Raw genomic sequence first — 115,343 nt, 5'->3', positions numbered from 1 at the left:
AATGTAAGCTTCGGCGTGTATCTTTTTGTCCGCGGTCGCCTTTTAAACGAGTCAGTAAAGCTGTTTTTAAGTCATTAAAAATCGTAATTAACTTACCATTTTCTAACGACAGCTCAATCATACTTTGCTGATAGCTGGCAGGAGTCATATCTACATCAAACAAATTTGATTTTGCAAAAAGAAAATCACCTAGGGATGCATAAGAAGCAGCCAGTTTGTCTTGTAGTTGTCGAACCGGAAATAATAAAAAGCTAATAGTAGCAATGAGGCCATACCACGCGGCGCCTGCAACTAAAAGGGCAGGTTGGATATACCAATGATCAAAAAGGTGAACACCTAGCATGGTATAGACTGAAACAACCAGACAGCCATAAGAGATGGTTGCGTAACGACGTCCTAATGAGCCTAGTAAAATCCAGCCAATACATGACGCAATTAACCCCAAAGCAAAAGCCATTGGGTAGGGGAAAAGTAGTTGTACAGAAGCTGCGGTAACGAAGAACCCAATATAAGTATAAATCAGGTTCATGATTCGCACGGAAAAGCGATCATCAATATCGCTTAACCCTGCCGCGACCACACCTAAAGTAAGTGGAATTGTTGCTAATTGATGGCCCAAAAAATAAGGCACGAAAGCAGTTCCTGAAAAGGCTATCAGCATTCGCACGTTATACATAAATGTTGTGTTATAAGTCGCTCTTTTTAGGCGTTTAAACCAAGATTTCAAAGGAAGTCCTTGCTGATCAACCTGAGTGATAAAGGATTGGTGTATTTCTACACCAATGTTGCACAAATCATACGATAGACAGTGTAAGCTTGTCTGTATGCAAATGATTGAAAAATGAAATATCGTTATGTCTGAACAAACAGCCCAGCGTCAATATTCTATTGGCTGGATTATGTTGCTCGCTTTGCTTACGGCTTTAGGGCCATTATCCATCGATATGTACTTACCCGCTTTGCCGCAAATGGCGCATGATTTTGGGGTGAGTACGCAAATGGTGGCAAATACACTACCAGCTTACTTTTTGGGTTTAGCTGTTGGGCAATTGGTTTATGGTCCTCTAAGCGATCGAATTGGTAGAAAAAAACCACTTTATTTTGGTCTCGCGCTTTATGCAGTCGCAAGCTTATTTTGCGTGTTGGCGACAAATGAATGGGGCTTGATTGCTGCGCGTATTTTGCAAGCTTTAGGTGGCTGTGTTGGCGTGGTTATGGCTCGTGCAGCAATACGCGATAAATTAGATGTTCAAGGCTCGGCACAAGCTTTTTCAAGCATGATGATTGTAATGGGACTTGCACCAATTTTGGCACCTATGATTGGAGCATGGATTTTAATCTGGTTCCCTTGGCAAGCTATTTTTATTGCCCTTTCAATTGTTGGCGTCATATGTTGGTTGTGCGTACATTTCTTTTTTAAAGAGACCTTGGCAACTGATAAAAGACTTAAGCTTTCACCATATCAAGTAGTGACCCTCTATGGGGCTATTTTCAAAGATGCAAGTTTCCGCTTACCTATGTTTGCAGGGTGTTTAACAGGAGCCGCGCTATTTTGTTATATCAGCTCAGCACCTGCGGTTTTCATGGATCAGTACGGACTTAATCAGCAAGAGTTTGCTTACGCATTTGGACTAAATGCTTTTGGCATTATGTTGATGTCATCTTTAAATAAGCATTTAACATCACGTGTTGAAATCACTAAACGGTTAAAAGCAGGTTCAGTCGTGCAAGTGACTGGAGCCATTATCGTATTTATTGCGGGTTTAATTCCCGCTGCGCCTTTATGGCTTGTTATGTCAGGGCTATTTTTAGCTATTTCAGGCATTGGTTTAACCGGGCCAAATGCAATGGCGCTCGCAATGTCTAAACAAGGTGCTCGCGCAGGGACAGCCAGTGCAATCATGGGAAGTATGCAATTCGCTTGTGGTCTCTTGGGTGGAATATTGCTTAACTTTCTTATTTGGTCTGCATCGCTCAACATGGGCGTGATGATGGTGTTATTTACACTGAGTGGGTTCATTGTTGTGTTGAAAGCAGTGCAACAAGTAAAAGCAAAGCCATTCTCATAGTTTGAAAAGAATGGCGACTTAGATCTTATTCGTCTAGAAAAACTGTGAAATTTTCAACCGGTTCTCTAGGAGTAATGAAGGTATTTACAATGTGGTTGGGGTCAGCATGCCCCAACGCGATTGCACATACGAGCTCTTCATCATCTGACGCACCCAAGATATCTAAAACAACAGGGTGAAAATGGTTCCAAGCTGCTTGTGGGCATGTATCTAAATCACGTGCCTTGGCAGCAACCATCACGTTTTGGATCATCATGGCGATATCCATTTTAGAACCGATTCCCATCGTTTTATTTACTGTAAAGAAAAGGCCGACTGGAGCATCAAACAGTTTAAAGTTACGCAACTGCTGTTCAGCCATTTTTTCTTTTTCGCCTTTTTTAATTTCGAGTAGACCGTAGAGTCCCCAACCATTTTCGCGGCGGCGATCAATAAATGGTGATATCCATTTTTCAGGATAATAGGCAAAAGTTTCTTTATATTGTTCTGCAAGTTCTGGGTTTTTTGAAACCTCAATTTGTGCTGCACAGACACGTTCAACCATTTCATTACGCTTGTTTCCTGTTATTACATAGACTTTCCATGGTTGAGTATTTGTTCCAGAAGGTGCTCGGCTTGCGACTTGTAATATATCTTTAATGACTTCTGGCTCAATGGGAGTATTTAAAAAAGCGCGGACAGAATGTCGAGAAGTGATAGCTTCATCAACGAGGCGAACTTGTTCCAGATTCATGAGTACTCCTATATCTTTTTCTTAAATATTTCATACTTTTTTGAAGCTTAATTTCATGCTTTGAAAGTACTTCATTTATAAGCAAAAAATATTAGAAAAGAGATATTCTTACAGGTATGATAATTTAATTAGTTTAGACATATTGTCTGATTAATCATAATTCGAATATGCCACTTTAGATTTAAATAGACAAAATAGTGTGATTTTGTCGGTTATAAAAATAAAAGCATAACAGTGAGTGGGTGAATAATATTCAATTGAAAAAAAGGTATAATATGTTTAAAAACAGTACAAAACGGATCGTTTTATATAAAAGATGACCATTTTTTATATAAAATTTTAATGAAAAATATACACAAAACTTTAAATTTCTGCATAATACCGACTTTTTTACGCAGGTATGATTTCTCCATACTCACGTTAGGAAATGCTGGCTGCAAACAAAATCCCTTTACCAAAAGGATTTAGTTGCAGAAATGGAGAAATACACGAGGTATAGGAGCTTTACATGAGTCTATCACTCATCAACAAGCAGTTCATGAAACAAGGATTGGCGATTACCATTGCAACCATGAAAATGAACGTAACTCAAGCAGCTACTGAGTCACAAAAAATACAACAGCTTAGTACAGGTCTAAACGCACTCTTCTTTGATCAGAGAGAAAAGGGCGCAGATAGTCGCGTTATGGCGATGGCTCGTTACAGTCTTTGAAATTTATATCCAGTTTAGACATTTGCTCAAAAGTATATGTAAATATGCTTATTGGCTTAAATCCAGATTTTGTAAAACTCGCTTAACTGATGGGAATCATTAGACGAGTTTATTTAGCGGTGGTCATTTGTTAGTTTCCAAGTTTGTAGCTGAGTCGATGCATACTGTTTTTCCGCAAGCGGAAAAGTTCAGTAGTGCAATGATACTATTTTATCTGAAGGTCGCTTTCTCTCATGCAACCTTCAAAGGCTTAGTGTTGGGCATGATGTTGCTTAAACTTGTGACGATAATTGCTATTCAATTGACATTAAAAGTTTTTTCTTGAATTTACTGAAAAGTCCCGGTTTCTAGGGGCTTTTTGTTTATTGCAGTATTTTGGCATGTGCTTTTAGCACATTAGCAAGGAACGTAAGCGGACCGAGTATGAATGAACAACTCAATGCCACACTAATGTCGTGGGTAAAATTTTTGAATGACCCTTTATGGGACTTTTTGGTTATTTTCTTGCTGGCTGTAGGTATTTTTTATACGGTCTTAACAGGAGGCGTGCAAATTCGCATGTTCCTGCAAAGTATCCGAGTGATGAAAAGCAGTCGTACCGAAGGCGCAGATGAGCATGGTCTTACACCTTTTCAGGCGTTTGTAACTGGCCTTGCAAGCCGTGTTGGGGTAGGTAATATTGCTGGTGTAGCAATTGCCATCGCAATTGGTGGTCCAGGTGCAGTGTTCTGGATGTGGGTTACTGCTATTCTTGGTATGAGCTCAGCTTTCATTGAGTCTACGCTTGCTCAATTATTTAAAGTTAGAGATAGCAAGACTAAACAGTTCCGCGGTGGACCAGCCTACTATATTACTCAAGGTTTACGTAGTAAAACCTTTGGTGTGGTCTTTGCACTGGCATTAATCTTTACCTACGGTTTCGTATTCAACTCAGTTCAAATCAATGCGATTGCCAATGCATCTTCACATGCTTGGGGTTGGGACAAAGCTAATTTTATTGCTCATTTAGGTGGCATTGATCTAGAAATTTCATGGGTTGGTCTTGCTCTTGTAGTTTTAGTTGCATTAGCAATTTTTGGTGGTATTAAGCGTATCGCTAAATTTGCAGAGATGTTTGTACCTTTAAAAGCAGGTCTTTACCTATCTGTTGCTCTTTATATTGCAATCAGTAACTATGCAATTTTGCCTGATATTTTAAAGCTGATTGTAACCGATGCTTTCAATTTTAAGTCTGCAGCAGGTGGTTTCTTTGGTGCGGCAGTGTCAATGGCAATGATGCAAGGGATTAAGCGTGGCTTATTCTCTAACGAAGCTGGTATGGGTTCTGCACCAAACGCAGCGGCTGCATCTGATGTAAAACATCCTGTAAACCAAGGTTTGGTACAAATGCTCGGTGTATTTGTAGATACTTTCATTGTGTGTACAAGTACTGCAATCATCATTTTGGTTTCTGGTGTTTACCAAGATACAGCTTTTGTCGGTGTTGAATTAACACAGCGTGCTTTAGAAACTCAAGTTGGGCATTGGGGGTCGGACTTCCTTGCTGTTCTATTATTCTTATTCTGTTATTCAGCTGTACTAGGTAACTATGCCTATGCAGAAGGTAATATGCAGTTTATTAATAACAATCCGAAAGTCATGTTCATCTTCCGAATTTTTGTATTGGTGATGGTGTACTTCGGTGCAATTGGTAGTGTTCCACTCGTTTGGTCTATGGCCGACTTGTTTATGGGTATCATGGCAACCATTAACTTGATTGCAATTTTACTGTTAACACCGATGGCACGCACATTGTTGAAAGATTACCGTGAACAATTGAAAAAAGGCATTAAAGAGCCTGAGTTTAAAATTGATAAATATCCGGAATTGAAGAAAAAAGTCGATTCAGATATCTGGTAAGTTACAAAAGGCCTCTTATAAATAAGGGGCCTTTTTCATAGAGGGGATAGATAAAATACTTGAGTCTAAATTTTAAACATGACAAATTAAATAAATTCGATACAGCTTTTCACGAGACTAGCAACTAAAATTGCAATCCGAACTTAAACCTCATAGTGCGAAGACAGGCCATGAAACAGCTTAAATTGTGGGTTCTCGGACTCTCTATGGTGTTGGCAGGATGCCAGACCACTACACACTTGTCTGCTACTCTAAAACCGCAAACGACGGAGGCCTATGCTCGCTCTGTTGATCAGCCATTTGCACGAATTAAAAAACAGCAAAAGCGTCCTGTTGTTGCGCTCGTATTGGGTAGCGGTGGAGCACGAGGTTATGCCCATATTGGTGTGATTGAGGTTTTGGAACAACATGGTATTCGACCAGATTTTATTGTAGGTACCAGTGCCGGTAGTATTGTTGGAGCACTTTATGCCAGTGGTAAAAGTCCTGCTGAATTGCGTGATACTGCTTTAAAAATGAAAGCTGGCGATGTGCGTGATATTAGTATCGGTCTAAAAGGTTTTTTTGATGGCAAAAAAGTAGAAAACTACGTGAACCAGCAAGTAAACAACATGCCACTCGAAAAAATGAAAATCCCAATGTATGTGGTTGCAACCGAATTAAAGCATGGTACTAAAACCGTATTTAACTATGGTAATACGGGGCAAGCCGTAAGAGCATCTGCTTCAATTCCAAGTATGTTTGTACCCACTAAAATTGGCAAATCTGAATATGTCGATGGTGGGTTGGTCAGTCCTGTACCAGTTGAGGTTGCACGTGACTTAGGCGCTGATGTGATTATTGCTGTTGATATTTTAGCTCAGCCGATTTACACAGAAACATCGAATGTCTGGGGACTGTTTAACCAGAATATTAATATTATGCAAGGTCGTTTAGCAGCAGAAGAATTACAATATGCAGACGTTGTTATTCAGCCAGATTTAAGAGAAAAAGCGCATATTTTTGATGTGAAAGGCCGTGAAGCTACCATGAAATCGGGCATCGATGCCGCCAATGCCAAACTTTCAGATATTCAGTTTGTTATTGATGGAAAAATAGCTGAACAGAATATGTCTACTGAAGGGTTGAGTGCACAAACTCAATAATTTAACGTTAATCTTTTGAAAATTAAATAAAAAGCCTGATTAGGGCTTTTTTTGTGTGAGTTTAAATCCTTAATTTTTGGAATAAAAATTTTTGTATATTAGGTACATGTTGGATATGCTGAAAACTCTGATGACCAATATAAAATATTGATGTCATTTTTAAAAAATAATTGATTTGTAATGTATTGAGGCTGACTAGATAAATGATACAGCAACAGGTTAAAAATGGGTTTCCAACATTAGATGATGTTCATGCTGCCGCAGAGCGTTTGGAAGGTTTAGTCGTAAAAACTCCTTTTGTTTTCTCAGAAACCATTTCTAAAACCTTAGGGGCTGAGATGTGGCTGAAATTTGAAAACTTACAATTTACAGCTTCTTTTAAAGAACGGGGTGCACTGAATAAACTGTTGTGTTTATCTGACCAAGAAAAACAACATGGTGTTATTGCAGCTTCGGCAGGCAATCATGCGCAAGGCGTAGCGTATCATGCTCAGCGCACAGGGGTAACAGCGACCATTGTGATGCCGAAATCTACGCCTAATGTAAAAGTGCAGCGAGTACGTGAATACGGAGCACGCGTTATTTTGCACGGACAAGACTTTTCAGAAGCTGCTGCTGAAATGCATCGTTTAGCACAAGAAGAATCTTTAACGATTATCCATCCATTCGATGATGCAGAAGTTATTGCAGGTCAAGGAACCATTGCGCTCGAAATGCTTGCAGCTGTGCCTGAACTAGACATTTTAGTTGTACCAATTGGCGGTGGTGGCCTAATTTCTGGTATTGCGATTGCTGCTAAGGCTATAAATCCCAAAATTAAAGTGATTGGGGTGCAATCTGTTGTATACCCAAGTATGGCAAAAATACTGTGCAATTATCAGCATGCAGTTTCAATGGGTTCGACAGTTGCAGAAGGTATCGCGGTAAAAACTCCGGGTGAGCTTACGACTCAAATTGCTAAACAAAATGTTGATGACATTGTTGTTGTCACAGAAGACATGATTGAAGAGGCAATTGCACTGTTACTTAATATTGAGAAAACAGTGTGTGAAGGGGCAGGTGCAACAGGTATTGCTGCAATTATGTCTCGTCCTGATCTCTTTTTAGGTCATAAATTGGGTGTAGTGCTGTCTGGTGGCAATATTGATACACGCGTTATGGTTTCTGTATTGCAACGTCATTTAACGCGTACAGGGCGTATGGTCCGTATTCGTGTTGAATTACCAGATAATCCGGGTGCTTTAGCTCGTTTAACAGCAATTATTGCTGAGCAAGGCGGTAATATTTATGAATTGCGTCATGAGCGCTTTGCAGCAACCAGCCGCGCCAAAGAAAGTGCAGTGAGTGTTGATGTTGAGCTTAAAAGCGCTTCGGATCTAGATTTGCTCATTCAGGCAATGCAGTTGGAAGGCTATATTGTTCGTAAAGAAGAGATTTAATCTCTGATATTGCTATGTTATAAAAGCCGTATATGGCTCTATCGAGAGTCATATACAAGGCAATTTAAATGGATTAAATTGCCCAAAAGGGATGAATTTACAAAAAAACGATCAAATCCTTCAATGAAACGAGAAAAACTGACAATTCTCTAAACTTTGCACTTCACAATTTTAAGGTTTAGGTTTTAGTATTCTTCTCATTGTAAATTTGAAGAAATATAAGGATATCCACGCTTAATGTTCAAATCATTTTTTCCATCACCACGGTATTTTTTCATATCTGCGGTTATTTGGATCGCACTCAATATGGTGCTCTGGTACTCAGGTGGAAACACGTGGGGAACTTTTATTGGGTTTGCTAAGGGTTACCATGATTCACAACTACCTGTAGGTGTGAGCCGTTTTTGGTCTCCAACTTTCTTATGGTTCTATGTCTGGTTTCTAGTCTCTACTGTACTTTTTGCTGGATTTTGGAAAATTATTTCTAATAATCCATGGCAGCGATGGTCTATCTGGGGTTCAGCATTTATTTTATTTAACATCTGGTTTGGTGTTCAGGTCAGTGTGGCCATTAATGCATGGTATGTTCCTTTTTGGGATTTAATCCAAAAAATGCTTTCCGATGGTGGTGGAGACCTCTCGGCACTATATAGTGAGACTTTAGTTTTTCTTTATATTGCTATGGTTGCTGTGACTCTTGCTGTTATTAATGCTTTTTTCACAAGCCATTATGTATTTCGTTGGCGTACGGCAATGAATGAATACTACACAGAGCATTGGGAAAAGCTGCGTCATGTCGAAGGTGCTTCACAGCGTGTACAAGAAGATACCATGCGCTTTGCAACTATTATGGAAGACTTAGGGGTTGAACTGGTAAAAGCTGTGATGATCTTAATTGCCTTTTTACCTATTTTATTTCAACTGTCTAAACATGTTCCCGTTTTACCAATTGTCGGTGAGTTAGAACATTCTCTAGTATGGGCCGCAATTGTATGGGCTGCTTTTGGTACTGTTCTCTTAATGGTCGTGGGTATTAAATTACCTGGATTGCAATTTAATAATCAAAAAGTAGAAGCGGCTTATCGTAAAGAGTTAGTTTATGGTGAAGATCATGCAGATCGTGCAAGACCAGCTACTTTAAAAGAGCTATTTAGCCGAGTTCGTAAAAACTACTTCCGACTCTATTTCCATTATGCTTACTTTAACTTGGTAGCAACTTGGTATAAGCAGTTAGATATTTTATATAGTCTAGTCGTTTTATTCCCTGCAATTGCAAGTGGAAAGATGACGTTAGGCTTGATTAACCAAATTGGCGGTGTATTCGATAAGGTCCGTGAATCTTTCCAATATTTAATTAGTTCATGGAAAACAATTATTGAACTACTTTCGATTTATAAGCGTTTAAAGGCTTTTGAATCGATACTACATAAATAAAAGAAAACCCGCGAAAGCGGGTTTTCTTTACAGGTGTGGATTTAATGAGTCGCATTATAAAAATTAAGGATAGGTCCTACTAAATGCTGTTGAGATTTATCTAAGGTGACTTGAATTTCTTTATAGTTGAAAGTGTCTTCATCATGGTATTTAGCAATACCATGCGTTTTATTGTTCACTTGGGTAATTTGATAACTAAAAAAAGCCACTTTCTTAGAAGGATGAACAATATTAATTAGTTTTTTCGGGTCTTTATAACCACCGAACTCATTTTCAAGGCTTTCTTTTAACAACTCTGGGAAATAGAGTGTTGCGTTTGGTAGCCCGCAACCGACACAAAACGAAGAATCATAAAGTTCTATTGCTTGTTTTTGATCTGGACTCATTACTAAAGCAAAACCAGTTCCATTAGCACCTGCATTTGCTTGCACATCTTGCCAGTTTTTTGGAATGAGCACTAAACCTGTTTCAGGTAATGCAACAAGCTTGAGTTGCTTGGCATGTTGAGCATCGAGTTTAAAATTAAAACGGCAACTTTTAGGTGTACAGGTCTCAAAATCTTTCAGTAAACCATTCTCTGTTGGGCTTTGTGCTGTAACACCATAAAACGGGACTGTAACGCCGTTTAAAAACTTTGCCTCTCCTAGATAGTAGAATTGATTATCTGCTTTGCGGGTGGCAGCAGAGCTATAAAATTTGGGGAAATGAGGTGTAAAGCTTTCTACTTCTGCATAGGCACTTGAAGTGATACTGACTAATATTGTGCATAATAAAAAATTCAGTTTTTTCATTTTTAAAAAGTAATCATTTAAATTTTATATAAACCTAGCATATTCTTTTAAACTAGATGTTAGTCCAAAATTTTAAACTGTTTTAACTTAATAATAAAACAGACCAGCAGAGACATGAAAAAATGAAAAAAATGCTTTCAATTTGCTGTTTAACGGTAATGAGTTCTTATAGTTTTGCCCAAGAAATAAGAGGTATTTCATTTTCACACCAAGAGTGGGAAATCTCTTGTAGCAATACGGGTACATGTAAAGCCGCAGGTTATCAAAATGAAGAAAATGGCGATAATCCGGCATCGCTTTTATTGGTACGTAAAGCAGGGCCAAAACAAGCTGTGCAAGCTGAATTTGCTTTATCAGACTATGAGCAAAGCTTGCCAACCAATCAGCTTAAAAATATTCATTTTTATGTAAATGGCAAAGATTTAGGCACTGTAACTATAGATGGTACCGATTTGCCATTGATGGGGAAATTGAATAATTCACAAGTCAACGCTGTACTACAACAGTCTAAACAGAAAACTGAAATTATATTTAAAAATACTCAGCATGAATGGAAAATTTCCGATGCAGGAATGACTGCTGTTTTATTAAAAATGGATGATTTTCAGAAGCGTATTGGGACTGTTGGAGCTTTGGTTAAAAAGGGCAGTGCCAATGAAACTAAAGTACTTATGCCTGAGCCAAAACTGGTTGTTAAACATATTAAAACTACAGCTAAACCTTATTTAACGCTACAACCGAAAAGCAAGCAGTATCAAGCAATACACCGTAGCTTGATGGCAGTTAATCCAAATCCAAAAGAAGACTTTTGTGAAGGAGTTTATGGTGGTAATAGTGATGGAGCTGAACCACAAGAAATCGAGCTATATAAACTAACCAATAAGAAAGTTCTCGCGACTACGCTGTGTTGGAGAGGGGCTTATAACGAAGGGTATGGGGCATGGGTACTCGATGAGTCTTTGACTGGTAAAGCAACGTTTGTGACAGAAACAGCTTCTGATTTCGATAGTGGAATTATTAGTAGTGCTCAAAAAGGAAGAGGTATAGGCGATTGCTGGGCAAGTGAAGAATGGGTGTGGGATGGCAAGAGTTTTGTACATACGAAAAATATGTGGACAGGGATGTGTAAAGGTTTGGCAGCAGGTGGAGTGTGGGAGCTCGATCGAATTGAAGCTATTGTAAAATAGCCATTTTGTTGAAAAAATCTCATTAGGAAAAGAAAAAATGAGTAGAAGTAAAATAGAGATAGCTTTCTTAGTTATAGTAGGAATGTTTGCTTGTTTTGCCAAGCCTGCTTTTGCTGCACCCTTAAGTATTTTAGAGTTTAAAAAAACACAATTAAGTCAGAATGAGCAGGAACAACTTTGCATACAAGTTAAAAATCTCTGCGAGCATCCGGACCAATGGCGGGTTTTAAAAACAGCAGATCGGCAGTTATGGCTTTTGTCAGGTGAAGATATTCTTCAATTTAACAACTCTGCAACGGGACTCAAACTATCGAAACAGTGGCATGTAAATCTTTCTACTCAAAAGGAGGGTGCATCTGATGGGCAGTTTATCTTTCCTAAGCTTTTTCCCATAACCCAAAATCGTTATGCAATTGCTGTAATCGATTCATTTTCTGAAATGTACTCAGGAGGCGGTGCGAATATTGAACGAGCTAGTTTTTATGAGTTAACAGATGCTGGCACTACACATCAATTTATTGCGAATTATCCATTTAGTTTTAGTCGTATGATCAGAGCTTGTTTTTCTGAGCAAGATTATGAAAGTTCTCAAGGAAATTGTCATGATGAGGATTCTTTAAGTTTGGATCTTCGTCCAGTCAAACCGCTAATGTGGCAATTCCGCTATCGTTATAGTTTAAGCGTATCACCTGCCTCAGATTCAGATGAAAAATCTTATCAGGGCAGTAGAAACTTAAATATTGATTTAAATAAAGCACCAGAACAGCCAAATATTCCAGAAGCATGGAATTATGCCGGAATGGGCTAATTATTAAAGTAATTGTTAAATTTGAAGAAATAGACGATTTACAGAGTCATAACAGGTAACACCACTAGCTCTGTGATACAAAGAACAGATTGTTTATTGGAGCTAGACCTATGTCACGTCAAGTTTATGCGATTGCTCGCCGTAAGTTTTCACATTTGAGCCGTTCAGTTTGTATGGCAGTTGCTGTACTGGGTACAACACAAATTGCGATGGCGGGTCCAACGGTTGATCAGTTAAGTGACTGTTTAGTTAAGGCTACAACGGCTTCAGACAAAACCACTGTGCTTCAATGGACATTTACGGCTTTAGCTGCCCATCCCGATTTAAAAGCATTTAGTAATGTAACGCCTGAGCAAAAGGATCAGTTAGATCAGAAACTAGCACAGGTTTTACAACGTGTGATTGTGGAGCAATGTTCTACGCAAACTAAAGCTGTGATTCAGGCTGAAGGTGTGAAGGCAGTTGGGGAGGCTTTCCAGCAGTTAGGTCAAAGTGCGGGTGAAGATATTGTTAAAGATCCCGCAGTTAAACAGCAGTTGCAGGGCACATTACGCTATATCGACTTAAATAAATTGGTGACGACGTTTTTAACACCAGAAATTTGGAATAAGTTGGGAATTACACGTTAAAAATCTAGTTTTCTATTTTAGTAATAAAGCCTGCTATTTATTCAGCAGGCTTTATTTTAATTGGAATGAAGAGATCTATTTAAATAGTAATCTTAGCGCCTAAAACTTTCACAAATTGTGCTAACCAAGCTGGGTGTGCAGACCAAGCTGGGGCAGTTACCAAATGACCATCTGTAACTGCTTCAGTCACAGCAATATCGGCATATTGCCCACCTGCCAATTTTACTTCCGCAGCACATGCTGGATAAGCTGAGCAGAGGCGACCTTGTAATACATCTGCCGCAGCGAGTAACTGAGCGCCATGGCATACGGCTGCTATTGGTTTTTTCACTCTATCGAACTCACGCACAATTTCGATAACACGATCATTCATACGTAAATATTCTGGTGCTCGACCACCCGGAATAACTAGACCTACATAGTCTTCAGTGTTAACGGCATCAAAATCATAGTTAATCGCAAAGTTGTGGCCACGTTTTTCGCTATAAGTTTGCTCGCCTTCAAAATCATGAATAGCAGTAGCAATATGGTCACCGTTTTTTTTATTTGGGCAAACAGCATGCACGGTATAACCTAAACCAGTTAAGAACTGAAAAGGAACCATGGTTTCATAGTCTTCGGCATAGTCACCGACCAACATTAAAATCTTTTTAAACATGATTTATCTCTCTTATTTAAAATATATGTGATTTCAATTTTTAATTTAAATTAGCACAATGAAAGTATGATTTTTAGAAAAAAGCGCATTCTTTAGTCGAAGAATGTTTCGTAAGGATGTAAAAAACCGATAAATCGAGGCTTTTTTTAAACGAAATATTTAGACAGATTAAAAAATCACGCATAAAAAAGGACTTTGAAAGTTTAGTAGTTCTAAGTCTTTAATTTTGGTGATGAAGAATACTTTTTTGTTAATCATTTTAGTGTAATATTTAAGGTGTCTATAATAACTGTAATAAATTGAATTTTATAAAATTTAAGGTGTTTATATGGGGAATTGGACAAAAAGACTAAGAGATTGTTCCATTCATTTAGATAATGCTATATGGAAGGCTGACTCAGTAATGAGATGGTCTGTAGATACTAGAAATATTATAGAAAAGCAGTCAGATATTCCAATTTATTCAAAACTCGAGGTTAAACTTGCTTTTGGATACCGTTCCAAAGAAGATATTTATCTAAAAATTCAAAAAGATGATTTAGTTTTTTTGGGAATAGAAGGCCTCAGAAATTGGGCTAAAAAGCATTTGGATCAATATAGTTATAAAGACTCTGCTATCTGGATAGGACGTAGTTGGAAAGAGCCAAAATTAGAAAACATGGATTTGGTGAGCGCTATGCAGTATGTCTATGCACGGCTCTACGAGTGCTGTATAGATCTTAACCATAGAATAGATGAGAAAAATAATTTTACTATTAAAACCCCCGATGAAGTTTTATCTGAATTTAATATTACACATACATATCAATATATTGAGCTGACTAATTTTAAAAGTATCTCTTTTAAAACTAAAACTTATAAAAAAGAGATTAATTTCAGTAGAGAAAATTTTCTTGAAGAAAGGCTATATAGAGGTGGGAAGTTAAGTATTGAGCTAAAAAATGAATTTTCACGATTATTTTCTCAGTTCAATACTGTTTTGACAAAACAAGAATTACTTGATATTCACTCAGATTTAAATTTATTAAATTTTCGTTGTAATGGATCAATTTTACAATACGTAGCTTTCTTTGATGAAAATTTTAAATGTATGAAATATATACCACATATGCTTCCAGTACAGCTTGCTAAATATATATTTTGGAGAAATATTGGTGTATTTGTTTCAGTTTTAAAACCAAAATATATTATTTTTTCTGATGAGTATTATATTAGAGATAGGCCTCAAGCAATGCAATACTGGCGAAATACAAAGATTCAAGGCGAATATTTAAGTACACGATTATTATCAAAAGTTGAAGATGATAAATTTGAATTATTGGAAATTCGGTACAGTATTGAGAGTGGAAAATTACAAGAACCTATTGAGAAAGAGATAAGTAGCTTATTACTAGACATAAATGCTAATAATGAAGCATTTATGTATGTACCAATTTTGAAAGAATTGTAAAAAGAAAACCCGCTCTAAAGCGGGTTTTCTTTTCTAGAACTGATCAGATTAACCAATCAATTTTTTCATTAATTCATTTACTTGAGCAGGGTTGGCTTTACCCTTAGAAGCTTTCATGACTTGACCTACAAGACCATTAAAGGCTTTTTCTTTACCTGACTTGTATTCTTCAACCATTTTTTCATTAGCTGCAAGTACTTCTTTAATGATTGCTTCAATCGCCCCAGTGTCAGTTTCTTGCTTTAAGCCTTTTTCAGCAATGATGTCATCGGCAGATTTGCCTTCCGATTCCCACATAAAGCCAAAGACTTGTTTTGCAATCTTACCGCTAATGGTATTGTCAATAATACGTGCAATCATGCCGCCAAGCTGTTCAGCTGAAACAGGTGAGTCTGCCAAATCTAGGTTAGCTTTGTTTAATGCGCCTGAGAATTCGCCCATTACCCAGTTTGCCGATACTTTACCTTGTGCAGCACCGCCCGCAGCAGCCACAACAGCTTCAAAGAAGTCTGCCATTTCGCGTGAAAGCGTAAGTACATGTGCATCGTATTCAGTTACAGCAAATTCTGCGATAAAGCGTGCACGGCGTGCCGCTGGAAGCTCTGGAAGTGCAGCGCGAGCAGCTTCAATTTGCTCATCTGCAATAATCACTGGTAACAAGTCTGGATCTGGGAAATAGCGGTAATCGTTCGCTTCTTCTTTCGAACGCATTGAACGCGTTTCCATTTTGTTTGGATCGAACAAACGAGTTTCTTGGTCAATGCTTCCGCCGTATTCCAAAATTTCCATTTGACGTTCAATTTCAACATTGATTGCTTGTTCAATAAAACGGAATGAGTTGAGGTTTTTAAGCTCACAGCGCGTACCAAACGGTTGACCCGGACGACGTAAAGACACGTTACAGTCAGCACGGAATGAACCTTCAGCCATGTTGCCGTCGGAAATACCTAACCAACGCACAAGTGTGTGAATTGATTTGATATATGCCACTGCTTCTTCAACCGAACGCATGTCAGGTTCAGAAACGATTTCAAGTAAAGGTGTGCCAGCACGGTTTAAGTCAATTCCAGACATGCCTTCAAATTGGTCATGAATAGATTTACCCGCATCTTCTTCAAGGTGAGCACGAGTTACACCAATGCGTTTAGTCGAGCCATCTTCAAGCTGAATATCAATGTGACCTAAGCCAACAATCGGGTTATCCATTTGGCTAATTTGATAGCCTTTTGGAGAGTCGGGGTAGAAGTAGTTTTTACGTGCAAACACAGATGCTTTGTCGATGTATGCATCGATACCCAAACCAAAGCGGATAGCAAGATCAACCACTTTTTCATTCAGAACAGGCAACACACCCGGCATTGCCAAGTCTACAAGGCTTGCTTGCGTGTTTGGGTCTTGACCAAATTCAGTCGATGAACCAGAGAAAATTTTAGAATTGGTCGCAAGCTGAGTGTGAATCTCGATACCAATAACGACTTCCCAACCGTCAATCAATTTCAACTTTTGAGCTTCAGCCATTATGCATTCTCCTCAGCAATTGCCGCACGTTGAGTATGGAAATCGGTGTTTTGTTGGTATTGATGAACAATCGATAATAATTGTGATTCTGACCAGTAGTTGCCAATCAATTGAAGGCCTACAGGTAAGCTGTCTTTATCAAAACCAACAGGAGCATTAATTGCTGGTAAGCCTGCTAAGTTCACTGCAAGTGTATAGATATCGCCTAAATACATTTCAGTTGGACTTAAGTTTGCACCAATTTTATAAGCAGTCGTTGGTGCAGAAGGAGCCGCAATCACATCTACATTTTCAAATGCTTTTAAGAAGTCTTGTTGAATTAAACGACGTACTTTTTGAGCTTTCACATAGTAAGCATCGTAATAACCTGCAGAGAGTGCATAAGTACCAATTAAGATACGGCGCTGAACTTCTGGACCAAAACCTTCTGAACGTGAACGCTTGTAAAGATCCATTAAGTCGGCTGGGTTTTCACAGCGGTGACCATAACGAACCCCGTCATAACGAGACAGGTTAGAAGATGCTTCTGCTGGCGCAATGAGGTAATACGTTGGTACATAAGCCTCAGTCATGTTGAGATCGATCTCAAGAAGCGTTGCACCCATTTCTTCAAGCTTTTTCAAAGACTCTTCAACACGAGCTTTTACGTCAGCATCTAAACCAACAACGTTAAAGTACTGTTTAGGAATACCAATGCGTAAACCTTTTACAGATGTACCATTTAAGTTCGCAATGTAGTCATCAACTTCTTTTTTAACAGAAGTTGAGTCTTTTGCATCATGGCCTGCAATTACATTCATGAGGTAAGCACAGTCTTCAGCAGAGCGTGCCATTGGACCTGCTTGGTCTAAAGATGATGCGTAGGCAATGATCCCGAAGCGAGATACACGACCATAAGTAGGTTTTAAGCCTGTTAAGCCACAGAAAGAAGCAGGTTGGCGAATTGAACCACCTGTGTCAGTACCAGTAGCGAAAGGTGCTAAATCAGCAGCTACGGCAGCAGCAGAGCCACCAGATGAACCACCCGGAACACGATCAAGTGCCCATGGGTTACTCGTTGCGCCAACATATGAGCTTTCTGAAGTTGAACCCATGGCAAACTCGTCCATGTTCACTTTACCTAAAGTGACAAGACCAGCAGCTTTAGTTTTTTCAACAACAGTTGCATCGTAAGGAGAGATGAAGTTATCAAGAATTCTTGAACCAGCAGTTGTTTTAATGCCTTTGGTACAAAAAATATCTTTGTGTGCCAGAGGAATACCCGTTAGAGCAGTTGCATTACCTGCTTTTAATACAGCATCAGCCGCATCAGCTTCTGCAAGTGCTTGTTCAGGTGTAACCGTCACATAGCTTTTAACTTGTGAATCGAGTTTCGCAATACGTTGCAAATAGTGTTCAGTCAGTTCGCGAGATGAAAACTTCGCTTGGCTTAAGCCCTCAGCAAGTTCACGAATTGATAAGCGATGTAAATCAGTCATGAGTAAAATTTCTTTACATTCAAAATAGGGAAGATGGGTTAATTGAGTAAAAGTTATTCAATCACGCGAGGAACAAGATACAAACCATCTTGAGTTGCTGGTGCAACTGCTTGGTATTCATCTCGATGATTGCTTTCTGTTACCACATCAGCACGTAAAGGTTGAGGATTATCAAAAGGACTTTTTAAAGGTTCTACGCCTTCAGTATCAATGCCTTTTAAGGTTTCCATCATGCCTAAAATTTTATTTAGACTTTGAGCATATTCAGCAGATTGCGTATCATTGAGCGACAATCGAGCAAGATTGGCGATTGCTGAAACTGTTTGTGCATTTAAATCTGCTGAATGCTGTGCATCCGATGTAGACATAACATCACCTAATCAGTATTAAAAATTTTCAAAATATCGTGCGTTATAATAAGCGATTGACTTGTTCAAATCATCACATTTAGTTTAAAGTTGCCACCTTGCATCCACATGAAAGTTTAACTGAGAACGAACCGTGATTCTAAAACGACTAATTGGCTTGTTTTCGCCGGATCTAGCCATTGATTTAGGTACTGCAAATACACTTATTTATGCACCAGGCCGCGGCATTATATTAAATGAACCAACAGTTGTGGCAATTCGTCACAGTGGTTCACAAAAAATTGTTGCTGCTGTAGGACTAGATGCTAAGCAAATGTTAGGCCGTACGCCTGCGAATATTTCTGCAATTCGTCCAATGAAAGACGGTGTAATTGCGGATTTTGAAGTGACTGAAACCATGTTAAATCAGTTTATTGGTAAAGTTCACGAAAAACGTTTGTTCCCACCTGCACCTCGTGTGGTTGTATGTGTACCATGTAAATCAACTTTGGTCGAGCGTCGTGCAATTCGCGAAGCAGTATTTAATGCTGGTGCCCGCGATGTTCGTCTCATTGAAGAGCCTATGGCTGCTGCAATTGGCGCAGGTATGCCAGTTGAACAGGCATGTGGTTCTATGGTTGTGGATGTTGGTGGTGGTACAACTGAAATTGCAATTATTTCATTGCAAGGTTGTGTCTATGCTGACTCTTTACGCATCGGCGGTGATGTTTTTGATGAGCAAATCATCAATTATGTTCGTAAAGCTCATGGTTGCGTGATTGGTGAAACCACAGCAGAAATCATTAAAAAAGAAGTAGGTATGGCTATTTCTGATGGCACAACATTAGAAATCGAAGTACGTGGCCGTAACCTTGCAGAAGGTGTGCCTCGTGCAATTACTGTAACTTCTGACGAAATTACTCAAGCAATCTCTGATCCATTACAAAACATTGTAAGCGCAGTGAAATCAGCACTTGAGCAAACTCCTCCAGAGCTTTCTTCTGATATTGCCGAGCGCGGTATTGTGTTGACAGGTGGTGGTGCGTTACTTCGTAACCTCGATAAATTGTTAGCTCAAGAAACTGGTTTACCTGTTATGGTTGCCGAAGATCCTCTTACTTGTGTGACCCGTGGTGGTGGTAAAGTATTGGAATTCTTTGACAATCCGAACCATGACATGCTTTTTGTTGGTTAAGTTTAAGGATTAGGCGGTGCAACCGAATATTTTTTCAAGACAGCCGCCATCTTTCCGCTCGTTCATTATTGCGGTTATTACATGCTTGGTTGTGCTGTTCTTTGATTGGCGCATGCCGTATGTAATTCAGCCAGCAAGGGATGTCTTGTACGCTGCATATAACCCAATTTATGCATTGGCCAGTTATCCAGTACTGTCGAGAGAATGGCTGAATCAACAAACAAAATCTGAAGCACAACTGCGTCGTGAAAATACTGCGATGCAGGCTGAGCTTTTACAAGCTCAAGTCCGCTTACAAAAGCTTTCTGAATTGTCAGCTGAAAACACCCGTTTGCGAGGTCTTCTTGATACTCCATTAATTATTGATGGACGTATGGAGATTGCCGAAGTGATTGGGACAGATGCAGACCCATTGCGTCATATCATCATTGTTAACCGTGGCTCTATGGACCATTTAAAGGTCGGTCAAACCGTTCTGGATGATAAGGGGATTATGGGGCAGATCATTAATGTATATCCTCATAGCTCACGTGTAATGTTGTTATCAGATAAAGAACACTCACTTTCGGTCCGTCTTGAACGCACTGGAATGCGTGCGATTGTTTCTGGTACAGGTGATTTGGGCCGTTTAAAAATGGAATATGTCCCGACGAGTGCGAATATTCAAGTGGGCGATAAAGTATTTAGCTCAGGCTTGGGTGAACATTTCCCAGCAGGGTACGCAGTGGGTACAGTTGCCAAAGTAAGACGCCATAATTCAGGTGAGTTTGCAGAAATTGATGTTACACCAGCCGCACAACTAGCAACAGGGCACCATGTAGTTATACTTTTCTCAGAGTCATTAGCGCAGGAGCAGCCATATGCCGATCGCTAAACTGAAGCGAGAAAAGCGCCAAGATCCATTATGGGTAATAATTATCTCTGTGATTGTGGCTTCTGTGCTCATGGTTTACCCGCTATCCTACGATATTTCAGGTTGGCGCCCATTATTCATGTTGATGATTATGCTGTTTTGGGTGGTATGTCAGCCAACGTGGTGTGGGATCTGGTTTGCGTTTGGAATGGGGATTTTTACAGACTTATTGCTTGATGCTCCTTTAGGTCTCAATGCTTTAAGCTTTGTAATTATGGCTTTTCTTACCCGATTTTTAATTCGCGAGCGCCGTATTTTAACCTTTGGTAATTTATGGACAATTGCAACTCTGGTCATTATTGCTCATTTAGCATTTATGTGGGTAACCCAGACCATGGGTGGAATTCATTTTTCGATTGCTAGACATTGGCAACCATTGATGACAAGTATCATCACATGGCCAATCGTCTATTATTGTTTGGCAAAATGGCGCATATAGTTTTAGCATCTAGCTCTCCTCGTCGGAAAGAGCTGTTGCAACAACTGGGTTTAGATTTTGAAATCTATAGTCCTGATATTGATGAGTCGGTACATGAAAATGAGCTGGTTCATCATTATGTTGAACGTTTAGCGAGAGAAAAAGCACAAACTGTATTAAAACTTTTTCCAGAAGCAATTGTTATTGCTGCCGACACAAGTCTTGGGCTTGATGGTCAAATTATTGGTAAGCCCGAATCAAAAAGCCATGCTTTTGAGATATGGAAACAATTATCTGGACGTTGGCATGATGTGTTTTCTGGACTATGCATTGCTACGCAACAACAACTGTTAAGTCAGGTAGTGCAAACACAAGTCGAATTCCAGCATCTGACTACGCAAGATATGGAAGATTATTGGACTACAGGTGAGCCTGTGGGGAAGGCGGGTGGATACGCAATTCAAGGGATTGCTTCTCAATATATTCCCCAAATTCAAGGAAGTTATAGTAATGTGGTAGGACTTCCTTTATACGAATTTGCACAGTTATTAAAAAGAGTAAAGACATAAGGGGTTGTTATCATTCTTAATTGAATAGCATTGTCGATAAACATTAGGCAAAGTTAACAGCTTCTCTGACTCTTTAATAAAAATTTTATAATGCTTTGAGTTTATGTATGTCAGAAGAATTACTTATTAATGTCACGCCTATGGAGTGTCGGGTGGCATTAATCGAAAATGGAACTGTTAATGAGCTGTATGTCGAGCGTACAGTCAAGCGCGGTCTAGTCGGCAATATTTACAAGGGTAAAGTCGTGCGAGTGCTTCCGGGCATGCAGGCTGCTTTTGTTGATATCGGTTTATCTCGAACAGCTTTCTTACATATCAATGATATGGTTTGGCCACGTTCGCAGCCTACTCCAAACGTTTTTGAACTCTTACACCCGGGGCAAACTCTTACTGTCCAAGTAATGAAAGATATGTTGGGTACAAAAGGTGCACGTCTCAGCACCGATCTTTCAATTCCTTCTCGTTATCTGGTTCTAATGCCCTACGGTAATCATATTGGTGTATCGCAGCGTATTGAGTCTGAAGAAGAACGAGAGCGACTACGTAATATTATTGAAAGTATTCAATCTGAACATAATTTGCCGGGTAGTGTGATTGTACGTACGGCTGCCGAAGGTGTAGATGAGGCAGAAATTGCACGGGATATGTGCTATCTGAGTAAATTATGGGAATACATCCAACGGAAGCAAATTGATGTTGCGGTTCCTTCTTTAATTTTTGAAGAGCTGCCATTACCTCAGCGTATTATTCGAGATTTAGCAAGCGAAGAGACTGCAAAGATCTATGTCGATTCGAGAGAAATTCATGCCAAGCTTCTTGAGTTTGTCGAAGAATTTGTTCCGAATATGCAGAATCGACTCATTCATTATCCGGGTGAGCGACCACTATTTGATCTTTATAATGTCGAAGAAGATATTCAAAAAGCCCTTCAAACGCGCGTTGCTTTGAAATCGGGTGGTTATCTGATGATCGACCAGACTGAAGCCATGACAACGATTGATGTTAATACCGGTTCATATGTCGGTGGTCGTAGTCTTGAAGACACTGTTTTTAAAACCAATATGGAAGCGACTCAAGTTATCGCGCGTCAACTTAGACTGCGTAATTTGGGTGGTATTCTCATTATTGATTTTATTGACATGCAAGAGGCAATTCACCGTGAAGAGGTGATGCGTCAGTTTGAAAAAATGCTTGAGCGCGATCATGCCAAGACCAAAATTACTCAGGTTTCAGAACTTGGTCTTGTCGAAATGACGCGTAAACGAACACGTGAATCGTTAGAACATTTGCTGTGTGAGTCGTGTCCAACCTGTCAAGGGCGTGGTTTTGTCAAAACAGCAGAGACAGTGTGTTACGAAATATTTCGTGAGATATTACGATATACCCGTGCATTTGAGTCAACGAGTGGCTTTACTGTCGTTGCTCATCCTTCTGTGATTGACCGATTATTAACAGCAGAAGCGCCAGCAGTGGCCGATTTAGAGCATTTCATCAACCGTGTCATTAAATTTCAGGTCGAAAATTTATATACGCAAGAGCAATACGATATCATTTTAAGTTAAAGTTGTAACAAGATATCGCTTAATCCTTGTTACAACTGAAATTTTACTTTCATTCATGAATTTTAAATACTACTTACATACAGTAGCCGTAGACGTTCTCCCTATTTAACGTCTTAGCAAACAATAAGAGGTATAACCCATGAATGTAAGTGAAAACCTAATTAGCAACGGTCTTAAACATGTTTTAGAAAGCACGCCAGTAAATAGCTGCTATATGTTGAATGACCAAGGTAAAGAAGTACCGATCACAACTGCAATGATTCGTTCAGTATGTCATCAGTTGCTTAACCAGTGCCGCACAATCAAAAAATAAGGGGCCGTTTCAAAGCCCCTTAGTTTTTCTAACTTGCTGAATGATGTTTCAGCTGCTTCTCTGCAATAATTTCTTCAAAACGTTGAATCTCATCTTCTAAATGAGTTAAAAGGTTTTGCATTTTTGGCAAAGCATTTCGACAAGCCGTTAATCCAACTTCAAGCTTATCTAAATAACTGGTCATGGTAATATTTAAAGCCTGTCCATCCATGACAATCGAAGCAGGGTAGAGAGCGTCTAATTTCGCGCCATTCCAATAAAGCGGCTCACGTGGCCCTGGTACATTGGAAATGACTAAATTGAACGCCTGACGCTTAGGAAGCATTCCTGACATGATGTTTAATCCTGCAGGACCATAAACAACCGCACTATAATTTAAAATTTCATTCGCAGTCATACGGCTAAAGCGTTGCTTTGAATTTTGCATGCTGCGACGAATGATTTCTAAACGTTCTAACGGTTGGTCTTTATGAGTTCCTAAATTTGCCAGAATCATGGTAATCCGGTTACTCATATCAGAATCATCGGTGCGTAATGAAGCTGGAACCATCGCAATAAGAGGCTTTTTAGGTAAGCTATTTTGACTAATCAAATATTCACGTAAAGCACCAGAACATACTGCCAGCACAACATCATTAATTGTCACGCCTAATACTTTTGAAATCTTTCTAAGGCGGCTCAATTCAAAGGATTGGGCTGCAAAGCGACGTGAAGCACTTACTCTTTGATTCAAAATCGACACTGGCGCCTGAAAGGTAGAAACATAATCAGGATTTTTGCCCATTTCTTTAAATATAGTTTGCGATAACTCTTGCATGACTTTAGGAGCTATATCGAGTTGAGACTTGATACCGCCTAAAATATTTTTAATTTTACTTGTACTTGGCGTCGGCACTTTTAGGCGTTTAATTCTTTTGCTCTCAACACACCATAAAGGAACCACGTGTTTCTCTTCAGGTGTTTTTGACAGTGATTTCTCGATCAAACGCATACCCGCAACGCCATCGACCATTGCATGATGGATTTTAAAATACATGGCAAAACGATTGCCTTCGATTCCTTCAATAATGTCACAAGTCCAAAGAGGCTTTGCGCGATCAATTAATGAACTATGCTGCTGTGAAATATAAACCAGAAGTTCACGAATACGGCCAGGATGAGGCAGAGCAATGTGGCGAAAGTGATGATCGATATCAAACTCTTCATCCTCATCCCAAAATAGACCATTTAAACGGTTATTGAAGGGCGGAATAGGAATACTTTTTGAACGTTTAATATCTTCTACTAAATCATGTACAAAAGTTTCAGGTGCATTTTCAGGAATTTCAAATAAAAATAATCCACCGACATGCATGGGTTGCTGTCTTTTTTCAAGTGACAGAAAAATGAAATCAATTGGGTGTAATGGACGCATAAATCATTGTGCCTCATGCATTTTTCTAAGAAGCCCTTATCTGAGCTCTTATTAGAATTATAGAACCGTAAAATTAAGTATATAGCGTTTAGAGTAGATAAAATATGACTTTGTGTACGTAACATGACATAAAAAAAACCACTGATTTAGCAGTGGTTTTTTGATAACAAACTACTTTTTCATGTTGCCTGCATGCAATCCGCACTCTTTTTGAGTCGCTTCTTCCCACCACCAGCGTCCTTCACGCTCATGTTGGTTCGGTAATACAGCTCGTGTACACGGTTCACAGCCAATAGAAACAAAACCACGTTCGTGAAGAGGGTTATATGGAATTTCCATCATACGGATGTAGCTCCATACTTCGGCACTTGTCCAGTTCGCTAAAGGATTATATTTAATGAGTTGCTTATCTGGACCAGAGAAACCTACGTCAGCTTGTACTACTGGAATTTCTGTACGTGTACCAGGACTTTGATCTTTACGCTGACCTGTAATCCAGCCATCTAGAGTTGCAAGTTTTTTACGTAATGGCTGAACTTTTCGAATACCACAACATTCTTGGTGCCCATCTGTAAAAAAGCTGAATAAACCTTTTTCGTTTACCATGTTTTGAACAGCTTCAGATTCAGGGAAACAAATTTCGATATTGATATTGTAGTGTTTACGGACAGTTTCAATAAATTGATAAGTTTCGGCATGCAGTCGGCCAGTGTCGAGACTAAAGACACGGAATGGCTTACCCAAACGTGAAGCAATATCAATTAAAACAACATCTTCTGCTCCCGAAAAAGAAATTGCGATTTCACCTTGTTGGCTTAAGGCAAGTTCTAAAATTTCTCGAGGGCTTTTGGTTGCATATTCAGCAGCAAGAGCATCTACGATATCAATAGTCGGAATAACGGTCATGTGTGTTCCTGGCAAAAGGCTTGGGCGCATTGAGTTATGAAAAATATTCTAAAGGATAGTTGATAAACTGCTTAGCACTTTAATTTCGATCCTTATGAATAAAATTGATTTGATCAATAACAACGCAAAACTGAAAATCTTAGTGGTATGATACAGCAATTTTTAACCAACGTTGGAAGCATTCATGGAAATCGTATGCCTAGATCTTGAAGGGGTTTTAGTTCCTGAAATCTGGATCAATTTCGCTAAAAAAACAGGGATTAAAGAACTCGAGGCGACAACTCGTGATATTCCGGATTATGATGTTTTAATGACTCAGCGTCTGAATATTTTAAAACAACACGGTCTAGGCTTAAATGACATTCAAGAAGTTATTGCGGAGATGGGGCCTCTACCAGGCGCAAAAGAATTTGTTGAATGGGTGAGTACACATTTCCAACTCGTGATTCTGTCAGATACCTTCTATGAGTTTGCTCATCCTTTAATGAAGCAATTAGGATGGCCAACAATTTTCTGTCATAAATTAGAGACAGATGAAGAGGGAATGATTACGGCTTATAAACTACGCCAACCAGATCAAAAACGTGAGTCGGTTAAGGCACTCCATGGTTTAAATTTCCGCGTAATTGCAGCTGGTGATTCATATAACGATACAACGATGTTGGGTGAAGCTGACCATGGTTTCTTATTTGATGCACCTGCAAACGTGATTGCTGAGTTCCCGCAGTTCCCAGCTATCCATGGCTATGATGCATTAAAAGAAGCAATCCGTTCAGTTTCAAATCGTAGCATTCCAGCATAAGAAATAAATAATAAAAAAGGCGCTTTAAGCGCCTTTTTTATATAAATGAGTTTTGAACTTAGAATTTATAACCAAGTTTTAAACCATAAGCGATTGCGTTGTTGTCAGAAAACTCTGCAACATATTCATCACCACCAGCTTGTGCACCAGTTTGAGCATTAGCATCGCCTAACCAGAAGTATTTTACACCACCAGCAATAAATGTTTGAGGAGTCGGGCTATATTGAAGACCTAAACCTACGTTCCAATAACCTTCTGTTGGACCTAGAGTTGTGATGGGATTACCTGCACCAGAGTCCCAACCTACAGAAACGTTACCAGCCCATTTGTCATTAAGTTTGCGACCAACACCTGTAGTCACTGTCCATTGGTCATCTGCATAACTCACTAAATCAAAACCATTTGGACGGTTGACAATTGGACCTACAACTTTTGATAGTTGTCCAAATTTGTATGGTTGAACAGAGAAATCTTTCCAATTCACCCAACGTATGTTGGCAAAGGCAACAGTGTCAGCCATGATTCCTGTTTGGAAATCAAAGTTAACTGATTGAGGCGTGGTAATTGTGGTATCTGCTGAGCTATTTTTAATTGCGTCACCAGCTGCAGCTTGCCCTAATAGTGAAAGAGCCGGAAGTGTAGGTAAGTTTTCACGAATATTGACGTCATGGTCAATTTCAGAGCGATACGTTAAAGATGCTTTTAATGCAATTTCAGGAATTTGATAAGCGAAACCTGCTAACCAACCCGCACCACCTGTTTCTTTAATATCTGCGTCATAACCATTGTAGATACTGTAAGCTTGACCACGGAGGTTGATATTTCCTTTAATGGTTTGATACACACCACCTGCATAGAAGTTCCAGTTTTGATTTGGTTGAAAACCGAAAACCATTGCTAAGTTCTGGGTATCAACTTTAACTTTAGTGCCACCCTTACCAAGCAAACCATTAACTTGTGCTAAACCAGCGTCAACTTTTTCTGCAACACCTTGTTTTACACCTGCATCGATAGCAGCTTTAGTGGTGGGATTATTATTGTAGGCATTTAACGTTGCATCAAATTGTGCTTTTCCAGCAGCAGAGGTTAAGTCAACTCCTTGGGCTTTTAGAATAGCACCGACACGTTGGTCGGCAGTTAATCCATTAAATGTTGTATCAATAGTGCTGGTACGAATAGTATCTAATTTTTCAGGAGCTAAAATTGTATTGGTGCTATCTGATACAAATACATTTTTTCCAGAATATTCAGCATCTGCGCCGAATGGTTGATCGTATAGTATACCAAATGAGAATTTATCATTAAGTTGCAGTTTTAATGCAGCATTTGGGAAATAGTAATCATTACCCATATCGCCAATATCACGGCGCGTTGCACTTGTACCAGCTTCTTTACCCGCTACATCTGGGTCTAAAACAGAAATACCAGCTTCAAAGTAATTATTAGGCTGCAAAAAAGCAGACATTGATTGTCCAGAGCGATCCAATGCTGCTGCAAAAACCCCAGTTGCAGGCAGCGTTGCTAAAATCATTGCAGTGCTCAGATGTTTTAATTTCATTTTAATCTTTCCTTGAACTTCAAGACATTTTTTTAAAAGTAACAGAGTTAAACCGTTTAAACTGTGTTGCCTTCAAAGCTTCTAATTACAACTTATAAAAGCTTTGATAACTCCATGTAACAAAAATAGCATAATTACAATAAGAGTAAATCTGTTATATGAACTGAGGAGTACTCACTTTTTATACAAATAGTGCCAATAATGGATGAAATATGAAGGAATATTTTCATTATTAAATTATTTTAATTTATTGATATTTATATTTTTAATCTATCAATAAACCAGTTTGCTGTAGTGACATTTCTGTCACAAATCCAAGAAAAATGGTCAAAGATTTTTTTGTAAAAATATGAATTAATTGATTGTGAAATGCGTATTAGTTGTCATTTTTAGTTGATAAGTCTAGTTTCTCTACATCTGTATATTATTGATTAACTTTTATATTCTTAATTTTATAAAAAAGTTTACCTTAGTTTTTTTTACCATTTGATCTATTTTTTGAGGGATTTTGATCTCCCTGCTTGGGATAGACTATTAGAAAGAATAACCAAAAATATAAAGATAGATGCGACTATTCTATCTTTAGAGCTAAAACACAGCGTTAGAGTGGATATAGTTTTTCATCAAATTGCTCAAGCTTCGGAAATTTTAGTGGTTCAAGCTTGTCTAGATGGATCAGATAAGTTGCATAATCTTCGAGAAGGGTTTCTCGTGCTTCTTGGCTAATGTAGGGGACATGGTAGGCAATGAATGGCGGTAAAACTTCAAAGCCGGCATATGCCAAAGTACCACGTTGAATTGGTGATAAATAATTTTCAATTGGACCGTGAATTGAGTTCTCTCCAAACATGTGTGTTCTACCACCGAGTGTTAAGCACAACATCGCTTTTTTACCTGCCATGCCGCCGTGGTTGTAAAACCGCTTGCCCCCATAAAAAAGTCCAGAGACAAACACACGATCAATCCAGCCCTTTAAAATTGCTGGCACAGATGTCCAATAAAGTGGGAAATTTAAAATAACTAAATCAGCTTTTTTTACTTTTTCAATTTCTGCTTGAATATCTGGAGCAAGAAGTTGATTTTTACTGGCATTTCTTTGTTCGAGGGCATAGTTAAAATAATCAGGTTGGTTGAGCTCTAGAAAATCCTCTTTGGATGCAACAGGGTTAAATTGCATGGCATATAAATCTGAAACCTCTACTGTGTGCCCCAATTTTTCTAAGGTTTGCTTGGCTGTACTTTTTAGCGCAGCAGTAAAAGACTGTGGTTCTGGATGAGCATGGACGATCAGAATATTCATAAGGTGACCTGTATTCTTTTCAGAAATTTTGCTGTCTAGTGCAATTCAGCAGATTTTGTTTTGAATAACTATGCATCAATTTAAAAGCATGGCATAGTTCATGAACTGACAGTTTTTACCATTTCGCGCCATTTTATTTTGCTCATTGGGTTGCTCATGAATCCAGAATTACCCGGAACTTATATTAATTTAATCGTTGAGACTGTTAAGCGGTGGGGTGTCTCTGGTGAGCAGCTTTTAGATGGTAGTGGAATAACATTAGACCAATTAAAAAAGCCTTATTGGTATGTTGAGTTCAACCTCTTAAATCAGCTTATTGAACGGGCCATCGAGTTATGCAAAGAGCCAGCATTAGCTGGGTATTTAGCTTTAAACATGACGGCTTCATGTTATGGTTCAGTCGGAATGGCCGCCATAGTTTCTCCAAATTTAGGGGAAGCGCTGAAAATTCTTGAACAGTTCATTGGCTCACGTTGTAAAGTTTTTAAACCAGAATTAAAACAAGAAAATAATGATGCATATTGGTCAATTCATCAGCCTGTTGATGCATTTCAGTTGAGTCCAAATGCCAACATTTTTTTGTTAGTTGGTTTTGTTCAAATTGCAAAAAAATTAACAGGACTTTCTCATTTAGGAAAAGTTGAATTACAAATGCCAGAACCGATAGGTTTTGTCCAAATAAGTCCTCAACTGGCTGTGACTTGTTTATTTAACCAAAAGCGTAATCGTTGGATATTTCCAAAAGAGTATTTAGCACGGCCTGTATTAACGGCAGACCCAATGCTAGCGCCTTTGTTAAATGCACAATGTAAGCGGGATATAGAAAAATTAAAGTTAAAAAGTGGTTGGAAAGGACAAGTCAAACAAGTTGCCGAAAAATTGCTTTTGAATGGGGAGATTGAGGCATTGAAAGTTGGGCAAGTTGCTCAAATCATGAATATCTCAGAGCGAACCCTGCAACGCTATTTAGCTCTTGATCACACTAGTTTTACCCTCTTGGTAGACTCCCTGAAAAAAGAGCATGCTCAGAAACTTTTAGCTCAAAATAAAATGTCGATTGAAAAAGTGGCTTTAATGCTGGGTTATGCCGAGACTTCTCACTTTACCCGTGCATTTAAGCGCTGGATGGGTGTTACGCCTAAATATTTCCAAACCCAGCATACAATGGCTGATTTAGGTTAAAAGGCCATAAATTTATAGCCTTTGGTTTATCATTTGAGTTAATTAAGTAGATTGTTCTGGCTTAGATGAGAGGGATTCAATTACTTCAAAATAGCTAGGTGGTGCTGGAACATGGCCGCGATCTCTCAATAGACGATGCATACGCGGCAGTTTGAAGTAGGGCACAGAAGCCATTAAATGGTGCTCCATGTGGTAATTAACATGAATAGGCGCCACAAAGCTTCTAGCAATCCAACCTGCACGTGTTGTACGGGTATTCGTTAAAGCGGTATTGCTCGTTTGCATCCCTGCATGTTCGGCCATTGAGCGAATTCTTAAAAATAATGGAAACGGTGTTACGTAAGCTAAAGGCCATAACCAATAAAACCGTTGTTGACCAAAAGCTTTTAAAACCCCATAGAGTGCTACATTGGTTGCAATAGCTCCGCTACTATTTTTTATAAGACTTTTAGCATAGTCAACGAAGTCTTTATTACTTCGGTCTAGCCAGACTTGATCATTTGCAACCGTCCATTTCATTAAATCGAGATCCATTAACACCCGACCAAAGCTAAACTTTAATCCCGTCATACCCGTTAAGTCGCGTAAGAATTTACGAGTAAGAGATTTTTTACTTACAGGAAAGCCAGAAACTAAAGAAAGATCGGGATCATCTGGAGTAGAGGTTTTTGCATGATGACGAACATGATGTACGCGATATTTTTGTAGATCATTCCAGATGGGACGAGCACATAGCCATTCACCGACAAAGTCATTTATTTTTTTATTTTTGAACAAGCTTTTATGTGATGCATCATGCATCAAAATCGCTAGGCATAACTGGCGACCAGCCAATATTGCTAAGGCAAGCATGCAAGCAAGTAATTTGCCCCAGCTCGGTAAGTAATCCCACATCATGATTAAGCTGGCAAATGTTCCGCCAATAACAGCCCATGTACTTGCAACAGCCCAAGCACCATATGCATTTGAGGGTTGTGTGAGTTCCTGTATTTCTTCTCTGCTAAAGAGATCGGTCACACTGACTTGTGCATTCATTTTTATTCTCCCAAATCAGATTTTGGTATCCATATTTTATATTACCAATATAATCATAAAATTTTAAAAAGTGTAATATTTGTTTGTAAAAAAATAAATCGCCCTTTAATGGGCTAGTTCATTTTCATAAATTTTCTGCCACAGCTTTTGTCCAATCGAATCGAGCTGCTGTACATTCTGAGCAAACTGATTGCGGGCATGTTCATCAACAAATGGATGGGGTAGCAGAGGATCATTCATGAGTAAGGTAATCGTTTCACGTCCTAATAACAAAGCTTGAGTGGCGGCCTCGTTTAAGGATAAATTTTTATAATTCAAAAGCCATTCTTGAATATCTTGACTATACATTTCATAGTTTTTTTCAAGCTGCTTCGTATCCCATAAAGAGGGAATTAACGAAACTGTTTTTGAGTCAAATTTTTGAATAATAGAAATTTTGGCTTCATTTTCAAGACCCGCTAAAACGAGCTCTTCACATGTTTTTTCAAAACTATAGGCTAAATTGTCTGGACGTATATAAATTCCAGTTTCGAGCTCTCTAAAACCGAATTGACGTAAAGCATGTTCTCTCTTTTTTAAAGCGGTCCGATCTATACGGCCTAATGTCCCCGTAAATACTGCCAGATAATTCTGTTGCCATTCTTTGGTCTGTTTAATGCCATTTTTACGATTCAAAATGACTTTTGCCCAGTCTTTGGTGGATGGCGAAAGTTGATAGATACCACGCTCGACGCTTTCTATCATGCCTTCATTTAATAGCCGAGTCGTAGCAACACGAATACCGTTGTCACTCATATTAAAAAGTTTGGCTGCAATCAATATTTGTTTAATGGTGAGCTGAGGATAAGCTGAGGAAAGAAATAAATCGATAATAAGATGACGTGCATTAATTTTGGTATTTTTCATTCAGATAGAATTTTTGATATGAGTTGCATGTAAGAAAAATAATATCATGTTTTTGTCATGTCTTTTTAAGATCATTTTTAGGGTCAATAAGCGTAAAAATCTTTAGCTATAAAATAGGAAATTTTGTAGTTCTTAACCAAGTTCATCTTTTTACGATAGTTAACCTAAGATTGTCATGATGATGTGATACATTATTCCCCTTTAAATAAACCGCCTTTTGCTAAGGGCAATAACCACAAATGCTAGAAATGATCTGATATTGGGCATGAACTAGGCCAAAATTATGGTTTATACATGATATAAAACAAATTTTTAGACTTTTCTGGTGATTAACTTTTTGAGCAAGTGATGGAAAATTTTGAAGTTATAAAAGCACTGTTTTTAGGCTTTGTCGAAGGCTTAACTGAATTTTTACCAATCTCGAGTACAGGCCATTTAATTTTATTTGGTCATATTATCGATTTCCATTCAGACGGCGGTCGTGTATTTGAGGTCGTAATCCAGTTAGGTGCTATTTTGGCAGTGTGCTGGTTATACCGACAAAAAATTGTTAACTTGATTAAAGGCTTCTTTAGTGGTGATGTGGAATCACGTCATTTTGCTATCAGTGTGCTTATTGCTTTCTTCCCAGCAGTTATTATTGGGGTTTTGGCAGTAGATTTTATTAAAAGTGTTTTATTCAGCCCAATTGTGGTGGCGATTGCCTTAATTGTCGGGGCGCTTATTATTTTCTGGGTTGAATCTAGACAATTTGAACATAAGACACTCGATGCAACTAAAATTACTTTTAAACAAGCACTTTTAGTTGGACTTGCTCAGTGTGTTGCCATGATTCCGGGAACTTCACGTTCAGGCGCAACAATTGTGGGCGGAATGTTTGCAGGCTTGTCACGTAAAGCCGCTACAGAATTCTCTTTCTTCCTTGCTATGCCAACCATGTTGGGTGCTGCAACTTTTGACTTGGTTAAAAATGCTGACGTACTGACCGCCGATAATATGATTAATATTGGGGTAGGTTTCGTTGCTGCTTTTATTGCCGCGTTGTTTGTTGTAAAAGCATTGGTGCTGTTTGTAGAGCGTCATACCTTACGCGTATTTGCTTGGTATCGAATTGCACTCGGTGTAATTATTTTGATTGCAGCAATGTTCTTTAATTTATCGGCTTAAATAATCTGATGAAGTGAAAAACCTAGAGTGTTCTAGGTTTTTTTATGCCTAAAAATTGATTTGAATTGCCTATTTATACAAAGTAAACGTAAGACAGATGTTTTCATTTTAGGTTCATTGTTATATTGATTATTAGATTACTTGCCACAATAAAACTATGCCGCAAAATCATCTTACAGTACATCAAAATTATTCGGTTACATAAGGCACGTGAGTTGATCATGAACAATAAAATGGGGGTAGCAGAAGCAGCCTATGAAGTGGGTTATGTCAGTGCCTCTCAATTTAGCCGAGAATTTAAACGACTGTTTGGCGTTCCACCCAAGTCTTCAATTATTTAACGTAGATTAGTATTTTCAAATATAAATCAAACATGGAGTATTTTATGACCCTTCCAACAACCATGAAAATTATTGAAATTACGGCTCCTGGTGGACCTGAGGTTCTAAAAGTTCAAGATGCTAGTGTTCCCGCACCTCAAGCAGATGAAGTCTTAATTGAGGTAAAGGCTGCTGGAATTAACCGTCCTGACGTTTTGCAGCGTATGGGCTTATATCCGATGCCAAAGGGTGTTACTCAAATACCAGGACTTGAAGTCGCTGGTGTTGTAGTTGCTGTGGGCGAACAAGTAGATCAATTTAAGGTTGGAGATAAAGTTTGTGCTCTAACAAATGGCGGTGGTTATGCTGAGTACTGTGCGGTAACCGCAACTCAAGTATTACCAATACCTGAAAATTTATCATTTACGCAAGCTGCTGCGATTCCAGAAACATTTTTTACGGTTTGGGCAAACCTATTTGATATCGGTCGTTTAAAAGAAAATGAAACTGCACTGATTCATGGTGGGGCAAGTGGTATTGGAACCACAGCTTTAGCGATTTGCCAAGCTTTAGGGATTAAAACTTTTGCTACCGTTGGTAGTGAAGATAAAGTTGAAGCGCTCTCTAGTTTTACCACGGCAATTAACTATAAAACCCAAGATTTTGAGCAAGAAGTTTTGAAACACACCCAAGACCAAGGTGTTGATGTCATTTTGGACATTGTGGGTGGTTCTTATTTCTCGAAAAATTTAAATCTATTAAAACGCGATGGTCGACTTGTCATTATTGGTTTTATGGGTGGCCGAATTGCAAAAGAATTTGATTTACAAAAATTGATTTTAAAACGTGCCACAATTACGGGTTCAACGATGCGAGCTCGTACGACTCAAGAAAAAGCAGAGATTGCCCAATCTTTACAAGAGCATGTCTGGCCGCTTTTGGCACAAGGTAAGTGTTTACCTCAGATCTATAAAACGTATGCTTTTTCAGATGTACAAAGTGCTCACGCATGTATGGAACAAGGTGATCATATTGGAAAGATCGTTTTAGAAATGAATGCGTAACGCTGTAATCATTAAAGTTTGGGCGAACGACAGGTTCGCCTAAACTGAATTTTATAATTCTAAATTATGCCTATTTCTCTATAAAAATTGCCAAATTCTATTGGCAGATTGCACCAGTTCCATGACTTCACCTATAAATTGAGCAAGAAATAAAAATTGGTTCCTACTTTATTATTTCTTTCCATACTGATGAAAAAGGATAGTAACAATGAATACCGCAAATATTGATGATAAAAATCCTACTCCAGATTTGGCTGAAGATAACGCCTTTTTCCCATCACCTTATTCACTAAGTCAATATACTGCTCCTAAAACCGATTACGATGGCACGACTTATTCAACGCCGTATACGGGCAATAAAAAAGTTTTAATGATTGCAACTGATGAACGCTATATCCAGATGCAAAACGGTAAGTTCTTTTCAACAGGCAACCATCCTGTAGAAATGCTTTTACCGATGTTTCATTTAGATAATGCAGGTTTTGAAATTGATGTTGCGACACTTTCAGGGAATCCTGCCAAACTTGAAATGTGGGCAATGCCAAAGCAAGAACAAGTTGTATTAGACACCTTTCAGAAATATGCAGACAAATTAAAAAATCCATTAAAGCTCACTGATATTTTAGAAAACGCAGTGGGGGAAAACTCACCATATGCTGCTGTATTTATTCCAGGCGGGCATGGCGTATTAGCTAAGATTCCCCAGAGCCTTGAGGTAAAAAAAGTTCTTAAATGGGCGGTTGAACAAGATAAATTTATTATTACGTTATGTCATGGTCCAGCTTCATTACTGGCTGCGGCAGTAGATGAACAGCCAGAAAACTATATTTTTAAAGGCTATCAAATTTGTGTATTCCCTGATTCATTAGATAAAGGAGCAAATATTGATATTGGTTATATGCCAGGTGCTTTACCTTGGCTAGTGGGTGAAAACCTTGAAAAACTCGGTGTCGAAATTTTAAATAAGGGCATTACAGGGCAATGTCATAGAGACCGTAAATTGCTCACTGGTGATAGCCCACTTGCTTCTAATAATTTAGGAAAACTTGCAGCTGAAACATTGTTGGCTGAAGTGAAAGATTAAGTATATTTTTTTATCGAAATAGGGCTTTTTATTAAGTCCTATTTTTTTATAATAAATAGTGTGTTAGGTGGAAATCTGAAAGTAATAAATGATGTAAAATCAGAATAATAAGTAAGAAATAGGAGAATGTTAAAATGATAAAAATAGAAGATATAAATCTACTTGAGCAAGGGTATAAGATGGTTTTTGATTTAAGGTCATCTTCTTCAATATTGATGGATGAAAATTATATCAAAAATATACAGCAAACTACGTTGGATAAGGGAACAACTATGGGGCTTAAGGGTGACAATGGTTTATATGCAACAGCTGAATGGTGGGAAAATATCAAAAATGGTAATATAGAAACTTATTGGGTGAAAGGAGTAATAGTTGGGATTAATCAAGACAATCCATTTATAGATACAAATAAAATGATCACAGTTAAAGTTGATGGAACGAATAAAGAAATTTTTCAAGATATAATTTTTACTAGTGAAAGAGAAAAAATTATTAGTGAAGAACTTTATAAAGCTGGAAATGAAATAGTATCCATTTATATTTTGGATAAATTAAAAGAAGATGATGTTTGGAATTGGGTGGTAGAAGAAAAATTAGGTTTTTCTCCATTGCTTAATAGAGTTTATATTAAGGGTCGGGATTAAAATTATTCTATATTGATGGATTATAGGTATTTAATGTGAATGAAGATGAAATTAATATTATAGCCTATAATTACGTGGGTTATATTAAATTAAATAAAGATATTGTTTTTCCTGCTAATGGTAATAAAAGTGATGTTATTTATAACCAAAGTGGAGTTAATAGGAGAATTTTTTCTGGATACGTTAGCTTTCCTGAAATTGAAAAGAACACTTTATTTTATATGAAAGCTTTTTTACTTACTCTTACTGTAGATGTACCTTGTAAAGAAGAAATTCATTCTTTAATTAAAATATTTTCATATTGTGAGAACCACTCTTTGTTAATTGAAAAATTATCATTAGGGCTGAAATCTAATTTAAAAGGTGTTGTTTTTAATGGGCTTAAAGAAATAATAGGTGATTTTTACTTGTTAGAAAAAATTGATGACTTATTTTTCTATGATGGAAGAGAAGAAGCGTACAATATTTTTTTTAAATGATAAATAATTTAGATTGTTATAAAATATAAAATAGATAAAGACTAAATAAAATGATAGAGAATTGTGCATTGATTAATCAAGGATATAAATTAATTTTTGATTTAAAAATGTGGTTGGAGAAAAATGGGGAGGATGAGATGAGATCTACACATGCTTTGACTCTGGATAATACTACAAGTAGCGGTTTAAGTGGAGTGTATGGTTTATATGGAACAAGTGAGTGGTGGGATAATGTTGAAAAAGGCAATATTGAAACATATATTGTAAGTGGGGTAATAGTTGATCTTAGTAAGGGGAATGTTTTTGTTGATGATAATACAATGCTAACTATTGAGTCAGATAGTACTGAAGATGAGATATATGAAGGAGTAGTATTTACGAATGAAAATTTGGAGAAAGAGTATAGTCATCTTTATTCTATAGGAAATAAAATAGTTGTTTTTTATATATTAGATGAGTTGAAGGATAAAGATACTTGGAACCCTTTAATAAAGAGTAAAAATGGTACTTTACCAATAACAAATAAGATTTATATTAAAGAGAAAGATTGATTTTTATATTGTTGATTTTATTTGTGATTTTTGGCCTGTTTTGGAGTAGAAAGCATATAATTAAATATTTTAAATTGTTAAGGAATCTTCTCGTCAAGAAGATTCAATAAATATAAATAGATGTTTGAATGAATTAGTAGTTGTTACTGAATGTAAATTTTAAGATTAAGGGGTAACATTATAAAAAACCGTGGTGCTGGAGGGAGTTGGTAATGGGGAATTTGTATAGCTTGCTATTTATACCAGTGCTAGTGGCATGCTCTGGTACAGTTGATTTGCTTGTTTCGGGTAATTTTAATAAAGGAATTGTATTTCAGCTATCTAAAAGTGATGCCAAAAAGCTCAATAGTAGTTTTCGATTTTATGTAATGGATAATAGTATTGTTCCTGCTGGTACGTTGAAAGAAACAGTATGGGAGATTAAGATAAGTAGGGAAATAAAATGGTTTAATTTTAAAAATGATTATGCCTATAAATGGACTTATGGAATTAAACCAAGCGGATTTAAAGAGATTATCAAACCCAAGCAGCTAAAGTTAAATACTCAATATTATTATTCGATTGATGGTGGGGCAGGCTATCATGGTTCAGGTTGTTTTTATTTAAATGAGAACAAAATGGTTGTAAATATTAAGAGCTGTTGAATCGGGTATTGTTCAGAACCCTGGTCTTATAATTTATCATCTATAGGCATCACTGCGCTATGCTTTTGCTTATGGGTTAATATAATGTGGGAACTAATCAGTTCTAAATTTTTATATAAAAAGATGTGAAATAAAAGCATTTTAAAATAAAGTTATGAGGTTTTATTTGAATAAAGGAAATAATATGAGGCCTTTTTTAGTATGTTTGATTGTTTTTCTTGGTGGTTGTAGAGCTGTAGAAATTAATAAGGAGTATTATTTTTAGCAAGGTTTTAATGCATCAACTGTTGTAAATCTAACTAATTATGTCTATATAATTAAAGAGTTACAAGAATATGAAAATGTGGATATATATATTCCTTTATTGCTTGTTGCACAAGATATGAGGAGGATATCAGAAAAAGATTTAACTCTTTATGATAAAAAGAATTTATGTCAAGTTAAATATTTTATAGATAATAGATATTTAAATGATCAAAGAAAGATTCAAAAAGATCTCTTGGAAACTAAAAAATGGCTTTTAAATCTAAATTACTGTGATTAAATTTATATATTGAAGTTTAAAATTGGAACAGTGTCTTAAGAGTATTTTAATATTAAAGGAACTGTATGAAAAATTATATTATAAATTTATCTGATGACTTTTGTGAATATGCTTGGGAAATTGAGTTGAAGGGATGTCTTGAGGTGGATATACAGATATTTGATAAACTATATAAATTTAATTTTTATGATCCTATTAGATTGCAACAAACTATTGAAGATGATTTGAGATCAAATCAATATTTTTTTTATGAAAATATAGTTGTATTACCAAAAGTAAAGTTAGAGAATATTGAAAAATTTATAGAAGATATAATTGATACTCCTTATCTATTATCTTTTTCTACAAAAAGATAAATATTTATTATGTTCTTCTATTTATAGTCTTCAACTATAGAATATTTATATTAAATGTTATGTGCGCCCTGCGGGACTCGAACCCACGTCGGTCGCTTAGGAGGCAACTGCTCTATCCAGTTAAGCTAAGGGCGCATAATTTTCTGATTATAAACAAAAAAGCTATTGCAAAGGCAATGGCTTTTTTACGTTTTAGTTATTAAAACTTTTGCCATAGTGGGCAATAAAGATAAAGTTGAACCATTCAACGGTTTCGAACACTTATGACTTGTAGAAAAACAGTTTATAAAGCTAAAAAATCACAAAAAATTCATGTTGATCTTTCTATGATCTGAAGCAAAACACGAAAAGGTTTGATGCAAGCAATCCGGTAGGTGAAGTTATTCCTAGAAGGTTGTTTGTCAAAAATCAGATTTGGCTATCGTATAATTCAAAAGGGCATAACATGAAAAAAATTGATGAACAGGACTTATCTAGAATTATTGAAATGGCATGGGAAGATCGTACTCCATTTGAAGCAATTGAGCGAGAATATGGCTTAAGTGAAAGCGAAGTTATTCGTTTAATGAGATACAACTTGAAAACCAATAGTTTTAAACTCTGGCGCAAACGTATGGCAGGGCGTAAAACTAAGCATCAACAATTACGTTCGCCAGAAATTGAACGAGCTTACTGTTCGCGTCAGTATAAATATGCATAACGTCTAGTTTTATTGTCGATGAAATTTTAATTTTTACAGCGCGTAATTTTCTGATTATGAACAAAAAAGCCCCTATCGAAATAGAGGCTTTTTAGTGTTTAAGTACGAAATATAATATTATTGTTTTTTAGAATTCAATAATTTAAATAGTACAAACATGAGAACGATCCAGATTGGAATCATCATCACTGATTCTTTGAATCCTTGGCTCCACATAATGTAGAGAACAACTGCAATAAAGCCTAAAACCAAATAGTTACTAAATGGTGCCCAAAGTGCAGGGAAGTGAGTTTTTTCACCTTTTGCTTTCATTGCTGATCTAAATTTGAGGTGAGTCAAACTAATCATTGCCCAGTTCAATACTAATGCACCAACGACGATATACATTAAGTGACTTAATGCATCTTCGGGTACAAAGTAGTTCAACAGTACGCAGCCAAAAATTAATAATGCAGAAAGTAATACGGCTGGAACAGGTACGCCTTGTTTGTTTACTTTTTTGAAAACTTGTGGAGCGTTACCTTGTTGAGCTAGACCGTATAACATGCGGCTGTTTGCAAACATACCACTGTTATAAACAGATAGAGCAGCAGTTAAAATAATAAAGTTAAGAAGATGTGCTGCCCAACCAATTCCCATTTGGCTAAAAATCATAACGAATGGGCTTTTGTCGAGGCCACCAAGATCTAACTGGTTCCATGGCACTAATGAAAGCAAAATTGTTAGTGAACCGATATAGAAAATCAAGATACGGAAAACAACTTGGTTGATTGCTTTTGGAATAGTTTTTTTCGGATCTTTTGCTTCCGCTGCTGCCATTCCAATTAGCTCAATGCCGCCAAAAGCGAACATTAAGAAAGCTAACATATAGAACAGACCACTAAAGCCATTTGGAAAAAATCCACCATGTGTCCACAGGTTACTAAATGAAATGCTTGAACCCACATCTGCTGTAAACAACAAATAAAGGCCAAAGATAATCATAGAGATGACCGCAGTTACTTTAATAATGGCGAGCCAAAATTCAGATTCACCATAAAATTTAACGTTGGTTAAGTTTACGGCTGTAATCACGACAAAGAAAAATAAGACAGAAGTCCACGCTGGAATATGAGGCCACCAATAATTAATATATTTGGCAACAGCGGTGAGTTCACTCATCGCAACCAGAACATAGAGTATCCAATAATTCCATCCAGCTAAAAATCCGGGAAATTTCCCCCAATATTTATAAGCAAAATGGCTGAACGATCCTGCAACAGGTTCTTCAACAATCATTTCTCCCAAGTGACGCATAATCAAAAACGCGATTAAGCCGCCAATGGCATATCCTAAAATAATGGATGGTCCCGCAGATTGAATCACTTGCGCCGAGCCTAAAAATAATCCGGTACCAATTGCTCCACCCATAGCAATTAATTGGATATGTCGATTTTTTAGTCCTCGTTGCAGTGTAGAAGATTCGTTGGTCAAAGGTCTTCACTCACAATGAATAAGTAAATTATTCTAATAGATGGAGTTATTTTAGCCTAGACTACAAATTAATAAGCCGTGACTGGAAAGTAATAATAAAATATATTTAAAATCATTAGTTTACTTTTAATATTTTAATATAGCGTGAAAAGTGCTCTAAAAAATATAATTTAATATAGACTTTTTTTCTTAGATTTTGCTTAGATTAAGTCATTGCAAGCATATTGCTAAATTCTCAAAATATGCTCGCGTCAATACGATTGATGTATAAAGCAGATCGCTATCTCTTGGCCTTAAAACAATTTAAGATGCAGAGAAGGGTAAACAAGAATGCTTGTTTTGATATAGAAGAACATAATAGTAAGGATAACAGTTGATATGAGCTCAGTACCGCAAATTAAAATTCCAGCCACTTATATGCGTGGTGGAACCAGTAAAGGTGTCTTTTTTAAGCTTGATGATTTGCCGGAAAGAGCTCAAGTTGCAGGTCAAGCAAGAGATCAACTATTACTACGTGTCATTGGTAGCCCAGACCCATATGGGAAACAAATTGATGGAATGGGTGGAGCCACTTCGAGTACGAGTAAAACAGTTATTCTCGCTAAAAGTACTCAGCCAGAGCATGATGTCGATTATTTGTTTGGTCAGGTTTCAATTGATCAGGCTTTTGTCGACTGGAGCGGTAACTGCGGTAATTTAACTGCTGCGGTTGGCTCTTTTGCGATTTCAAATGGCTTGGTTGATGCAGATCGTATTCCAGAAAATGGCCTATGCACTGTTCGAATTTGGCAAAAAAATATTCAAAAAACCATTATTGCGCATGTGCCTATCACCAATGGTCAAGTTCAAGAAACTGGTGATTTCGAACTTGATGGGGTGACGTTTCCTGCCGCTGAAGTTCAAATTGAATTTTTAGATCCTGCCGATGATGGCGAAGAAGGCGGTGATATGTTCCCGACAGGGAATATTGTTGATGAATTAGATGTTCCTGATATTGGTCGTTTTCAAGCGACATTTATTAATGCAGGCATTCCAACCATTTTCTTAAATGCAGAAGATTTGGGTTACCAAGGTACAGAATTACAAGATCATATTAATAGTGATGCAACTGCACTGGCACGTTTTGAAAAAATTCGTGCATATGGCGCGGTACAGATGGGCTTAATTAAAGATATTTTGGAAGCGGCTGCGCGTCAGCACACACCAAAAATTGCTTTTGTTTCTAAACCGAAAAACTACACTGCTTCAAGTGGTAAGAGTGTTTCAGAGAGTGATGTCGATTTACTGGTTCGTGCTTTGTCGATGGGTAAATTACACCATGCGATGATGGGAACCGCAGCGGTTGCGATTGGCACAGCGGCTGCCATTCCGGGAACGTTAGTAAACCTTGCGGCTGGTGGTGGCGAACGTGAAGCAGTACGTTTCGGACATCCATCTGGAACATTACGTGTTGGTGCTCAAGCGGAACGTATTAATGATCAATGGGTTGTGAAAAAAGCCATTATGAGCCGTAGTGCACGTGTGTTAATGGAAGGTTGGGTACGTGTTCCGGGTGACAGTTTCTAAAAGTCATTAAGTAAAAAAGTCTCTCAAACATGTAGAGGCTTTTTTACGTTTGCCCTCAAAAACTCATCACCCACTTTTCACAGTGAATCGTGTATGATGTAGCGCATGAATGCTTCATTACATTCAATAAGATTTCTCTACTGATTTTATCGAGGCGGCTGTGTCATCACTCTCTCAAGTTAATGCGGATGTTTTAAAACAAGCTCAACAACGTATTCAACAAGATTTATTGACGACACTGGCCGCGTTCTCAATTCCAGAGCCTTTAAAAAGTGCAGTACACCATGCAGTTATGCTTGGTGGAAAACGTGTGCGTCCGGCTTTGTGTTATGCCACGGCTTCTTTACAGCCAAATCCAAATTTTGCTGCGGCTCGCCGTGCTGCGGTTGCTGTAGAGTTAATTCATTGTTATTCGCTAGCGCACGATGACTTGCCTTGTATGGATAATGATTTACTACGCCGTGGTCAGCCGACGTGTCATGTTGCATTTGGTGAAGATACTGCTTTACTTGCAGGTGATATTTTACAATCAATGGCTTTTGAGGTTTTAGGTAGCCGTTTGTTCGATGAACAAGGGCAGGGTACGGATGCTGCGATTGTATTAAAACAAATTCAGATTTTAGCAACAGCCACTTCTAAAATGGTCTGTGGACAGGTATTAGACCTACAAGCTGAAGCTAAGCAAATTGCTCAAGACGAACTTGAAAATATTCATCGTAATAAAACTGGCGCGCTCATTCAGGCTGCAATTATGATGGGTGCGGTCACTATCTTTTCTGGAACAGATCAAGCAATTCCAAAGTTACGCCAATATGGTCAGACCATTGGACTGGCTTTTCAAGTATTAGATGATATTCTCGATATTACTTCGAGTACCGAAGCTTTGGGTAAAACTGCTGGTAAGGATGAGCAAGTTCAAAAATCGACATACCCAGCTTTAATGGGGCTCGAACAAGCACAGATTTATGCCAAAGAATTGCACGATCAAGCTTTTGAGGCTTTAGCTCATTTTGGTGATAATGCAAAAGAGTTAGTAGATATCTCACAATTTCTTTTAGCACGTACGAATTAATAATATTAAATCAATATTGATGCTTCTATTCATGTGAAATGGATAAGGGAGAAAAAGATGAATGGTGAACAACTCCATCAAAAAGCAATTGAAATTGCAAGTAATCTTCCTTTTAGCCAACACGTTCATCCATTTGGACCTGACTATGAAGTTTTTAAAATTTTAGAAAAAATGTTTATGCTGACAGCGGAAGTGGCGGGCGTGAAAATGATTAATCTCAAATGCGACCCTTATAAAAGTCAGGAATATCAGGAGCTTTATTCATTTATTATTCCGGGCTATCACATGAATAAAAAACACTGGATTTCGATTACACCGCATAAGAGTTTAACTGGTGATTTACTTCAAGATTTAATTCATGATTCTTATGATTTAGTCGTAAAAAAACTACCTTTGAAAGATCAGAAAAGATTAAAAAACCAATAAAATAAGATATAAAAAAACGGCGACATGATTGTCACCGTCTTGATTTTAATTACTTATTTAAAGCAATTAAATTAATTATGCTTTCCCATAATGCCACGAATTGTGTTTAAAACATCGGCAGGTAAAACCACTGTTTTAGCATTACTTGATTTCGCTAATTCTTGCATTGCTTTAATGTATTGTTCACCTAACAGGTAAGTTACAGGGGTTTCTTTATCGCCCACTGCACTTGTCACCATTTCAATCGCTTTTTGCGAAGCTTCAGCCAAAACAACTTGCGCTTCTGCATCACGGCGAGACGCTTCTAAGCGACCGTCAGCTTCTAAAATGGCAGCTTGTTTTTCACCGTCTGCTCTCGTTACTGTGGCACGACGTTGACGTTCTGCCGCAGCTTGAGCTTCCATGGCAGCTTGCATTGTTGTAGATGGCTGAATATCTTGGATCTCAACCGTTTTTAAGGTGATGCCCCAATCCGAAATATCATCAGAAATTGCAGCTTTGAGCTTCGCTTTAATATGATCACGTGAAGACAAAGCATCATCTAGATCCATTTCACCGACAATAGAACGCAGTGAAGTTTGTACAAGGTTTTGAATTGCCCATGTATAGTTTTCAATACCGTAAACTGCTTTTTCTGGTGTGGTTAAATTGATATATGCCACAGCATTCATAAGCAATACGGCATTGTCACGTGTAATCACTTCTTGTGACGGAATATCTAGCACAATGTCTTTCGTGGTAATTTTATAAGCCACGTCATCGATATAGGGAATCACAAAGTTAAGCCCCGGATTAAGGGTGGTGTGATATTTACCTAAACGTTGGACAATCCATTTGTAGCCCTGAGGAACAATACGAACCCCTTTAAAAATGGTAATAGCGACAAACGCCAAAAAGGCTAAAACAATAATAGTACCGACCGGCATGAAAATACCCTCTCTTTATCTTTAATGTTTATGAAGTACCGTGGGTTTGAACAATTAAGTCATTACCCGAAATGTCAATAACTCTGACACGATCGCCCACTTTAACAGGAGTAGTGCTCCGACAATTCCACTCATCGGCCCCTAAAATAGGCATTGGAAAGCGAACAATAATTTGATCATGGTCTAAACCAGTTTGAATCACCATGCCAACTTGACCAATCGTTGCTTCACGGGGCAATCCCGCTTTGGTTTTATCAATTGATAAGGGTTTAATAAATTTGAACCAAAGAATGGTGCATAGTACTGATAGTATTATCCACAATACAATTTGTGTTGTGAGGCTAATATCTGGAAATAACCAATAGAGAATGCACACCATAATGGCGGCAATACCAAACCAGAGTGCGGCAAAGGCAGGTAGAATCAGTTCAGAAAGAATAAGTAAGATACCCAATACAAACCAGTGCCAAGGTTGTACAACAAACTCCATAAATCTGCTCTTTTATATATCTTTATGATGGGTAAAAGTGACTAATATCACTTTTACCACTGTAGCAGATGATAGGAAATGTGGATAGAAAAAAACCACTTCAATTAGAATTTAGAACGTGGCGCGGGCTTAAATGCTGCTGGAGATTTTTTGAAGGTTGCAATCGCACTTTCAATTTGGCGAATTTGAGCTTGAGCAGCTTTTTCACCTTCCAAAATTGCCTGATTACTTGATTTGAGGTCAAGTGTACCTAAATGACCCACTTTAGGCTGAATCACAACATTGGCTTGCTTGAGTTCTTCATTAATACTTTGTTGGCCCATAATATTAATGGTTTGATCTAGTAATCCCCACATATTGGCTGGGCGATTACCTGCTGGACGCGCTGAAATATCAACGGCAATCACAATATCTGCACCCATATCACGAGCTGTTTTAACCGGAATTGGGCTAACTAATCCGCCATCTATATATTTTTGATTGCCAATTGTGGCTGGCACGAACACATTTGGAATACTGCAAGAGGCACGTACTGCTTGGCCTGCATTGCCTTTAATAAAGTCTGCCTTTTGACCATTATCAAGACGAGTTGCCACAGCCGCAAAACGGATTGGGAACTTCTCAATCGGTTTATTGCCAACATTACGGTTAACGTAGTCTTGTAACTTTTGCCCGAGAATAATGCCTTGACGGTTAAGCGTTAAATCACGGATATCAGACTCTTGTAATTTCAGAGCCAGACTTTGCAATTGATAAGGTGTTTGTCCACTCGCGTAGATACTTCCAACAAAGCTACCAGCACTGGTACCCGTTACAATTTTAGGCTTAATTCCATGAGACTCTAAAACCTTGATCACACCAATATGTGAAAATCCTTTTGCTCCACCGCCACCTAAAGCAAGCGCAATGACAGGTTCACGGGCTTTAATTGAGGTAGTCGGCGTTGGTGTTTTGCTAAATTTATCACAGCCAAAGAGTGCTAGAGAGATAAATCCAATACTGGCAAATTGAGCAATTTTCATCTTTAAAAATAATCTATGTCGAGATAAATTAAGAAGGGCCATAAGACCAGATTCGCTCAATTTTTGCTAGGTTTTTTTCACTAGATTTTGTAAAGGTTCGGCAAGCCAATTGCGATTTTTGGGAGAGATTTTTCCTTTATAACGCTCAAAAATCTTTTGTAGATCTTCATCATAGTTTCCACTTGGGTCTAGGTGCCCTAAGCAGTGAATTGTCTTACGGTCATAATCAAAAGAAAACATCACAATGGGAATATTGGCTTTTGCGGCAATATGGTAAAAACCACTTTTCATTTTTTTTGCTTTTTTACGTGTGCCTTCGGGCGCCATCCCAATCCAGATCTTGTCATATTTTTGAATGGTTGCAACGACTTGTTCGGTAAGTCCATTGGCTGTGTCACGTTTAACAGGAATAACGCCAGCCCAGTCTAACGCTCGCTTAAACGGTGGTTTAAAAAGGGCATCTTTACCTAATACTGTAATTTGGATACCTAATCCGAAAATTGCAAGAAAGCCATACCATCCATCAATATTGGAAGTATGAGGGGAAATAATCGCCACTGCTTTTGGAAAATTAGGAACTTCGCCTTCAATTGTCCAACCTTGCGCTAAAAAAAGTTTTTTAAATAGCGCTCGGCTTAAAGCAGTGCCACGTTGGGGTACCAAATCAGGTAAATTAGGGAAATGTTGATCCATATTTTTTTAAATTTTAACTTGTCCTCGTTTTATCTTAATCTTTTGAAATATATGCTTCATTGGCAAAATGTAAGAACAACATGACATTTGATGTTATTTCTCATTAAAGAAATAAAAAGTAGGTATATATGTTTCGGCAGCAAAATCTTTATCTTCTGCTATTTTCCTTATATTGGGCACAAGGGCTACCTGTCGGTTTTATGACCCATGCTTTACCCGTTATTTTAAGGGCACAGGGTGTATCACTCGCTCATATTGGTGGTTTTGGTCTATTAATGCTGCCTTGGTCAATCAAGATTTTTTGGGCGCCGTGGGTTGATCGACATGCACTTTCTCGTTTGGGGCACTATCGTAGTTGGATTTTACCTACTCAGTTTTTGACGGTAGCTGTGCTGTGTATTTTGTCTTTTTTCCCTATTCAGGCTTTAGATCAGCCTCTTTATCTATTCGCCTTTTTTATTTCGCTGCTTTTAATGAACTTAACAGGTGCAACTCAAGATATTGCGACCGATGCTTTGGCAGTTAATTTACTGCAACATGACCAGCAACATTGGGGCAATACATTTCAGGTGATTGGTTCCCGACTCGGTTTTATTGTCGGGGGAGGTGCCGTACTCTGGTGTTTAGACTGGTTAACATGGCAACCCACTTTTTTGCTATTAGCGGCCTTGGTGTTTTTAAATACTTTACCCGTTTTATTATTTAAAGAGCCTAAACATACAGCTTATTCAAGTCATGAACTTAAACCCAGCCAGCAAAATTTAGTCATAAAGATTAAAGCCTACTTGAGTTATTTCTCTCAAAATGAAGAGCTTCGTTCTTGGTTGGTTGTACTTATTACTTTTAAAGTAGCAGATGGTTTGGCTGGGCCATTACTTAAACCTTTAATGGTTGATATGGGGCTAAGTTTTACTCAAATTGGCGTTTATATCACCATGCTCGGTGCAATAGCAGCACTGGCAGGGGCGGCAATAGCAGGTTGGATGCTTAAATACTTCTCTAGACCTACTGCTTTAATTGTTTTTTCAGTATTTAAAATCATGAGTTTAGCGGCCTATACCTATTTAGCTTACACCTACGAACAGAAAATTCAGCTCAATGTCTGGGCGATTTATACAGTCAATGCTTTAGAGGATACATTCTCTGCAATGTTGTTGGTGGTTATGTTGACTTTAGTGATGCACTACAGTCGAAAAGAATATGCGGGTACCGATTTTACCTTTCAGGTTTCGGTCATGGCGACTGTGAGTGGGGGTCTTTATAGTTTGAGTGGCGTGTTTGGAGATGCCTTCGGTTATTTCCATTATTTGATAGCTATTGTCATTATTGGCACTGTTACTTTGCTCCCTATTTCTCTCTGGAAACATGCAAAACTACAAGAAAAATAATCTTAACTAAATGAAATAAAGAAATTTAATATCGATTAAGGAGTGATCTAGTCATTATCTACTACCTTTGTCTATGTTTTTAAAAATGTATGTTTTTAGCTATTTAAATGCGCTATTAATTGTGCCATCTTGTTTGGGTAGCAAATGGAAGCTAACTGGAGTAAAAATGGATTTCGTTAACAAGAAAAATCATGTGAATCAATTAAAATGGGTAGAAAAATGTTCAAGTAGATTGGATATTAGCCTAAAGTCTAAAAAAGAATAATGAAATAACGATTTAATCATTCTATAAGATAAGAGAGTTGTGTAGGATTCGTTACAACATGAAGTTAAGGTAAAAATCTGTAAGTCAAAGTATATTTTTTATGTCTTTGGTTATTGGTTTTGGTCTTGCATAACGTTGAAATTGGTTTTGGTTGCGGTAATAAAATTAATGTAACCAAAGTGGAGGAGAGTTGATTTTTTAGCCCCCTAATTTAATGGCGTAAATCAACTTGGCATGGATAGGCAACATAAAATATATTTTTGGAGTTTTTGATGGATCTATTCCTTAATCGTAAATCTTTCGTTGTTAAAAGTTTAGCTCTTACAGTTACAGCTTTAATGATGAGTGGGGCACATGCTGCGACTTCCGACAAAGCGGAAATTCAACAGCTTCGTAAAGAAGTTGAAGCTTTAAAAGCTTTAATTCAACAACAAAGCCAAGTGCAGCAACAACAGCAGCAAGTACAGCAACAACAGCAAGTACAGTTAGCTGAAGTTAAGGCACAACCAGTTGCTGCACCAGTTTCGCCGTTAGCAGGATTTAAATCTAAAGCTGGCGCTGATGTGAACCTATATGGTTTTGTTCGTGGTGACGCTAACTATATTATTGAAGGTGCGGATAACGACTTTGGTGATGTAAGTAAGTCAGATGGTAAAACGCATGATAAATTACGTGCGACTGCTAAAACGACACGCCTTGGTTTAGATTTTACTGCTCCAGTAAATGATGCCAAAGTTGGTGGTAAACTCGAAGTCGACTTTGCTGGTTCAACAACAGATTCAAATGGCTCATTGCGTGTTCGTCATGCGTATGTAACATATAACAACTGGTTGTTTGGTCAAACAACTTCAAACTTCTTAGCTAACCATGCACCAGAAATGATCGATTTCTCGACCAACATTGGTGGCGGTACTAAACGTGTACCTCAAGTACGTTATAACTACAAGTTAGGTCCAACTACGCAATTATTTGTTTCTGCTGAAAAAGGTGATAGCACTACTTCAGTAACAGGCGATAGTATTAAGTATAGCCTACCTGCATTAACTGCTAAAATCACTCAAGGCTATGCAGATGGCAGAGGTTCTGCTTCAGCTCGTGCATTAGTTGAAAATTATAAATCACAGCTTGCTGATGATGATAAAATTGGTTGGGGCGTAGCTGTAGGTACTGATTTTAAAGTATCTGATCCTTTAAAACTCTTTGCTGATGCATCATATGTTGTAGGTGATAATAGTTACTTATATGGTAGTAACACTCCTTACGCAGTAGAAGGTAATTCTATTGAGCAGAATAAATTTGTAGCAGTACAAGTGGGTGGAACTTATAAGATTTTACCTAACTTACGTTCTACTCTAGCTTATGGTGCTCAGTTCGCTGATGACGGTACTGATTTTGCAAGATTAAATGCCTCTGCAAATGAAAAAGTTCAACAAGCATGGCTTAACGTAATTTACTCACCAGTTAAACCAATTGATTTGGGTCTAGAGTACGTTAACGGTAAGCGTGATACCTTTGAAGGTAAGTCTTACAAAGATAACCGTGTTGGTTTAATGGCTAAATATAGTTTCTAAAACCTACATTTAGTTAAAAATCAAAAAAGACGAGGTTAAATTTAACCTCGTCTTTTTATTAGAAAAATTTTGAAATAAGTATTTTTTAAGATTTATGTATTAGATCATTTTTTATTTAAGTCATTTTTAAGTTTCAATTTCTACAGTAAAGCATCATAAAAAGATTGTAGTTCCCCCCAAGATGCTGAATTTTTTTTCTACCTTAAAAAATAAACAGATTTCACTGTTTATGTTTAATTTCATTATAGCCATTTGGTTAGGTGCAATTCTAAATATTGGTTTTTATAACAAAGTACATCTTTTAACTCCATATTTTGGAGTAAAGGCTATTCTATTTTTAGCAGCTACAGTTGTTATTCTTATTGCTGCTTATTACGCACTATTACAGATTCTAAACTGGAAGTGGACGGCCAAGTTTTTTGCAATTTTGCTGGTCTTCATTGGTGGTTTTAGCTCTTATTTTGTCAATACCTTAGGTGTAATCATATCGCCTGATCAGATTCAAAATATGATACAAACAGATGTATCGGAGGTTTCTGATTTAGTTTCATTACGCTTTGGACTTTGGACAGTTTTCTTTGTTGTTTTACCTATTTTCTTGATTACTCAGGTAAAGATCAAAAAAGAAAAACTAGTTCCTCTTTTACTTAAAAAAGTATTATCTATAGCTATTGCCTTCGCACTTGTAGGCGGTCTGTTATTTACATATTATGTTGATTTTGCAGCAATCTTTAGAGAGCATCGTGATTTAAAAGGTATGATCTCTCCTCAAAACACCATTTCTTCTTTGATGTCTTATTATCATAAAAAGGCACCTAAGAAGAATCTTCCTCTTGTGAAATATGGTGAAGATGCTCATCAGGTTCAGTCAGCGCAAAAAAGTTTACCTAAACTCATGGTACTTGTTTTAGGTGAAACGGCTCGTGCGGAAAGCTTCTCACTCAATGGATATGCTAAAAATACGAATCCAGAGCTTTCTAAACAAGATATTTTGAATTTTTCTCAAGTAAGTTCGTGTGGTACAGCCACTGCTGTTTCAGTTCCATGTATGTTCTCTGGGATGTCACGTTCTAATTATGATGAACAGTTAGCAAGTCATCGTGAAGGTCTATTGGACATTGCAAAGCGTGCGGGTTACCAAGTCACTTGGATTGATAATAATTCTGGTTGTAAAGGCGCATGTGATCGTGTTGAGCAATATCAAATATCAGAAAAGTTAAAGCAAAAATGGTGTAAAGATGATGAATGCTTGGATGGTCTTTTAATAGATAGCTTAAATGAATATTTAGCTACTATTCCGAAAGAAGACACGCGTCCGCGCCTAATTGTTTTGCATCAGATGGGTAGTCATGGACCTGCGTATTACAAGCGTGCGCCTGCGGAATATCAAAAGTTTAAACCGACTTGCGATACTAATGCGATACAGGGCTGTTCTCCAACCGAATTAGTAAATAGCTATGATAATACAATCGTATATACAGACCATGTATTAAGCCAAATGATTAATAATCTAAAAGAAGTATCGAAATATCAAACTGGGTTATGGTATTTATCTGATCATGGCGAATCAACTGGTGAGCATGGTATGTATTTGCATGGGGCGCCTTACTCAATCGCACCAACTCAACAAACACATGTACCAATGATTATGTGGTTCTCTGATAACTGGAAACAACAGAATCTTGCTCAAGTAAATTGTTTAAACCAACAAACCAAACAAAAGTTAAGTCAGGATAATTTATTCCCAAGTTTGTTAAGTATGCTGGATGTGAAAACTCAGGTCATTAACCCTCAACTGGACATGTTGCACTCTTGTGCCCATGTGAATTAAAGCGAGCTTAGAACATGACAAAAATCTTAATGATTGAAGATGATTTTATGATTGCTGAGTCAACAATAACGTTGCTGCAATATCATCAATTTGAGGTGGAATGGGTCAATAATGGCTTGGATGGTCTGGCTCACTTGGCCAAAAATAAGTTTGATATCATTTTATTAGACTTAGGTTTGCCGATGATGGATGGTATGCAGGTCTTAAAGCAAATCCGTCAAAGAGCTGTCACTCCAGTTTTAATCATTTCGGCAAGAGACCAGCTACAAAACCGCGTGGATGGATTAAACCACGGCGCAGATGATTACTTAATTAAACCATACGAATTTGATGAGTTACTTGCCCGTATTCATGCGCTATTGCGTCGTACTGGAGTAGAGGCTCAGCTTGCGAATCATGAGCAACTTTTACAAAATGGCGATTTGGTTTTAAATGTTGAACAACATATTGCAACCTTTAAAGGCCAACGGATTGATTTGTCGAACCGTGAATGGGCGATTCTTATTCCTTTAATGAGCCATCCAAATAAAATCTTTTCTAAAGCAAATCTGGAAGATAAGTTATATGATTTCGATAGTGAAGTGACCAGTAATACAATTGAAGTATATGTGCATCACTTGAGAGCTAAACTTGGAAAAGACTTTATTCGAACTATTCGAGGGTTGGGTTACCGTTTAGGGTAATCCTCGCTTCAATTTTGGAACTTTATAAAAGTGCATTATTCATTAAAGAAACGACTAATTTGGGGCACCTCAATTTTCAGTGTTGTCTTAGGTTGTATATTAATTTTTAGTGCCTATAAGGTTGCACTTCAAGAAGTTGATGAAATTTTAGATACTCAAATGCAGTATTTAGCTGAACGAACAGCTGAATATCCTTTAAGGACTGTAAGTAGTAAGTTCGATTTACACAGAACTTATCATGAAGAAGATTTGTTTTTAGATATTTGGGCTTATAAAGATCAGGCCCATTTATCTCATCATTTGCATCTGTTGGTTGCACCAGTTACCCAAGCGGGTTTTTACTCGCATAAAACCAGCCAAGGCGTCGTGAGAACTTACGTTTTGCCTTTAAAAGATTACCAGATTCAGGTTAGTCAACAAGAACGAGTTCGTGAAGCTTTTGCTTGGGAACTCGCAGGAAGTATGTTTATTCCGTATTTAATTATTTTGCCATTTGCGATTTTTGCTTTAGCTGCAATTATTGGTCGAGGTTTAAAGCCAATAGATGACTTCAAAAATGAGCTGAAGGAACGCGATTCAGAAGAGTTAGCACCCATTGAAGTTTTAGACTATCCTCAAGAGTTATTACCAACTATTGATGAAATGAATCGTTTGTTTGAGCGTATTTCTAAAGCTCAAAATGAGCAAAAACAATTTATTGCAGATGCTGCTCATGAACTTCGGACTCCTGTCACAGCTTTAAATTTACAAACCAAGATTTTAATCAGTCAATTTCCTGAGCATGAAGCGCTGCAAAACTTAAGTAAAGGATTAGCGCGTATTCAGCATTTGGTCACACAGCTTTTGGCTTTGGCTAAGCAAGATGTGTCTTTAAGTGTGATTGAACCGACCAGAACTTTTCAACTCAATGATGTCGCTTTAAATTGTGTTGAACAGCTTGTTAATTTAGCTATGCAAAAAGATATTGATCTAGGGTTTGTCCGCAATGAACCTATTGAAATGCATAGTGTTGAGCCAACAGTACACTCAATTATTTTTAACTTAATTGATAATGCAATTAAATACACGCCTCATGAAGGAATGATTAATATTTCAGTCTTTACTGCTACAGATGGCGATGCGTGTATACAAATTGAAGATAGCGGTGCAGGAATTGACCCTGAAAATTACGATAAGGTTTTAAAGCGTTTTTATCGTGTACACCACCACCTTGAAGTGGGCAGTGGCTTAGGTTTATCAATTGTTGACCGAGCGACTCAGCGTTTAGGCGGAACTTTGACACTAGATCGAAGCTTAGAACTTGGCGGACTTTCTGTTTTAGTTAAACTGCCTAAAGCTCTACATATTCATGAAGCAAGAACTTGATTTAAACAAGTTCTTGTTTGATTCGTTTTTCAAACTCAAAGCGGTGAATACAAATTTTATAAAATAAAATATTCACTGCCCAAACGACCCAGCCAGTCCATAAATTGTGGCTAAGGAAATGGGCGCCACGCATCATTTGTCCCCAGCCCATCAGAAAGCCTAAGATAATGCCTGCGATGAGATAAAAATAAGCTCGCTTGGGTTGCTCAAGGCGATAAACAAAAAAGCCTGTCATCAAAATAAAGCCTGCACTTGCGTGACCACCAGGAAAGCAATGACCATGTGTAGAGGTAAAGTCCCACACATAGCTTAAAGCAGTCGGATGAATCATATTCCAAGGGCAAGCGTGAGCAGATTGTGATTTTAATAGGCCAACTACACCGCTACCAATCATGCTGACAAAAAACATATAGCCATATTGCCAGCGATAAAGTTTCAATTTTTCTACTTTGAATGACGCAATCCACAGAAATAAAAAGATCACATAAACGGTAGTAATGATTTGTTTTACGATTTCATGGTTTACCCTGACAAGATACCAATTGTCCCGATTAAAGAAATGACCTGTTGAATCCATCCAAGGGTGGATGAAATACATATCAATTTTCCCACCCACTGGAAATATAAATAAAAGTATAAAAAAACTAAGGGCAAGAAAAATAAGCTGAAGTTGAAAAAATTGTTTTTGTTGGTTCATTGCCATGCAACATCAATTTGAGTGTGAGTTGAAGGCATTACATAAAATAAAACTTAAATTGTTCTTAAACTAAACAAAATTTAATGTTGAAATAAAGTTAATAATTAAAAATTATATTTATAATTCATAGGTATATATTATTTGTTTAGAAAAAATTTTAATTTTTTTTAATTAATTTGGGTGAGCAAAGGCTTTAAAACGTAATGATAAGCAGGATATTTTGATCCTGCTTATCAATTGTTGAGTTAAAACATACCTTCTTCGGAGTTTGCAGAAATTTTATGAATAGATAAATCTGCACCTCTAAACTCATCTTCTTGAGATAAACGAATGCCAATAGTTGCTTTGAGTAAGCCGTAAACAATAAAGCCGCCAGCGAGCGCAATAGCAATCGCAAGTACTGTACCAATGAGCTGTGAAGCAAAAGATACACCGCCTAAACCACCAAGCCATTTTTGGCCGAATAGACCTACTGCAATACCACCAAATGCGCCGCATACGCCGTGTAAAGGCCATACACCCAACACATCATCTACTTTGAGTTTATTTTGTGTGTAGGTAAATAGGTACACGAACATTGCACCAGCTGCACCACCAATAACAAGCGCACTGACCGGATGAACAATGTCAGAACCCGCACAGATTGCGACTAAGCCTGCAAGTGGACCGTTGTGTAAGAAACCAGGGTCGTTTTTCCCAATCGCATTTGCTGTAATTGTTCCGCCGACCATAGCCATGAGCGAGTTAATTGCAACCAGACCTGAAATTGCATCAACTCGTTGCGCGCTCATCACGTTAAAGCCAAACCAGCCTACAATTAAAATCCATGAGCCAAGCGCCAAAAACGGAATAGAAGAAGGTGGGTGAGCACTTACACGACCATCTTTCTTATAACGACCAGAACGTGCTCCCAATAAAATCACGGCAGCAAGTGCAATCCAACCACCCATAGCATGCACCACGACTGAACCTGCAAAGTCGTGAAAAGCTGCACCAAAAGTTGCTTCTAACCATTTTTGCAGACCGTAGTTACCATTCCAGACCATGCCTTCGAAAAATGGATACACCAGCGCAACTAAAGCGAGTGTCGCAATTGCTTGTGAACGCATTTTTGCACGCTCAGCAATACCACCTGAAATAATGGCAGGAATGGCTGCAGCAAAAGTGAGTAAAAAGAAGCAACGCATGAGGTTGTAGCCATGATCACTCGCAAGGCTTGTGCCATCATGGAAGAAGTGCTGACCATAGGAAATGTAGTAGCCAACAAAGAAATAAGCGATTGCAGAGAGGGCAAAGTCAGTCAGAATTTTACTTAGCGCGTTCACCTGATTTTTATGGCGAACCGTACCAAGTTCCAAGAATGCAAAACCTGCGTGCATGGCAAGAACCAAAACAGCACCAAGTAATAAGAAAAATAGATCTACATTTTGCATAGCATGCTCGAAAAAAGTGCTAAATTCCATTTTGGAACAAATCTGGGTCTGTAAATTGCACCAAAATAGATTTAAGGAATCTAAAAACCTAAGTTTGTCTAAACAAACTCAATTGCATAAAAGTGAATATGCAATAAATGCACCAATTTGAATTGGAAAAGTGGTTTTTGGCGATAAATGGTGCGTTGATTTAGTCAAGATAGGGCAGTTATGGCGCTTTTTACGTTACAAGTCATCTAATACGCTGATAAATTGACCTGAAAGAGTTCGTTATTAAAGTTTTAAAAATTGCTCTTATTCATTTAATGATCTGACCAAACCTCTTGAGCAACTTCTATAAATGCTTTCACAGCAGGACTCATATGCTTTTTATTTTTCACTGCCAGTCCAATAGAACGTTTAAGATTCGGTTTAAAAGGGCGTTTAACTACGTTTGGATAAAGTGAGAGTAACTCTTTGGTGATGACCATATCAGACACAATGGACACCCCTAACTGGTTGTGAACCATGCTGACGATACTTAAAATTTGTGACACATAAAATTTGATGTCTGGTTTCACATTAAAGTTTTTTAAAATTAATTCGACCTGATATCTACTCCCAGCCATCGTCATGATGAAAGGGCAATTTTCTAGTTGTGCTGGATCAATATAGAGTTGTTGCGCGAGCGGGTATTGACTAGGAATTAACGCAACAAAACGGTCTTCAATTAACGGGAACGTATCGAATCGCTCATCTGGCATAATCAAAAAACCGACTTCTATACGCCGTTCTAATAACCACTGAGCAACTTCTTTATCTTCACCTTCATCAATATAAATTTCGATTTTAGGGTAGCGTTGCCGAAAGGTTTCTAAAATTTCAGGCAATAGATAAATGGAAGATGAAGCACCAAAAGAACCAATACGTAATGTGCCTTCGTTTAAACCATGGATGGCAGCCACTTCTTTTTCTAAGGTATCGGAAATACTCAATAGCTCTTTTACATGGGTCAATAATTGCTGACCTGTTGTCGTGAGCTCAATATCACTTTGGGATCTTGAAATTAGGTTAATGCCCCATTGTTGTTCTAATGATTTAAGGGCATGAGAAACGGCCGACTGTGAAATGCCCAACTTTTCTGCTGTAGCAGTAAAGCTTTTTAGTTCAGCAATGAGTGCGAAAATTTCAAGTTGGGTAAAGGTCATGTTGTATTTGTTATGAGTAAAAACTCATTTTATCATGAGTTTTCATTATCTTTAATATATGAGTAAGCCAAGGTTATTGCTAAAAACAGCAAGCCTCCACAAAACTCGAGTAAAGAAATGAATAGTATTGTTTTATCTCTTTTTCCTTTAGTTGCATTAATTGCATCGGGATACTTATTTAAAAAATATCGTTTTTTTAGCGATGAGTTTTGGGCTGGGGCAGAGAAGCTCAATTACTATATTTTATTTCCCGCTTTGCTTTTTAGTACGTTATCGACCGCAAAAATTAACTTACAAAGCTTGAGTACAGCCATCATTGCGATGTTGATTGTGGTTTTGGCAGTGACTGCCTTTTTATACATACTTCGAATGTTTTGGCATATACCGCCTGCACGTTTTGGTGTGCATGTACAAAGTATGGTTCGCTTTAATACCTATATTGGTTTGGCTTTAGTGACTTCGCTTTTTAAAAGTGAAGGAATGGCCATTCTGGCAATTTTATTGGCGCTTTGCATTCCACTTGTGAACGTTATTTCGGTGCTTGCTTTAACCTCTAAAGAACACATGGCAATAAAACCTGTTTTGATTGCCCTTCTTAAAAACCCTTTAATTGCATCGTGTGTAGTCGGGGCAGCAGTCAATGCACTTCACATCCCGATTTGGGAAGGCTTTACTCAGTTTATTAAGCTTTTTTCAGTGTCGAGTTTGCCACTAGGTTTGTTATGTGTTGGTGCAGCTTTACAGTTTATGCAAATTAAAAAAGACATTGTGGTATTGGCAGCAGACACGTTTGCTCGACTTTTAGCAGTGCCTGCCTTGGGTTACGTTGTCTGCATATGGTTTGCTTTACCAAGCTTGCAAACACAAATTTTAGTCATTTTCTTTGCGCTACCGACTGCTTCTGCTTCATACATTTTAACTAAAGTTTTGGGTGGTGATAGTCAGCTCATGGCAGCCGTGATTAGCTTTCAAACCTTATGTGCTGCCGTGACTTTACCATTAGTGATTTGGTGGATTTCTTAGGTTATAACTTAGATAAGTCGCATTCTATTTTCTAAAAATGAATAGGCCGATTCTGACTTAAAGAATGCTTTGCTACCTTCCTCATCTGATTATTGCTACACTTTTTTCTTTTTCAGGTGGATGAGTATGTCCTTTGATCTCAAAGTGAGCTTGCAGCAAAGGTCTGAACCGTCTGCACAGCAGAAAAAACTGAATCGCCTGATTGATAAAATAGAGCAACAAAAAGTTAGCCTGAGCACATGGCAAAATGCACAAGCTGAGATTCAACAGCACATTCGGCAAAAACTAATGCCTGTGTATAGCGATTTGCATGAAGTCTTATTTCAGCAGTTAGAACAACTTTGGAATATGTTGCATAACCATGAGTTTTCCAAAGCGGATATGCAACAACTAGACGAAAAAATTGCCCAGCTTGCACAAATGTTGAAGCGCTCCAAAATGCTGTCTGCTGAACAGTTAGAGTTAGTAAAGCAGATTGATACCTTTTATCAGCAACATGCGGGGGAATCGATAAAAAAGAATAAGAAAGCTCATTCAATAAAATTTGAATACGAAGAAAGTGCTGAGCAAAGTGCAGAACTTGAAGAAGACTTTGAACAGTATGCTGCCGAGCAACAACAAGCGAGAGAGCAAGCTAAACAGGAAAGGCAGCAACAGAAACGTGAACAAGCCGAGCAAATGGCAACTCAGTCGTTAAAAACAGTTTATTTAAAAATTGCTGCGATGATTCACCCAGATCGTGAGCAAGATGAAACAAAAAAACAGGAAAAAACTGAGTTGTTCCAACAAGCAAGTCAGGCATATGAAAAACAGGATTTGTTTTATTTACTCAAACTCCAGTTACAGCTCGAGCAGAATAAAGGGGTAGGGGCTAAAGAGCTATCTGCTGAGCAGTTGCGGTTTTATAAACTGGCATTGGATGCACAAAGTCAGCAGCTTGAAAGCCAAATTGCTGAAATTTTGGATTCTTTTCAGTTAGCTAAGAATGTAAAAGCAGAGCATGTACATATTAGTGATGTTTACAAAGCTGTAGATGCTGATTGTGCTGAGCTAAAGCAGCAGGTGAAGTGGGAAAAGGAGCGTTTAAAGCATATGAAAAAGGTGAGTGGGGTAGAGATGTTGTTGGGGCATGGGGTTTTATAAAACTCTATATTTCTCTCCTATCAGGAGAGAAATATTAAGAATTAATTTAGTTCTGTAGTTTGATTATTTTCCACCATCATTAGATGTTTCATCAGAATCTAATTTTTTATTAGCAATCCCGAATGGAATATGTACCGAAGCAATACTATTCGCAGTTTTTTCGACATGAGTAACTTGATCGTCAAAGAAAATATGTGGTTTTAAAATTTCTAAAACTTTTCTCTTCTCAATTCCGCCTAAGAAAAATGCTTCATTTACTGTATCAATACCCCATGAGCGCAATGAGTTTATGACCCTTTTATGGGCTGGAGCATTTCTTGCCGTAACGATAGAAATTCGTAAACGGCTATTATATGTTGGATTTTCTAATTGATATTTAAGCTCTGCATTTTGTAGAGTGGAAAGCTCTTTGAGTAGTTTATATAATGGACCGATATTAGCAGGTTGACTAGCAAGTTTATTTTCATTTTCTATAAATGCATTTAGGCCACCCTTTTTATAGACTTGTTCTGATGAATCATCTGCAATGACACCATCAAAATCGAAAGCGATACGCAATTCTTCATCATGATCTATATCGAATATCTGCCCCTTTAATATCAAGCCTGCTGGATAACCTGCGGTAATTGCTTGGTTGACATCTATTTCATTTGCAGACAAAAACAAACTAATATTAAGTGCATCAATATATTTGTAAGGTGTTCTACCTTGTAAAAAGATAGCTCTTTTTATATCTAAACCATAATACTCAATAGAATTCATAACCCGTAAACCTGTATTAGGATCATTACGTGATAATAAAATTACTTCCACAAATGGTTTATCTGGTGGGAAAATATCATTAATACTTAATAGGCGTTGAATAAAAGGAAACGCAACGCCCATCTCTAAAGGAATAGTTTCATTTTTACTTTGATATTTACGATAAGCTAATTCGCCTTTCTTTCGGAAAACTTTATCTGATTTTTCTAAATTAAACAGAGCACTTGAAGCTAAGCCAATTACTAATTTTTGGTCTAAATTATATCCACTCATTAAATTTACTTTATTATTTCATTTAAATTAACTAATTATATATTGAAAAGGGCTGAATAATCAGCCCTTTATATTATAGATTAAATTGTGAACTTTAAAGTTTAAAGCGCAGCAATTTGTTCCATATTTGCTTTAACTTTCTCTAACTGAGCAGCAAACTCAGCAAGCTTCGCTTTTTCACCTTCAACAACCGCTGCTGGTGCTTTAGACACAAAGCCTTCGTTTGCAAGTTTGCCCGCGATTTGATCGTGTTGCTTTTGGATTTTATCCAAGTCTTTTTGCAAACGAGCAAGCTCAGCTTTAGGGTCAATTAAGCCTTTCATTGGTACAAATACCGATGCATGGCTTACAACGCTAGAGCAAGACAAAGGTGGCTCTTGGTCTTTATTCAAGAATTCAATGCTTTCAACTTTAGCCAAAGCTTTGAACAATGCTTCAATACGAATGATTTGTTCACGTTCAGCATCAGATGTGTTTTGAAGTAATACTGGCAACAAGCGCGCATTACCTAAGCCCAACTCACCGCGAATGTTACGTACCGCACCAATCAAACCTTGAAGCCATTGCATATCTGCTTCAGCTTGTTCATTGATTTTTGCTTGCTCAGGAATAGGGTATTGAGCAGTCATAATCGTTGGACCGCCTTTACCAAGCATCGGTGCAAGAGTCTGCCAGATTTCTTCTGTCAAATATGGCATTAACGGATGAGCCAAGCGTAATGAAGCTTCCATCACTGCAAGCAATACACGGCGTACTTCAGCTTTACGCTCTTCTGCAACTTCTGGATCGTTAAGAACTGGTTTAGTTAACTCAACGTACCAGTCACAGTATTCATTCCAGATAAAGTCGTAAATCGCTTGTGCAGCAAGGTCTAAACGGTAAGTTGCAAATGCTTGGTGTACAGCTGCTTCTGCTTTTTGCAGGCGGCTCATAATCCATTGTTCTGGAAGTTCCCATAGATCAGGACGCGCTTCTTGACCAACAATTTGACCTTCAACATTCATGAGAACGAAACGAGTTGCGTTCCAGATTTTGTTACAGAAGTTACGGTAGCCTTCAACACGTTTTAAGTCGAACTTGATGTCACGACCAGTGTTTGCAAGGGCACAGAACGTGAAACGAACTGCGTCAGTACCATAAGCATTGATGCCTTCTGGGAACTCTTTACGCGTTGATTTTTCAATCTTCGCTGCATCTTTCGGGTTCATTAGGCCAGTTGTACGTTTTGCAACTAAGCTTTCTAAATCAATACCGTCAATTAAGTCTAATGGGTCAAGTACGTTACCTTTAGACTTCGACATTTTTTGACCTTCACCATCACGTACCAAGCCGTGAACGTAAACAGTCTTGAATGGTACTTGAGATGAACCGTCTTCATTTTTCATGAAGTGTAGGGTCATCATGATCATGCGGGCAACCCAGAAGAAAATGATGTCAAAACCTGTTACCAACACATCTGTTGGGTGGAAGGTTTTTAAGAAATCATTTGCTGCATCTTGTTTGTTGTCGCCAGTCCAACCTAAAGTTGAGAATGTCCAAAGTGCAGATGAGAACCATGTATCAAGAACGTCTTCGTCTTGTTTAAGTTCAACGTCAGCAGCGAGGTTTTTTTTCGCGCGTACTTCTTCTTCGTTACGGCCAACATAGATGTTGCCATTCGCATCGTACCAAGCTGGAATACGGTGACCCCACCAAAGCTGACGTGAAATACACCAGTCTTGAATGTCACGCATCCATGCCATGTACATGTTGCTGTACTGCTCTGGAACAAACTTAATACGGCCATCTTGAACTGCTTCAATTGCAGGCTCAGCAAGCGGAGCAATTTTTACGTACCATTGGTCAGTGAGTAATGGCTCAATGATCACACCGGAACGGTCGCCACGTGGTGCTTTTAAGTCATACGGTTGGATTTGATCTAACCAGCCTTCAGCTTCAGCTTCAGCAACTAACTTCTTACGTGCTGCAAAACGCTCTAAACCAGCGTATTCCGCAGGTGCAGTAATGGTTTTAGAAATTTGTTCGCCAGCTTTTGCAATATATTCAAACTCGCCTAAAACTTCGGCATTTTTGTTGAAGATATTAATGATTGGCAAGCTATTGCGTTTACCTAGGTCATAGTCATTGAAGTCGTGAGCAGGCGTGATTTTTACACAGCCAGTACCGAAGTCTTTTTCAACGTAGTCGTCAGCAACGATCGGAATTAAACGACCAGTAATTGGCAATACAATGTTTTTACCAACAAGGTGTGCATAACGCTCATCTTCAGGGTGAACAGCTACAGCGGTATCACCCAGTAAAGTTTCAGGACGAGTCGTCGCAACGACTAAATAGTCTTTGCCATCTTGAGTTTTAACTGATTTGTCTTCAAAGAAATATTTAAAGTGCCAAAGTGAGCCTTTTTCTTCTTTGCTTTCTACTTCAAGGTCAGAAAGAGCAGTTTGAAGTTTAGGGTCCCAGTTTACAAGGCGCTTACCACGGTAAATTAAACCGTCTTCGTGCAAACGAACGAATACTTCTTTAACTGCGTTTGATAAACCTTCATCCATTGTGAAGCGTTCACGTGACCAGTCTACAGACGAACCTAAGCGACGAATTTGTTTAGTGATTGTGCCGCCAGATTGTTCTTTCCATTCCCAAACTTTTTCAATGAACTTATCACGGCCCAAGTCATGACGAGTCACACCTTGTAAGCCAAGTTGACGCTCAACAACCATTTGAGTTGCAATACCAGCGTGGTCAGTACCCGGTTGCCACAAAGTATTTTTACCCATCATACGGTTATAACGGGTGAGGGCATCCATAATGGCATTGTTAAAGCCATGGCCCATGTGCAAACTACCTGTGACGTTTGGTGGCGGAATCATGATACAGAATGATTCACCGTGACCAGAAGGTTTGAAGTAACCTTGTTCTTCCCACGTTTGGTACCACTTCTTTTCGATCTCGGTTGGATCGTATGTGGTCGCAATATTTTGAGCGGTTTGAGCGTCAGTCATAGTAGCTTAGATCGAATATGCATAAAAAATTGCACCTATTGTAGCAAAAAAATGCCTCGAAATTAATGTGCTGAAAACAGATAAACGGTTTTGTATTTTTTTCAAAAAACGGTAGATTTATGAAAGATGGATCACAATTTAATCGTGTAGATACACGGCACAAAAATTACAAACGAATTGAAAAGGATGTTGCTCATGAGTTATGAAGTTTTTTTGAAAATTTCCGATTCAACTTATACCCAATTCGAGACCATTCGGCAGAAACTGCATGATGGGGTAAGCCAAAGTCAGGCAAAACCCTTAGGCGATGTACTCTCTGATCTTTCTTGTGAAATTATTGAACAGGTTTTTTCTGTACTTTTACAGTCAGGGAATACAACCATGTCTCCAAAACAACAAGCTGAGTCTGAAAAAGTAGTTCAGCAAGTTTTAGAGACTTTTCGAAAATATATGCCTTGGTCGGTTTCATTCTTTGGAAATGAGCGTCTTTTGCCTTTAGTTGACTACATGACATCTCTGATGAAAGAACAGGGGCAACAAGTTTATATTACCTATCCAGTTACCCTGCAACTCGTACAACAAGCTCAAAACCTTACGCAGCAAATTCGTGACGGTAATATGCAAAGTATTACAGCTGCTTTTGAAACGTTAATACAAATTGTAGATTTAGGCGTAACAAGCCTAGTACGTGAACCTAAAAAGCGTTTAAAATTTAATTTAGTTGTCGATAAAACTCTTAACGGAGTGATCAACATGACGACGCATTTGGGCTATAAACGTTTGGAAAAGTTAGGTACACAGGTCGATCAGACCACAGCAACTCATTATATCAACCACTTTTTGGCCTTCATGCATCAAGCAGCATAATTTAAAAAGATAATAGGAACATAAAGCATGGCCAAACTTGATACTTTGCAAAATAAAGTGGTATGGATTACGGGAGCATCTTCTGGTCTGGGTAAGGCCTTAGCAGGTGAGTTGGCTTTGCAGGGGGCCGAAGTGATTTTGACCTCACGTCGTTTTGAAGAATTAGAAGAGGTTCGGGTTGGTTTATTGAATCCAGAGCATCATTTGTCAGTGGTTGCCGATATTACTGATGAAAAACAAGTTGAAGCAGCTTACCAGCAAATTTTAAAAGCTAAAGGGCGAATTGACTGGCTCATCAATAATGCAGGCTTAAGCCAACGCGCTTTAATTGAAGATACAACAATGGCAACCGAACGGGCCATTATGGAAGTCGACTATTTCTCTCAAGTGGCATTAACCAAAACTGTGTTGCCGACCATGCTAAAACAAAAGTCTGGCAGAGTTGTATTTGTGTCGAGTGTGGCGGGTTTATTAGGAACTCAATACCGTGCAAGCTACTCAGCGGCTAAAGCTGCAATTCACATGTGGGCCAACAGTTTACGTGCCGAGGTCTCCGATCAAGGTGTTGAAGTTTCCGTTATTTTCCCAGGCTTTGTAAAAACAAATGTGTCTTTCAATGCGTTAAATGGTGCTGGACAACCTCAAGGTCATCAAGATGAAGCGATTGAGAATGGTTTAGAAGCAGATGTATTTGCTCAGCAATCAGTTAAAGCCTTAATGCATGGTCAAGAATATATTGTTGTTGGGGGAACCAAAGAAAAACTAGGTGTTATGGTTTCTCGGATGTCACCAAAACTTCTCTATAAAATGATTCGGAAAACAAAAGTAAAATAAAAAAGTGATTTCGCCGTGCTAAATTGATGGAAAACCCGCATAGAAGGTTCACCATGGATCAAGATTATCACCGTATTTTAGACGTCATTACGCGTTTTCAATTGGTCTTTGACCAGAAAAATTGGGACGCTTTTGACGAGTTATTGGCAGATCAACTTGAGGTGGACTATTTCCAGTTTAGGGGAGAGCCTTTATGTGTCGTGTCTTGTCATGAATATAAAGGTTCTCGGCAACAAGCTTTATCGCATTTAAGGCTACAGCACAATTTGAGTAATCCACTTATCCGTATTGAACAAGATCAAGCATGGTTAGAATGTAATTATCAAATTTATCGTTTTTCGGAAAATGATTATTTTCATTCATTTGGTCGTTATTATTTTACTTTGGCAAAACAACAAGAGAGTTGGAAAATTACTGGAATTTGCCAACATTTAACTAAAAATATTGGCAATCCACGTATTCACTTTTCTGCTATGGGGCAGTGCTAATCTTTTACAGCCGTACCATAAGCAAATACTTCGACCATTCCGCCTTGCATCCCAAGTTCGGTTGTACTTAGCCGAACTCCCATAATATGGTTAGCTCCTGCGGTATGGGCTTGTTGTTTTAAGCGAACAATGGCTTCACGGCGAGCACGCTCAACCACACTCTCATAACTGGTGAGTCGACCACCCAAAACATTCTTAATGGATGCCAATACATATTTAAAGTAGTCATGAGAAATCACGACATTACTACTAATAAAATGACCTAGCTCATCACTCCTCGAAAAACGATTAGTATCAATTCTGATATGGGCAAATTGCTGTTCTTTTTCTAAAAGTTCTTTCAAATGTTTTCGTTCAATATGGCGGCCAAAACCCCAACCAATACTGAAAAGAATTAGAAAAATAACAAGCTGAAAAATAAGATTTTCCATTTTCTACCTATTCACTAAATGGATCTGGTAGATGGGTTGCTTGAGGTTGAATAACCACAGCCGTGCCATATACAAATAATTCAGAAGCACCTTGGGCAATATTTGAAGTTGAAAAACGAATACCAACAATTGCATTCGCACCAAGTTGCTGAGCTTTGGCAATCATCCGATCCATGGCTTCTTTGCGAGATTCTTCTAATAATTCGGTATAACCCGTAAGTTCACCACCGACAATATTTTTTAAACTCGCCATCAAGTCACGGCCAACATGCTTACTACGGACAGTACTTCCATAAACAACATCAAGCTGCTTTAAAATCTGGTGGCCCGGAACACTTTCTAAATTACTTAGTAACATTGTTTTTTATCAATCTAAATCTCTTAAGGTTTCAAGATAAAAAATAATCACATGAGATGCAATAAAAAAGCCCACCGAAGTGAGCTTTTATAAATAAGTTATTTAAAACTTATTGCTTTTTAAGTTCAGCACTTGATGGTTGATTAACCACTGTATCTGAAGAATTTGCTTTTAAACCGCCACCTAGAGTTTTGTATAACTCGATTTGGTTGTTTAAGTTAGCTTGTTGAAGTAACAATAAACCTTGTTCTGCTGAATAAGATGAACGTTGTGCATCAAGAACCGTCAAGTAACTGTCAATACCAGCACGGAAGCGGGCATTTGACAGTGTGTAGTTGCGGTTAGTCGCTTCTACTAGACGCTGTTGAGCTGTTAAACGCTCACCAATATTGGCACGAGTTGCAAGTGCATCGTTAACTTCGCGGAACGCAGACTGAACTGATTTTTCATAATCAGACAATGCAATTTTCTGATCGGTTTCAGAAATTTTTACATTGGCACGACGTGTGCCCCAGTCAAAGATTGGTAAGTCTAAGCTTGGACCAATTGACCAAACAAAACCACCAGACTTAAATAGATCACTTAAGTCAGTTGATGCGTAACCTGCTGAACCCGTTAAGCTAATGGTTGGGAATAAACGCGCTTTTGCAGCACCAATATTCGCACCAGCAGCGCTTAAGTTATATTCAGCAGCTTTTACATCTGGACGGTTGTTAAGCAAGTCACTCGGTAAACCAGCTGTATATACATTTTGTTGAGTAATGCGTTTTACAGGTTGGTTTGGCAACAAGTTTTGTGGAACTGCTTGGCCCACTAACAAGTTCAACAAGTTCTGTGCTTGAGCAATCTGTGTTTTATAGTTCGCTACATCATTACGCGCAGTTTCTACAGAAATCTGTGCCTGACGTAGTGGAACTTCACTGTCGATGCCCACATCAAAACGTTTTTTGTTGAGATTGTAAGAGTCTTGTTGTGCTTTAAGTGTTTGATCAGCAAGTTTTAAATTCGCTGTTGCAAAAGAGTAGTTCAACCATGCTTGAGCAACTTGGCTGATCAGACTGATTTGAGTCGAATCACGAGCACTTTGCGTTGAAAGATAACTATCTAACGCAGCATCTTTTAAGCTACGTACGCGGCCCCAAAAATCGAGTTCATAGGCAGTTACACCCAAACCTACTTGATAAGTAGAGTAAGGGTTATTCGGATCACGGCTTTGAGAAACCTGACGAATTGCACTACCACTTGCTCCGATTGTTGGAAGCTGGTTGTTTTGCGTAATTCGATATTGCTGTTGGGCACGTTCAATATTGAGCGTTGCTGTACGTAAGTCGCGGTTGTTGGCAAGCGCCAAATCAATCACGCCGAGCAAACGAGAGTCAGCAAAGAACTGTTTGTAACCCTGTTCAGCAATAGACGTACCAGAAGCGCTGTTATATGCATAGCTTTCTGGAATATCGGTTTTCACGACTGGTTCTGGGCCGCGCATGCTTTGACAAGCTGACAAAGCAAGCGCAAGTGCAGATACCGCAATGCTACGACCTGAAATAGACCATACTTTTTGCATCACGATTTATGCTCCTGAGTGTTTATGGTTTTTGGTTTGTACTTAAAGATACTACGAATCCACACATAGAATACAGGGATAAAGAAGATACCTAAGAACGTTGCACTGAGTACGCCACCGAGTACACCGAAACCAACTGAGTGCTGACTTCCTGCACCGGCACCTGTTGAAAGGGCAAGTGGAAGTACACCAAAACCGAAGGCAAGGGTAGTCATAATAATTGGACGTAAACGCATTTTTGAAGCATGTAAAGTTGCATCAAGTAGGTCTTCGCCTTTTTCCTGCAACTCTTTTGCGAACTCAACAATTAAGATCGCATTTTTTGCAGAAAGACCGATAACCGCGATCATCGCTACTTGGAAGTAAATGTTATTTGAGAGATTTGGATCTCCTTTAATAATCATACCCAAGTAGGTCAATACAATTGCACCAATAATACCAAGTGGTACTACAAGTAAAACCGAGAACGGAATAGACCAGCTTTCATATAATGCAGCTAAGCAAAGGAAAACGATTAACAATGAAAGCGCGTAAAGGAATGGAGCTTGGGCACCAGACTCACGTTCTTCAAGTGATAAACCTGTCCATTCATAGTCGAAACCTTGTAAGCCCATAGATGGTAACTTAGCAATAATTTCTTCCATAGCTTTCATCGAGTCACCAGAGCTCACGCCAGGTGCAGGTGTACCTTGAATGTTAACAGAGGATACGCCGTTATAACGTTCAAGACGAGGAGAACCATAAGTCCATTTGCCTGTAGCAAATGCAGAGAACGGTACCATTTCACCTTTGCTATTACGTACATACCACTTGTTTAAGTCTTCAGGCATCATACGGCTACCCGAATCACCTTGAACATAAACTTTTTTCACACGACCACGGTCAACGAAGTCGTTAATGTATGAGCCACCCCATGCAATACGCATAGTGTTGTTAATGTCAGCAATGCTAACGCCCATAGCACCAGCTTGAGCCTGATCTACATTAATTTGATACTGAGGCGTATCTTCTTGACCATTAGGACGTACCCCTACAAGACGTTTGTCTTGTGAAGCCAAACCTAAAATTGTGTTACGTGCGGCAATAAGTTTCTCATGGCCTTGACCACTTGAATCTTTAAGTTGCAAGTTAAATCCAGCTGTTACACCGAGTTCAGGCATGGCTGGAAGCTGTAATGGCATGATGTAAGATGCGTCTTTGACGATCATGTTTAATGCCATACCACGCTGAATTAACGCACCGATTTGAGACTCAGGTGAAGTACGTTCACTCCAGTCTTTCAATTTAACGAAGCCAATACCAGCATTTTGACCAACACCCGTGAATGAGAAGCCTGAAACGGTGAAAATAGATTCCACTGTATCTTTTTCATTCATGAAGAAGTTTGTCATGGTGTCAATCACTTTACCTGTACGGTCAAGCGTTGCATTTGGTGGTAATTGAACAAGTGTCATGACCACGCCCTGATCTTCTTCTGGTAAGAACGAAGATGGGAGTTTTTGGAACAAGAACACTAATAGGCCAATTACTACAGCATAGAGTAATCCAGAGAAGATCTTGCCTTTAAGCATGCGGCTAACACCATTTTGGTAGCTATGCGACATGCGGTCAAAACCGTTGTTAAATCCTCTGAAGAAACGAGCAAAAATATTATTGCTTGGCTCTTTGTTAGGATCATGCTGTTTTAAAATGGTTGCACAAAGTGCAGGGGTAAAGGTTAACGCTACAATTAACGATAGAACCATTGCTGTTACAAGGGTAATCGAGAATTGACGGTAAATTACACCAGTCGTACCACCAAAGAATGCCATTGGTACGAATACCGCTGTCAATACGCTTGTGATACCAATTAACGCACCAGAAATCTGTTGCATTGATCGTGAAGTCGCCGTGACCGGATCGGTATGCTCTTCACTCATTACACGTTCAACGTTTTCCACTACAACAATAGCGTCATCGACCAGAAGACCAATTGCCAATACCATAGCGAACATGGTTAAGGTGTTAATTGAGAATCCAAAGATATTAATAACAGCAAATGTACCTAATACAACAACAGGTACAGCAAGTGTTGGAATAATCGTTGCACGCCAGTTCTGCAAGAACAAGAACATAACAATGAACACTAAAATTACCGCTTCAATTAATGTGTGTACAACACTTTCAATTGAAAGACGAATGAATGGAGTAGTGTCATAAGCTAGCTTGTCTGCAAGGCCTGCTGGATAATTCTTACGTAATTCAGCTAAACGATGTTCAACAGCGTCAGCGGTGTCAAGTGCGTTAGCACCCGTTGCAATTTTAATTGCGAGACCAGCTGCTGGTTTGCCGTTAAATTTCGAATCGAATTGATAGTTATCAGAACCTAACTCTACGCGTGCAACATCTTTTAAACGAACCTCAGCACCTGATGCTGTGTTCTTTAAGAAGATGTTTTTAAACTGCTCAGGTGTTTGCAATAAACTTTGTGCATTCACTGTTGCGTTAAGTACTTGACCTTGTACGGCTGGTGCACCACCTAACTGACCTACAGCAACTTGCGAGTTCTGCGCTTGTAAAGCAGTCGCAATATCACTAGGAGTGAGTTGATAACTTGTTAATTTAGCCGGATCAAGCCAGATACGCATTGCATATGAACCACCAAAGACTGTTACCTCACCAACGCCAGCAACACGGCTAAGCGGTTCTTTAATTGACGAGTTTACGTAGTCTTTAATGTCTGAGTCTGACAGGTTGTTATCTGGCGAATAGAATGCAATAACTTGCAAGAAGCTTGCGCCAGATTTAGTAACCGTCACACCTTGGCGTTGAACATCTTCAGGTAAAAGCGCAGTTGCAGATTGCAGTTTGTTTTGAACCTGAACCTGTGCAATATCTGGGTCAATACCTTGTTCAAAGTTTAATTGAATAGAGGCCTGACCGTTACCCGCACTGTTAGATGAAATATAACGTAAACCATCTAGACCATTCATTTGTTGTTCAATGATCTGGGTTACAGTATTTTCAACCGTCTCAGCCGATGCACCAGGATAAGTTGCAGCAATTGTAACTGTCGGTGGTGCAATCGTCGGATACTGTGCAATAGGCATTTTTGTGAGCGTGAGAATACCCGCCAACATAATGACTAATGCAATCACCCACGCAAAAATGGGGCGATGAATAAAAAATTGTGCCATTCAATCTACCCCTTATGCATTTGAAGATGCTTTCTGTTCTGCTTGAGGTTTACCTGATTGAGCCGGTTTTGTCGCATTTGGAGCTGCACCTTGAGGGGTTGCTGGTTGAGCTTGATAAGGTTTTGCTGACACTTCTTGCCCTTCTTTAACTTTGGCAATACCATCAACAATTACTTTCTCACCAGTTTTGAGACCGCTAGTCACAATCCAGTTTTGTCCTTGAACACCAGAGGTTTCAACAGGACGACTCTCAACAGCACCTTTAGCATTAACAAGCATTGCTACAGCTTGACCTGTCGGTAAGCGAGTAATTGCAGCTTGAGGAATCAGATAAGCATTTGGAACTACACCTTGAACAATTTGCGCAGTTGTATACATACCAGGAAGTAACAAATGATTCGGGTTCGAGAATACGGCACGTAAAGTAATCGTTCCGGTATCTTGATTTACAGAAGCATCAGAGAAAGCAAGTTGTCCTTCGATTGGATAGGTTGAACCATCTTCGAGCTTCAATTTCACTTTCGTATTGTTACTGTTGTTTAAACTACCTTTGCTGAGTTGTTGGCGTAAACGTAATAACTCGGCACTAGACTGGTTAATATCAACATAGATTGGATCTAACTGTTGAATTGTCACTAAAGGATCAGTTTGGTTTGCAGTGACTAAAGCACCAGCCGTTACAGAAGAACGTCCAGACTGACCAGAAATTGGTGAGCGAATTGTAGAATAACCAAGATCTACATTTGCATTCGTTACTTGAGCTTTCGCGGCAGAAACTTGTGCTTCGGCAACATTAACTTGACCAAGTAAGTCGTCATATTCTTGTCTAGATACAGCATTGCTCGAAACAAGTTGCTTATAACGGTTTAGCTTAGTACGTAGTGAAGCTAGATTTGCCTGTTGTTGTAAAAGAGATGCTTTTGCATTTTCAAGCGTTGCACGGTTAGTTCGAGAGTCCAGTTCATAAAGAGCCTGACCTTCACGAACATAACTCCCTTCAGCAAACAAGCGTTTTAAAATTACGCCACTTGTTTGTGGACGAACTTCAGAAATTTGATATGCTGAAGTACGGCCAGAAAGCTCAACGCTTTGTTCAACACTTTGTGGTTGAGCAACAATAACACCTACCTCAGCAGGCGGCATTTTCTGAGCAGCAGCAGCTTGCTGTTTCTCATCGGAGCCTTTGCCACAACCAACAAGTGCGATACTTGTTGCTAATGCGCAAGCAGTAAGGGCAGGAGCCCAAAGCTTAGCCGACATCATTGTTCCACCTCGTTAGATAAAATCTAAAAATATATTTGTTTTTTACTTAACCTACTTTGTGTTTGTAATAACCAGAGCCAAAGCAGTGCAATCCAAATAAAACCTATGCCCCAACCGGCGAGTACATCTGTTGGAAAATGAACTCCAGCATATATTCTTGAAAGCCCCATGCAGATAAACCAAAGGCAAGAAATCAAAATGATATAAGGAGAGTTAGTGTTGGGCTTATGGCATAACATTATCATTGCCAGACAAGCCAGTGTTGATGCATAAACACTGTGTGCACTTGGGAACGATGCACCGTAACTTTCGACAATATGATATACCTGTGGGGGTCTTGGGCGATCAACACACCACTTGAGCAGCCAACCCATGGTGATACTGCCAATAACTCCCACGCTAATGAAAATAACAGTAATATATTTTTTATACCATGCCTGATATATACACACCAGAAAGGATAAAAAAAGTACAAAAGGCATACCACCTATTCGTGCTAGAAAGATCGTAATAGCGTTAAGATAGTCTGAACGATATTCACTCAATATTTGAACGCTGAGAAGATCCAAAGACTGAAGTCTTGGTACAAAAAGACCAAGAACACCTAATCCTAAAAAAATACAACCAATAAGAAGCAATAAATAGGGCATGTATGTACCTTTGCTTATTCAAGCAGTGTCCACTACTGAAAGCCGTTAAAAGTGTACTTGCCAGTACACTTTTTTTCAAGCCTGATAGATCATCGTAAATTCATTTTGAAAATTTTTTAACATTTGGAAAAACAATCACAACAAAATTGACGAAATTCACATTCTGTGTACAAAGCAAAACTGTTAGTGTTCTGCCTTTTTTCCATTATTTGTAGTCGTATTTTCTTCAAGTTCTAATGGTTGTTTTGGTGGCCAGAAAAAATCACTTGGACGAGTCAGAAAATGGGTCATTACCAGCTTGGCTAAAGGTTTCCATTGTTCGAAGCGAACTCGACGTGCTCGTAATGCCACAATAATAGTTAAGGTGAAACTCACAAATAAGTTGGTGAGACCAATACATAACACGCCTAGAAAGGACACGATAATCAGTCCGATGTCTGGGCTGCCGTTAATGGTCATTAAACCTTGAATAAAGTTAGCCGAGGCAAAGGCAATATGACGAATATCTAAAGGTAAACCTAAAATAAAGCCTATGGTGCCCATACTTCCTAACATAATCCCGAATAAGAAGTTACCCGCTAAAGCTCCTAAGTTGCGCTCAATATACTCAGCAAAACGGTTTAAGCGATCTTGCCCAAACCAGTTTGCTAAGCGGTGATGTGCTCTTAGCCGTGGACCGACTTTTCGGTAAACAGCCATGTTGTCGAAGTATCCAGCAATGAGACCCGACAAAAATAAGCAAACTCCGGCTACGGCTGCATGTGGAACTGCCAAAGAGGTAAAGGGATTTAAGCTGTGCAACAAATAAGTCGCTTTAGTATGAGTTAATAAAGGCTCATCAAGATAGAACTGCCAAGCAAAAGTAATGAGTGCGGCAGTAGGAATCGCAATTGAAATATTGCCTAAAATAGCAATAAATTGTGTGCGAATAATATTAATAATAAGGGCTGCTAACTCTGCAATTTGAGCTGTTTTAGAGCCTTTACGCTGTTGTACTGTTGCAGCGAGGGCCGCAGCAGTCATCGCTGGTTGTTTAGTCGCAACTGTGAAATGCAGAACATGAATTAGAAGGAATCCAAGAGAATAATTCATACTAAAAGTAAAGGCTTGCATGAGCGGAGCCATCGTCATTCTTGCTGCAAGAATTTTTAAAGATGCCATACAGGCGATAATAACGCCTGCTCCAGCGGCAGCTTTATACATGCCCCAGAAGCCTTTGGTATCCGTACTTACATAATGTTCACCTGTTCGGCTAGCATTTTCAGTCACTTGAAAGGCAATAAGTTCACTTGTCGTACTTAATAAAGAGCGAACACTTTTTTCACTGTAGTGTGCTTTGGTTAAATCGGAAATAAGATGCCCTAAAGAGACATATTTTCCTTTAGTGTTATCTACAACCAAATAAAGCAGTAATTCAATTCGGTCGAGGCACTGTTCAAGTAATGACAATAAATAAGTCAAACTTAAGCTGACGCCAATTCTTTTGGTGGCACGGCGAATTTTTAAAACCACATCCCGACATTGTTCCAGCATAACAAATGCTTGTGATGCATCCGGAGGGGAAATCACCGCAATTTCATGTTCAGTAAGTTCTTGTTTTTTGTATTTCTCAATAAACTCAATAATTTCACGGTTCTGAACTAAAAATGGCGATTCATATTCAGTTAATTCGGGTTGAGCATTAATAAATTCAGGGTAAAGGCCAATTCCACTAATTCGATAAGATAAGACAGTAATTGCTTTAATCATTTCACTTTGAATGACAAGCTTTTCATCTACATTACTTTGGCTTTGACCAATAAGACCAAAAAGGTTTGCCCAATCTTCATCATCAATATTATTGAGCCAGATTTTGTCACTTTCTAAATAGAAAATTCTACCAATTAATATTTTGAGTTGGCTTGCATCTTCAATTAACGGTAAAAAATGTGCTCCGAGTCTTTGCCCTAGTTGGTTCCAGAAACCATCTAAAGACAAAATTCCGCTATCGGCATATAAGCTAACTTGTTTATAGCGATTAATTAAACGTAATAAAAAAGTTTGTAGCAGGAAGGGAGCAGTAGGTGTGCGTAATAGGCTTTCAATAAAAGCCTGTATTTTTTGCTTTATCTCATCCGTATCCTGAGGGTCGGATGGACGAATGGCATTGACTAACTCAATGAGTAGATTTTCGTCAATGACAGCTTGAGTATCCTCAAGCTGTTTCTGTATTTTTAAAAAATGATCTGAAAAATTTATATGCATAGGCAGAATAATATCTATTGTATTCGATGTAACGCAAGCTGAGTTAAGTTAATCAAAGCCTGACGATACGGTGTATCGGGTAGGTTTGATAAAGCTTGCAGTGCTGCTTCTGTTTCTTCTTGGGCACGTTGGTGACAATAATCTAAAGCACCAGACTTCTGTACAATTTCTATGACCTGAGATAATTGGTCCACTCCACCAGTTGCGATACTACGACGAATAATCGCATGCTCTTCGCCTGCTGAGTGTGCCAATGCAGAAATTAACGGTAAAGTCGGTTTACCTTCCATTAAATCATCACCAATATTTTTACCTAATGTTTCAGCATCTGAAGTGTAGTCTAAAATATCATCAATAATTTGGAATGCATTACCAAAATGACCGGCAAATGATCTCAATGGTTCACGATACGCTTCTTGTCCAGCCAGAATAGCAGCGCCTTCAGTAGCCAGTTCAAATAGACGAGACGTTTTACCGTGAATAATTTTTAAATAAGTTTCTTCTGTTGTATCTGGTTGGTGTTGCGATTGAAGTTGTAATACTTCACCTTCAGCAATTTCACATGTACCTGTCGAAAAGTCTTTCAATAAAGTCATGTTGTTTAAATCGACCAGTAAATCGAAAGCACGTGCAATAAGGAAGTCACCAACTAATACCGCGGTTTGATTGTTCCATGTCGCATTTGCTGTAGGTCGACCACGACGAAGCCCAGATTCATCGACCACATCATCATGAACCAATGTTGCGGTATGCAACATTTCAATGATTGCAGCCAGACGCTGTGCGTTTGCCATATTATCTAAACCACAAGCGCGAGCTGCCAATAGACACATAATTGGGCGCATACGCTTTCCGCCAGCTTCAACAACATGTTTGCTGACTGACATGACTAAACCGACTTTTGAGCTAATTCCTTCATTAATCAAGTGATCCATCGCAGCAAAGTCTGAGGCAACAGGCGCAAGAATGTCTTGCTTGAAATCGATGACCATATGAAGAAAAACCCCGTATTGGTAGATAAGTGGCGTTAGTGTAACAATTAAAGGTGTGTTGCACAGGTGAACAAGTGGCTGATATTAATCATTTCTATTGTCTTTATGCGTTCTTTGTTCTTTATTTAAGCAAAACATGATATTTCCGGCAAAACAATAAATTTAATGACATCAGCATTAATACAACTTGTTCTTGTCGCAATTTGTGTCTGGAACTGTATTTTAATTTTCATTCAGAATCAATGAAAACTGCTAAATTCCAATCTAAGCTGTCTGTTGATTTTGTAAAAATAGGGGAATAGGCATCACTGATAACTAGAAAATACTTGTCGTTTGATCAAATTTCACTTAAAATCTGTCGCCTTATATAACCCCAGTGGCGAGCGTTTTAAGATCGATATATCCCTTATCGGCACGTCGACACGGGCTAATTGGAGTACATTATGTACGCAGTAATCCAAAGCGGTGGTAAACAGCACCGTGTAGTTGAGGGTGAAACCCTTAAAGTTGAATTATTGAAAGCTGAATCTGGCGCGACTATTACATTTGATGATGTATTAATGGTTGTAAATGGTGACAGCATTCAAATCGGTGCTCCAGTTGTAGCTGGCGCTAAAGTAACTGCAGAAGTGGTTGGCCATGGTCGTCACGACAAAATCCGCATTATCAAAATGCGTCGTCGTAAACATTACCGTAAACAACAAGGTCACCGTCAATGGTTCACTGAGTTGAAAATTACTGGTATTTCAGGCTAATCACGAGGAGTAAGAGACATGGCAACTAAAAAAGCCGGTGGATCGACGAAGAACGGTCGTGATTCAAACCCAAAAATGTTAGGTGTTAAAGTTTACGGCGGTCAAGCTGTAACTGCTGGTAACATCATCGTTCGTCAACGTGGTACTGAGTTCCACGCTGGTGCAAATGTTGGTATGGGCCGTGACCATACTTTATTTGCTACTGCTGACGGCGTAGTAAAATTCGAAGTGAAAGGTCAATTTGGCCGTCGCTACGTAAAAGTTGAAGCTGTATAAGTTTTAGCTTTAAAAAAAAGCCCACATTTTGTGGGCTTTTTTTATGGAATTTAATCTGGCTTATCTTCATCATGATGAATGAAATTCTACAAACAACATGAATAACATAACAAAATATCTTATTTTCTCAATGATTAGCACAGAGTTTGTCGGTTAATATGAGTCTTGAATTAAGAGCTTGCTAAGTTTCATAACTTTGGAAAATGGCAAGTTGTCTTACAGCAACTAAAAAGGTGATGACATGAATATGCTTCGTAAAACTATGTGTGCTATTACACTCAGCGCGTCAGTGCTTGCTCCTGTAATGAGTACTACAGTGTTTGCTGCGCCTGTAGCAGCACCGGAGCAACAGGCAATTGGGAACCTGGTTAATCAGTTATCAGGATTACAGCGTTTGACTGCCGATTTTGAACAAACAACTAAAGCCAATACAAAAACTGTGGCACAGAAAAAGAGTTTAAGTGCTCAGCATATGAACCAGACATTTAAAGGCTCAATGAAAGTTGAACGTCCGGGGAAATTTTATTGGGAAACAGTAAGTCCGTCTAAACAAACGATTGTAACGAGCGGGAAAACAGTTTGGATTTATGATCCAGATTTACAACAAGCTGTACGCCAAAGCTTAGATGATCAGGTTGCAGATACGCCGGCGTTATTACTCTCTGGTAATACCAACCAAATCATGAAGTCTTATCGTGTAACGCAACCAGATAAAGCAAAACTCTATTTCACATTATTCCCTAAAAAAGAAGATGGTGCTTTCCAAAGTTTAACGATTAGTTTTGGAGCAAATAAAGCGCCAACACTTATGGTGTTACAAGACTCATTAGGTCAAACCACCTATGTGCGCTTTAAGAACGTGAAAGTAAATGCTTCAATTCCAGCATCTGTCTTTAACTTTACGCCACCAAAAGGCACAGATGTTATTGACCAATAATTAAAGTCTCTTCAAAAAAAGCTACCTTTCACGGTAGCTTTTTTATATAAGAGAGATAGATACATTTTTTAACCCCACCTCGATCAGACGCTTTGTATAGTGATAGAGGTAAATTCATGGGGATTATTATGCGACTTTACGATAAAAAAATTATTTGTATTCTTCCATTAATGGCTGCAATGGCAATTGTGAGTGGTTGCCAACCAAAGTCGGCAACCAAAGAAGAGCAGGCTGCTTCGACTGCAAAAGTTAAAGAAACGAAAGAGGCTGGTGTTCCTGTCATTCAGGCAAAAGTAATCCCAGTAAAGTTGCCGAAATCAAAAGTTTGTTTAGAAGATGGTTGTACTGAGTATGACTTTCAAACAGTACAAACCAATCAAAAGTGGATTAATGATTACTTTACTAATCGAATAAAGAAAGCAGATCCGAATGCTTTTGCAAATTTAGCTGATCAGCCTGTCGATGTGCCTGAAGGTGAACCACGTTCGAGTCAAAGTGCAATTTATGTCCGCTATTTAGGGCAAAATTATAATCTTGCGACTTTTGCATTACAGACCTACTCATATTCTGTTGGTGCAGCACATGGCATGTCACATCAAGAGTTCGTGACTTTTGATTTATTAAATAAAAAACATATTACTGTTGCCGAGCTCATTCAGCCAGATGTCGAAAAACAATTAGTTGATGCACTTTTTGATGCGAATACAAATTGGCTTCAAGAGCACAATATCAGCCGCGAAAAACTGCAATTAAGTGATAATTTCTACTATGGCGCAAATGGAATTGTTTTTGTCTATCCGATTTATGAGTTGGCTTCTTATGCTGAGGGAATGTCTGAATTAACGCTGCCGTATTTTGAGGCGAGTAAATTCATTAAACCTGAGTATTTACCGAGTGTGCCAAACTATAAGTTCTAAAATAGGTGATCTATTCTAACAATTGTGTGAAAGCTATTCGTTATGAAGATGATCACTATATTTTTTAGTGTGAAGGCCTTACACTATAGCCAGTTTTTTACCCATATTATGATTGATTATGATCGACCCTAAGTTACTCAGAAATAATATTGAAGCTGTTAATGCGGCTTTGGCAAAACGTGGTGTTCAATTAGATGTTCAAGAATGGGCTTCTTTAGAAACTCGCCGTAAAGACTTGCAATCAAAAACTGAAAAATTGCAGGCAGAACGTAATGCCGGTGCAAAACAAGTGGGTCAGATTAAAAAATCCGGTGGCGATGCTTCTGAAATCATGACGCGTATGCAAGCGATTGGTGATGAAATCAAAGCTGCTGAAGTTGCTTTGTCAGAGCTACAAAACGAGATTGAACAAAAAGCGCTTAGCATCCCTAACTTGCCAGATGAATCTGTTCCTGCTGGTAAAAATGAAGATGATAACGTTGAAATCTCAAAATGGGGCACACCTCGTCAGTTTGATTTTGAAATCAAAGATCACACTGATTTAGGCGAGTGGATAGGCGGATTAGAGTTTGAAACTGCGACCAAATTGACTGGTTCACGTTTTAGCGTTTTAAAAGGCTCTTTAGCGCGTCTACAACGTGCTTTAACTCAGTTTATGCTTGATACCCATACTTTAAAGAATGGATATACAGAAGCTTATGTGCCTTATTTGGTAAATGCTGATTCACTTCGTGGTACTGGTCAGCTACCAAAATTTGAAGAAGATTTATTCAAGCTTCAAGGTGAAAAAGAATATTACCTCATCCCTACAGCAGAAGTTCCTGTTACTAACTTCGTTCGTGATGAGATTATTGATACCGAACGCTTACCTTTAAAATATGCAGCACATACACCATGTTTCCGTAGTGAAGCTGGTTCTTATGGCCGTGATACCCGTGGTTTAATTCGTCAGCATCAGTTTGATAAAGTTGAAATGGTGCAAATCGTTAAACCTGAAACCTCTATGCAAGCACTTGAAGAGCTTACTGCACATGCTGAAGGCATTTTGCAGTCACTTGGTTTGCCATACCGCAAAATTTTGCTCTGTGGCGGGGATATGGGCTTCGGTGCGATTAAAACTTACGACTTAGAAGTTTGGGTTCCAAGCCAAAATACTTATCGTGAAATCTCAAGCTGCTCTAATATGGGTGATTTTCAGGCACGCCGCATGAAAGCTCGCTACAGAATGGATCAAAAGAAGACTGAATTAGTGCACACATTGAATGGTTCAGGTCTTGCAGTTGGTCGTACTTTGCTTGCTGTAATGGAAAATTACCAACGTGAAGATGGTTCTATCGAGATTCCAGAAGTATTACGCCCATATATGGGTGGTTTAACTTTTATTGACTAAGCTTTGCATCTAAATTGTGCACGGTTTTTGCTTAACCAAAATCAGATGATTAATGTAGAGGTTTAAGGTGGATATTTTTCCAATCTCTTTAAAGTTGCAACAGCAACGTTGTCTGATTGTGGGTGGTGGGCATATCGCTTTGCGCAAAGCAAATCTTTTAGCCAAAGCTGGAGCAGTAATTGATATTATTGCTCCAGCAATTGAAGATCAGCTTTTAGAGTTGGTTCAGGCGACTGGGGGACAGTATTTTGCTGAGACCTTTGCCGAATTTTTTTTAAATACTCCTTACAGATTAGTTATTGCTGCCACTAATGATGCACAAGTAAACAAAGCTGTTTTTGAGCAATGTGAAGCGCGTAATTTATTGGTAAATAGTGTCGATGATATTCCACACTGCCGCTTTATGGTTCCAGCGATTATTGACCGTTCTCCATTGATCATTTCTGTTGCCTCAAATGGTGCATCACCAGTTTTATCGAGACAACTTCGTACTCAAATAGAAACGATTGTTCCACATGGTATGGGGAAGTTGGCTGAGTTCTCAGGTCAATGGCGCAAGCAAGTAAAAGAAAAAATTACCAACCCAGATGAGCGTCGAATCTTTTGGGAAAACCTATATGCTAGCCCATTAAAAGAACAAGTTTTTAATGACAATCTAGACATAGCAAATGATTTAATTCAGCAAGCATTAACAGAATGGACTGCACCTAAAGGTGAAGTTTATTTGGTAGGGGCTGGCCCTGGTGATCCTGAGCTACTGACATTAAAAGCATTGCGTCTTATGCAGCAAGCAGATGTCGTAATTTATGATCGTTTGGTGTCTGCACCGATTTTAGAGCTTTGCCGTCGCGATGCGACCAAAATTTATGTTGGTAAAGCCCGTTCAAATCACTCTGTTCCCCAAGATGGTATCAATGCTTTATTGGTTGAATATGCTCAAAAGGGCAAACGTGTTTGTCGTCTAAAGGGTGGTGATCCATTTATTTTTGGGCGTGGTGGTGAAGAGATTCAAGAGTTAGTTGAGGCGAATGTTACTTTTCAGGTTGTACCAGGTATAACCGCAGCATCAGGCTGTTCAGCTTATGCGGGTATTCCGCTGACTCATCGTGACTATGCACAAAGCGTTCGTTTCTTGACAGGACATTTAAAGGAGGGTTCACCTGAACTCCCTTGGAATGAACTGGTTTATCAAAATCAAACTTTAGTTCTCTATATGGGATTGGTTGGTTTAGAACGTATTTGTGAGCAACTTATTGCTCATGGTCAACGTGCTGATATGCCAGTAGCCTTAATCTCTAAAGGAACTACACCAGAGCAAAAAGTTATTGTTGGAACATTAGCTGATATTGCAACTAAAGTGTCTGAACATCATATCGTAGCACCGACTTTAACCATTATTGGTGAAGTGGTAAGTTTACGTGAACAGTTAAAATGGCAATAAGCTCATCTGAATTTATTGCTGGTTATTAAAGTCGAGAAAATTTGTGATTCATGTTGTCCTATACGAGCCTGAAATTCCTGCCAATACAGGCAATATCATTCGTTTATGTGCTAATACGGGCGCACAGCTACATTTAATCAAACCACTGGGTTTTGAGTTAGATGATAAAAAGCTCAAGCGAGCTGGCCTTGATTATCATGAATGGGCGCGTATGCAGATTTGGGACAACATTGAACTATGTCTTGCAGATCTAAAAGCTAAAGGTGTTGAGCATGTTTTTCCACTCACGACTAAAGGCTCAGCGACTCCACATACAGTCGATTTGAATCGGCCTGTGGCTTTATTGATGGGGCCAGAAACACGTGGTTTGCCTGAGAATGTTCGCCTAATGTTTCCACAAGAACAGTGGATCCGTTTGCCAATGGCTGAAAACTCAAGAAGTTTAAATTTATCTAATGCAACCGCCGTGATTGTTTATGAGGCATGGCGTCAGCAGGGCTTTAAAACATTAGGATAAGTTATCCAATTTTAAGTAAAAATAAAGCCACAGTTGTGGCCTTATTTTTGTCTAAATTTCTTTAAGCTTGTTCTAGTATTTTTTCATCATAAGTTATTTGGGCTGCTAAAACTTGCTCAATATTGGTTTCGGCCCATTCCTTTAATTGGAATGCCATTGAAGCTACATTTTGCCCTAAAGAAGTAAGTGAGTAATCAACACGAATTGGGGAAGTATTCTGAATTTTACGTTCGATGAAACCGTCTCTCTCCAACATTTTTAACTTCTGTGATAAGACTTTAGGGGAAATACCTTGAATATTCTTTTTGAGCAAATTGAAGTGTTGAGTTTCTTCCTCAAGAACATTTAAAATCAATAAAACCCATTTATCTGCAATTTTTTCAAAAAATAAACGAGCAGGGCAATGTTGTTGAAAAATATTATATTTTAGACATTCATTCATACCATTTACCTATAATTTTTTGAAAAATTACCCTAGTTACCAACTAGTAACTAATTGACACCTAGTTTCTAAAATATATCATAAAGTGGAATTTAATAAAACAAAGGTTTTCTCCCATGTCTAACTCTAATATCGCGGTTGTATATTTCTCTGGTTATGGCCATACAAAAGTTGTTGCTGAAACATTTGCAAATGAGATTAATGCTCAGCTCGTTCAAATTGATCAAGAAGGTAATATTACTGATCAAGATTGGCAGATATTAAATGATGCAAAGGGGATTGTTTTTGGTGCGCCTACTTATATGGGTACAGCGCCATGGCAGTTTAAGAAGTTCGCTGACGCAACTTCAAAAGTGTGGTTTACACGTGGTTGGCAAGATAAAGTATTTGCTGGCTTCACAAACAGTGCGAGCTTAAATGGGGATAAGCAAGTAACTCTTATCCAATTACAAACTTTAGCATCACAGCATGGTGGGATTTGGGTGAGCCTTGGTTTATCACCAGCAAATACGAAAGATGCAACACGTGAAGATGTAAACAACTTAGGCGGTTCAGTTGGGCTTTTAGTTCAATCACCTTCTGATGCAAGTGCGCAAGAGGTTCCAACTGGTGATCTCGAAACAGCAAAACTTTATGCTCAACGTGTACAAAGTATTGTGAATAAAATTTACGGTTAATTTGACCATAAAAAAGGCGCTTTAAGCGCCTTTTTTATTACTCATGCTCGTTATGTTGCGGAGCATTATATTTGAAGCCTTTAGTTTTATAGGCAAGATAACCTACACCGATAACGGCCCAAGCTAAGCCAATTTGTAAGGCAAGCTTATCAATCTCTAACCACATCATAAACACACTGGCAAAACCAAGCGTTGGTACAATAATATAATTAATGATGTCTTTAGGTGTTTTGTTTTTGCCATCTCTTAATGCATAGCGAGAAATTACAGAGAAGTTAACAAAACTAAAAGCAGTTAAGGCACCAAAGCTAATCAAGTTAACAATATGTTCAAGATCTAAAAAGCCAGCAGATAAAGCAACCACACCAACAATAAGAATGTTGTAAGTTGGAGTATGCAGTTTTGGACTGATATGACCAAATAATTTCTTATTGATGACGCCATCGCGTCCCATTACATACATTAAACGTGATACACCCGCATGGGCAGAAATACCTGATGCCATCACAGCGACTACAGCAAAATATAAAACCAAAGTTTTAAACATCAAACTACCAATCGCAGCGACCATCACAGGTTGTGATTCATCTAAAGGATTAAAGTAAGTGTTTGGGTTACTTGGGAAATATAATTGGATGAAGTAAGTACTTACAATGAAAATAATACCTGCAAGTAATGCTGTAGAAAAAATAGCTTTTGGTAGCGTTTTTTCTGCATCTTTTGTTTCTTCAGCAAGAGAAGATAAAGCATCAAATCCGGTAAAAGAGAAGCAGAGTACAGTCGCGCCAGCAATTAAAGAACTGACAGACGTCATATCGTTCCAAAAAGGAGTTAATGACCACAATGCTGCTTTATCTGGATTTAAAGTTCCATCTGCATATACACCTTGAGTAAGTAAAGTATATACCTGATAAACAAAGTAAAAAATTACACCAAGCTGAATAACAACAATCGTACTGTTAAAACGTGCAACGAACCGTGCACCAAATAAATTAATAACAGTCATAAGTGTTGTTAAACCAATCACCCATAACCAGTTATTTACTTCTGGAAAAAGAGCTCTTAGGTAAATATCTGCCAAGATAATATTAACAAGCGGTGACAGTAGATAGTCTAACCAAGAAGACCAACCCACCATAAAGCCAACATTAGGGTGAATTGATTTTTGAGCATACGTATAGGCCGACCCAGAAGAAGGGTAGCGCTTAATCATATGTCCATAACTGATCGATGTTAATAAGATTGCGACTAATGCAAAAATGTAGGAAGTTGGTACATGACCGCCACTTCGTTCTGACACTAAACCAAAAGTATCAAATAGCGTTAATGGCTGAATGTAAGCTAAACCAATAATAACAATATGCCAAAGTACAAGATTCTTTTGAAGCTTGCCTGTTGGTTTAGTCCCAGATAAATTTGTCAACGGCGTTATCCTCATAATCGTTGATCAAGGATCAGCTTGGTGTTAAGGATCGTTTGAGACGAACGATCCCCCCTACAGAAAAAGATAAAGTGCGCCAATCTATCCTAAATTGATATAAATTGTCAGTACTTTCATCTATTTTTTAGCAAATTTTTTGCCACATATTTCAAATAAAATAATGAATAAAAATTCTTAGTCATAAAAAAGGTCTGATTTAATATATAAATCAGACCTTTATAAGATTTTTTTGAGTTTAACTTATCAAATTACCAAGCTTTTTCTAAGATATCTCGGATATCTTTTAAGCTTGCTTCTTTCGGGTTGTAAATAATTGAGCCATCATTTAGTGCTTTTTCTGCAACTTCATCAAGCTGTGCTTCAGTTACTTTACCTGTTTCACGTAGAGTGCGTGGTAACTTTGTTAAAGTAAATAGGCGATCACGCATTGCTAAGATTGTCGTAATTGCTCTATCTGCGCGCTGGGTTGCAGGAGTTTGTGCATAAATATCTGCACCAGCAAGCGGTAATAGTAACTCACCAATTTTCTGACCATTTACTTGTTTATTATATTCAAGTACGTAAGGTAAGAATAAATTCATGCATAAACCATGGGGCAGGTGAGCAACAGCGCCTAAAGCATGTCCTAAAGAGTGAACTAGGCCGACCATTGAATTAGAAAATGCAATACCCGCCATTGTGGAAGCTTGCGCTAACTCTAAACGGCCTTGCGAGTCATTTGGGTTTTCTAAGACATTAAAGAGATTTTCACTAATCTTTTTAATTCCGGCACTTGCATAAGCATCGCTCAATGGATTGGCAGCCAGACATGTATAGGCTTCAACACAATGTGTTAAGGCATCCATACCTGTCATTGCAGTTAAATGAGGAGGTAATGTAAGCGTCATGCGTGGATCTAAAATCGCTGCATGTGGCATTAAATAATAAGAAGCAAATGCTAACTTAACATTCTTTTGAGTATCTGAAACTACAGCAACCATGGTCACTTCAGAACCAGTTCCAGAAGTTGTTGGGATCACAAAAAATGGTTTTAATGGTTTCGGTAGGTTGTGAGCACCTGCATATTGCAATAAGTCATTTCCACCTTCAGACACTAAAATGTTAGTTGCCTTAGAAGTGTCTATAACTGAACCGCCACCTACAGCAATAATCGCATCACATTTGTTTGTGCGATAAGCTTCTGCTGCAAGGCGAACGACTTCTAAACTTGAGTCGGGTGGTACATCATCAAAAACATGACCAATGACAGCATCGGTTGTACTAAATGCAGCTTCAATCGGATTTAATAAGCCATTTGCGCGAACACCCTTGTCTGTAATGATAAGAGGGCGTTTTGCACCTAAAGTTGCAAGCTCAAATGGAATGTGTTCTAGCGCAGCATTACCAGCAATGACTTTTACAGGACAAAAGAATTCGTAATATGGTTTGGCCATGTTATGCGCTCCGCTTGAAATAGGACTTGGCTACTTTTAAGTAAATATTTGCAGCCTCGTTGAATTTTTCTTTTAGGGTAAGTTCGGTTGGGTATTCTTTGACTGCTAGTGAAGCAACCAATTTAGGTAAAATAAGAGATTCCATTTTATTTAGGCAGCGTACCAAGCGGATAGCAGCAGATACATCACCATCGGCAATCATTCGGTCATTGGCAAATGCCTGAGCGGTACTTTCTTGAAAAGAAAACACTAAAAAGGCATGAGTGACATGTTTGAAGGTAATCGTTAAGTCTGGTTTTTTTTCAGCTCTTTGAAGTAGTTCTAGCTGTTTGTCCTCTGTCACTCGAGCAAAAAATGCTGGTCCATTCGGGAAAACATTCATTGAAAGTACAAAGTGAACAGGAAATTTAGATACTTCCTCTTGTATTTCAGAGTCCACTTGACTTGCCATGACTAAGCCACGACCAATAACATCCATCATGAGCTTAACGTAGGCAAGTTGCAGCGTCGGCTTTACCGCTTTTGTCGAAATCACTCGCGTATCCCTTGTTAAAATTATGCGAAAGCAAATTTAGAGTAATTACTCTAATCCATTTTTATTTCATCGCAAAGCGATTTATTCATATTTGACTTTAGAGTCATTAAAGTACCCAGTGCTGTTAATATACTCAATAAAGTCCTGACAAAGTTGACCAAATGATGGATAAGGAGTCACTAAATCTTGTATACATACCATTTCTAAGCCTGCATAGCCGCAAGGATTGATGGTTTGGAATCCATCTAAGGCACAGTCCAGATTGAGTGCTAATCCATGGTAACTACGGCCACGGCGAATTTTAAAACCTAAGGAACCAATCTTGCGGCCATCTACATATACTCCAGGTGCATCTGGCTTGGCATAAGCTTCAATTCCATACTTTTTCAAAACATCTATCATAAATTGTTCAGCAAAACTGACCAAAGTACGTACGTTCCATTTTAGCCGATTAAGATCAAACATGAAGTAAGCAACCAGTTGACCTGGTCCATGCCAAGTCACTTGCCCGCCGCGGTCGGTTTGTACTATCGGAATGTCTGATGAAATTAGAATGTGTTCTGGTTTGCCTGCTTGACCTTGTGTTAAGACATTATGATGTTGAAGTAACCATAACTCATCAGGCGTATCTTGATCACGCTCATTTGTTAAGAGTTTCATGGTTTCAAACTTGCTTTGATAATCTTGTAAATCGTTCCATTGGCGAATGATCAAGTTGGGTTTATCAAAGCTCATCACAATATATTCCTATAAGTTGGTTTATGCGGCACCCAGTTAATATCTGCAAGATAGAAGCCGAAAACCCTGTAATTTTAAAGGATTTTATAATAGTAGTTCTAAATATTTGTATTGTTTTTTCAGTATTGAATGGTTTAAAAATTTCCAAAAAAATACCACAGTAAGAATGTCTGACTGTGGTATTGATTGAAGAACTTAAAATTAAAGCGCAGTTCTGATCTGCGGACAAGCAGCCAAGTCAGCATAAAGTGCATGAACTTGTTCTAATTCTTCAAAGCGCAATTGTGCTGTTAAAGAATGGTACTTGCCGGTGCGAGATTCTTGAACTTTTAGTGTTGAGTGGTCGAATTCTGGAAAATGTTTTACCAAAATATCAAGTACAGCAACACGTAATTCTTCACCCGCATCGCCAATAAGTTTAATTGGATAATCCATCGGAAATACCCAAAGATGTTCTTGTAGTTCGCGAGATGGAGTGCGGTCTAACATAAGTTACCTCATGATTTGAAACGCCTGCATCATCGCAGGCGTTTATAGCTCTTTCTATTAAATGGGGCTTGGTTTTGAAATTTCAAGCTTTCAAAACTTAGTCATTTTCCAAGAAAGAACGTAAGTGTTCAGAACGAGAAGGGTGGCGTAATTTACGCAACGCTTTTGCCTCAATCTGACGAATACGCTCACGCGTTACGTCAAACTGCTTGCCCACTTCTTCTAGTGTGTGATCGGTTGGCATATCAATACCAAAACGCATCTTCAATACTTTTGCTTCACGTTCAGTTAAGTTTTCAAGTACTTCGCGTGTTGCTTCTTTTAAGCCTTCTGAAGTCGCAGCATCAATTGGAGAAGTGATGTTTTGATCTTCAATGAAATCACCAAGATGCGAATCTTCATCATCACCGATAGGTGTTTCCATTGAAATCGGTTCTTTGGCAATTTTAAGTACCTTACGAACCTTAACTTCGTCCATTTCTAAACGTTCACCTAATTCTTCAGGTGTCGGTTCACGGCCCATTTCTTGTAACAATTGACGAGATACACGGTTGATCTTGTTAATCGTTTCAATCATATGTACAGGAATACGAATTGTACGAGCCTGATCGGCAATCGAACGGGTAATCGCCTGACGAATCCACCAAGTTGCATAAGTCGAGAATTTGTAACCACGACGATATTCAAACTTGTCTACAGCTTTCATCAAACCAATGTTCCCTTCTTGAATCAAGTCAAGGAACTGTAACCCACGGTTGGTATATTTTTTCGCAATCGAAATTACCAAACGAAGGTTGGCTTCTACCATTTCTTTCTTAGCACGGCGCGCTTTCGCTTCACCAATTGCCATACGCTTAGAAATATCTTTAATTTCAGCAACGCTTAAATTAAGTTCTTTCTCAATATCTGCAATCTTTTGCTGGAATGCTAAAACATCCGGACGAACCTTTTCTAAATGCGCCTTGATTTCAGCAGGAGCTTTAGCAATCTGTTCATCTAACCAAGCTGGATTAGATTCTTGCTTAGGGAAAGATGTACGGAATTGAGTACGATCCATACGGCCACGACGTACTGCATAACGCATAACTTCACGTTCGTTGGCGCGAATTTGCTCATGTGTACCACGAATCATTTCAGAGATGATGTCAAATAAACGTGGTGTAAATTTAAACATCATGAACACAGTAGCTAACGCTTCTAAAGCGTCCTCGGCTTCTGGGCTGTTACGACCATGTTTCGCAATAATAGCTTTTGTTTTAGTCCATGCAGCTTCAAGTTCATTAAAACGAACTTTTGCAACTTCAGGGTCTGGACCAGATTCACCTTCAGAGTCGTCATCGCTTTCTGACTCTTCATCTTCTTCATCGTCGTCAAGCTTTACTTCTTTTGCTGGTGTAGCTGGCGCTTCTTCTTCCTCAAGTTCTGTTTCTTCTTCTAGAACTTCAGGAATATCTGCATCAGTTTCCGGATCAAGATAGCCAGATAAAATATCGGCAAGGCGACGTTCGCCAGTCAAGAAATCATTATATTCTTTTAATACAACTTCAACAGCATTTGGCCAATACGCAATTGAATTAAGGACATCACGAATCCCTTCTTCAATACGTTTTGCAATGCTGATTTCACCTTCACGGGTTAACAGTTCAACTGTACCCATTTCACGCATGTACATACGTACAGGGTCTGTCGTACGTCCAGGCTCATTTTCAACCGATGCAAGTACGGCAGCAGCTTCTTCTTCAGCAACTTCATCGGCTGTGTCAGTTGACTCACCGAACATGGTATCGTCAGATTCAGGTGCACGCTCGTGTACAGGAATACCAACGTCTTGAAGCATTTGAATAATGTCTTCAATCTGTTCGCTTTCAGTAATCGAGTCCGGCAGATGATCGTTAACCTCAGCGTAAGTTAAGTAACCTTGTTCTTTGCCTCGGCTAATCAGAGCCGCTACTTGAGAAGTAGGGGAATGCATATCGCTCATCTTTGCTTACTCTTCGTTGAATCTGTGGCAGTGAAAAACCGTGCATGATAGCACAATTTACTTGAAATATTTTGGATTTGATCGGTAACCGTTAAATAAAAAATATCTTTGAATTCACGTCTGTTTTTTGGATATTGGGCTAAAATCATTTTTTTCAAGCTTAAATCATGGAAAAGATCATAGAAATTTTTCTTGATCATAAAAATAGTTCAGTTTTATAAATACACAATTTTTTGGGTGAAAAAAAGTACAAATATGCAGTTTAATGAAAAAAATATAAATAAAACTTGACATGGTTCTGTAAGAGAGATAAATAGCGCCTAGACCCATTCACATTTTTTCATTAGAGGTAGTTTTAGTGTCTTCTACAGATTTTGAACTAGATGATAGCTACGGTGATGATGATGATGTCGGTTTTGATGAGTCATCAGGCAAAATCACTGCGAAAGAATCATTAGAAAAACGTAGATTAATCGATGATCTATTAGCTCAACGCCGTTTAGAGCGTGAGTTGAAAGATTTTGATTATGATTTAGACGATGATGATCTTGATGATGAAGACTAATCAAATCTGAATAGGGCATCGTCAGCTTAAATGCTATGCTATCGTAGATTTCTTTTTTATAGTCAGGTAACACAATGAGTGCGTTAGATTTAGACCAATTAAGTGAATATCTAGATGGAGACCACAATGAGTATGGTCTAGATTTCGCTGCAACTCATGGTTTTCTGTGTGCAATTGCAGTAGGCCCTCAGTTTGACCGTTGGTTAGATGAGCTGTTTGATAATAACCATAAAAAGGTTCCTGCTGAAATTATTCAGCAAATCAAGGCGTGGTTAGAGTCAATTCGACAAGATTTAGCAAATGAAAATGGAATTGCATTTCCATTTGAAGTTGAAGAAGCTGATGTTGAATCTAGCTTGGGCGATTGGAGTGTGGGATTTGTTGATGCAATGTTCTTAAATGAAGAGGCATGGTTTGCCCCTGAATATGAAGAGCAATTAATTGATTTAACTTTACCAGTGATGGTATTTAGTGGAATTGATGAAGAAGATCCGCAGATGGAATCTTTCCGTCGCAATGGACAGTTAATGGATGAGCTGGCAGAAGAAATTCCAGATAATTTGAATGAATTGTACTTGATGTATCATACGCCAAATTAATTTATTAGAAGAAATAGTAAATAACGTCCTTTATAGGGCGTTTTTTATTACCTGAATTTTTTAATAGGTAATTGAGTGTAATAATATTTTTACATTAATTTTATTTATATATAATATTTATTGTTATTTTAAAATTTGTACTTTTAATAGAGTTTAATTTACCTATCATCATGTATTAGCCCATGATTGATATAAAAATCTTTAGTGTTATAACAATGCGATTTAATATGAATATAATTTGTAAAATTAGTGGTTTGCTCTCAGTAATATTGCTTGTAGCTTGTGGTGGTGAAAATAGTAACAGTGTTAGTGAGGAGAAAATTTCACAATCTACTCAAAATGAAGTTACTTATAAATTAATCTCTGGTACAGCATTTTCAACTTCCGCTTTGAATAGTGCAAATGTAACAGCAATTTGTAAAGATGGAGTCGGTTTTAAAAATACTGTAAATGTTAATGCCCAAGGTAAATGGCAAGGTGAAGTAGACAATAGTAAGTTTCCTTGTCGTTTACAGGTAAAAGCTAATGGACAAAGCTACTATAGTTATATCGAGCGTGAAGGTAATGTAAATATTAATCCACTTACGGATATAGTCGTTGCTTATGCCAGTAACCAAGTTCCTGCAACGTGGTATCAATCTGGAACCATGACTACAGAAAAGTTAAATTCAGCAAATTCTGCTTTGGTAGCTGAACTTATTAAAAAGGGGTACGGTATTAATAATGATGTGGATCTATTTAATGCTGAGATGAAAGCAAATAGCCCTATTCATCAAGTTATTCAAGAGTTTTTGGAAGCTATTAAAAATAATAAAAACGTTAAAGACTATGATGCACTGTTAATGTTAATTAAAGATGGAAATTTATCTCAATTGCCTAACAAAGTTGATATTTTGAATAACTCAATACCCATGGTTTTTAATTTTAATACGAATGCATGTCAAATGCTTCCTGCATTAGAGAATATGCAGCAATACAATAAATGTTCAGATAAGGTTATTAATAATTTTGTTGAAAGTAATTTAGTGGCTGTCGACTCAGATGAAAAGTGTATTTTGGTAAAACAAGGTAATAAAGTGAGTTTAACTAAAGGGAATCAAACAGTATCAGCATTGTTGGATCAAGAACAAGAAGATGGCATGAGCTTTACTTTTGATGAGGGTGAACTAGAGATTGTAGATGTTATGATTAATACGGGACCTTATACAGATATTAATACCTATAGTCAGATTGGATTAGACTTTTCTAATGATGGGAAGTTGAGGGCTGTTGTTGGGAAATCTCCAACTGTTCCACCAATGAATTGTGTAAGTGTGGAATTTAAGAAACTTATGGCGCAGTATAAATAATATTGATTTTTAATAGATTTACTATGTGAAAAAGGAGGATCATTTGATCCTCCTTTTTTTATTACAAGCGTTTACGTTTTGCAGCTGCAATTTGTGACTGGCGCATACGGAAACCAGCTTTTTGTTTTTCAGTTGTCTTGTCGATGCAATACACGCAAGAAACACCATGTTCATAACTCGTTAGAGCAGACTCTTCTGGAGTTAATGGCCAACCACAAGCATGACACTTAATATTTACGCCTTCTTCGACGCCATGAGTTACAGCAGTACGTCCGTCAAATACGAAACATTCGCCTTCCCATAAGCTTTCCTCAGCAGGGGTTTCTTCTAAATATTTAAGAATACCGCCCTTAAGGTGGTAAACCTCTGTAAATCCTTCTTGAAGAAGTAAAGAGGTTGATTTTTCACAGCGAATGCCGCCTGTACAGAACATCGCAATTTTTTTATCTTTATGTTGCTCTAGCTCTTTTTTGACATATTCTGGAAACTCACGGAATGTCTCAGTTTTAGGGTCGATTGCACCTTTGAACGTGCCCGCCTTATATTCATAATCATTACGCGTATCGACTAAAATTACATCATCACGTGCAATTAAATCATTCCACTCTTTGGGATCAAGGTAGTGGCCCACTAAGTCGCGGGGTTTAACTTCAACACCTAAAGTAACAATCTCTTCTTTAAGTTTAATTTTCATTTTACGGAAAGGTTTGTCAGAGCTATGGGATTCTTTGTATTCCATAGAGGCAAAGCCTTCATTGAGTAAAAATTGACAGAGGCTATCAATTGCTACACGGTCGCCCGCAACAGTACCATTAATTCCTTCACCTGCTACAATCAGAGTTCCACAAAGGTTAATTGTTTTCACTAAGTCTAATAGACGTTGCTGAAGATCTGTAGGATCTTGAACTTCTTTAAACTGATATAGTGCGGCAACAACCCAACCTGCGGTCGCTTGCTGTTCTACAGGTGCAAGCTGTTCTACAGTAGCGTTCATGGAAAACTCCAAATGTATTAAGATATAAATTTAAGGCGCATATTTTAGCGCGAAAATGTGTAATAAGCGAGAAAACCATAAAAAGTATATGGTTTATTTAAGGAGTTTGTTTTGAGTAATGATCATCGAATGCTCTCTCTCACCCCATGTGCAGGGCGTTGTTCAACAGTTTTTGGTGATCAGGTTTGCCGTGGTTGTCGTCGTTTTAACCATGAAGTGATTCAATGGAATACTTATACAGCAGAGCAACGTTTGGCTGTATGGAAGCGTTTAGATGATCAACTGAATCAAATTTTAGTACCGATGTTACCTCATGCGAACTTGCAGCATGTAGAGGGATTTATTTTAGGTAAACGTGTTCGGTTGATGGAAGGAGCGAGCAAAGGCCGCAAACTTTATCATGCCTTGAAAATATGTGAGAAAAATAAGCATCTGGCAACAGAGAGTGGTTTGGGTATTTCAGAGCCTCAAGTCAAAACAATATGGGTTGAATTTGAAAGGCGTGTTTTGGCTTTGGCTAAAGCGAGTTATGAGTTGGCTTGGTTGAGGGCTGATGGAATTAGTCATCATTTATTAAGTGTCTTTGACGAAGAATAAGTTTGTAGATTGAATGGAATATATCTCAATAAAAAAGCTGCCATAAGGCAGCTTTTTTATCATTAATTTTCTTTCGAATATTAACGTTTGATATCGCGCTGAGTCGGGCCAGTATAAAGCTGACGAGGGCGACCGATTTTGTATGGTGCGCTGTGCATTTCTAACCAGTGGCTGATCCAGCCTACTGTACGTGCAAGAGCAAAGATTACTGTAAACATTTCTGTTGGGATACCAATCGCTTTAAGGATGATACCTGAGTAGAAGTCTACGTTAGGGTAAAGTTTACGTTCAACAAAGTACGGGTCGTTCAATGCAATGCGTTCAAGTTCCATAGCAAGAGCTAATTGAGGATCATTGATATTTAATGCTTCAAGAACTTCGTCACAAGTTTGTTTCATGACTTTAGCACGTGGATCGAAGTTTTTGTAAACGCGGTGACCGAAGCCCATGAGTTTAACTTCTTTGCGTTTTACTTTTTCCATGAACTCGGCAACGTTTTCTACACTACCGATTTCATCAAGCATTTTAAGCACAGCTTCGTTTGCACCACCGTGAGCAGGTCCCCAAAGCGCAGAAATACCTGAAGAGATACATGCGTATGGGTTTGCGCCAGTAGAACCAGCAAGACGTACTGTAGATGTCGAAGCATTTTGTTCGTGATCAGCATGAAGCGTGAAGATACGATCCATTGCACGAGCAAGAACAGGATTTACTTTGTAATCACGGTCAGCAGGGGTAGCAAACATCATGTGTAAGAAGTTTTCCGCGTAATTTAAGTCATTACGTGGATAGATGAATGGTTGACCTACTGTGTATTTGTAACTCCAAGCAGCAAGCGTTGGAATTTTTGCAATTAGACGAATCGCAGTGATTTCACGGTGATTGATATCTTCAATGTCAAGGTTGTTGTGATAGAACGCAGATAGTGCACCAACAACACCAACCATGATCGCCATAGGATGAGCATCACGACGGAAACCATTGAAGAAACGGCTAACTTGGTCATGAACCATCGTATGAGCACGAACTTTGGCATCAAATTCTGTTTTTTGTTCAGCAGTTGGGAGCTCGCCATTTAATAATAAATAACAAGTTTCAAGATAGTCTGCTTGAGTTGCTAACTGATCAATTGGGTAACCGCGGTGTAATAAAATACCTTTGTCACCATCAATGAACGTAATTTTAGACTCGCATGCAGCTGTCGCCATAAAACCAGGATCGAAAGTGAAATGACCTTCTTTCAATATGCTGCTGACATCAATTACATCTGGACCTAAAGTGCCACTGTAGATTGGTAATCCAATTTCTTTGCCATCAAGATGTAATACGGCTTTTTTGCCATTTGCTTCAGACATTCAATAGATCTCCTGTCCTGGTGAATGTTGATCTGACCCGAAATCCTAATGTTCTCATGTGCGAATCAGACGGTGTCAAAATTTGCTATAAGATTAGTGAGTACTGAAATTTTGTCAATTATACTTATGGATAAAAAATGACGATCTCACAGAGAGTTAGTCATCAAGACCCGAGCAAAAAAGTCAGTAAAATCACTGCATCGGGATGGTATAATAAGTCAATTCAACAAGAACGTGCAGAAAAAAAATGAAGTATCAGTCCAATTGTAAGCAAATTTTAAAATTAAGATTAAAAATGATAAGTAGGTAGAAAATGCCAATCCAATTAAAAAAATCATAAAACTCATGGTGTAATTTCAAATTGCTAATCAAAAAAAACTCTATTTTTAGTTAGTTGTAACAAAGAATGTTGGTGTTTTTTTAAGTTTAATTGTATAAAAAATAGCTAATTGAACTACGTTAAAATAATAAAAACTCCTATTTCTGGTAAAAATTGCTTTCTCAAACATATTTTAGATTGATCAATTTGGGTGAATCTAAGTGCGTTTACTTAATTGAATTGTGGCTTTTATTGAAAATATGAGGAGTTACTAACATTTTTCTATTTATATGATGAATTTCTAACTTTATCTTTAGTCTAAAACTTACTTATTTAAAAGAAATTTTAGAAAAAATGAAATTAAATAAAAAGTTATCTTAAACAACAACATGATGGAATTGTGTATACCTTTTTAATAGGGTTAATAGGGTGATATCATTGTGAATGATTCTTATTTAATTGTTTTTTACTTAAATGGGAAAGTGGATTGTTTGTATTTTGATACTTCGCGTTTTATAATTCAGTGTCGTTTATAGGTTAGGCATGAGCTGTGCTTGCCTAACAATGCCAGCTTTCCTTGGAATTAATTCAACAAACTCCGGTCGGAGTTTCTACCTACAGGATGCCCGCTGTGAAAAGCAACAGACCTGTCAATTTGTCCATGGGTCAGGTGTTAGCGGTAAATTTACGCTCACCCGTGGCTATTGCATCAATTTTACACCGTTTATCAGGTGTCATCGTTTTCTTATTAGTACCAGTTCTATTATGGATTTTAGATAAATCATTATCTTCACCAGAAGGATTTGACTACGTTAAAAATGTCGTGTTTGGAAATATCCTTGTACGTTTTATCGTTTGGGTATTTGTAGCCGGCTTATTATTCCACTTTATTGCTGGAGTAAAGCACTTACTTGCAGATTTAGGTTTTGCTGAAGAACTGCAAAGTGGTCGTATTGCAGCGACAATTTCATTGATCTTATCTGTGGTAGCCATTATCGCAGCCTTTGTATGGATTATGTTCTAATGAAAAGTGCTACAGGTTTAACTGGTTCAGGTTCTCGTGATTGGTATATCCAGCGTGTAAGTGCGGTTGTACTAGCAGCCTATACTGTTGTTCTTTTGGGTTGGATTCTCTGCAAAGGCGGATTTGACTATCAACAATGGGCTGGTTTTATGATGACATTACCAATGAAGATTTTTTCTTTATTGGCAATTTTATCGCTTATTGCACACGCATGGATTGGGATGTGGCAAGTTTTTACTGACTATGTCACTACTCGTCAAATGGGTCCTTCAGCGAAAGGTTTACGCCTTGTACTGACGACGGCTGTCATTATTGCAGTGTTTGTGTACGCAATCTGGGGTATCCAGATTTTCTGGGCGAATTGATAGGAAGACATCATGGGCGCGATAACCCCTAAAGAAGATTATTCAAATATTCAAAACCTCACTTTCGATGCAGTTATCGTTGGTGGTGGTGGTTCTGGTATGCGTGCATCTTACCAACTTGCTCAAGCAGGTTTGAAAGTTGCAGTACTCACTAAAGTTTTCCCGACACGTTCGCACACTGTAGCTGCTCAAGGTGGTATCGGTGCGTCGTTAGGTAATATGCAAGAAGATAACTGGCATTTCCATTTTTACGATACAGTAAAAGGTTCTGACTGGTTAGGTGACCAAGACGCAATTGAATTTATGTGTCGTGAAGCACCAAAAGTTGTGTATGAACTTGAACACATGGGTATGCCTTTTGACCGTAACGCTGATGGTACAATTTACCAACGTCCGTTCGGTGGTCACTCTGCTAACTATGGTGATAAGCCAGTTCCACGTGCTTGTGCAGCTGCGGACCGTACAGGTCATGCACTATTACACACGCTTTATCAAAGCAACGTGAAAATGGGTACTCAATTCTTCGTTGAGTGGATCGCTCTTGATTTGATCCGTAACGAAGCTGGTGAGGTTCTTGGTGTAACAGCAATTGACCAAGAAACTGGTAACATTTCAGTATTCCAAGCAAAAGCGACATTATTTGCTACTGGTGGTGCTGGTCGTGTTTACCGTGCATCAACAAATGCTTATATCAACACTGGTGACGGTCTTGGTATGGCTGCTCGTGCTGGTATTCCATTGCAAGATATGGAGTTCTGGCAATTTCACCCAACGGGTGTTGCGGGCGCTGGTGTATTGTTGACTGAAGGTTGTCGTGGTGAAGGTGCAATCCTTCGCAATAAAGACGGCGAACCGTTCATGGAACGTTATGCACCGACTTTAAAAGACTTGGCTCCACGTGACTTCGTTTCACGTTCTATGGACCAAGAAATTAAAGAAGGTCGTGGTTGTGGTCCAAAAGGTGACTATATCTTACTTGATATGACTCACTTGGGCGCTGAAACAATCATGAAGCGTTTACCATCTGTATTTGAGATTGGTAAAAAATTCGCGAACGTTGATATCACAAAAGAAGCCATTCCTGTAGTACCAACAATCCATTATCAAATGGGTGGTATTCCTACGAATATGCATGGTCAGGTATGTTTACCTGAAGTGGGTACAGACAACTACACTAAACCTGTAAAAGGTTTCTATGCAATTGGCGAATGTTCTTGTGTATCAGTACATGGTGCAAACCGTTTAGGTACTAACTCACTTCTTGACTTGGTTGTATTTGGTAAAGCTGCTGGTGAGCACATTATCGATTACGTAACTAAGCATCATGGTGATGAATATGCACCTCTTCCAACAGATGTATTAGGGCAAACATTGGCTCGTGTACGTAAGTTGGATGACTCAGCTGCTGGTGAAAATGCTCAAGAAGTTGCTGATGCAATTCGTGATATCGTTCAAGACCATGCAGGTGTATTCCGTACTCAGGCGTTGCTTGATAAAGGTGTTAAAGAGATTCTTGCTCTTGAACCACGTGTGCGTAATATCCACTTAAAAGATAAATCTAGAGTATTTAACACTGCACGTGTTGAAGCGCTTGAAGTTGAAAACTTGTATGAAGTTGCAAAAGCAACTCTGATTTCAGCAGCTGCGCGTAAAGAGTGTCGTGGTGCGCATACTGTAGTTGATTATGAATTACCAGCTGATCACCCAACTTATTCATACGGTCGCCGTGATGATGAGTGGATGAAACACACGTTATGGTATTCATCAGATAACCGTTTGGAATATAAGCCAGTGCGCTTCAAACCGTTGACTGTTGATGCAATTCCGCCAGCACCACGTACATTCTAATCGGGAGTATAAAGATGAGTAGAGGTACTCGTACATTCGAAATCTACCGCTATGATCCTGATAAGGATAAAGCGCCGTACATGCAAACTTTCAAACTTGAATTGACTGATAAGCACCGTATGTTGCTTGATGCATTACTTGCATTGAAAGTTCAAGACGAAACGTTAACATTCCGTCGTTCTTGCCGTGAAGGTATTTGTGGTTCGGATGGTGTGAATATCAATGGTAAAAATGGTTTGGCTTGTTTAGAAAACCTTAATGATTTACCAGAGAAAATCGTAATTCGTCCATTACCAGGTTTGCCGGTAGTTAAAGATTTGGTTGTTGATATGAACCAATTCTATGATCAATATGACAAGATTCAGCCATTCTTGATCAATAACCAGCCAGCTCCACCTAAAGAGCGTTTACAAACTCCAGATGAGCGTGAACACTTAAATGGTTTGTATGAATGTATTCTTTGTGCATGTTGTTCAACTTCATGCCCATCATTCTGGTGGAACCCTGACAAGTTCTTGGGTCCTTCAGCATTGTTGAATGCGTACCGCTTTATTATTGATTCTCGTGATACTGCTACTGCAGACCGTTTGTCTCGTCTTGACGATCCATTCAGTTTGTTCCGTTGTAAAGGTATCATGAACTGTGTGTCAGTATGTCCTAAAGGTCTAAACCCTACAAAAGCAATCGGTCATATCCGTAGCATGCTATTAGATCAAGCGGGTTAATTCTGCACAAATAGAGAACGCACATCCTTGATGTGCGTTTTTTTTTAACTTTATAATGTAAACTTTAGACTTTGGTCGAAAAGGATAAGGTTTTTATATATTGCACCATATATTAAAAGATAAAATCGCATCTGTATTTCGCCAATTTATAGATGGTATGTGTCAAAAAAATCAATCGTTTGTTAAGAACATGATACGATTTGCCACAAAGTTATAGCTGAAAAAAGCGTATACTAGTAAAATTAATTTAAGCAGCACGATCTTAGATCTGTGCTTAATTTTTATGGTTAAAGTCATTTTAGAAAAGTTAATTTTAAAGTTAATTTTTCTAAAAAGATTTGCAAAAAATTGCTCGGTTTTAATCGAGTATAAGGTGAGTGATGATGCCATTGAGGGTGTTGTGATTCATTAATTACCTATAGAGTTTCCTCTCTAGGTAGTATGACGCCCCATGGTCTTAAAGACCTGTTGGGTAAGTAATGCCTTTTTTACCAATTTGGCATTATGCATCATGGGTGTGCTTAAAAGGCAGCCTGTAATATTTTTTGCAATAGGAAATGGGTCCACAAATGCAAGAAGTTGCTGACGCATTGCGTCTTGACACTGAACTTTCCGCTGATAGTGCAGCGTATATTGAAGAACTTTACGAGCAGTACCTGTCTTCCCCAACCTCTGTAGCTGAGGACTGGCGCCAATATTTCGATAAATATCCAAAGGGTGACCAACCACACGGCGCTGTGCGTGAGCAATTCCTATTACTAGGACGTAATGCTAATCGTGTTCAACCTGTTGTACAAAGTACTGTAAGTACTGAGCATGAACGTCGTCAAATTGGCGTTTTACAACTTATTGCTGCTTATCGTAATCGCGGACATCAAAAAGCTAAGTTAGATCCATTAGGTCTTGCTAAGCGTGAAGATATTCCTGATTTAGATCTTTCAGAACATGGTTTAACCAAATCAGATTTAGACACAGTATTCAACACAGGCAATCTTGAGATTGGCAAAAGCGAAGCAACGCTTGCTGAAATGATTGAAGCAATGGAAGCAATCTATTGTGGTTCAATCGGTGTTGAATATATGCATATCGTGGACACAAAAGAAAAGCGTTGGATTCAACAACGTCTTGAAAGTGTTCGTGGTCAGCTTAATTTTACAAATGATCAAAAGAAAGGGTTCCTAGAGCGTTTAACCGCTGCAGAAGGGCTTGAAAAATTCCTAGGTAATAAATACGTTGGTGCTAAACGCTTTGGTGTAGAAGGTGGTGAATCTTTTATTCCTATGGTGAATGAAATCATTCAACGTGCTGGTTCTGTTGGTTGTAAAGAAGTTGTTATTGGTATGCCACACCGTGGCCGTTTAAACCTTCTTGTTAATATTATGGGTAAAAACCCTGCAGACTTGTTTGGCGAGTTTGAAGGTAAAGCTATTCATAAGAAAGGTTCTGGTGACGTTAAATACCATCAAGGTTTCTCAAGTAATGTAATGACTCAAGGTGGCGAAGTTCACTTGGCATTAGCATTTAACCCATCTCACTTGGAAATCGTTGGTCCTGTAGTTGAAGGTTCTGTACGTGCACGTCAAGTGCGTCGTAGAGACATCGGCGGTGATGATGTATTGCCAGTCATTGTTCATGGTGACGCTGCATTTGCAGGTCAAGGTGTGAACATGGAAACCTTCCAGATGTCACAAACTCGTGGCTATACGGTTGGTGGTACTGTACACATTATCGTGAACAACCAAGTTGGTTTTACAACTTCTGATCCACGTGATGCGCGTTCTACTGAATATTGTACTGACGTTGCAAAAATGATTCAGACGCCAATCTTCCATGTGAATGGCGATGATCCTGAAGCAGTAATCTATGCTACTCAATTAGCACATGATTTCCGTCACGAATTCCGTAAAGACGTTGTACTTGACTTGTTCTGTTACCGTCGTCGTGGTCATAACGAAGCAGATGAGCCGTCTGGTACACAACCATTGATGTATCAAGTGATTGCTAAAAAAGCAACAACTCGTACACTCTATGCAGATCAACTTGTTCAAAACAAAGTAATTGATCGTGCTGAAGCAGACCAAATGGTTGAAGATTACCGTGCAGATTTAGAAGCCGGAAACCATGTGGCAAACGCTTTGGTACTTGAACCAAATACAAAAATGTTTGTTGATTGGACGCCTTATTTGGGCCATGACTATACAGACGATTGGGATACTTCATTTGACTTAAATCGCTTAAAAGAATTAGGCGAGGGCATGAGCAAACTTCCGGAAGGATTTGTTATGCAGCGTCAAGTGCAAAAAGTTATTGAAGATCGTGTGAAAATGCAAACTGGTGAAACTGCATTGAACTGGGGTGCTGCTGAAACTTTAGCTTACGCAACCTTGATCGATGAAGATTACCTTGTTCGTATTACTGGTGAAGACGTTGGGCGTGGTACATTCTCGCACCGTCATGCAAAATTGCATAATCAGGTAGATGGTTCAACGTATATTCCACTTTGCAATGTCAAAGAAAACCAGCCTCGTTTTGCGATTTACGATTCTTTATTATCTGAAGAAGCTGTTCTTGCATTTGAATATGGTTATGCAACTACAATTCCTAAGAGCTTAATTATTTGGGAAGCGCAATTTGGTGACTTCGTAAACTGTGCTCAGGTTGTAATTGACCAGTTTATTGCTTCTGGCGAGACTAAATGGGAACGAGTTTGTGGTTTAACAATGTTGTTACCACACGGTTTCGAAGGTCAAGGTCCAGAGCATTCATCAGCTCGTTTAGAACGTTTCTTACAGTTATGTGCTGAAGATAACATGCAAGTGATCACTCCAACGACACCTGCACAGATTTTCCATGCATTACGTCGTCAAGCTGTACGCCCAATTCGTAAGCCATTGATTGTAATGTCACCGAAATCTTTACTTCGTCATAAACTTGCAACTTCTACTTTAGAAGAGCTTGCAAATGGTTCATTCCAAACTGTAATTGATGAAGTTGATCAAATTAACAAGTCTGATGTAACTCGTCTTGTACTTTGTGGTGGTAAAGTTTATTACGACTTACTCGAAAAACGTCGTGAACAAAACTTAACTAACGTCGCAATCGTACGTATTGAACAGTTATATCCATACCCCGAACAACGTCTTGCGGAAATCTTGGCTGCATATCCAAATGTGAAAGAACTTGTTTGGACACAAGAAGAGCCGAAGAACCAAGGCGCTTGGTTATTTATCGCACCGCGTTTATACGACGATATCTTAAAATCTGGCAAACAAATCCGTATCAGTTTTGCAGGTCGTGAAGCTTCTGCTGCACCAGCTTGTGGCTCACCGTACTTGCATGCAAAACAACAAGCTCAGCTAATTAATGATGCATTGGCAATCGAAGCTGAACAATCAGGAGATTCTCAATAATGGCAACCGAAATTAAAGCACCGGTATTCCCAGAGTCTGTTGCAGATGGAACCATCGCAACTTGGCATAAAAAGGTGGGTGAACCTGTATCACGTGATGAAGTAATCTGTGATATTGAAACCGACAAAGTTGTTTTAGAAGTGGTTGCTCCTGCAGATGGTAGCTTAGTTGCAATCATTAAAGGTGAAGGCGATACAGTTCTTTCTGACGAAGTGATTGCTCAGTTTGAAGCTGGTGCTGGTGCAGCTGCTGCTCCTGCAGTAGAGCAAGCAGTTGCTCAAACTCAAGCTGGTGCAGCTCCTGTTGTTGAGCGCACTGAAGCTGTATCTGGTCAAGCTCCTGCAGTTCGTAAAGCTTTGTCTGAAACTGGTATTGCTGCTGCTGACGTACAAGGTACTGGTCGTGGTGGTCGTATCACTAAAGAAGATGTGACTAATCATCAAGCTAAACCAGCTGCTAACGTTACTCCGTTAAGCGTAGCTGTTGGTGAGCGTATCGAAAAACGCGTTCCAATGACTCGTTTACGTAAGCGTGTAGCTGAGCGTCTTCTTTCTGCAACTCAAGAAACTGCAATGTTAACTACATTTAACGAAGTTAACATGAAGCCAATCATGGAATTGCGTAAGCAATATAAAGATGCGTTTGAAAAACGCCATGGTGCTCGTTTAGGCTTCATGTCATTCTTTGTTAAAGCTGTAACTGAAGCCCTTAAGCGTTATCCTGCGGTAAATGCTTCAATTGATGGCGACGATATTATTTATCATGGTTACTATGACATCGGTGTTGCAGTATCTTCTGATCGTGGTCTTGTTGTTCCAGTATTACGTGATACTGATCGTATGAGCTATGCAGAAGTTGAAGCTGGTATTGGTGCTTATGCTGCTAAAGCGCGTGATGGTAAATTATCTATCGAAGAAATGACTGGTGGTACTTTCACTATTACTAACGGTGGTACTTTCGGTTCATTACTTTCAACTCCAATTTTGAATCAGCCGCAAACTGGTATCTTGGGTATGCACAAAATCCAAGAGCGTCCTATGGCTGTAAATGGTCAAGTTGAAATCTTGCCAATGATGTATTTAGCGCTTTCTTATGACCACCGTATGATCGATGGTAAAGAAGCAGTAGGTTTCTTGGTAGCAATCAAAGAATTGTTAGAAGAACCAGCTAAACTCATCCTTGATCTTTAATTTCTTCGAATAATATTACCGAGATAGAGTGATCCTCTATCTCGGACCATGGAGATAAACAATGTCTCAACAATTTGATCTTGTTGTTATTGGCGGTGGTCCTGGTGGTTATGAAGCTGCAATTCGTGCTGCTCAACTAGGTTTTAAAGTCGCTTGTATCGAAAAACGTATTCACAACGGTAAGCCATCTTTAGGTGGTACATGCTTAAACGTAGGTTGTATCCCTTCTAAAGCATTACTTGACTCTTCACATCGTTATGAAGATACAGTGCATCACTTAGCTGATCACGGTATTACTACAGGTGAAGTGAATTTTGATCTTGCTAAGCTTCTTGCTCGTAAAGACAAAATTGTTGACCAATTAACTGGTGGTATCGATCAATTGCTTAAAGGCAATGGTATTGAGTGGTTAAAAGGTACTGGTAAATTACTTGCTGGTAAAAAAGTTGAGTTTGTTTCACACGAAGGCGAGACTCAAGTTTTAGAACCTAAATACGTGATTCTTGCATCTGGTTCTGTACCTGTAAATATTCCTGTAGCTCCTGTAGATCAAGATATTATTGTTGATTCAACTGGCGCATTAAACTTCCCAGAAGTACCTAAACGTTTAGGTGTTATTGGTGCTGGTGTCATCGGTTTAGAGCTTGGTTCTGTTTGGCGTCGTCTTGGTTCTGAAGTTGTTGTATTTGAAGCAATGGATGCATTTTTACCAATGGCTGATAAAGCTTTGGCAAAAGACTACCAAAAACTTTTAACTAAGCAAGGTCTTGATATTCGTATTGGCGCTAAAGTTGCTGGTACTGAAGTTAATGGTCGCGAAGTGACTGTTAAATACACTCAAGGTGGCGAAGAAAAAACTCAGACTTTTGACAAATTAATCGTTTGTGTAGGCCGTAAAGCTTATGCAGAAGGTTTATTGGCAGATGATTCAGGCATTAAATTGACTGAACGTGGTCTAGTTGAAGTAAATGATTTCTGTGCAACTTCTGTAGAAGGTGTATATGCAATTGGTGACTTGGTTCGCGGTCCAATGCTTGCTCATAAAGCAATGGAAGAAGGTGTAATGGCTGTTGAGCGTATCCACGGTCATGCAGCTCAAGTGAACTATGACACAATCATTTCTGTTATCTATACACATCCGGAAGCGGCATGGGTTGGTTTAACTGAAGAACAAGCTAAAGAAAAAGGTCATGAAGTTAAAACTGGTCAATTCGGTTTTGCTGTAAATGGTCGTGCTTTAGCCGCGGGTGAAGGTGCTGGTTTCGTTAAGTTTGTTGCTGATGCAAAAACTGACCGTTTATTAGGTATGCATGTCATTGGACCTGCTGCATCTGATATCGTACACCAAGGTATGATCGCACTTGAATTTGTATCTTCTGTTGAAGATCTTCAGTTAATGACATTTGGTCATCCAACATTCTCTGAAGTTGTTCATGAAGCTGCACTTGCTGTAGATGGTCGTGCAATTCACGCGATTCAACGTAAGCGTAAATAAAATAAAGAGCGGTTCTCCGCTCTTTTTCACATTTGATGGTGTGATTAAAAAAACATCAAGGTGATAGAGGTAGACAGCAATTTGCATATACAACATGAGAATGTTGCGCAAATTGAAGACAACAAACAAAGTTAAGTAGGTAACTAAATGAACTTACATGAGTATCAAGCTAAAGCGTTATTGAAAGAATATGGTATGCCGGTACAAGAAGGTATCTTGGCAACCAATGCAGACGAAGCAGTTGCTGCATTCGAACAGCTTGGTGGTAAATTCGCGGTAATGAAAGCGCAAGTTCATGCTGGTGGTCGCGGTAAGGCTGGTGGCGTTAAAGTTGCAAAATCTAAAGAAGATGTTATCGAATTTGCAAACAACATTATTGGTACTCGTCTTGTAACGTATCAAACTGATGCAAATGGTCAACCAGTAAACAGCATCATTGTTGCTGAAGACGTATACCCAGTTGAGCGTGAGCTTTACTTGGGCGCGGTTGTAGACCGTTCTAGCCGTCGTATTACTTTCATGGCTTCTACAGAAGGTGGTGTAGAAATCGAGAAAGTTGCAGAAGAAACTCCAGAAAAAATTATCAAAGTTGAAGTTGATCCATTAGTTGGCTTACAACCATTCCAAGCGCGTGAAGTTGCGTTTGCTTTAGGTTTGAAAGACAAGCAAATCAGCCAATTTGTTAAAATTATGGCTGCTGCTTACCAAGCATTTGTAGAAAATGACTTTGCATTATTCGAAATTAACCCACTTTCAGTTCGTGAAAATGGCGATATTTTATGTGTAGATGCAAAAGTTGGTATCGACTCTAACGCGCTTTACCGTTTACCTAAAGTTGCTGCTTTACGTGACAAATCTCAAGAGAATGAGCGTGAATTAAAAGCATCTGAATTTGATCTTAACTATGTTGCTTTAGAAGGTAACATCGGTTGTATGGTTAACGGTGCTGGTCTTGCAATGGCAACTATGGACATCATTAAACTTTATGGTGGTCAGCCTGCAAACTTCCTTGACGTTGGTGGCGGTGCAACTAAAGATCGCGTAATCGAAGCGTTCAAAATCATCCTTGCTGATACATCTGTACAAGGTGTTTTAATTAACATCTTTGGTGGTATCGTACGTTGTGACATGATTGCTGAAGCGATTATTGCAGCGGTTCAAGAAGTAAACGTAACTGTTCCAGTTGTTGTTCGTTTAGAAGGTAACAACGCTGAGTTAGGTGCTAAATTACTTGACGAATCTGGTTTGAAATTAATTTCTGCGAACGGCTTGTCTGATGCCGCAGAAAAAGTTGTAGCTGCAGTTAAAGCGTAAGGGGAGTATCAATCATGAGCGTATTAATTAATAAAGACACTAAAGTATTGGTACAAGGTTTTACTGGTAAAAACGGTACTTTCCACTCTGCACAAGCTTTAGACTACGGTACAAAAGTTGTTGGTGGTGTTACTCCAGGTAAAGGTGGTACTACTCACCTTGATCTACCAGTATTCAACACAATGAAAGAAGCTGTACGTGAAACAAATGCAGATGCATCTGTAATTTATGTACCAGCTCCATTCGTTTTAGACTCTATCGTTGAAGCGGTTGATTCAGGTGTTGGCCTAATCGTTGTGATCACTGAAGGTGTTCCAACAATCGACATGCTTAAAGCAAAACGCTACTTAGAAACTAATGGTAACGGTACTCGTTTAGTTGGTCCTAACTGCCCAGGCGTGATCACTCCAGGTGAATGTAAGATTGGTATTATGCCTGGTCACATTCACCAACCAGGTCGTATTGGTATCATCTCACGTTCAGGTACATTGACTTATGAAGCTGTTGCTCAAACAACTAAGCTTGGTTTAGGTCAGTCTACTTGTATCGGTATTGGTGGTGACCCAATCCCAGGTATGAACCAAATCGAAGCTCTTCAATTGTTCCAAGACGATCCTGATACTGATGCAATCATCATGATCGGTGAGATCGGTGGTACAGCTGAAGAAGAAGCTGCTGAATTCATCAAATCTAACGTGACTAAGCCTGTAGTAGGTTACATTGCTGGTGTAACTGCACCTAAAGGTAAGCGTATGGGTCACGCTGGCGCGATCATTTCTGGTGGTCAAGGTACTGCTGAAGAGAAATTCGCTGCATTTGAACGTGCGGGAATGGCTTACACTCGTAGCCCAGCTGAGCTTGGTTCAACAATGTTGCAAGTTTTAAAAGAGAAAGGTTTAGCTTAATCGCTTTATCCTGAATCTTAAAAAACACCGCATCTGAAAATGATGCGGTGTTTTTTTATCTATTAAATAAAATAAGTAACCAAAAAATAAAATTTCTAAAGAAAACAAAATATTTAAGCAAAAAAATACGCAATGATTGGGGTGATCATTGCGTAGAACAACGAATCTGTAAAAACAGTTTCGGTTTAAGGAGAAATGTCGTGAGGTTCATATAATGTAACCTACATGATGAATAATAGAGATAGTTAAGAAATTCTTCATCGCTATTAGCGTTAATAAGTGTTACTTCACGTTAATAGGGTAAAAGCATGTGAATAGTAGTCGTCAATAGATTAGTAATTCTAAAAAATTATGCGATGAATAGAATAAGCATAAAAAAAGCCCCGAAGGGCTTTTAGTTTTTAAGGGAATTAGAATTTAAATAATCCTAAACCATCTTTAACTTCATCTAAGGTTTGTTGAGTAATAAGACGACACTTATCTGTACCTTGACGTAAAACATCCATAATGTAGTCAGGATCTTTAGCAAGTTCTTCACGACGTTCACGGATAGGACTAATCAATTCTTTCAAAACACCTTCAAGGCGTTTTTTAACAGTTCCATCACCTAGACCACCGCGACGATAGTGCGCTTTTAACTCTTCAACTTCTTCTTTATTTGGATCAAATGCATCTAAATAAGTAAATACAATATTACCTTCAACCTGACCTGGATCTTCAATACGAAGATGATTTGGGTCAGTATACATTGCATTTACAGCTTTTTTGATGTCTTTATCAGAAGCATTTAAAACAATGGTATTGCCTAATGATTTAGACATTTTTGCCTTGCCATCAAAACCAGGTAAGCGTGCCATATTTGAAAGCAAAGCTTTACATTCAGGCAAAAGGTCTTGGCCAATTTGACGGTTTATTCGACGTACGATTTCATTGGTTTGTTCAATCATTGGAATTTGATCTTCACCCACTGGAACCACAGTCGCTTTGAAAGCAGTAATGTCAGCCGCTTGTGCAACAGGGTAGCAGAGGAAACCAGCTGGAATGTCACGCTCGAAACCGCGCATTTGAATCTCAGACTTAATGGTCGGGTTACGCTCTAAGCGTGCAACCGTCACGAAGTTAAGATAGAGCATAGTGAGCTCATTTAGCGCTGGTAAGCATGATTGTACGCAAATCGTGGTTTTTGTTGGATCAATACCGACAGCTAAATAATCTAGAGCAACTTCCAAAATATTGCGACGGACTTTATCAGGGTTATCTGCATTGTCTGTTAGGGCTTGTGCATCTGCTAACAAGAGATGTTGATGATGGCTATCCTGTAAACCTACACGAGAACGCAAAGAACCGACAAAATGCCCAAGATGAAGTTGTCCGGTTGGGCGGTCGCCTGTCAAAATAATTGGACGCTGATCAACATTACTCATTATTTATTCCACTGTCTTATTGGCTTAATCAGGGGTAGTAAGCCCTGCAATATAAAAGATTGGCATTATTGTACGGGAAATAAAAAAAATTCGTCAGCGATTGGTTAAACTTTTCTTAAAATAATATTGTGAATTTATTCAGTAAAATTACAGAAATTGAAAAAAATCATCTTACAATAGTCGAATAAATACAAACTTGGATAAGAAATGGCAAGTGGCTTACTTTTACTACTAGATGATATTGCAACAATTTTAGATGATGTTGCTTTAATGAGCAAAATGGCAGCAAAGAAAACTGCTGGTGTTTTAGGCGATGATTTAGCTTTGAATGCACAACAAGTTACAGGTGTGCGTGCAGATCGCGAAATACCTATTGTTTGGAAAGTGGCTAAAGGCTCATTTGTTAATAAACTTATTTTGGTTCCTTTAGCATTGTTAATTAGTGTGATTGCACCTTGGTTGATTAATCCGCTCTTAATGTTGGGAGGCCTATTTTTGTGTTATGAGGGGGTGGAGAAAGTTCTTCATACCATCATGCATAAAAAGCCTTCTACATCAGAAGAAGCAAAAGCAGAATTTGATAGTGAAGAATTAGATTTAGCAAATTTTGAAAAAGAAAAAGTAAAAGGAGCTGTTCGAACAGACTTTATTTTATCTGCCGAAATTGTCGTGATTACTCTCGGTACTGTGGCTACAGCTACTTTAATGACTAAGGTAAGTGTTCTCAGCATTATTGCAGTTGTCATGACAATTGGCGTTTATGGCTTAGTTGGTATGATTGTTAAGATTGATGATTTGGGATTATATTTAACTAAGCAAACTGCTTCATTTAAGCAAACTATAGGTCGAAGCTTATTAGCTTTTGCACCTATTTTGATGAAATTACTTTCAATCGTAGGCACCATTGCAATGTTCTTGGTTGGTGGTGGGATTATTAATCATACGATTCCGTTACTTCATCACTTAACTGAAAATACAGTCGATCATGTAGAAACAATACCAGCGGTAGGCAATATTATTGGTGCTTTAACACCGACACTAATTAACTTTGGAATAGGATTGGTTGCGGGTGCAATTGTTCTATTAATTGTGAGTTTAATACAAAAAATGTGGCCAAAAAAAGCATCGGGTTCATGATGCCATTCTAAAATAAGAGGGAAATTATGCGCTGGAAAGGTCGTCGAATTAGTACCAATGTGGAAGACCGTCGAGGTGGTGGCGGTGTTAGAGCAGGTGGTATCAGCATTATTGGTTTGGTTGTGGCATTCGTTGCGTGGAAGTTTTTTGGCGTTGATCCACAACAAGCTTATCAGGCAACTCAGCAAGTCACTGCATCCCAGCAGTCAAATGCAACTGCACCAGAAAGTTTAACAGCCGAGCAAAAAGAAGCCTCTGATTTTGTTGGAACTGTTTTAGCTGATACAGAGGATACGTGGACTCCTATATTTAAACAGTTAGGTAAAACATATACGCCACCAAGATTGGTGTTATTTAGTGGAATGATTCAGTCAGGGTGTGGTACTGCCCAATCTGCAATGGGGCCATTTTATTGTCCGGCAGATCAGAAGGTTTATATCGATACAGAATTCTTTAAAGATATGCGTCAGCAAATGGGTATTTCTGGTGAACAAAACCAATCTGAACTTTCTAGACAAGATCAGGCAGGCGATTTTGCTCAAGCTTATGTGGTTGCACATGAGGTAGGGCACCATGTTCAAACCTTGCTTGGTATCTCGTCACAAGTTCAACAAGCCCGTGCACAAGCAAGCCAAAGAGAAGGTAATCAATTATCTGTTCGCCAAGAATTGCAAGCCGATTGTTTAGCTGGTATTTGGGCAAGTCATAATCAGCAACGTACTCAATTTTTAGAGCAAGGCGATATTGAGGAAGCGATGGATGCTGCTCAAAAAATTGGAGATGATTATTTACAGAAGCGTTCTACTGGTCAGGTTGTTCCAGATAGCTTTACGCATGGTAGTAGTGAACAGCGAATGCACTGGTTTCAGGTTGGTTTAAAAACTGGCGATATTAACCAATGCGATACTTTTAACAATCCAGTTTAGGATTTTATAGGATGAGTCTTGTTAAACATATTTAAGAAGCTCATCCGTTTTTCTTTAGATCATAACTATAAATAATGTTAAGAAATTTAACAGAGTGATAGATTGTTCATTCAATTCGTTAAACTTGTGCCCTAATTTCTGTTTTTTATGATTATGGCATTCTTCATGCCAGTTTTTTATTAAGTTTGGTCGATCTAACAAAGTTTCACTTATTTGGTCGTTGACCCAGAAGAAGGGTATTCATGGGTAATTTTTTTCTACTACAAGCATTCACAGTGGTTTTTGCGCTATCAATCGCAACCACGATCTTTAATAAGCGCATTTTAGGCTTTCCACAGGCTATTGGTGTGCCGCTGGTCTCAGCAATTTTTGTCTTTATTTTGCAATGGGGCGCAAGCCTACTAAACGGTAATCAGTTTATTACCATTAATATTCATAATATTGAAGACGCCGTGCGCCATATCGATTTTTATGATTTTTTAATTAATGGCGTCATCTGTTTTATTTTAACTTCTTCTGCACTGAAATTTAAAATTTCTGATTTAAGAAGTTACTGGAAGCAAATTAGTATTTTGGCCACCATTGCATTAGTCATTTGCGCCGTTTTATTTGGTGGATTGCTCTACGGCTTCCAACTACTCGTTGGATATCATGTGCCAATTCTGGTGCTACTACTTTTAGGTGCAGCTTTAGGAGCAACAGACCCTATTGGTATTAAAGGGGTACTTAGTTCGATTCGTGCACCGCATCATTTGATCGTTAAGCTAGAAGGCGAGTCACTATTTAATGATGCAATGTGTATTGCCTTATTTATGACCTTGCTCAATGTTTTACAGGGTGAACATTTCTCCTTGATGGCAACACTAGAAGCTTTACTCTATGAAATTGTTGTTGCGGTCGGGATTGGTTGGGCATTTGGGGTAGGGGTGTTACGTCTATTACGTGGTAAACACGAAATGGAGTCCCTGATTTTGACAACAGCTTTGCTTGCGAGTGGAGCATATTTAGTGGCTTTGTTTGCCCATGCATCAGCACCGATTGCTTGTGTAATTGGCGGTTTAATTGTTGGCAACAAATGGAAAGAAATTCGAGAAGAGCGCGAGATTCAAGAAGTTAATCATTTTTGGCATACCGTAGAAGGAATCATCAACTCATTCCTGTTTACTTTAATTGGTCTAGAGTTATTTATTCTTGATTTAAACTTTAGCCTAATTTTAGGCGGTATTGTTGCGTTCTTTATTCTACATATCTCTCGTTTTGCGGCTAACTTCATGGCTTTTGCCTTTTTCCCTAACATGCGGAAAATGAAAAGTTATAACGGTAGTTTAACCATTTTATCTTGGGGTGGGGTGCGAGGGGGGATTTCACTTGCATTGATTTTGGCCGTTGCCAATATTCCCGCATTAAGTCCTTATAGCAGTATCCTGATTGGCTATACTTTTATTAGTGTGTTGTTATCAGGCATTGTATGTGGTCTAGGCCTACCAGCTGTGATGAATGCTTTCTATTACAATCCGAATGAAGAAACCGAAGGTTTAAAAGGTCTCTATCAAAGATTATGTCATAAGATGAATCGTAGAGGCTTTCAGTATATTGTTGGAGAGGATGCACTGGGTAGAGAAACGATCACCATTTTTAATCCCGATATTCTGGTTGACCAAAAAACTGAAGATGGAATTGCAACAATGCATGACCCAAATAAGTTACAAGAAGTAAAACGATTTGAGAGTCCTGATAATTTCTAAATATTTACGGTTTTAAATTTTATAAAAGATTTACAAATTAGGTTTTAGTGTAATAGTGAAATATTACCTAAAGCCTTTTTTTTCTATATATATCATTAATAATATATTTTATTTTATTAAGATATTAATAATTGTTATATGAGTATTTTAATTAAATGACATTTCAACAAATGGTAAATATAAAAGAAGAAATTTGTTTTATATATAAAACATTTAAAGAAATTTTCCATTAAATTAACACAAGATAAACTCAAAGAAGACTTATATATAATTTCTATTAATTAAAATTTTTTCTTTAGGTACTTTAGTATTTGTTTTTTTTATTTTAAAGTGGTTAATGTAAAAATGATCACATTACTTAATGTTTTTAAGTTGTAGGTCAAAAACTTGAAAACATTAAGTAAAAAGAATTATACAAAAAATCATTTAAATCAATAATATAAAAGGAATACAGATATGCCTGAAATACAAATTATTGCCAAGGATAGTCACGACACCTTGTCAACCATCAAGGGAACTTCCGCATCGCTCACAGAAGCGTCGGTCGTATTAGTAAAAGTGGCTGCCAGTGATGTATTGGTAGTGAATAGGGAGGGAACCAATGCAGTCATTCGCCTTAAAAATGGCGAGACAATTGTTATTGAAGGCTTTTTTAGTGGAACAGCTGAGCCTAAAGATAACAGCCTTGTTTTTCAAGACGAAAATGGACAGTTAATCTGGGCAAAATTCAAAGATGCTGAAAATGATGCCGACGCGGATGCTGATGCCGATGCTGATGCCGACAGTGATGTTGAGCCACAAGCACTTTTAGGTGAAGACTTACCAGCCGCGTTACCAGCAGAGGCACCACAAGAGTTGGTGTCTGATGTTATTTATCAGCCTATTTCTTCAATTGAACCATTGCTTTATCACGATGGTGGCATAAACCCATGGTTATGGGCTATCCCATTAGTTGCGGGTGGTATCATTGCAGCAGCATCAAACCATGATAGTAATAATGATTCTTCAAC

Annotated in this window: 108 protein-coding genes, 1 tRNA gene and 3 pseudogenes (1 of these 112 only partly in view); 69 read left to right on the top strand and 43 right to left on the bottom strand. The window is 38.5% G+C overall.

Translation table 11 applies throughout. The annotated features are described in order from the left end of the window. On the bottom strand, window positions 1-727 hold the 5' portion of the coding sequence (gene yccS / locus F935_RS00555; RefSeq protein ID WP_035365923.1) for a YccS family putative transporter. 1,448 nt of this gene lie to the left of the window's left edge; only the first 727 of its 2,175 coding nucleotides appear in the window; it begins with the start codon at window positions 725-727; its stop codon lies beyond the left edge, outside the window. A 127-nt stretch (window positions 728-854) separates the two neighbouring features. Between yccS and F935_RS00550 the strand changes: the two genes are divergently transcribed. Continuing rightward, window positions 855-2,069 carry a multidrug effflux MFS transporter gene (locus F935_RS00550; RefSeq protein ID WP_016137124.1) on the top strand — a complete coding sequence of 405 codons (1,215 nt, stop codon included), beginning with the start codon at window positions 855-857 and terminating at the stop codon, window positions 2,067-2,069. A gap of 25 nt (window positions 2,070-2,094) precedes the next feature. Here the strand turns inward: F935_RS00550 and F935_RS00545 are convergent, their stop codons facing one another. Then, window positions 2,095-2,802 (bottom strand): nitroreductase, encoded by a 708-nt coding sequence (locus tag F935_RS00545; RefSeq protein WP_016137123.1) that lies wholly within the window; start codon window positions 2,800-2,802, stop codon window positions 2,095-2,097. 508 nt (window positions 2,803-3,310) lie between these two features. Between F935_RS00545 and F935_RS00540 the strand changes: the two genes are divergently transcribed. The 6 genes from F935_RS00540 (at window position 3,311) to sbmA (ending at window position 9,431) form a co-directional block, all read left to right on the top strand. After that, window positions 3,311-3,514, top strand: a complete 204-nt coding sequence (locus F935_RS00540) for a hypothetical protein (protein WP_016137122.1) — start codon at window positions 3,311-3,313, stop codon at window positions 3,512-3,514. A gap of 157 nt (window positions 3,515-3,671) precedes the next feature. Beyond that, on the top strand, window positions 3,672-3,839 hold the full coding sequence (locus F935_RS18675) for a hypothetical protein (RefSeq protein WP_155237746.1): 168 nt from the start codon (window positions 3,672-3,674) through the stop codon (window positions 3,837-3,839). A 98-nt stretch (window positions 3,840-3,937) separates the two neighbouring features. After that, window positions 3,938-5,413, top strand: a complete 1,476-nt coding sequence (locus tag F935_RS00535) for an alanine/glycine:cation symporter family protein (protein ID WP_016137121.1) — start codon at window positions 3,938-3,940, stop codon at window positions 5,411-5,413. 170 nt (window positions 5,414-5,583) lie between these two features. Then, window positions 5,584-6,558 carry a patatin-like phospholipase family protein gene (locus tag F935_RS00530; RefSeq protein WP_035365921.1) on the top strand — a complete coding sequence of 325 codons (975 nt, stop codon included), beginning with the start codon at window positions 5,584-5,586 and terminating at the stop codon, window positions 6,556-6,558. Between the two features lie 203 nt (window positions 6,559-6,761). Next, entirely contained in the window at window positions 6,762-7,997 is a 1,236-nt protein-coding gene (locus tag F935_RS00525; RefSeq protein ID WP_016137119.1) for a threonine ammonia-lyase, read from the top strand. Between the two features lie 237 nt (window positions 7,998-8,234). Beyond that, complete coding sequence (sbmA, locus tag F935_RS00520; RefSeq protein ID WP_016137118.1) at window positions 8,235-9,431, top strand: peptide antibiotic transporter SbmA; 1,197 nt, start codon at window positions 8,235-8,237, stop codon at window positions 9,429-9,431. Between the two features lie 41 nt (window positions 9,432-9,472). Here the strand turns inward: sbmA and F935_RS00515 are convergent, their stop codons facing one another. After that, window positions 9,473-10,222, bottom strand: a complete 750-nt coding sequence (locus F935_RS00515; protein WP_016137117.1) for a DUF4850 domain-containing protein — start codon at window positions 10,220-10,222, stop codon at window positions 9,473-9,475. A 122-nt stretch (window positions 10,223-10,344) separates the two neighbouring features. On the opposite strand from F935_RS00515, the gene F935_RS00510 reads away from it, so the two are divergent. The 3 genes from F935_RS00510 (at window position 10,345) to F935_RS00500 (ending at window position 12,846) form a co-directional block, all read left to right on the top strand. Beyond that, the gene (locus F935_RS00510; protein WP_016137116.1) at window positions 10,345-11,409 is read left to right on the top strand and encodes a DUF1176 domain-containing protein; all 1,065 of its coding nucleotides are present in this window, start codon (window positions 10,345-10,347) and stop codon (window positions 11,407-11,409) included. A 37-nt stretch (window positions 11,410-11,446) separates the two neighbouring features. Continuing rightward, a complete protein-coding gene (locus F935_RS00505) occupies window positions 11,447-12,217 on the top strand; it encodes a hypothetical protein (protein ID WP_016137115.1) in 771 nt (256 codons plus the stop codon). Window positions 12,218-12,327: 110 nt separating this feature from the next. After that, window positions 12,328-12,846 (top strand): hypothetical protein, encoded by a 519-nt coding sequence (locus F935_RS00500; RefSeq protein WP_004789310.1) that lies wholly within the window; start codon window positions 12,328-12,330, stop codon window positions 12,844-12,846. A gap of 79 nt (window positions 12,847-12,925) precedes the next feature. Here the strand turns inward: F935_RS00500 and F935_RS00495 are convergent, their stop codons facing one another. Continuing rightward, window positions 12,926-13,504 (bottom strand): DJ-1/PfpI family protein, encoded by a 579-nt coding sequence (locus F935_RS00495; protein WP_016137114.1) that lies wholly within the window; start codon window positions 13,502-13,504, stop codon window positions 12,926-12,928. 328 nt (window positions 13,505-13,832) lie between these two features. On the opposite strand from F935_RS00495, the gene F935_RS00490 reads away from it, so the two are divergent. Continuing rightward, entirely contained in the window at window positions 13,833-14,954 is a 1,122-nt protein-coding gene (locus tag F935_RS00490) for a hypothetical protein (protein WP_016137113.1), read from the top strand. Between the two features lie 48 nt (window positions 14,955-15,002). On the opposite strand, the gene gatB is transcribed toward F935_RS00490, so the two are convergent. The 3 genes from gatB to gatC are packed head-to-tail and all read right to left on the bottom strand — an operon-like array spanning window position 15,003 to window position 18,318. Continuing rightward, window positions 15,003-16,472 (bottom strand): Asp-tRNA(Asn)/Glu-tRNA(Gln) amidotransferase subunit GatB, encoded by a 1,470-nt coding sequence (gene gatB, locus F935_RS00485; protein ID WP_016137112.1) that lies wholly within the window; start codon window positions 16,470-16,472, stop codon window positions 15,003-15,005. Then, window positions 16,472-17,950 (bottom strand): Asp-tRNA(Asn)/Glu-tRNA(Gln) amidotransferase subunit GatA, encoded by a 1,479-nt coding sequence (gatA, locus tag F935_RS00480; RefSeq protein WP_016137111.1) that lies wholly within the window; start codon window positions 17,948-17,950, stop codon window positions 16,472-16,474. Before gatA ends, gatB begins: the two co-directional genes overlap by 1 nt. 53 nt (window positions 17,951-18,003) lie before the next feature. Then, entirely contained in the window at window positions 18,004-18,318 is a 315-nt protein-coding gene (gatC, locus tag F935_RS00475) for an Asp-tRNA(Asn)/Glu-tRNA(Gln) amidotransferase subunit GatC (RefSeq protein WP_000107699.1), read from the bottom strand. Window positions 18,319-18,451: 133 nt separating this feature from the next. Between gatC and F935_RS00470 the strand changes: the two genes are divergently transcribed. The 6 genes from F935_RS00470 to F935_RS18095 all read left to right on the top strand — a co-directional run bounded on the left by F935_RS00470 (window position 18,452) and on the right by F935_RS18095 (window position 23,267). Next, window positions 18,452-19,492: a rod shape-determining protein gene (locus tag F935_RS00470; protein WP_016137110.1), complete on the top strand. Its 1,041-nt coding sequence runs from the start codon at window positions 18,452-18,454 to the stop codon at window positions 19,490-19,492. Window positions 19,493-19,508: 16 nt separating this feature from the next. Further along, window positions 19,509-20,366, top strand: a complete 858-nt coding sequence (mreC, locus tag F935_RS00465; protein ID WP_016137109.1) for a rod shape-determining protein MreC — start codon at window positions 19,509-19,511, stop codon at window positions 20,364-20,366. After that, a complete protein-coding gene (mreD, locus tag F935_RS00460; protein ID WP_016137108.1) occupies window positions 20,353-20,844 on the top strand; it encodes a rod shape-determining protein MreD in 492 nt (163 codons plus the stop codon). The genes mreC and mreD overlap by 14 nt, the downstream gene beginning before the upstream one ends. Continuing rightward, window positions 20,832-21,392, top strand: coding sequence for a Maf-like protein (locus tag F935_RS00455; protein ID WP_035365917.1), 561 nt, complete (start codon window positions 20,832-20,834; stop codon window positions 21,390-21,392). The genes mreD and F935_RS00455 overlap by 13 nt, the downstream gene beginning before the upstream one ends. 107 nt (window positions 21,393-21,499) lie before the next feature. Further along, entirely contained in the window at window positions 21,500-22,954 is a 1,455-nt protein-coding gene (gene rng, locus F935_RS00450; protein ID WP_016137106.1) for a ribonuclease G, read from the top strand. 139 nt (window positions 22,955-23,093) lie between these two features. Further along, window positions 23,094-23,267 (top strand): PA1571 family protein, encoded by a 174-nt coding sequence (locus F935_RS18095; protein WP_002116397.1) that lies wholly within the window; start codon window positions 23,094-23,096, stop codon window positions 23,265-23,267. A 28-nt stretch (window positions 23,268-23,295) separates the two neighbouring features. On the opposite strand, the gene F935_RS00445 is transcribed toward F935_RS18095, so the two are convergent. Together F935_RS00445 and F935_RS00440 are read right to left on the bottom strand one after the other, a co-directional pair. After that, the gene (locus F935_RS00445) at window positions 23,296-24,681 is read right to left on the bottom strand and encodes a WS/DGAT/MGAT family O-acyltransferase (RefSeq protein WP_016137105.1); all 1,386 of its coding nucleotides are present in this window, start codon (window positions 24,679-24,681) and stop codon (window positions 23,296-23,298) included. Window positions 24,682-24,852: 171 nt separating this feature from the next. After that, complete coding sequence (locus tag F935_RS00440; RefSeq protein WP_016137104.1) at window positions 24,853-25,587, bottom strand: phosphoadenylyl-sulfate reductase; 735 nt, start codon at window positions 25,585-25,587, stop codon at window positions 24,853-24,855. Between the two features lie 184 nt (window positions 25,588-25,771). On the opposite strand from F935_RS00440, the gene thrH reads away from it, so the two are divergent. Further along, on the top strand, window positions 25,772-26,389 hold the full coding sequence (gene thrH, locus F935_RS00435) for a bifunctional phosphoserine phosphatase/homoserine phosphotransferase ThrH (RefSeq protein WP_016137103.1): 618 nt from the start codon (window positions 25,772-25,774) through the stop codon (window positions 26,387-26,389). 58 nt (window positions 26,390-26,447) lie between these two features. On the opposite strand, the gene F935_RS00430 is transcribed toward thrH, so the two are convergent. Then, entirely contained in the window at window positions 26,448-27,947 is a 1,500-nt protein-coding gene (locus F935_RS00430; protein WP_016137102.1) for an outer membrane protein transport protein, read from the bottom strand. A gap of 601 nt (window positions 27,948-28,548) precedes the next feature. Then, complete coding sequence (locus tag F935_RS00425) at window positions 28,549-29,247, bottom strand: NAD(P)H-dependent oxidoreductase (protein WP_016137101.1); 699 nt, start codon at window positions 29,245-29,247, stop codon at window positions 28,549-28,551. Window positions 29,248-29,403: 156 nt separating this feature from the next. Between F935_RS00425 and F935_RS00420 the strand changes: the two genes are divergently transcribed. Further along, window positions 29,404-30,429 carry an AraC family transcriptional regulator gene (locus F935_RS00420; protein ID WP_016137100.1) on the top strand — a complete coding sequence of 342 codons (1,026 nt, stop codon included), beginning with the start codon at window positions 29,404-29,406 and terminating at the stop codon, window positions 30,427-30,429. A gap of 42 nt (window positions 30,430-30,471) precedes the next feature. Here F935_RS00420 and F935_RS00415 read toward each other — a convergent pair whose 3' ends face one another. Both F935_RS00415 and F935_RS00410 read right to left on the bottom strand, forming a co-directional pair. Continuing rightward, window positions 30,472-31,464: a fatty acid desaturase family protein gene (locus tag F935_RS00415; protein ID WP_016137099.1), complete on the bottom strand. Its 993-nt coding sequence runs from the start codon at window positions 31,462-31,464 to the stop codon at window positions 30,472-30,474. 105 nt (window positions 31,465-31,569) lie between these two features. Further along, window positions 31,570-32,370: a PaaX family transcriptional regulator C-terminal domain-containing protein gene (locus F935_RS00410; RefSeq protein ID WP_016137098.1), complete on the bottom strand. Its 801-nt coding sequence runs from the start codon at window positions 32,368-32,370 to the stop codon at window positions 31,570-31,572. A 348-nt stretch (window positions 32,371-32,718) separates the two neighbouring features. Between F935_RS00410 and F935_RS00405 the strand changes: the two genes are divergently transcribed. From F935_RS00405 to F935_RS00365, 9 genes and pseudogenes are all read left to right on the top strand, one after another. Continuing rightward, window positions 32,719-33,537, top strand: a complete 819-nt coding sequence (locus F935_RS00405; protein ID WP_016137097.1) for an undecaprenyl-diphosphate phosphatase — start codon at window positions 32,719-32,721, stop codon at window positions 33,535-33,537. Window positions 33,538-33,710: 173 nt separating this feature from the next. Beyond that, a pseudogene (locus tag F935_RS18090) lies at window positions 33,711-33,878 on the top strand (helix-turn-helix transcriptional regulator); the annotation flags it as partial. Between the two features lie 32 nt (window positions 33,879-33,910). Continuing rightward, the gene (locus tag F935_RS00400) at window positions 33,911-34,921 is read left to right on the top strand and encodes an NAD(P)H-quinone oxidoreductase (RefSeq protein ID WP_080645485.1); all 1,011 of its coding nucleotides are present in this window, start codon (window positions 33,911-33,913) and stop codon (window positions 34,919-34,921) included. A 208-nt stretch (window positions 34,922-35,129) separates the two neighbouring features. Continuing rightward, on the top strand, window positions 35,130-36,005 hold the full coding sequence (gene hchA / locus F935_RS00395; protein ID WP_016137094.1) for a glyoxalase III HchA: 876 nt from the start codon (window positions 35,130-35,132) through the stop codon (window positions 36,003-36,005). A gap of 134 nt (window positions 36,006-36,139) precedes the next feature. Next, window positions 36,140-36,649 carry a hypothetical protein gene (locus F935_RS00390; protein ID WP_016137093.1) on the top strand — a complete coding sequence of 170 codons (510 nt, stop codon included), beginning with the start codon at window positions 36,140-36,142 and terminating at the stop codon, window positions 36,647-36,649. A gap of 35 nt (window positions 36,650-36,684) precedes the next feature. Beyond that, complete coding sequence (locus tag F935_RS00385; protein WP_016137092.1) at window positions 36,685-37,128, top strand: hypothetical protein; 444 nt, start codon at window positions 36,685-36,687, stop codon at window positions 37,126-37,128. Window positions 37,129-37,178: 50 nt separating this feature from the next. Then, window positions 37,179-37,679, top strand: a complete 501-nt coding sequence (locus tag F935_RS00380) for a hypothetical protein (protein ID WP_016137091.1) — start codon at window positions 37,179-37,181, stop codon at window positions 37,677-37,679. Window positions 37,680-37,891: 212 nt separating this feature from the next. Further along, window positions 37,892-38,323, top strand: coding sequence for a hypothetical protein (locus F935_RS00375; protein ID WP_016137090.1), 432 nt, complete (start codon window positions 37,892-37,894; stop codon window positions 38,321-38,323). Window positions 38,324-38,932: 609 nt separating this feature from the next. After that, window positions 38,933-39,223: a hypothetical protein gene (locus F935_RS00365; protein ID WP_016137089.1), complete on the top strand. Its 291-nt coding sequence runs from the start codon at window positions 38,933-38,935 to the stop codon at window positions 39,221-39,223. Window positions 39,224-39,285: 62 nt separating this feature from the next. Here the strand turns inward: F935_RS00365 and F935_RS00360 are convergent. Further along, window positions 39,286-39,358 (bottom strand) — tRNA-Arg (locus tag F935_RS00360). Between the two features lie 310 nt (window positions 39,359-39,668). On the opposite strand from F935_RS00360, the gene F935_RS00355 reads away from it, so the two are divergent. Next, complete coding sequence (locus F935_RS00355; protein ID WP_003655360.1) at window positions 39,669-39,923, top strand: TIGR03643 family protein; 255 nt, start codon at window positions 39,669-39,671, stop codon at window positions 39,921-39,923. Window positions 39,924-40,040: 117 nt separating this feature from the next. On the opposite strand, the gene F935_RS00350 is transcribed toward F935_RS00355, so the two are convergent. Beyond that, window positions 40,041-41,396 carry an amino acid permease gene (locus F935_RS00350; protein ID WP_016137088.1) on the bottom strand — a complete coding sequence of 452 codons (1,356 nt, stop codon included), beginning with the start codon at window positions 41,394-41,396 and terminating at the stop codon, window positions 40,041-40,043. A 378-nt stretch (window positions 41,397-41,774) separates the two neighbouring features. Here F935_RS00350 and prpF point away from each other — a divergent pair, with 378 nt between their 5' ends. The 3 genes from prpF to F935_RS00335 all read left to right on the top strand — a co-directional run bounded on the left by prpF (window position 41,775) and on the right by F935_RS00335 (window position 44,460). Next, window positions 41,775-42,962 (top strand): 2-methylaconitate cis-trans isomerase PrpF, encoded by a 1,188-nt coding sequence (prpF, locus tag F935_RS00345; RefSeq protein ID WP_016137087.1) that lies wholly within the window; start codon window positions 41,775-41,777, stop codon window positions 42,960-42,962. A gap of 160 nt (window positions 42,963-43,122) precedes the next feature. Next, window positions 43,123-44,034 carry a polyprenyl synthetase family protein gene (locus tag F935_RS00340; RefSeq protein WP_016137086.1) on the top strand — a complete coding sequence of 304 codons (912 nt, stop codon included), beginning with the start codon at window positions 43,123-43,125 and terminating at the stop codon, window positions 44,032-44,034. Between the two features lie 57 nt (window positions 44,035-44,091). Then, window positions 44,092-44,460 carry an MmcQ/YjbR family DNA-binding protein gene (locus F935_RS00335; RefSeq protein WP_016137085.1) on the top strand — a complete coding sequence of 123 codons (369 nt, stop codon included), beginning with the start codon at window positions 44,092-44,094 and terminating at the stop codon, window positions 44,458-44,460. A 71-nt stretch (window positions 44,461-44,531) separates the two neighbouring features. Here the strand turns inward: F935_RS00335 and F935_RS00330 are convergent, their stop codons facing one another. From F935_RS00330 to F935_RS00315, 4 genes are all read right to left on the bottom strand, one after another. After that, window positions 44,532-45,386, bottom strand: coding sequence for an SPFH domain-containing protein (locus F935_RS00330; RefSeq protein WP_016137084.1), 855 nt, complete (start codon window positions 45,384-45,386; stop codon window positions 44,532-44,534). Window positions 45,387-45,414: 28 nt separating this feature from the next. After that, window positions 45,415-45,876, bottom strand: coding sequence for an NfeD family protein (locus tag F935_RS00325; RefSeq protein WP_016137083.1), 462 nt, complete (start codon window positions 45,874-45,876; stop codon window positions 45,415-45,417). A gap of 104 nt (window positions 45,877-45,980) precedes the next feature. Continuing rightward, window positions 45,981-46,898, bottom strand: a complete 918-nt coding sequence (locus tag F935_RS00320; protein ID WP_034591625.1) for a patatin-like phospholipase family protein — start codon at window positions 46,896-46,898, stop codon at window positions 45,981-45,983. A gap of 66 nt (window positions 46,899-46,964) precedes the next feature. Further along, the gene (locus tag F935_RS00315; protein ID WP_016137082.1) at window positions 46,965-47,591 is read right to left on the bottom strand and encodes a lysophospholipid acyltransferase family protein; all 627 of its coding nucleotides are present in this window, start codon (window positions 47,589-47,591) and stop codon (window positions 46,965-46,967) included. A 128-nt stretch (window positions 47,592-47,719) separates the two neighbouring features. On the opposite strand from F935_RS00315, the gene F935_RS00310 reads away from it, so the two are divergent. From F935_RS00310 to F935_RS00285, 6 genes are all read left to right on the top strand, one after another. Next, the gene (locus F935_RS00310; protein WP_016137081.1) at window positions 47,720-48,979 is read left to right on the top strand and encodes an MFS transporter; all 1,260 of its coding nucleotides are present in this window, start codon (window positions 47,720-47,722) and stop codon (window positions 48,977-48,979) included. 73 nt (window positions 48,980-49,052) lie between these two features. Next, entirely contained in the window at window positions 49,053-49,244 is a 192-nt protein-coding gene (locus F935_RS00305) for a hypothetical protein (protein ID WP_034591627.1), read from the top strand. Between the two features lie 272 nt (window positions 49,245-49,516). Next, window positions 49,517-50,815 carry a DcaP family trimeric outer membrane transporter gene (locus F935_RS00300; RefSeq protein ID WP_016137080.1) on the top strand — a complete coding sequence of 433 codons (1,299 nt, stop codon included), beginning with the start codon at window positions 49,517-49,519 and terminating at the stop codon, window positions 50,813-50,815. Window positions 50,816-50,996: 181 nt separating this feature from the next. Further along, a complete protein-coding gene (locus F935_RS00295) occupies window positions 50,997-52,646 on the top strand; it encodes a phosphoethanolamine transferase (RefSeq protein WP_035365914.1) in 1,650 nt (549 codons plus the stop codon). Between the two features lie 14 nt (window positions 52,647-52,660). Further along, entirely contained in the window at window positions 52,661-53,329 is a 669-nt protein-coding gene (locus F935_RS00290) for a DNA-binding response regulator PmrA (protein WP_016137078.1), read from the top strand. Window positions 53,330-53,359: 30 nt separating this feature from the next. Then, a complete protein-coding gene (locus tag F935_RS00285; RefSeq protein ID WP_016137077.1) occupies window positions 53,360-54,694 on the top strand; it encodes a two-component system sensor histidine kinase PmrB in 1,335 nt (444 codons plus the stop codon). A gap of 1 nt (window position 54,695) precedes the next feature. Here F935_RS00285 and F935_RS00280 read toward each other — a convergent pair. The 3 genes and pseudogenes from F935_RS00280 to F935_RS00270 form a co-directional block, all read right to left on the bottom strand. Then, window positions 54,696-55,404, bottom strand: a pseudogene (locus tag F935_RS00280) (phosphatase PAP2 family protein). Between the two features lie 232 nt (window positions 55,405-55,636). Beyond that, window positions 55,637-56,824, bottom strand: coding sequence for an ammonium transporter (locus tag F935_RS00275; RefSeq protein WP_016137075.1), 1,188 nt, complete (start codon window positions 56,822-56,824; stop codon window positions 55,637-55,639). A gap of 302 nt (window positions 56,825-57,126) precedes the next feature. Further along, the gene (locus F935_RS00270; protein ID WP_016137074.1) at window positions 57,127-58,011 is read right to left on the bottom strand and encodes a LysR family transcriptional regulator; all 885 of its coding nucleotides are present in this window, start codon (window positions 58,009-58,011) and stop codon (window positions 57,127-57,129) included. Window positions 58,012-58,128: 117 nt separating this feature from the next. On the opposite strand from F935_RS00270, the gene F935_RS00265 reads away from it, so the two are divergent. Beyond that, window positions 58,129-59,034, top strand: a complete 906-nt coding sequence (locus tag F935_RS00265) for an AEC family transporter (RefSeq protein WP_016137073.1) — start codon at window positions 58,129-58,131, stop codon at window positions 59,032-59,034. 126 nt (window positions 59,035-59,160) lie between these two features. Further along, window positions 59,161-60,177 carry a hypothetical protein gene (locus F935_RS00260; protein ID WP_016137072.1) on the top strand — a complete coding sequence of 339 codons (1,017 nt, stop codon included), beginning with the start codon at window positions 59,161-59,163 and terminating at the stop codon, window positions 60,175-60,177. 63 nt (window positions 60,178-60,240) lie between these two features. Here F935_RS00260 and F935_RS00255 read toward each other — a convergent pair whose 3' ends face one another. Next, window positions 60,241-61,212: a 5'-nucleotidase gene (locus F935_RS00255; protein ID WP_016137071.1), complete on the bottom strand. Its 972-nt coding sequence runs from the start codon at window positions 61,210-61,212 to the stop codon at window positions 60,241-60,243. A gap of 101 nt (window positions 61,213-61,313) precedes the next feature. Beyond that, complete coding sequence (locus F935_RS00250; RefSeq protein WP_016137070.1) at window positions 61,314-64,211, bottom strand: valine--tRNA ligase; 2,898 nt, start codon at window positions 64,209-64,211, stop codon at window positions 61,314-61,316. Window positions 64,212-64,406: 195 nt separating this feature from the next. Here F935_RS00250 and F935_RS00245 point away from each other — a divergent pair, with 195 nt between their 5' ends. The 3 genes from F935_RS00245 to F935_RS00235 are packed head-to-tail and all read left to right on the top strand — an operon-like array spanning window position 64,407 to window position 66,400. Further along, entirely contained in the window at window positions 64,407-65,078 is a 672-nt protein-coding gene (locus F935_RS00245) for a hypothetical protein (RefSeq protein ID WP_016137069.1), read from the top strand. Between the two features lie 27 nt (window positions 65,079-65,105). Further along, window positions 65,106-65,912, top strand: coding sequence for an SDR family NAD(P)-dependent oxidoreductase (locus tag F935_RS00240; RefSeq protein WP_016137068.1), 807 nt, complete (start codon window positions 65,106-65,108; stop codon window positions 65,910-65,912). A 53-nt stretch (window positions 65,913-65,965) separates the two neighbouring features. After that, entirely contained in the window at window positions 65,966-66,400 is a 435-nt protein-coding gene (locus tag F935_RS00235; protein ID WP_004789364.1) for a nuclear transport factor 2 family protein, read from the top strand. Here F935_RS00235 and F935_RS00230 read toward each other — a convergent pair. The 8 genes from F935_RS00230 to sdsA all read right to left on the bottom strand — a co-directional run bounded on the left by F935_RS00230 (window position 66,397) and on the right by sdsA (window position 77,078). Then, window positions 66,397-66,831 carry a YbjQ family protein gene (locus tag F935_RS00230; RefSeq protein ID WP_016137067.1) on the bottom strand — a complete coding sequence of 145 codons (435 nt, stop codon included), beginning with the start codon at window positions 66,829-66,831 and terminating at the stop codon, window positions 66,397-66,399. The genes F935_RS00235 and F935_RS00230 overlap by 4 nt on opposite strands. 7 nt (window positions 66,832-66,838) lie before the next feature. Then, entirely contained in the window at window positions 66,839-67,189 is a 351-nt protein-coding gene (locus F935_RS00225; protein ID WP_016137066.1) for a YbjQ family protein, read from the bottom strand. A gap of 109 nt (window positions 67,190-67,298) precedes the next feature. After that, window positions 67,299-68,753 (bottom strand): multidrug efflux RND transporter outer membrane channel subunit AdeK, encoded by a 1,455-nt coding sequence (adeK, locus tag F935_RS00220; RefSeq protein ID WP_016137065.1) that lies wholly within the window; start codon window positions 68,751-68,753, stop codon window positions 67,299-67,301. Further along, window positions 68,753-71,929, bottom strand: coding sequence for a multidrug efflux RND transporter permease subunit AdeJ (gene adeJ / locus F935_RS00215; RefSeq protein WP_016137064.1), 3,177 nt, complete (start codon window positions 71,927-71,929; stop codon window positions 68,753-68,755). Before adeJ ends, adeK begins: the two co-directional genes overlap by 1 nt. A gap of 12 nt (window positions 71,930-71,941) precedes the next feature. Then, window positions 71,942-73,192, bottom strand: coding sequence for a multidrug efflux RND transporter periplasmic adaptor subunit AdeI (adeI, locus tag F935_RS00210; protein WP_016137063.1), 1,251 nt, complete (start codon window positions 73,190-73,192; stop codon window positions 71,942-71,944). Window positions 73,193-73,215: 23 nt separating this feature from the next. Further along, a complete protein-coding gene (locus tag F935_RS00205; protein WP_016137062.1) occupies window positions 73,216-73,842 on the bottom strand; it encodes a phosphatase PAP2 family protein in 627 nt (208 codons plus the stop codon). A gap of 183 nt (window positions 73,843-74,025) precedes the next feature. Further along, entirely contained in the window at window positions 74,026-76,086 is a 2,061-nt protein-coding gene (locus F935_RS00200) for a site-specific recombinase (protein WP_016137061.1), read from the bottom strand. Between the two features lie 14 nt (window positions 76,087-76,100). Further along, window positions 76,101-77,078: an All-trans-nonaprenyl-diphosphate synthase gene (gene sdsA, locus F935_RS00195; protein ID WP_016137060.1), complete on the bottom strand. Its 978-nt coding sequence runs from the start codon at window positions 77,076-77,078 to the stop codon at window positions 76,101-76,103. 443 nt (window positions 77,079-77,521) lie between these two features. Between sdsA and rplU the strand changes: the two genes are divergently transcribed. The 7 genes from rplU (at window position 77,522) to F935_RS00160 (ending at window position 83,311) form a co-directional block, all read left to right on the top strand. Beyond that, the gene (gene rplU, locus F935_RS00190; RefSeq protein WP_004639133.1) at window positions 77,522-77,833 is read left to right on the top strand and encodes a 50S ribosomal protein L21; all 312 of its coding nucleotides are present in this window, start codon (window positions 77,522-77,524) and stop codon (window positions 77,831-77,833) included. A gap of 18 nt (window positions 77,834-77,851) precedes the next feature. Next, window positions 77,852-78,109, top strand: coding sequence for a 50S ribosomal protein L27 (gene rpmA, locus F935_RS00185; protein ID WP_016137059.1), 258 nt, complete (start codon window positions 77,852-77,854; stop codon window positions 78,107-78,109). Window positions 78,110-78,350: 241 nt separating this feature from the next. Beyond that, window positions 78,351-79,046 carry an outer membrane lipoprotein periplasmic chaperone LolA gene (gene lolA, locus F935_RS00180; RefSeq protein ID WP_016137058.1) on the top strand — a complete coding sequence of 232 codons (696 nt, stop codon included), beginning with the start codon at window positions 78,351-78,353 and terminating at the stop codon, window positions 79,044-79,046. Between the two features lie 116 nt (window positions 79,047-79,162). Beyond that, window positions 79,163-79,963, top strand: a complete 801-nt coding sequence (locus F935_RS00175) for an RsiV family protein (protein ID WP_016137057.1) — start codon at window positions 79,163-79,165, stop codon at window positions 79,961-79,963. A gap of 118 nt (window positions 79,964-80,081) precedes the next feature. After that, window positions 80,082-81,353 carry a serine--tRNA ligase gene (serS, locus tag F935_RS00170; protein ID WP_016137056.1) on the top strand — a complete coding sequence of 424 codons (1,272 nt, stop codon included), beginning with the start codon at window positions 80,082-80,084 and terminating at the stop codon, window positions 81,351-81,353. 67 nt (window positions 81,354-81,420) lie between these two features. Further along, on the top strand, window positions 81,421-82,794 hold the full coding sequence (cysG, locus tag F935_RS00165) for a siroheme synthase CysG (RefSeq protein ID WP_016137055.1): 1,374 nt from the start codon (window positions 81,421-81,423) through the stop codon (window positions 82,792-82,794). Between the two features lie 43 nt (window positions 82,795-82,837). Then, window positions 82,838-83,311: a tRNA (cytidine(34)-2'-O)-methyltransferase gene (locus F935_RS00160; RefSeq protein WP_016137054.1), complete on the top strand. Its 474-nt coding sequence runs from the start codon at window positions 82,838-82,840 to the stop codon at window positions 83,309-83,311. A 61-nt stretch (window positions 83,312-83,372) separates the two neighbouring features. Here F935_RS00160 and F935_RS00155 read toward each other — a convergent pair whose 3' ends face one another. After that, entirely contained in the window at window positions 83,373-83,753 is a 381-nt protein-coding gene (locus F935_RS00155) for a winged helix-turn-helix transcriptional regulator (RefSeq protein WP_016137053.1), read from the bottom strand. 116 nt (window positions 83,754-83,869) lie between these two features. Between F935_RS00155 and F935_RS00150 the strand changes: the two genes are divergently transcribed. Then, the gene (locus F935_RS00150) at window positions 83,870-84,430 is read left to right on the top strand and encodes a flavodoxin family protein (protein ID WP_016137052.1); all 561 of its coding nucleotides are present in this window, start codon (window positions 83,870-83,872) and stop codon (window positions 84,428-84,430) included. 37 nt (window positions 84,431-84,467) lie between these two features. On the opposite strand, the gene F935_RS00145 is transcribed toward F935_RS00150, so the two are convergent. The 6 genes from F935_RS00145 to rpoD all read right to left on the bottom strand — a co-directional run bounded on the left by F935_RS00145 (window position 84,468) and on the right by rpoD (window position 91,047). Next, entirely contained in the window at window positions 84,468-85,853 is a 1,386-nt protein-coding gene (locus tag F935_RS00145) for an APC family permease (RefSeq protein WP_035365913.1), read from the bottom strand. 266 nt (window positions 85,854-86,119) lie between these two features. After that, window positions 86,120-87,304, bottom strand: coding sequence for an iron-containing alcohol dehydrogenase (locus F935_RS00140; protein WP_016137050.1), 1,185 nt, complete (start codon window positions 87,302-87,304; stop codon window positions 86,120-86,122). Window position 87,305: 1 nt separating this feature from the next. Then, a complete protein-coding gene (locus F935_RS00135; protein WP_016137049.1) occupies window positions 87,306-87,839 on the bottom strand; it encodes a hypothetical protein in 534 nt (177 codons plus the stop codon). An 81-nt stretch (window positions 87,840-87,920) separates the two neighbouring features. Further along, window positions 87,921-88,574 (bottom strand): lipoyl(octanoyl) transferase LipB, encoded by a 654-nt coding sequence (gene lipB, locus F935_RS00130; RefSeq protein ID WP_016137048.1) that lies wholly within the window; start codon window positions 88,572-88,574, stop codon window positions 87,921-87,923. 204 nt (window positions 88,575-88,778) lie between these two features. After that, a complete protein-coding gene (locus tag F935_RS00125; protein WP_016137047.1) occupies window positions 88,779-89,066 on the bottom strand; it encodes a YbeD family protein in 288 nt (95 codons plus the stop codon). A 97-nt stretch (window positions 89,067-89,163) separates the two neighbouring features. Then, window positions 89,164-91,047 (bottom strand): RNA polymerase sigma factor RpoD, encoded by a 1,884-nt coding sequence (gene rpoD / locus F935_RS00120; RefSeq protein ID WP_016137046.1) that lies wholly within the window; start codon window positions 91,045-91,047, stop codon window positions 89,164-89,166. Window positions 91,048-91,405: 358 nt separating this feature from the next. On the opposite strand from rpoD, the gene F935_RS00110 reads away from it, so the two are divergent. The 3 genes from F935_RS00110 (at window position 91,406) to F935_RS00100 (ending at window position 93,560) form a co-directional block, all read left to right on the top strand. Further along, on the top strand, window positions 91,406-91,612 hold the full coding sequence (locus tag F935_RS00110) for a PA3496 family putative envelope integrity protein (protein WP_016137045.1): 207 nt from the start codon (window positions 91,406-91,408) through the stop codon (window positions 91,610-91,612). A 74-nt stretch (window positions 91,613-91,686) separates the two neighbouring features. Beyond that, the gene (locus F935_RS00105) at window positions 91,687-92,211 is read left to right on the top strand and encodes a YecA/YgfB family protein (protein WP_016137044.1); all 525 of its coding nucleotides are present in this window, start codon (window positions 91,687-91,689) and stop codon (window positions 92,209-92,211) included. A 227-nt stretch (window positions 92,212-92,438) separates the two neighbouring features. Next, a complete protein-coding gene (locus F935_RS00100) occupies window positions 92,439-93,560 on the top strand; it encodes a hypothetical protein (protein ID WP_035365911.1) in 1,122 nt (373 codons plus the stop codon). 61 nt (window positions 93,561-93,621) lie between these two features. On the opposite strand, the gene F935_RS00095 is transcribed toward F935_RS00100, so the two are convergent. After that, window positions 93,622-94,554 (bottom strand): oxygen-dependent tRNA uridine(34) hydroxylase TrhO, encoded by a 933-nt coding sequence (locus F935_RS00095; protein WP_016137042.1) that lies wholly within the window; start codon window positions 94,552-94,554, stop codon window positions 93,622-93,624. Between the two features lie 111 nt (window positions 94,555-94,665). Between F935_RS00095 and F935_RS00090 the strand changes: the two genes are divergently transcribed. Then, complete coding sequence (locus F935_RS00090; RefSeq protein ID WP_016137041.1) at window positions 94,666-95,151, top strand: DUF1289 domain-containing protein; 486 nt, start codon at window positions 94,666-94,668, stop codon at window positions 95,149-95,151. 80 nt (window positions 95,152-95,231) lie between these two features. Here the strand turns inward: F935_RS00090 and gltA are convergent, their stop codons facing one another. Both gltA and F935_RS19170 read right to left on the bottom strand, forming a co-directional pair. Further along, entirely contained in the window at window positions 95,232-96,506 is a 1,275-nt protein-coding gene (gene gltA / locus F935_RS00085) for a citrate synthase (protein ID WP_004789414.1), read from the bottom strand. A gap of 364 nt (window positions 96,507-96,870) precedes the next feature. Beyond that, window positions 96,871-96,951, bottom strand: a pseudogene (locus tag F935_RS19170) (hypothetical protein); the annotation flags it as partial. Between the two features lie 496 nt (window positions 96,952-97,447). On the opposite strand from F935_RS19170, the gene sdhC reads away from it, so the two are divergent. From sdhC to sucD, 10 genes are all read left to right on the top strand, one after another. After that, on the top strand, window positions 97,448-97,849 hold the full coding sequence (gene sdhC, locus F935_RS00080; protein ID WP_003655453.1) for a succinate dehydrogenase, cytochrome b556 subunit: 402 nt from the start codon (window positions 97,448-97,450) through the stop codon (window positions 97,847-97,849). Then, window positions 97,849-98,214 (top strand): succinate dehydrogenase, hydrophobic membrane anchor protein, encoded by a 366-nt coding sequence (gene sdhD / locus F935_RS00075; RefSeq protein ID WP_016137039.1) that lies wholly within the window; start codon window positions 97,849-97,851, stop codon window positions 98,212-98,214. The genes sdhC and sdhD overlap by 1 nt, the downstream gene beginning before the upstream one ends. Window positions 98,215-98,226: 12 nt before the next feature. After that, on the top strand, window positions 98,227-100,062 hold the full coding sequence (gene sdhA / locus F935_RS00070; RefSeq protein WP_016137038.1) for a succinate dehydrogenase flavoprotein subunit: 1,836 nt from the start codon (window positions 98,227-98,229) through the stop codon (window positions 100,060-100,062). Between the two features lie 14 nt (window positions 100,063-100,076). After that, window positions 100,077-100,787 carry a succinate dehydrogenase iron-sulfur subunit gene (locus tag F935_RS00065; RefSeq protein ID WP_016137037.1) on the top strand — a complete coding sequence of 237 codons (711 nt, stop codon included), beginning with the start codon at window positions 100,077-100,079 and terminating at the stop codon, window positions 100,785-100,787. 283 nt (window positions 100,788-101,070) lie between these two features. Beyond that, entirely contained in the window at window positions 101,071-101,199 is a 129-nt protein-coding gene (locus F935_RS00060) for a hypothetical protein (protein ID WP_002116082.1), read from the top strand. Window positions 101,200-101,356: 157 nt separating this feature from the next. Further along, a complete protein-coding gene (locus F935_RS00055) occupies window positions 101,357-104,197 on the top strand; it encodes a 2-oxoglutarate dehydrogenase E1 component (RefSeq protein WP_016137036.1) in 2,841 nt (946 codons plus the stop codon). After that, entirely contained in the window at window positions 104,197-105,387 is a 1,191-nt protein-coding gene (gene odhB / locus F935_RS00050; protein WP_016137035.1) for a 2-oxoglutarate dehydrogenase complex dihydrolipoyllysine-residue succinyltransferase, read from the top strand. The genes F935_RS00055 and odhB overlap by 1 nt, the downstream gene beginning before the upstream one ends. 61 nt (window positions 105,388-105,448) lie before the next feature. Continuing rightward, window positions 105,449-106,882 carry a dihydrolipoyl dehydrogenase gene (lpdA, locus tag F935_RS00045; RefSeq protein ID WP_016137034.1) on the top strand — a complete coding sequence of 478 codons (1,434 nt, stop codon included), beginning with the start codon at window positions 105,449-105,451 and terminating at the stop codon, window positions 106,880-106,882. 147 nt (window positions 106,883-107,029) lie between these two features. Then, complete coding sequence (gene sucC, locus F935_RS00040; RefSeq protein ID WP_016137033.1) at window positions 107,030-108,196, top strand: ADP-forming succinate--CoA ligase subunit beta; 1,167 nt, start codon at window positions 107,030-107,032, stop codon at window positions 108,194-108,196. Between the two features lie 14 nt (window positions 108,197-108,210). After that, window positions 108,211-109,101 (top strand): succinate--CoA ligase subunit alpha, encoded by an 891-nt coding sequence (sucD, locus tag F935_RS00035; protein WP_003655479.1) that lies wholly within the window; start codon window positions 108,211-108,213, stop codon window positions 109,099-109,101. A 410-nt stretch (window positions 109,102-109,511) separates the two neighbouring features. Here the strand turns inward: sucD and trpS are convergent, their stop codons facing one another. Beyond that, window positions 109,512-110,525, bottom strand: a complete 1,014-nt coding sequence (trpS, locus tag F935_RS00030; RefSeq protein WP_016137032.1) for a tryptophan--tRNA ligase — start codon at window positions 110,523-110,525, stop codon at window positions 109,512-109,514. A 207-nt stretch (window positions 110,526-110,732) separates the two neighbouring features. Here trpS and F935_RS00025 point away from each other — a divergent pair, with 207 nt between their 5' ends. The 4 genes from F935_RS00025 to F935_RS00010 form a co-directional block, all read left to right on the top strand. After that, window positions 110,733-111,662, top strand: a complete 930-nt coding sequence (locus tag F935_RS00025; RefSeq protein ID WP_016137031.1) for a DUF808 domain-containing protein — start codon at window positions 110,733-110,735, stop codon at window positions 111,660-111,662. 26 nt (window positions 111,663-111,688) lie between these two features. Next, the gene (locus tag F935_RS00020; RefSeq protein ID WP_003655486.1) at window positions 111,689-112,588 is read left to right on the top strand and encodes a KPN_02809 family neutral zinc metallopeptidase; all 900 of its coding nucleotides are present in this window, start codon (window positions 111,689-111,691) and stop codon (window positions 112,586-112,588) included. Window positions 112,589-112,830: 242 nt separating this feature from the next. Then, entirely contained in the window at window positions 112,831-114,333 is a 1,503-nt protein-coding gene (locus F935_RS00015; RefSeq protein WP_016137030.1) for a cation:proton antiporter, read from the top strand. Window positions 114,334-114,789: 456 nt separating this feature from the next. Next, window positions 114,790-115,343, top strand: a 554-nt coding sequence (locus F935_RS00010; protein ID WP_016137029.1) for a BapA/Bap/LapF family prefix-like domain-containing protein, incomplete at its 3' end; no start/stop codon positions are given.

The sequence above is a fragment of the Acinetobacter calcoaceticus ANC 3811 genome, assembly GCF_000399665.1.
Lineage (GTDB): Bacteria > Pseudomonadota > Gammaproteobacteria > Pseudomonadales > Moraxellaceae > Acinetobacter > Acinetobacter calcoaceticus_B.
This window is presented reverse-complemented; position numbering and strand designations above follow the sequence as displayed.

Bases quoted from the DNA above. Each gene is read 5' to 3' on its own strand.
- F935_RS00550 (WP_016137124.1), top strand. From the start codon at position 855: ATGTCTGAACAAACAGCCCAGCGTCAATATTCTATTGGCTGGATTATG.
- F935_RS00545 (WP_016137123.1), bottom strand. From the start codon at position 2,802: ATGAATCTGGAACAAGTTCGCCTCGTTGATGAAGCTATCACTTCTCGA.
- F935_RS00540 (WP_016137122.1), top strand. From the start codon at position 3,311: ATGAGTCTATCACTCATCAACAAGCAGTTCATGAAACAAGGATTGGCG.
- F935_RS18675 (WP_155237746.1), top strand. From the start codon at position 3,672: ATGCATACTGTTTTTCCGCAAGCGGAAAAGTTCAGTAGTGCAATGATA.
- F935_RS00535 (WP_016137121.1), top strand. From the start codon at position 3,938: ATGAATGAACAACTCAATGCCACACTAATGTCGTGGGTAAAATTTTTG.
- F935_RS00530 (WP_035365921.1), top strand. From the start codon at position 5,584: ATGAAACAGCTTAAATTGTGGGTTCTCGGACTCTCTATGGTGTTGGCA.
- F935_RS00525 (WP_016137119.1), top strand. From the start codon at position 6,762: ATGATACAGCAACAGGTTAAAAATGGGTTTCCAACATTAGATGATGTT.
- sbmA (WP_016137118.1), top strand. From the start codon at position 8,235: ATGTTCAAATCATTTTTTCCATCACCACGGTATTTTTTCATATCTGCG.
- F935_RS00515 (WP_016137117.1), bottom strand. From the start codon at position 10,222: ATGAAAAAACTGAATTTTTTATTATGCACAATATTAGTCAGTATCACT.
- F935_RS00510 (WP_016137116.1), top strand. From the start codon at position 10,345: ATGAAAAAAATGCTTTCAATTTGCTGTTTAACGGTAATGAGTTCTTAT.
- F935_RS00505 (WP_016137115.1), top strand. From the start codon at position 11,447: ATGAGTAGAAGTAAAATAGAGATAGCTTTCTTAGTTATAGTAGGAATG.
- F935_RS00500 (WP_004789310.1), top strand. From the start codon at position 12,328: ATGTCACGTCAAGTTTATGCGATTGCTCGCCGTAAGTTTTCACATTTG.
- F935_RS00495 (WP_016137114.1), bottom strand. From the start codon at position 13,504: ATGTTTAAAAAGATTTTAATGTTGGTCGGTGACTATGCCGAAGACTAT.
- F935_RS00490 (WP_016137113.1), top strand. From the start codon at position 13,833: ATGGGGAATTGGACAAAAAGACTAAGAGATTGTTCCATTCATTTAGAT.
- gatB (WP_016137112.1), bottom strand. From the start codon at position 16,472: ATGGCTGAAGCTCAAAAGTTGAAATTGATTGACGGTTGGGAAGTCGTT.
- gatA (WP_016137111.1), bottom strand. From the start codon at position 17,950: ATGACTGATTTACATCGCTTATCAATTCGTGAACTTGCTGAGGGCTTA.
- gatC (WP_000107699.1), bottom strand. From the start codon at position 18,318: ATGTCTACATCGGATGCACAGCATTCAGCAGATTTAAATGCACAAACA.
- mreD (WP_016137108.1), top strand. From the start codon at position 20,353: ATGCCGATCGCTAAACTGAAGCGAGAAAAGCGCCAAGATCCATTATGG.
- F935_RS00455 (WP_035365917.1), top strand. From the start codon at position 20,832: ATGGCGCATATAGTTTTAGCATCTAGCTCTCCTCGTCGGAAAGAGCTG.
- rng (WP_016137106.1), top strand. From the start codon at position 21,500: ATGTCAGAAGAATTACTTATTAATGTCACGCCTATGGAGTGTCGGGTG.
- F935_RS18095 (WP_002116397.1), top strand. From the start codon at position 23,094: ATGAATGTAAGTGAAAACCTAATTAGCAACGGTCTTAAACATGTTTTA.
- F935_RS00445 (WP_016137105.1), bottom strand. From the start codon at position 24,681: ATGCGTCCATTACACCCAATTGATTTCATTTTTCTGTCACTTGAAAAA.
- F935_RS00440 (WP_016137104.1), bottom strand. From the start codon at position 25,587: ATGACCGTTATTCCGACTATTGATATCGTAGATGCTCTTGCTGCTGAA.
- thrH (WP_016137103.1), top strand. From the start codon at position 25,772: ATGGAAATCGTATGCCTAGATCTTGAAGGGGTTTTAGTTCCTGAAATC.
- F935_RS00430 (WP_016137102.1), bottom strand. From the start codon at position 27,947: ATGAAATTAAAACATCTGAGCACTGCAATGATTTTAGCAACGCTGCCT.
- F935_RS00425 (WP_016137101.1), bottom strand. From the start codon at position 29,247: ATGAATATTCTGATCGTCCATGCTCATCCAGAACCACAGTCTTTTACT.
- F935_RS00420 (WP_016137100.1), top strand. From the start codon at position 29,404: ATGAATCCAGAATTACCCGGAACTTATATTAATTTAATCGTTGAGACT.
- F935_RS00415 (WP_016137099.1), bottom strand. From the start codon at position 31,464: ATGAATGCACAAGTCAGTGTGACCGATCTCTTTAGCAGAGAAGAAATA.
- F935_RS00410 (WP_016137098.1), bottom strand. From the start codon at position 32,370: ATGAAAAATACCAAAATTAATGCACGTCATCTTATTATCGATTTATTT.
- F935_RS00405 (WP_016137097.1), top strand. From the start codon at position 32,719: ATGGAAAATTTTGAAGTTATAAAAGCACTGTTTTTAGGCTTTGTCGAA.
- F935_RS00400 (WP_080645485.1), top strand. From the start codon at position 33,911: ATGGAGTATTTTATGACCCTTCCAACAACCATGAAAATTATTGAAATT.
- hchA (WP_016137094.1), top strand. From the start codon at position 35,130: ATGAATACCGCAAATATTGATGATAAAAATCCTACTCCAGATTTGGCT.
- F935_RS00390 (WP_016137093.1), top strand. From the start codon at position 36,140: ATGATAAAAATAGAAGATATAAATCTACTTGAGCAAGGGTATAAGATG.
- F935_RS00380 (WP_016137091.1), top strand. From the start codon at position 37,179: ATGATAGAGAATTGTGCATTGATTAATCAAGGATATAAATTAATTTTT.
- F935_RS00375 (WP_016137090.1), top strand. From the start codon at position 37,892: ATGGGGAATTTGTATAGCTTGCTATTTATACCAGTGCTAGTGGCATGC.
- F935_RS00365 (WP_016137089.1), top strand. From the start codon at position 38,933: ATGAAAAATTATATTATAAATTTATCTGATGACTTTTGTGAATATGCT.
- F935_RS00355 (WP_003655360.1), top strand. From the start codon at position 39,669: ATGAAAAAAATTGATGAACAGGACTTATCTAGAATTATTGAAATGGCA.
- prpF (WP_016137087.1), top strand. From the start codon at position 41,775: ATGAGCTCAGTACCGCAAATTAAAATTCCAGCCACTTATATGCGTGGT.
- F935_RS00335 (WP_016137085.1), top strand. From the start codon at position 44,092: ATGAATGGTGAACAACTCCATCAAAAAGCAATTGAAATTGCAAGTAAT.
- F935_RS00330 (WP_016137084.1), bottom strand. From the start codon at position 45,386: ATGCCGGTCGGTACTATTATTGTTTTAGCCTTTTTGGCGTTTGTCGCT.
- F935_RS00325 (WP_016137083.1), bottom strand. From the start codon at position 45,876: ATGGAGTTTGTTGTACAACCTTGGCACTGGTTTGTATTGGGTATCTTA.
- F935_RS00320 (WP_034591625.1), bottom strand. From the start codon at position 46,898: ATGAAAATTGCTCAATTTGCCAGTATTGGATTTATCTCTCTAGCACTC.
- F935_RS00315 (WP_016137082.1), bottom strand. From the start codon at position 47,591: ATGGATCAACATTTCCCTAATTTACCTGATTTGGTACCCCAACGTGGC.
- F935_RS00310 (WP_016137081.1), top strand. From the start codon at position 47,720: ATGTTTCGGCAGCAAAATCTTTATCTTCTGCTATTTTCCTTATATTGG.
- F935_RS00305 (WP_034591627.1), top strand. From the start codon at position 49,053: ATGTTTTTAAAAATGTATGTTTTTAGCTATTTAAATGCGCTATTAATT.
- F935_RS00300 (WP_016137080.1), top strand. From the start codon at position 49,517: ATGGATCTATTCCTTAATCGTAAATCTTTCGTTGTTAAAAGTTTAGCT.
- F935_RS00295 (WP_035365914.1), top strand. From the start codon at position 50,997: ATGCTGAATTTTTTTTCTACCTTAAAAAATAAACAGATTTCACTGTTT.
- F935_RS00290 (WP_016137078.1), top strand. From the start codon at position 52,661: ATGACAAAAATCTTAATGATTGAAGATGATTTTATGATTGCTGAGTCA.
- F935_RS00275 (WP_016137075.1), bottom strand. From the start codon at position 56,824: ATGCAAAATGTAGATCTATTTTTCTTATTACTTGGTGCTGTTTTGGTT.
- F935_RS00270 (WP_016137074.1), bottom strand. From the start codon at position 58,011: ATGACCTTTACCCAACTTGAAATTTTCGCACTCATTGCTGAACTAAAA.
- F935_RS00265 (WP_016137073.1), top strand. From the start codon at position 58,129: ATGAATAGTATTGTTTTATCTCTTTTTCCTTTAGTTGCATTAATTGCA.
- F935_RS00260 (WP_016137072.1), top strand. From the start codon at position 59,161: ATGTCCTTTGATCTCAAAGTGAGCTTGCAGCAAAGGTCTGAACCGTCT.
- F935_RS00255 (WP_016137071.1), bottom strand. From the start codon at position 61,212: ATGAGTGGATATAATTTAGACCAAAAATTAGTAATTGGCTTAGCTTCA.
- F935_RS00250 (WP_016137070.1), bottom strand. From the start codon at position 64,211: ATGACTGACGCTCAAACCGCTCAAAATATTGCGACCACATACGATCCA.
- F935_RS00245 (WP_016137069.1), top strand. From the start codon at position 64,407: ATGAGTTATGAAGTTTTTTTGAAAATTTCCGATTCAACTTATACCCAA.
- F935_RS00240 (WP_016137068.1), top strand. From the start codon at position 65,106: ATGGCCAAACTTGATACTTTGCAAAATAAAGTGGTATGGATTACGGGA.
- F935_RS00235 (WP_004789364.1), top strand. From the start codon at position 65,966: ATGGATCAAGATTATCACCGTATTTTAGACGTCATTACGCGTTTTCAA.
- F935_RS00230 (WP_016137067.1), bottom strand. From the start codon at position 66,831: ATGGAAAATCTTATTTTTCAGCTTGTTATTTTTCTAATTCTTTTCAGT.
- F935_RS00225 (WP_016137066.1), bottom strand. From the start codon at position 67,189: ATGTTACTAAGTAATTTAGAAAGTGTTCCGGGCCACCAGATTTTAAAG.
- adeK (WP_016137065.1), bottom strand. From the start codon at position 68,753: ATGCAAAAAGTATGGTCTATTTCAGGTCGTAGCATTGCGGTATCTGCA.
- adeJ (WP_016137064.1), bottom strand. From the start codon at position 71,929: ATGGCACAATTTTTTATTCATCGCCCCATTTTTGCGTGGGTGATTGCA.
- adeI (WP_016137063.1), bottom strand. From the start codon at position 73,192: ATGATGTCGGCTAAGCTTTGGGCTCCTGCCCTTACTGCTTGCGCATTA.
- F935_RS00205 (WP_016137062.1), bottom strand. From the start codon at position 73,842: ATGCCCTATTTATTGCTTCTTATTGGTTGTATTTTTTTAGGATTAGGT.
- F935_RS00200 (WP_016137061.1), bottom strand. From the start codon at position 76,086: ATGCATATAAATTTTTCAGATCATTTTTTAAAAATACAGAAACAGCTT.
- sdsA (WP_016137060.1), bottom strand. From the start codon at position 77,078: ATGGTCATCGATTTCAAGCAAGACATTCTTGCGCCTGTTGCCTCAGAC.
- rplU (WP_004639133.1), top strand. From the start codon at position 77,522: ATGTACGCAGTAATCCAAAGCGGTGGTAAACAGCACCGTGTAGTTGAG.
- rpmA (WP_016137059.1), top strand. From the start codon at position 77,852: ATGGCAACTAAAAAAGCCGGTGGATCGACGAAGAACGGTCGTGATTCA.
- lolA (WP_016137058.1), top strand. From the start codon at position 78,351: ATGAATATGCTTCGTAAAACTATGTGTGCTATTACACTCAGCGCGTCA.
- F935_RS00175 (WP_016137057.1), top strand. From the start codon at position 79,163: ATGGGGATTATTATGCGACTTTACGATAAAAAAATTATTTGTATTCTT.
- serS (WP_016137056.1), top strand. From the start codon at position 80,082: ATGATCGACCCTAAGTTACTCAGAAATAATATTGAAGCTGTTAATGCG.
- F935_RS00155 (WP_016137053.1), bottom strand. From the start codon at position 83,753: ATGAATGAATGTCTAAAATATAATATTTTTCAACAACATTGCCCTGCT.
- F935_RS00150 (WP_016137052.1), top strand. From the start codon at position 83,870: ATGTCTAACTCTAATATCGCGGTTGTATATTTCTCTGGTTATGGCCAT.
- F935_RS00140 (WP_016137050.1), bottom strand. From the start codon at position 87,304: ATGGCCAAACCATATTACGAATTCTTTTGTCCTGTAAAAGTCATTGCT.
- lipB (WP_016137048.1), bottom strand. From the start codon at position 88,574: ATGAGCTTTGATAAACCCAACTTGATCATTCGCCAATGGAACGATTTA.
- F935_RS00125 (WP_016137047.1), bottom strand. From the start codon at position 89,066: ATGTTAGACCGCACTCCATCTCGCGAACTACAAGAACATCTTTGGGTA.
- rpoD (WP_016137046.1), bottom strand. From the start codon at position 91,047: ATGAGCGATATGCATTCCCCTACTTCTCAAGTAGCGGCTCTGATTAGC.
- F935_RS00105 (WP_016137044.1), top strand. From the start codon at position 91,687: ATGAGTGCGTTAGATTTAGACCAATTAAGTGAATATCTAGATGGAGAC.
- F935_RS00100 (WP_035365911.1), top strand. From the start codon at position 92,439: ATGAATATAATTTGTAAAATTAGTGGTTTGCTCTCAGTAATATTGCTT.
- F935_RS00095 (WP_016137042.1), bottom strand. From the start codon at position 94,554: ATGAACGCTACTGTAGAACAGCTTGCACCTGTAGAACAGCAAGCGACC.
- gltA (WP_004789414.1), bottom strand. From the start codon at position 96,506: ATGTCTGAAGCAAATGGCAAAAAAGCCGTATTACATCTTGATGGCAAA.
- sdhC (WP_003655453.1), top strand. From the start codon at position 97,448: ATGCCCGCTGTGAAAAGCAACAGACCTGTCAATTTGTCCATGGGTCAG.
- sdhD (WP_016137039.1), top strand. From the start codon at position 97,849: ATGAAAAGTGCTACAGGTTTAACTGGTTCAGGTTCTCGTGATTGGTAT.
- sdhA (WP_016137038.1), top strand. From the start codon at position 98,227: ATGGGCGCGATAACCCCTAAAGAAGATTATTCAAATATTCAAAACCTC.
- F935_RS00065 (WP_016137037.1), top strand. From the start codon at position 100,077: ATGAGTAGAGGTACTCGTACATTCGAAATCTACCGCTATGATCCTGAT.
- F935_RS00060 (WP_002116082.1), top strand. From the start codon at position 101,071: ATGGTTAAAGTCATTTTAGAAAAGTTAATTTTAAAGTTAATTTTTCTA.
- F935_RS00055 (WP_016137036.1), top strand. From the start codon at position 101,357: ATGCAAGAAGTTGCTGACGCATTGCGTCTTGACACTGAACTTTCCGCT.
- odhB (WP_016137035.1), top strand. From the start codon at position 104,197: ATGGCAACCGAAATTAAAGCACCGGTATTCCCAGAGTCTGTTGCAGAT.
- lpdA (WP_016137034.1), top strand. From the start codon at position 105,449: ATGTCTCAACAATTTGATCTTGTTGTTATTGGCGGTGGTCCTGGTGGT.
- sucC (WP_016137033.1), top strand. From the start codon at position 107,030: ATGAACTTACATGAGTATCAAGCTAAAGCGTTATTGAAAGAATATGGT.
- sucD (WP_003655479.1), top strand. From the start codon at position 108,211: ATGAGCGTATTAATTAATAAAGACACTAAAGTATTGGTACAAGGTTTT.
- trpS (WP_016137032.1), bottom strand. From the start codon at position 110,525: ATGAGTAATGTTGATCAGCGTCCAATTATTTTGACAGGCGACCGCCCA.
- F935_RS00025 (WP_016137031.1), top strand. From the start codon at position 110,733: ATGGCAAGTGGCTTACTTTTACTACTAGATGATATTGCAACAATTTTA.
- F935_RS00020 (WP_003655486.1), top strand. From the start codon at position 111,689: ATGCGCTGGAAAGGTCGTCGAATTAGTACCAATGTGGAAGACCGTCGA.
- F935_RS00015 (WP_016137030.1), top strand. From the start codon at position 112,831: ATGGGTAATTTTTTTCTACTACAAGCATTCACAGTGGTTTTTGCGCTA.